The sequence below is a fragment of the Alcanivorax sp. MD8A genome, assembly GCF_002888555.1.
Taxonomy (GTDB): Bacteria; Pseudomonadota; Gammaproteobacteria; order Pseudomonadales; family Alcanivoracaceae; genus Alcanivorax.
In genome coordinates, this window is the sequence record NZ_AQOQ01000015.1 from 1 (window position 1) to 82843 (window position 82843).

Sequence of the window (82843 nt, forward strand, 5' to 3'; positions counted from 1 at the left end):
AGCCTGAAAGACTGAGCACGCAAGGAGTTGTTCAGAGGTGCCCCTGCGCTTCTTTGAGCACTTTTATGATCTGTCTGCAGTCTTCAGCGTGCCGCCAGTGTTGTGACCCACGGCGCCCTTATGGGCGCCTTTTCTCAGGCGCCGTTGTGAATAATGTCCACCGCCATTTCGGCCAGCGGTTTCACCAGCGCACCGACCTGTGACGCTTCCTTACTGGAAGCATTGCCATCCACCGCCCGCTTGGCGACACCCTGACAAATGGCCGCTAGGCGGAAGAAACTGAAGGCCAGATAGAATTCCCAATTGTCGATTTTGTCGATACCCCGACGCTGGCAGTACATGTCGACGTACTCCTGCTCGGTGGGAATACCCAGTGCCTTGCGGTCTACCCCCTGCATGCCGGCCATCTTGGCGCCACGCTGGGGCATACGCATCCCCATACACTGGTACGCCAGATCCGCCAGCGGGTGGCCCAGCGTCGACAGCTCCCAGTCCAGCACCGCAATCACTTTCGGCTCGGAGGGGTGCCACATCATGTTGTCGAGACGGAAGTCCCCGTGCACCAGCGCCACCTGCCCATCGTCTTCCGGCAGGTGTTTTTCCAGCCAGGCAATGAGCTCATCCATGGCTGGAATCTCTTCCAGCTTGGAGGCTTCATACTGCTTGCTCCAGCGACCCAGCTGACGCTCGAAATAGCTGCCAGGCTTGCCGTAATCGCTCAAGCCGACGGCCTCCAGATCCACACTGTGCATCGCAGCCAGGACACGGTTCATCTCGTCGTACATGGTCGCACGCATGGCATTACCGGCATCGCCGTCGCCCGCTTCCGGAAGCGCCGCGCCCCACAGGATGCGACCTTCACAAAACTCCATCACGTAGAACATGGAGCCGATGACGTCACGGTCTTCACACAAGTGGAGCACCGTAGGGACAGGCACATCGGTGTCTTTCAGCGCCGCCATGACACGGTACTCGCGATCGACAGCGTGGGCAGACTTGAGCAGCTTGCCCGGCGGCTGGCGACGCAGCACATAGGCACCGGAGGGGGAAGTAATCTTGAAGGTGGGGTTGGACTGCCCCCCCTCGAACTTGTCGGCCTGGATCGGGCCCTTGAAGCCGTCAATATGCTGTTCGAGGTAACGGGCCAGTTTTTCGGTATCCAGCGTATCCACCTGGGACATGGAGCTCTCCTGTTGTTCTGTCTGTGCTGCGCAAATGGCAAAGCCCGGTGTGACGGATCACACCGGACAAGCGCCCTCGTCTCAGGCGAAACGTTTGGCCAGATTGCGGCCCAGCTGCATCATGTGCACCTGATCCGGCCCATCGGCCAGACGCAGGGTACGTGCATAACTGAAGAAGTTGACCAGCGGGGTATCCTGGCTCAAGCCCACCGCACCGTGGACCTGGATCGCCCGATCGATGACATTTAACGCCATATTGGGCGCCACCACCTTGATCATAGCGATCAAATCCTTGGCGACTTTGTTACCTTCGTTGTCCATGGTGGCCGCTGCTTTCAGCGTCAGCAGGCGAGCCTGCTCGATTTCACACCAGGATTTGGCCAAATCTTCGCGTACAGAGCCCTGCTTGCTCATGGGCTGGCCGAAGACCACGCGCTGGTTCACGCGCTTGGCCATCAGCTCGAAGGCTTCCTGTGCGGCACCAATCAAACGCATGCAGTGGTGAATCCGGCCTGGCCCCAGGCGGCCCTGGGCGATCTCGAAGCCACGGCCCTCACCCAGGATCATGTTTTCCCTGGGTACGCGCACGTTGTCGAAAATCACTTCTGCGTGCCCTTCCGGCGCATCATCGTAACCAAACACCTTCATGGGACGCACGATCTTCACGCCCGGGGTGTTTGTGGGGACCAGAATCTGGGACTGCTGCTCATGACGGTTGGGGTTATCCGGGTCGGTCTTGCCCATCACGATCATGATCTCGCAGGTCTTGCGCATGGCCCCGCTGATGTAGAACTTGCGGCCATTGATAACGTAGTCGTCACCATCGCGCTCGATACGCGTCTCAATATTGGTAGCATCGGAAGACGCCACTTCCGGCTCGGTCATGGCAAAGGCACTGCGGATCTTGCCTTCCAGCAACGGCTCCAGCCATTGCTTTTTCTGGGCATCGTTACCGTACTTGGCCAGTACTTCCATATTGCCGGTATCAGGCGCCGCACAGTTAAACGCTTCCGAGGCAATACGGCTGCGGCCCATTTCTTCGGCCAGTGGTGCATATTCCAGATTGCTCAGCCCGGCGCTGTATTCACCGTACTCTTTCGGCAGGAACAGGTTCCACAACCCCTGCTCCCGGGCCTTGGCTTTCAGCTCTTCCATCACCGGCGGGGTTTCCCACGGGCTTTTGTCCAGTTGCTCGTGAAACAGCTCTTCCACCGGGCGGATTTCGGTGTCGATGAAATGACGGACACGGGTAATCAGATCCCGGGTTTTTTCACTGTACTGAAATTCCATGAAGCTCTCCCTTGGTTATATCGTGGCCGCCGGGTGCAGTCTTGTGCTGCTTCTGAGCGGCCCCTGCTGCGATCAAAAATAGGTAATGGCATCCAGACGGTCTGTGCGATCCAGATGCGGCACATTGTTGAAACCGGCCAGGCGAACCACCTTACGGTTGAAGAACCCGTGAGCCACGCTGGTATTGCGAATTTGCAGGTTCAGCTCCACCACTGTTTCGTCGGCGGCTTGCAGTACCTGTTTCATGAACATGGCCATGGCACCACCGGAACTGACAATCACGACCCTGTCCCGCTCACTGTAGTGCGACTGAATATGTGCCCGTGCGGCAGCGACCCGGTCGGCAAACATCTGCCAGGTTTCCGGCAGGTCACCGGTCAGTGAGTCATCGCGCCAGTGGGTCATGGCTGTTTTCAGCGCCTTGTAGAAGGCCGCCGCTGACGCCCCTTCCGGCGGCGCCTGATCGGGGTGCTGAGCCAGGTAGGCATCGACAATGGAGTGGAAATCGAATTCGTTCAGGCCCGGCTGAATATCCACGGGCAACTGCACGCCAAGCCCCTCGCAGATCCCGGCACCGGTTTCCTGATGCCGAACCAGATCGCCAGTAATCAGTGCATCAAAGCCCATATCACGCTCGGCAAAGTACTCCCCCAGCCAACGGGCCTGCTGGTGCCCCAGCGGGGAAAGCTGATCGTAGTTGTCGCTACCGAACGACGCTTGTCCGTGACGAACAAGGTAAAACTCGGCCATGCCGGCCTCCTTGGGCAAATTCAGAGGTTCCCCAGCGTAGAGCAGCCAGCATAGTTAGTGAAATTGATATTTTGAATCCTGACCAATAAGTCTCATGCATGAGAAATGGTGTTTTATTTGGAACAGTATTTCGTTATTTTGATTATCTCGAATGTTATGACCACGGATTAAACCGGAGACCCAATGGCAACCCCCCCACAGGATATGGAACAGCAGATCGGTCTGGAAAGCCGCCACGTCACCGCTCAGCTACAGGACGGGGTCTTGCACCTGACTCTGGACCGTGCCGACAAGCTCAATGCCCTGACCAAGGCCATGTATGAGGATCTGACCCGGGCGGTAGAGCATGCCGCCGGCAATGCGGCGGTGCGCGCCCTGCTGTTTAGCGGCAAGGGGCGAGCCTGGTGTGCGGGGAACGACATCGGTGATTTCCTCAATGCCGATCCCGCCAGCCGTGAGGGGGGCAAGCTCAGCCCGGCCATGATCCTTGTCCATGCCCTCATGGCCCTGGACAAACCCACTGTGGTGGCCGTACATGGCAATGCCACCGGTATTGGCACAACCCTGCTGATGCATTGTGATCTGGTCATCGCCGCCGATAACGCGCGCTTCAAAACCGCCTTTATCGACCTGGGCCTGGTACCTGAGGCCTCTTCAAGTCTGCTGCTCCCCATGCTGATCGGTCGCCAGAACGCGGCCCGCCTGCTAATGGCAGGCGATACCCTGAGCGCCGAAGACGCCGAACGCTGCGGACTGATTGCCTACCGCACCCAGCCCGATGCCCTGGAAGCCGACGCCATGGCACTGGCCCAAAAACTGGCCAGCAAATCTCCCACCGCCATGGCCATGACCAAACAACTCATGCGCCAAGGTCACGATGCCCTCAAGGCGCAGATCGAAAAAGAAAGCGTGATGTTTGCAGACAGAATGTTCAGCGAGGAAACGCGAGCGATTTTTGCGGGATTTTTGAAAGGCAGTGAACAGTGAACAGTGAACAGTGAACAGTGAACAGTGAACATTGAACAGTGAACAGTGAACAGTGAACAGTGAACATTGAACAGTGAACAGTGAACAGTGAACGGTGAACAAGGCTGCCCGACCGGCATACCCTGTCAAGCTTTATTAGGCTTTTTCTTTTTGTGTAACGGCATGAGGCCGCGTCCAAATTCTGGGCGCGGCCTCATGCCTTTCAGATCACATAACGCGCAATCGCGCCGCTGTTAACTGTTCACTATTCCCTGTTAACTGCCTTTAATGATTCCCCGCAGCGCCACGCCCACCACTTCGTCAACCAACGCCTGGATCTCTTCTTCGGTTTCGCCATCGCGATGGTGATACCAGTTAATCACCGAGTTCATGGCGCCAAACACTGGCTTGATGGACACCCGTGGGCGCAAGGCACACATGGTGCCTTCGGCCATACCTTCTTCAAGGACAGTCATGAACAGGGCTTCGCAGCGGTTGCGACGCTCCTGGAGCCTGGTGAGCTGGCTGCGCTGGTCTTCGGTAGTGCTGTTGCGCAGCACCATTTGCACCGCCTCGGACACCGCCCGCTGATAGGGCTGGGTCTCGATCAGGGTACGCACATAGCGACGCGCCATTTCCGTGAAACGTTGCGGTGCAGGCAAGGACTGCTCGGCCACCGGTTCCACCTCGGCGAACAGCGCGTCCATGGCGCGATGGTGAATCTCGAAAAACAGCTCTGCCTTGGAACCAAAGTAGTGATAGACCATGCCCTTGGTGGCCGATAGTCGGCGGGCAATATCATCAATACTGGTTGCGTTGAATCCTCGCTCCATAAAACACAAGGCCGCCGCGTCCAGAATGGCATTACGGGGTTCACAGGCCAGTGCTTCGCTTTGATCCGCCATGGGTCCTCGGTCCTCTGTATCCTCTAATGGGCCGCCAGCATCCCGGCCGGGCCCCGGTTGTTTTCTTGAAGTTTGGCACAGCCCCCACCCACCACCATTGACCTTGACGCGCCCGGTGTCGGAAATCTCGCCCTTCATGCCGCTTTTCACCCTTTACGGTCATTTACGCCGCCCTGCATACTGCTGTTTTCAAAATATAATTCTGAAATTATGCATTTGTGCCATGTCACAAGCGTAACCAGGGAGAGCACAATGAGCAGAGAGACAGTCCGGATCGAGGACCTGCAAACCCGAATCGGTGAAAGCCTGGGTCAATCCACCTGGCGCACCGTGGATCAGCAGCGCATCGATGGCTTTGCCGATCTGACGGAAGATCCGCAATGGATTCACACCGATCCCGCGCGCGCGGCAAAGGAAAGCCCCTTTGGCGCCACCATTGCCCACGGGTTTCTCTCCCTGTCACTGCTGTCGGCCATGGCCATGGATGTTCTCCCCGCCATTGAGGGCCAGGTGATGGGCATCAATTACGGGTTCGACAAAGTGCGTTTCATGAACCCGGTCCGCGAGGGCAGCAAGGTGCGTGGCCAGTTCACCCTGATGGAAGTGAAACGTCGCTCAGATAACGAGTGGCAACTGCGCCATGGTGTGCAGGTGGAAATTGAAGGCCAGGAAAAACCTGCCCTTATCGCCGAATGGTTGAGTCTGGTGATCGTACCGGCATAACCGCACACCTGTGTGAGGGCCTGTATCAGGCCACAGAATACGAAGCAGGTTTTTATCACAGAGATCACAGGGTGCATCGCGAAAAGCCTTTCTCAGCCTCTGTGACGAATTTGATCTGGCGCCCCATTCGCGTCTCACGTGTCGCGCCTGCCTTTAGTCACGGCCAGCGGCATAAACCCTTGGAGAAGCAAACATGACCATTCGATTTGATAACCAGGTGGCGATCGTCACCGGTGCCGGAAACGGCCTGGGGAAATCCCACGCACTGGAACTGGCCCGTCTGGGCGCGAAGGTGGTGGTCAACGATTTTGGTGGCGCCCGTGACGGCAGTGGCGGTTCCAGCGAAGCGGCGGAAAAAGTCGTGGCAGAGATTCAGGCGGCCGGCGGTGAAGCCATTGCCAACGGCGCCGACGTATCCAGCCCCGAGCAGGTGGAGGCCATGGTCAAGCAGGCCATGGACACCTGGGGACGGGTCGATGTGCTGATCAACAATGCCGGCATTCTGCGCGACAAGAGCTTTGCCAAAATGACCCAGGACGACTGGGACAAAGTAGTGGCCGTACATCTCACCGGCTCTGAAATTTGCTCCCGGGCGGTATGGCCGATCATGCGCGAACAAGGCTATGGTCGCATCGTCATGACCACCTCCACATCAGGGCTCTATGGCAACTTTGGCCAGGCCAACTACGGCGCCGCCAAAATGGCAGTGGCCGGACTGATGAATACGCTTTGCCTGGAAGGCGAGAAATACGACATCAAGATCAACTGCATTGCACCCACTGCCGCTACCCGCATGACCGAGGATCTGATGCCCCCGGAAGTGCTGGCCATGCTGGAACCCAAAGCAATCACTCCGGCCGTGTTGTTCCTGTGCAGCCAGCAGGCACCCACCCATCGCATCGTTCTGGCTGGGGCCGGTTGCTATGCCATGGTTCGCCTGATGGAAAGCGAAGGCGTCTACCTGGAAGAAAACGAACGCAACGTGGACGGCGTAGCCGCCCACTTCGAACGCATTGGCAACATGGACAACGCCCGGGAAATTCTCGCTGGCGGCGACCACGTGACCAAGATCCTGACCAAGGCCGCCCACGCCAAGGGCATCAAGCTTTAAACTGATTGGAGAGGCATCATGAGAGAAGCCGTTATCGTATCCACCGCTCGCACCCCCATTGGCAAGGCCTACCGGGGCGCGTTCAACGACACTCAAGCCCAGGCATTGGGTGGCCATGCCATCAAGCACGCTGTCGAGCGCGCCGGCATTGATCCGGAAACCATTCAGGACGTGATCATGGGTGCCGCCCTGCAACAAGGCAGCACCGGCGGCAACGTGGCTCGCCAATGCGCCCTGCGTGCGGGCCTGCCCACCAGTGTGTCCGGGATGAGCATGGACCGTCAGTGCGCCTCCGGTCTGATGGCCATCGCCACCGCCGCCAAGGAAATCATCGTCGACAACATGGACGTGGCCGTGGCCGGCGGCCTGGAATCCATTTCCCTGGTCCAGAACGACAAGATGAATACCTTCCGTGCCGGCGACCCCTGGCTCAAACAGCACCGTCCTGACATCTATATGTCCATGCTGGAAACCGCCGAGATCGTGGCTGACCGCTACAAGGTCTCCCGCGACGCACAGGATGAGTACGCCTACCAATCACAGATGCGCACCGCCGCGGCCCAGCAGGCCGGCAAGTTCGATGATGAAATCGTCCCCATGACCAGCATCATGAAAGTGATGAACAAGGAGACCAAGGAAATTTCCGATGTGGAAGTGACCCTGGATAAGGACGAAGGCAACCGCCCGCAGACCACTCTGGAAGGCCTGCAAAGCCTGCAGCCTGTGTTCAAGGGCGGCCAGCAGGTTCAGGAAGGCGGCTTTATCACTGCCGGTAACGCCTCCCAGCTGTCGGACGGTGCCAGTGCCTGTGTCCTGATGGAAGCGAGCGAAGCCGAGCGTCTCGGTCTACAACCCCTTGGCGCCTACCGCGGCATGGCGGTGGCCGGATGTGATCCCGATGAAATGGGCATCGGTCCTGTCTTCGCGGTGCCGAAACTGCTCAAACGGTTTGGTCTTACCGTGGACGATATCGGCCTGTGGGAGCTGAACGAAGCCTTTGCCAGCCAGTGCCTGTACAGCCGCGACCGTCTTGGTATCGACCCCGAAAAATACAACGTCAACGGCGGCGCCATTTCCATTGGTCACCCCTACGGCATGTCTGGGGCACGAATGACCGGCCACGCCCTGATCGAAGGCAAGCGTCGTGGCGTGAAGTACGTGGTCGTCACCATGTGTATCGGCGGTGGCATGGGCGCTGCTGGCCTGTTTGAAGTGTTCTAATTCATTCCTTTCCGCCTGATCCGGAAAGACTTCCCCTTCGGGGCGCCGCCTGGCGCCCCTTTTTTTTGGTTCTTCGCAGATTTGAGGAAAAACCCCGACTGACTCCTCCCAGCTTGCCGTAGGAGTGTCGCTGGCGGCGCGATCCCCAACGCCCTAAATCGCGCCGCCAGCGACGCTCCTACGGGATAGTCTTTGGTGTGAGCCATTCCCCGCTCTTACAAGGCATTTCGCGTGCAAGCCGCCCCCACAGGCACCCCATAAATGTTGCTTGCCAGAGAAACCGCACAGAAAGCGTTCAGGGCACGAGGAAAACACGGTGAGGCCAAAAATCACAAGCCCGTTTTTTTTAAAAAAAATCGGCTAAACCCCCAAAAATGTCACAAAAATGGAACTGCCTTTCACCTGTTACCCACAGTAACGAACGCGCCCTGAAAATATACATATATCGATAAATAGTATATTTCCCTGTCGCAATCGGATCGAAACCTGGTTCAAACGTCCTATTTTTTCTCCATAACAGGGTGACATGACCCCCTTCAAAGTCACCGTATTGGTCTCTCGTCGTATTGACCACATACCAGACAGTATGTATGAATTGACCTCGACAGATCATTTTTTCGGAATTGTGATCCATAAAAATGAAACTGCCAGTTTCATCACCCGCAGGGACCCTCCCGCAATGCCCAGGCATTACCGGGAGGTCGGGTGAAGCAAGACGTGCGCTACAACACTTTTAAAACAAAAACGGACAGTCTGCCCAGGATCATCACCGGGCAGTGGGAGAGCAAAATAATGCGAAGCAAAGCAATCGCTGTTGGCTACAGCAGTGCCCTTGCGCTGGGCCTGCTGACAGCCTCAGCGCCGGCCTTGGCCGGCGGTGAAATCAAATTCAGCGACGATTTCAGTGCCAAATGGAACCTCAAGGCTTCGGTCGGTGCCACCGCAAGAATGGAGTCTGCCAGCAAGGACAACCTGTTTGCCGGCGACACTCCTGGCGGCACCGCAGGATCCGCAGTGTCTGACGACGGCAATCTGAATTATCAGGCTGGAGACATCGTCTCCTCCGTAGCCAAGGCCGTGGGCGATGTGAATCTGCAATTCCGCAATTTCGGCCTGTTTGCCCGTGCCAAGACCTGGTACGACTACACCCAGAAGGAAAAAGACGTACCGCATGGTAACTATCCAAACGGCTTTATTCCTGACGAACCGCTGAGTGATGACGGTTTCCACCGTAACTCGCAATTCCAGGGTGCAACCTTCCAGGAAGTTTATGCCCACGGCAAATTCGAGCTGAATGGTCAGCCGCTGCGAATCGCCGCAGGGCGCCAACTGCTGCTGTGGGGCCGTAGCCTCTACTCCCGCGGCTCTCTGGGCTCACTTAACGCCATCGACCTGGCCGCGCTGCATCGCCCAGGCGCGGAATACACAGAGTTCCTGACCCCCTCTGGCATGCTGACCCTGGACTACAAGTTCACCGACAACCTGAGCATGAAGTCTTTCTACCAGTATGAATGGCGCCCGGCGAATCTGGATGGCTGTGGTACCTTCTTCTCGACGCTGGACAACACCGCTCTGGGTTGTGATGCCACCTTTTCCAGCTCGGTGATCCTGCCCAATCAGGACGCCTACAACGCCGGGGTGTATATCCCCCGTGTTGACGAGAACGAACCGGAAGACGGCGGCCAGTTCGGCTTCAAGTTTGACTATGCCTTCCCCGATGCCAAGGCCAAGGTGGGCACGTACTTCCTGAATTACCACAGCCGCTTGCCCTATTACTCTGTGACCAAGGAAACCAGCGCGTTACCGCAGGGCATCACCCCGGGTAACGACGTGGCCTACTTCTACGAGTATCCCGAAGACATCCAGGTGTTTGGCCTGACCGCCGACAAGACCTTCGAAGGCGTGGGCAACCTCGCATTGAACCTGAGCTACCTGCCGGACATGCCGATCCAGATCAACACACCGGATCTGACAACCTCCCGTGTACTGGAGGCCAATGGCCTGCCAGCGGCAGCCGTACAAGGGGCCGGCTACTCCATCCCGCAAGGCACCATTGATTATGTCTACGACTCCGGCAGCCAGGTCCATGGGTATCAGGAGTTCGACATTCAGCGTGCCGAGCTGGCCTTCACCACCGTGATCCCGCAAGTCCTGGGCGCGCAGAAGACCATCGTCTCCATGCAAGTCGGTTCCGAGTACATTCCGGACCTGCCGGACCAGGAAGAGATGCGCTTCCGTCGTCATACCAACTATGGTGTGGGTGATCTGGGCGAGGATGGCTATGTCACGGACTTCAGCTGGGGCTACCAGCTGACCCTCAAGTCCACCTACGCCAATGCCATTGGCGCCATGACCCTGACACCGGCCATCACCCTGCAACATGGCGTAGAAGGCTTTTCCAGCGACGATGCCATGCAGGAAGACTCACGCAGCGTCGGCATCAGCCTGGGCATGGCCTACAAGAAGCTGACGGCTGACCTGTCGTACACCACCTACAACGACGCCAGCTACAGTGTTGTTGAAGACCGTGACTACCTGTCCTTCAGCACTGCCTACAACTTCTGAAACGGATAGCGACCTGTCGGCAGGCGCCGGCAGGCCAACGAGGATGCGACTATGAAACAACTGAAAATTGCTCTTACTGCCCTGCTCGCTGTCGTACTGTCAGCCTGCGTCAGCGGCTACCACGACACCAAGGTAATCAATTCCGACACGGGCACCCAGGCCGCCCCGAAAGGGCCATACCAATCCCTTGTGGTGGGTGTGCTTGTGGATCATGAACTACGCGGTCACCTGGAAGATGCCATCGTTGCCCGCTTCGCCGAAATGGGTGTCAAAGCCACAGCGGCCTACACCGTCTTTGGGGACAAGGGCGTTGAAGGCAAAAGCCTGGATTACCTGGCAAAACGCATGAAGGAAAACGGCTTCGACAGTGCTCTGGCCATTCACCTTGAAGACCAGACCACCAAGACCACTGAAGTCAAAGGTGACCCTGGCGTCAGCGTACCGGCCAGTGCCGGCATGACCATGACCCCCCAGGTTTACAGCCCGGACTTCTTTGTAAACGAGGATATCTATACTGCCCGGCTCGAACTCTGGGACGTAGACCAGAAGGCCATTGTCTGGACCGGACGCACCGTGAGCTTCAACACCGGCGGTTTCAAAGGACTGGAGAAAGGTGCCTCACACTACGCCAAGACCATCACCGATGCCATTTCGGAGGCCGGCATTTACCAGTAAAACAGCAACTCCATTGTCTCCACCTTCCTGGCCCACCTCGGTGGGCTTTTTTTTGGTTCATCGCGAATTCCCGGGAAAACCCGAATTTAATCCCCTCCCTTTCCGTAGGAGCGTCGCTCGCGGCGCGATCCCAGACCAGGATCAAAAGCATTTTCACCACAGAGGACACAGGGTTCACTGAGGAAGACGGTTTTCCTCTGTGAACCCTGTGTCCTCTGTGGTGAAAATGCTTTTGATCCTGGTCTGGGATCGCGCCGCGAGCGACGCTCCTACGGAGGGAGACGATTCCCGGCAATCCGCGATGAACCTTTTTTATTCCCGCCAGTCGCCATCCCGCAATCGCTGTAGGAGCCATGATCGCATGGCGATCCGAGCCCCAGCGAGGCAAACCCGCCACAACAAATAAAAAGAAATAGAAGAGAGATAACACCGGGCACACAATCACTGCCGGACCACCCGAAACGTAACAACTAGCGACCGCAGCCCTTCATCTGCTGCTCATAACGGTTGGCCATCTGCGCGGTGCGCTGGGCGGCACCTTTCATCCATTTATTATTCTTCCAGGTACCACGGGCATAGCCTCCGTGGCCGGCATAATAATTGAGATACAGACTATAGGTGTCGTTGCGGGGCACGCCATTCTTCTTGTAGCTCTGGTAGTGATACCAGCCCACAAACTGGATAGCGTCCTTGAAATCATCGCGGTCGGCGCCACGACGCCCCGTTTCCTGTTTGTACCAGTCCCACGTGCTGTCCAGCGCCTGGGGATAGCCATAGGCCGTCGACGGACGTTTCCAGGGGATGAAACCCAGCAGCTTGGTTCGCGGCGGTTTGGCCTTGGCGTTGAAACCGGATTCCTTGTAGATGGTCGCCATCAGCACCGGCACCGGTACGCCGTACTCCTTCTCAGTGTTCTTTGCGTACTTGTACCAGTTGTTAAACCAGCCCCCCCGTTGATCGAACACCGCACACACATTGTCTGTGTTAGTGGGCGTGCCGGCACAGCCATTCAAGATCAATGCCATCAGCAACAGGGTCAGCCAGTGTTTCATAATGCTCCCGGGTCGATACCGTGCTCGTTGAACAAGGACAGTAGCGCGGCCTCGTCACACACCTCAACCCCCAGCGCCTCGGCCTTGGCCAGTTTGGAGCCCGCCGAGGCACCTGCGGCGACCATGGACGTGTTCTTCGACACCGAGCCGGCCACTTTTGCCCCCAGCTGCTGCAGCCCTTTCTTGGCCTGATCCCGGGTAAAGGCTTCCAGCGTGCCGGTCAACACCCAGGTCTGGCCATCCAGTGGGCGGCTCTCCGCCTGGGCCGGTGCCCGTGCCTGCAGTTCGCTGGCCATGGCTTCGGCATCTTCCAGCCGTGCCTGCCACTGGTTCTCCGCCAGCGCCTTGCGCAGTTGCAGCATGACACCAGAGCGCACGCCCTTGGGTTCTGCTCCCGCGCCTTCCGCCGCCCCTGCCACCAGCCCGGCCACGGTGGTGTAATGGCTGGCCAGGGTTTCCAGAGACTTGTCACCAATGCCTTCCAGATCCATGCCCAGGCGCTTGGCAGATTTCAGCAGGTGTGCCAGCGTCAGGGAGGCAGTAAAGGCTGCCGAGGGTTGGCCATCGGATTGGGGCGACACCCCTGCCGACAGCAGTCCATCGATCACCGCTTCGTTGTCAGCTTCGGCAAAGAAAGCGCCAATGGCCTTGGCCACTTCCATGCCCACATCGGGCACCGCCAGCAGCAACAACGGCGGCGCCCGGCGAATGGTTTGCAGATCACCGAAGCAATCGGCCAGGTTCTTGGCCGTTTCCTCACCAATCTGCAGGATGCCCAGGGAAAACAGAAAGCGCCCCAGACTCACTGTCTTCGAGACCTCGAGGGCAGCAATCAGGTTCTCGGCGGACTTGTCGCCCATCCTTTCCAGCCCGGCCACTTGCTCGGGCTTGAGACGGTACAGGTCGGCCACCGTGGCAATCAGTTCCTGATCCACCAGGGCGTCCACCAGCTTGTCGCCCAACCCATCAATATCCATGGCTCGCCGCGACGCGAAATGCTTGATCGCCTCGCGTTGCTGGGCACCACAGATCAGACCGCCGGTACAGCGAGCCACCACTTCGCCATCGCCGCGGAGAATATCGCTGCCACAAACCGGACAATGGCTGGGCAAGGTGATGATTTGAGCCTCCGCCGGGCGCCGCTCAGGGATCGGGCGAACCACTTTGGGAATCACATCTCCCGCCCGGTACACCACCACGGTATCGCCGATGCGAATATCCAACCGCTGGATCTCATCCATATTGTGCAGGGTGGCATTACTGACCGTGACGCCCCCCACCGACACCGGCTCCAACCGCGCCACCGGAGTCAACGCGCCGGTACGACCGACCTGCCAGTCGACGCCGTTGAGCGTGGTCAGCTCTTCCTGAGCCGGGAATTTGTGGGCGGTGGCCCAGCGCGGCGCGCGGCTGACAAAGCCCAGATCCCGCTGCCAATCAAAGCGGTCCACCTTGTACACCACACCATCGATGTCGTAATCGAGCCGATCACGCTTGTCGAGAATCCCATGATAGAAGGTCAGCAACTGGTCCACGCCCTGGCAGACCCGCACTTCCGGGTTCACCCGCAGGCCCCAGTCACGCAGCATGTCGAGCATGCCGGAGTGGGTGGCCGGCTCATCCACGCCTTCCAGCTGCGCCATGGAATAGGCATAGAATTCCAGCGGACGCTCGGCAGTGATGCGAGAATCCAGCTGACGCAGACTCCCTGCCGCCGCATTACGCGGGTTGGCGAAGACCTTCTGCCCGGCGGCTTCCTGGCGCTCATTTAATTTGGCAAAGCCGGCATGGGGCATCACCACCTCGCCGCGCACTTCCAGCCGCTCAGGCAGTTTCTCTCCACGCAACGTCAGTGGCACCGAACGAATAGTGCGCGCATTGGTAGTAATGTTCTCGCCGGTCTGACCGTCACCACGGGTGGCGGCTCGCACCAGCTCACCGTTTTCATAGAGCAGGGAAATGGCCAGACCATCCAGCTTGGGTTCGGCGACATAAGCCACCTCGCCATCAACATCCAGGCGCTCACGCACCCGCTGATCAAACGCCCGCAGCTCGTCGTCGTCAAACACATTGTCGAGGCTGAGCATGGGCACTTCATGCTGGACCTGATCAAAAGCATCCAGCGGCACATCACCCACCCGCTGGGTCGGCGAATCCACCGTTATCAGTTCCGGATGTGCGTCTTCCAACGCCTTCAGCTCCCGGTAAAGGCGGTCGTACTCCGCATCGGGCACCGCAGGATCATCCAGCACGTAATAGCGATACGACCAGTCGTTGAGCTGGTCGCGAAGGGATTGGGCTTGTTGGGAAAGGTCGTTGTTATTGGGCACGTTAAAGGCAGTGAACAGTTAATAGTGAATAGTTAACAGCGATTCGCCCGTAGGGCAGAAATCGGCGACGGCCGATCTTCGCCAAAAAAACGGCGGAGATTGCCTTCAGCAATTTCCGCCCTACGGTTTTGATTTTACTCATAGCTGACAGCTCGTAGCTCACAGCTGCTGTTACGCGCTCGGCACCCGCTGGCGACGCTCGAATTCCTGCACCTTCTGACGCAGGTGTTCCATCATCTGCGGGGTCAGCACGCTGTGTTGTTCGTCCTTCAGTTCGCCGTCCAGTTCCGTGGCCAGGCGTTGGCAGATGGACAACATGCGATCCAGCGAACCGATGGCATCGGTCGGGCCAGGCAGCTTCATGAAAAAGGTAACCCCGGCAAAGGTTTTTTCTTCCATGGTATCCAGGTCGAAGGTACCCGGCTCCACCGCATTGGCCATGGAGAACTGCAATTGATCACGGCCATCCACACTGACATGGCGATGGAAGATATTCATCTGGCCATAGCGCAGACCGGACTCCAGCAACATCCGCAGCAACTCTCCGCCATCAAAGGGCGCGCCACGACGGGCAATCAGGTGCACCACGATCACTTCCAGCACAGGTTGGGGTTCACGGGGGGCCTCGGACTTGCGTGCTGCCGGCTTCTGGGCCTTCGGTGCCGGAGCCGGTTCAGGCTCCGGGGTGGGCTCTGGCGCGGGCTCAGGTTCAGGGGCGGCCTCGTAGGCCGGCTCCTGCACAACCTCGGGCTCTGCCGGTTCATCGCCGGCGAACAGGCTTTGCTGCTCGGCGGCACGGGCCTCGCTAACCGCTTCATCCGGTTCCATGACCGTGGGCGGGGTTTCTTCCTGCTCGGCCGTGTCCTGCGGAAAAATACTGTCCTGCTTGATGGCCTCACGCACAACCCGGGCAGTACCTATCACCTCCGGGTTATAACCGTCCTGCTCTTCCTCCTGCGCATCCCGGTAACGGGGGTCGATACGCATGCGCAACCGGCCATGCCGCTCACGAATCATGCGCCGCACGCCGTCGGCGAGAATCAGCAGAATCAGAATTACCAGAATGCCAATCAGTGTTTCCAGGTTCAGGCCCATTGCCTCGTCTTCCTTGCTTACGCTGATTATGCCGCCCGAAGGCGACACGTATTCCTCACATGGCTGCCATTTCGGCAGCTTCTTCCACATCCACCGATACCAGACGGGAGACCCCAGGCTCGTGCATGGTCACCCCCATCAGGGTAGCAGCCATCTCCATCGCAATCTTGTTGTGTGTGATGTAGATGAATTGGACTTTTGCAGACATTTCCGACACCAGGTTACAGAAACGGCCCACGTTGGCGTCATCCAGCGGGGCGTCCACCTCATCCAGCAGACAGAACGGTGCCGGGTTGAGCTGGAAGATACTGAACACCAGTGACAATGCGGTCAGCGCCTTCTCACCACCGGACAACAGGTGAATCGTGCTGTTCCGCTTGCCGGGCGGCCGCGCCATGATCGCCACACCGGTATCCAGCAGGTCTTCGCCGGTCAGTTCCAGGTAGGCATGGCCACCGCCAAATACCTTCGGGAACAGCTCCTGCAAGCCGCGGTTGATCCGGTCGAAGTACTCCTTGAAGCGCGCCCGGGTTTCGCGGTCGATCTTGCGAATGGCGTTTTCCAGGGTCTTGAGGGCGTCTTCCAGATCGTCATTCTGGCTGTCCAGGTAGTTCTTGCGCTCAGACTGCTGCTGGTACTCATCAATGGCCGCCAGGTTGATCTGGCCCAAACGGGAGATGCGCTGCCCGATCAGGTCCATCTCCTGCGCCCACTCCTGTTCGTTGGCTTCCTCGGGCAGGTTGTCGAGAATCGTCTTCAGGTCGAAGTTCTGCTCGGACAGCTGCTCCGCCACCGTCTGGCGACGGGTGCTCAGGTCCTGCCACTGCATGCGCTTCTGGTCCATGGTGCTGCGGATTTCCTGGGCCTGGCGCTCGTACTGCCCACGCTGGCCTTCCAGATTGCGCATCTCGTGGTCCACGGTTTCCAGCTCACGGCGGGCTTCGGTGAGCTTGTGTTCTGCCTCCAGGCGCACTGCCAGCTTTTCTTCCAGCTGTTGCTGCAGCTCGGCGCCCGGGTCGTCGCCTTCCCGGGTCTGTTCTTCCAGCAGGGCCTTGCGCTCGGCCATGGCCTGCACCTGCGCTTCCAGGCGAGACAGGTTCTGGCGCAGGGAATCGGCCTGGGTCTTGGCCCCCTGCACTTCCATAGCGACCTGGTGGGATTGATCCCGGTCATGACGGGCTTTCTGGCGGGCCTCGTCGAGCTTCAGACGCAGCTCGTCACGGCGTGACAACAGCGCTTCGCGCTGGCCACTGTCCGCCTCCATGGCGTCCAGCGCTTCCGCCAGCACCGCCCGGCCCTCTTTCATCTGTTCCTGTTCCTGCTCGAGCTGCTCGTTGGCTTCGTCCATTTCCTTGCCAAGGCGCTCGCGGCGCATGGTGATCTGCTCCAAACGCACCTGACGGGCACTGACCTGGGCATTGATCTCGCCCAGATCGCGGTTCAGGCGCGCCGCCTGGCGCTGAACGTCCTCACGCTCTTCCTCCAGCTCACCGATTTGCTCACGAGTGCTTTCCAGCTGCTCCTTGAGCTCATCCACGGTGACCTGCAGGGTTTCAATCTCGTCTTCCAGGCTTTCCAGTTCGCGGCGCCGCTCCAGAATGCCTGCTTCCTGGTCTTCCTCTTTGGCCACTTTCAGCCAGTCCGGCCCGAGCCAGATACCGTCACGGGTCACCACCGACTCGTGCGCCGCCAGCTGCCCGCGCAGGGTCAGGGCTGCATCCAGGTTATCGGCCACATACACCCCGGCCAGCAGCCCTTCCGGGACCTGACCGTCAACCTTGTCACGGAGCAAGTCGCCCGCACTGCCCTCGCCTTTGACACCGGCTGGGCTCACCAACGCAAGACGACCATGATCCAGGTCGCCCAGCCAATCGCTGACCTGATCCAGCCCGCTGACCGCCACGGCCTGCAGGGCGTCGCCAAGCACCGCTTCGAGGGCCTTCTCCCAGCCTTCCGCCACCTGGACCTGATCTGCCAACCGCGGCTCGGCGTCGAGCTCGTGGCGATTGAGCCAGTCACTGACCGCTCCGTCATCGCCCATGGCCGCTTTCTGCAAGGCTTCCAGCGAGGTGCGACGGCCTTTCAGCGCCTGCAGCTTCTCGCGGGCCTCTTCCAGCTGGCGGCCCCGATCGCCGTTTTCGCGGCGCATCTGGTTAATCTCTTCCTGCAGGCTCTCACTGCGCAGCTCGCTTTCCTCGGTCTGGGCACGGAACTGCTCCACCTGCTCTTCCAGCTGACGCATTTCCTGCGCCAGCGGGCCGGCGTCCAGAGACTCCTGCTCTTTCTTGAGCCGCTCAATGCGGTCCTGCAGGCGCTCCTGGGATTTCTCCAGATGCTGGATGCGGGACTGTTCTACCTCGGCCTGCCGGCGCGATTCGCCAGATTTGCCGTTGAATTCTTCCCATGCCTGCTGCCAGTTCTGCATGGCCTCTTCGGCCAGCGCCAGCGCCTCACTGGAGACCTCCTGCTGCTCGCTGATCATTTCCAGCTCGGGCTCACGCTCGGCCAGAATGGCATCCAGCTCGGCCACTTTTTCCGTGTCCATCGTCAGGTGCTCGTCGGACTCCCGGAAGCTGGCATTGATCTGATCCAGCTCTTCATAGAGCTGCTGCTTGCGCTCGCGCTGGTTCTGGATGTTCTGCTCCAGCCGCGCCACCTCGGCACCCAGGGCGTAGAAGTGCTGCTGCACTTCGTTAAACCGCTCCTGCACCTCGTGGTGCTGCTCTCGGAGCCGCTCCACCTCGGCATCCACATGGCGCTGCTCCGCCACCTTGGCTTCGATGGAGACGTCCAGCTCGCCAATCACATGGTCGAGTTGCTGCACCTGGGTATCCAGGCCTTTCCAGCGCAATGCCTTGAGCTGAGCGCCCTTGAGACGCTCTTCTTCCTTGTATTGCTTGTACTTTTCCGCCGCACTGGCCTGACGGCTCAAGCGCTCCAGCTGGCGCTCCAGTTCTTCGCGGATGTCGGTCAGGCGCTCCAGGTTCTCGCGAGTACGGCGGATGCGGTTTTCCGTCTCACGACGACGCGCCTTGTACTTGGAGATCCCGGCGGCTTCTTCGATGTAAACCCGCAGCTCTTCCGGTTTCGCCTCGATCAGGCGGGAAATCATGCCCTGCTCGATAATCGCGTAACTGCGCGGCCCCAGGCCCGTACCCAAGAAGATATCGGCAATGTCCTTGCGACGGCATTTGGTGCCATTCAGGAAATAATTGGATTGGCCATCCCGGGTCACCTGGCGCTTGACGGAAATCTCGTTGAACTTGCCGTATTCACCGGTGACGGTGGCATCGGAGTTATCGAAGATCAGCTCGATAGAGGCCTGGGCCACCGGTTTGCGGGCGTTGGAGCCGTTGAAAATCACGTCGGCCATGGACTCGCCGCGCAAGTGCTTGGCGGAGGATTCCCCCATCACCCAGCGAACCGCATCAATGATATTGGACTTCCCACACCCGTTGGGCCCCACCACAGCGGTGAGATTTTCCGGGAAATTGGTGGTGGTAGGGTCCACAAAGGACTTGAACCCGGCCAGTTTTATGGATTTCAGTCGCATAGTGTCTGCTTAACTCGGGCCAGCAGGCCAAATAATGGGCGAAAATCTGTGTTTCGCCGCCCCCTTAAGCCGTAACGGCGCACCGTGGGCATTAAAAGGACTAAGTCTAGCGACAACCGGCAGTGAATTCATCAGGCGAGATACCGATAAAGGCCGCTACACGCCTTACTCAGCACACTGCATGCCCAAGGTGGGTCAGCTTTTACCGAATTTGATGATTGAGCAGCGGCAATTCCACCGAAAGCCTGCCCCCCCAATCGCGGTCGAACGACCGCTCCCACAGAAAAGGATGGAGCCTTTCCTTGTAGCTTGTAGCTTGAGGCTTGCAGCCGCTCTCCCCCACCCTGTGCAGCAGGGGGCGCGACAGGTACCATTTCCACAACCTGTCTTTTTCCTCGCAGCTGACAGCTCATCGCTCGCAGCTGCTCTTACCCAAGGATTGCCTGTGTCCCAGATTGCCGACGCTATCAGCTACCTCAAACGCAGCCTGCAGCTGGCCCGCACCCGGGAACTGCGGCCGTATGTCATTGTGCCGCTGATTTTCAACATCCTGGTGTTCGGTGGCCTGTATTGGGCCAGCGGCAGCTGGATTGCCGGCTGGATCACCGCCAGCACCGCCGACTGGGCCCTCACCGGCACCTGGAGCTTCCTGAACGGTGCCATCGACTTCATCCTCGATGCCGCCATCATCCTGGTGTGGATCCTGTTATTGGCGCTGTTCGCCAGCATCTTCTCTATCGGCGTGCAGCTGATCGCGGCACCGTTCATGGGGTTCCTGGCAGAAAAAGTGGATTTCCAGGTGACCGGGCACCCCATGCCGGAAGAATCCATCCCCGCCATGATCGTGCGGACCTTCAAGCGCGAACTGCGCAAAACCTGGTACTGGCTGTGGCGTGCCCTGCTGGTCCTGCTGGTGGTCGGGGTCATTTACTTCATCCCGGTCATCAATGTGTTCGCCTCCGCCATCTGGTTCCTGTGGTCCGGCTGGCTGCTGGGCATGCAGTACATCGATTTCGGCGCCGATAACCGCCAGGTCCCCTTCGAGGTAATGCTCGAGCGACTGAAAACCCGACGCTGGCTGGTACTCACCTTCGGCGCCGTGGTCATGGCGCTTACCATGATCCCGCTGGTTAACCTGTTCATCATGCCGGTGGCGGTAATTGCGGGGACGCTGATTTGGGTGGAGCAGCTGAGTGAACAAGGAACAGTTAACAGTTAACAGCGGCGCGAGCCGCGTTTGTTTTTGTCTTCAAGCAATGAGGCCGCACCCAACCCATGGGCGCGGCCTCATGGTTCCAGGAACCTAAAAGGCTTAACGCGCACTGTTCACTGTTAACTATTCACTGTTAACTGCTTTCTAGCGCATAAAACCCAACTCACGCAGCTGATGAATCTGATCCCTTGTCGCCGCCGCATCTTCGAATTCCAGGTTCTTGGCGTGCGCCATCATCTTCGCTTCCAGCTTTTCGATTTCCTTGGCCAGCTGAGCGGGTGACATGGACTCGTAGGGTGAGGTTGGCTCGGCCACTTTCTTCTGCGGGCCCTTGCCCGCCTTGCGGTCAAACTGGCTGCCGCCACTGTCGTCCATGATGTCACGGACTTTCTTGTTGAGCGCCTGCGGGGTGATGCCATGCGCCTTGTTGAAGGCTTCCTGCTTCTCCCGGCGACGGTTGGTTTCGTCGATGGCCCGCTCCATGGAGCCGGTCATCTTGTCGGCATAAAGAATGGCGCGACCCTTCACATTCCGCGCAGCACGGCCAATCGTCTGGATCAGCGAGCGTTCCGCCCGCAGGAAACCTTCCTTGTCGGCATCCAGAATCGCCACCAGCGCAACTTCCGGCATATCCAGACCTTCTCGCAACAGGTTGATCCCCACCAACACGTCGAACTTGCCCAGCCGCAGGTCACGGATGATTTCTACCCGCTCCACGGTATCAATGTCGGAGTGCAGATAACGCACACTGATCCCATGCTCGCCCAGATACTCGGTCAGGTCTTCTGCCATGCGCTTGGTGAGCGTGGTCACCAGCACCCGCTCGCCCTTCTCGATGGCCTCTTTGGCCTCCCCCAGCAAATCGTCCACCTGGGTGGTAGCCGGGCGAATCTCGATTTGTGGGTCCACCAGGCCGGTGGGGCGCACCACCTGTTCCACCACCTGGCCCGCGTACTTCTCCTCATAGGGGCCGGGGGTCGCCGACACAAACACCATCTGGGGTGCCAGCTGCTCCCACTCCTCGAATTTCAACGGACGGTTATCCATGGCGGAAGGCAGCCGGAAGCCGAAGTTGACCAGCGTTTCCTTTCGGGAGCGGTCACCTTTATACATGGCTCCCAACTGCGGGATGGTCACATGGGACTCGTCCGCAATCAGCAACGCATTCTCGGGCAGATAATCGAACAGGGTCGGCGGCGCTTCGCCAGGGGCGCGACCGGAAAACAAGCGGGAATAGTTTTCCACCCCGTTGCAGTAACCCAGCTCCTGCAGCATTTCGATATCGAACCGGGTGCGCTGCTCCAGTCGCTGGGCTTCCACCAGCTTGTTTTGCTCTTTCAATTCCTTGAGCCGCTCATCCAGCTCTTCCTTGATCATGTCCACCGCTTTCAACACCACCTCCCGTGGGGTGACGTAGTGGCTCTTGGGGTACACCGTGATGCGACTGACCCGCTTGATCACCTCGCCGGTGAGCGGATCGAAAATGCTGATGGACTCCACCTCATCGTCGAACAACTCAATGCGCACCGCTTCCTTTTCTTCTTCCGCCGGAAAGATATCGATCACATCGCCGCGCACTCGATACGTGGCCCGGCGAAAATCCATTTCGTTACGGGTGTACTGCAGCTCCGCCAGACGACGCAGCAGATCACGCTGATCGATGCTGTCGCCACGCACCAGGTGCAATACCATCGCGTGGTAACTGGCCGGATCACCCAGACCATAAATGGCCGATACGGTGGCCACGATGATAGTGTCCTGTCGCTCCAGAATCGCCTTGGTGGCCGACAGTCGCATTTGCTCAATCTGCTCGTTCACCGACGCATCTTTCTCGATAAAGGTATCGGAGCTCGGCACATAGGCTTCCGGCTGGTAGTAATCGTAGTACGAGACGAAATACTCCACTGCGTTTTCCGGGAAGAACTCCTTGAACTCCCCGTACAACTGCGCCGCCAGCGTCTTGTTGGGTGCCATGATGATCGTCGGACGCCCGGTCTGCTGGATCACATTGGCCATGGTGAACGTCTTGCCCGACCCGGTTACCCCCAGCAGGGTCTGATGCCCCAAACCATCGTTGATCCCCTCGATCAGCTGGGCAATCGCAGTGGGCTGATCGCCCGCAGGCTGGTAATCGGAATGGAGCTTGAACAGGCTTTCAGACATGAGGGCTTCCTGATGGCCGCCACCCAAAGGGCAGCAAAATCACAGTGGCAAAATCGGCACCTAGTGTAGCAGAGCTGGCATGGCAAAGGCGTGATGACAGCAACCCCTCTGTGGGGGCGGCGGCACCTCGATGATTCTGATGAGCCAGTCAATCACGCTCGAACGACCGCCCCCACAGAAAACACCTCCTGCCCGACGTGGGAGCGGTCGTTCGACCGCGAAGCCTCCCCGCCTCCACAGGAAATACGGGACATTAGCTACCAAGTCCGGTAAAATGCACGCCCCTTTCTACGTCCGACGCTGCGTCAAAAGCGCCGCCGAGCGACTACTCAGACGAACGAGGAGTGCATGTCCGATATCAGCCTTTCCGACCGCGTACAACGCATCAAGCCCTCTCCCACCCTGGCCATCACCGCAAAAGCCGGTGAGCTGCGCGCTCAGGGCAAAGACATTATTGGGCTGGGTGCCGGTGAGCCGGATTTCGATACCCCGGAACATATCAAGCAAGCCGCTATTGAAGCGATTAACGCCGGCAAGACCAAATACACCCCGGTCGACGGCACTCCCGGTCTGAAAAAAGCCATTATCGACAAGTACAAGCGCGATAACGGCCTGGACTATGAAGCCAACCAGATTCTGGTCTCCAGCGGTGGCAAGCAGTCCTTCTTCAACATGGCTCTGGCCCTGCTGAACGACGGCGACGAAGCCATCATCCCCGCCCCTTACTGGGTCAGCTACCCGGACATGGTGCTGGTCGCTGGCGGCGTACCGAAGATCATCGAAACCGACGTAAACAGTCGCTTCAAGATCACCCCGGAGCAACTGGAAGCTGCGATCACCCCGAAAACCCGCCTGTTCGTGATCAACAGCCCGTCCAACCCCTCCGGCATGGCCTATTCCATCGAAGAGCTGGCCGCCCTGGGTGAAGTGCTGAAGAAACACCCGGACATCATCGTCGCCACCGACGACATGTACGAGCACATCCTGTGGACCGGCAAGCCGTTCGTGAACATCGTCAATGCCACCCCGGAGCTGTACGACCGCACCGTAGTCATGAATGGGGTCTCCAAGGCCTACTCCATGACCGGCTGGCGCATCGGCTATGCCGCTGGCCCGCAGAAACTGATCGCGGCCATGAAGAAAGTGCAGTCCCAGTCCACCTCCAACCCGGCCTCCATCAGCCAGGCCGCCGCAGAAACCGCGCTGGCTGGCGACCAAGGCTGTGTCGACGAGATGGTCAAGGCATTCAAGGAGCGCCATGACTACCTGACCGCAGCGCTGGATGCCCTGCCCGGCGTGAAATGCGCCCAGGGCGACGGCACCTTCTATGCGTTCCCGGACTTCTCTGAGGCAATCGCCAACATGGACGGCATCGAAACCGATACCGATCTGGCCGCCCTGCTGCTGGAGACCGCAGAAGTGGCACTGGTACCCGGTTCCGCCTTCGGCGCCCCCGGCTGCATGCGCCTGTCTTTTGCCGTGGGCATGGACACCCTGAAGGAAGCCATCAGCCGAATTGAGAAGGCACTGGCTAAATAAGCAACAAACGCACCCCCGGGGTGTTGACGACCCCGGGGCGCGTCACTAATATACGCGCCTCAAGACATTCCGCCTTAGCTCAGTTGGTAGAGCAAATGACTGTTAATCATTGGGTCGCTGGTTCGAGCCCAGCAGGCGGAGCCAAACAAAAAGGGCCTACCCATCGGGTAGGCCCTTTTTCTTTGCCCAATGATTGGTTGCCCTTCGGGCAACGGTTAATCATTGGCAAACCCTTCGGCTTTGCCTAGTTCGAGCCCAGCAGGCGGAGCCAAACAGAAAGGGCCTACCCATCGGGTAGGCCCTTTTTCTTTGCCCAATGATTGGTTGCCCTTCGGGCAACGGTTAATCATTGGCAACCCCTTCGGCTTTGCCTGGTTCGCGCTCAGCAGGCGGAGCCAAATAGAAACGGATATCCCCCTTCCATTAACCCAAAGCACCAAAACCGCTGTAGGAGCCATGCTTGCATGGCGATCCCGAGCCCAAGCGAGGGGAGAAATCCCCCTCTATTTCCTCACCACACCAACCTACACGTGCCAAGGAAGGACAGTTATTCAATGCTATCTTTGTTGACCACCAAGCGCGGCAACTCACGGGTACCCAACCCTTCAGGCTTCTCAACACCGGCACCACCGGGCTCATACCCCTTCACATACTGCCGTAGCAACCCTTTCAGACGCGCCCCGTCCGCCACATCCAGGCACTCACGGAACGACTCGATGGCACGTAGCACCTCGGCCCAGGAAAGCTTTTCTTCGAATGCCTGCAAGATCATTTCATGCTCAGTGCCGACACTGGACTCACCAATGAGCAACTCTTCGTAGAGCTTTTCGCCCGGACGCAACCCCGTAAAACGTATCTCAATCTCTCCTGATGGATTATCCACATCGCGAACCGAATACCCCATCAGATGCACCATAGTAGTGGCGAGATCAACAATTTTCACCGGATCGCCCATATCCAGCACAAACACCTCGCCGCCTTTCGCCATGGCTCCCGCCTGAATCACCAACTGAGACGCCTCCGGAATCGTCATAAAATAACGAATCACATCAGGGTGCGTGACTGTCACGGGACCACCGTCACGAATCTGCTCACGAAACAACGGCACAACCGACCCGGAAGAACCGAGCACATTGCCGAAACGCACCATGGTGAAAATGGTGTCGGAACCCCGCTCGGCCATGGCCTGCAACACTTGCTCGGCGAAGCGCTTGGTGGCCCCCATAACATTTGTCGGGCGAACGGCTTTATCGGTTGAGACCAGAATGAAATGACGCACACCTGCAGCCTCTGCGCCGAGGGCGGCTTCAAGGGTACCGATAATGTTGTTTCTCACCCCAGCGGCAGGATTCGCCTCAACGATCGGCACATGCTTGTAGGCTGCAGCATGATAAACGGTCTGAACCGCATAGCGCCGGCAGACTCGCTCGACGTGCCCCTTGTTCACGACAGAGCCCAGCATGGCCTCGATCTCGACGGAAATCCCGGCGCCCTCAAGGTAATCCCTGAGTTCACGCTCTACCGCGTAGAGGCTGAATTCACTTTGCTCAAAAAGAATCAGGCGAGAAGGTTCCAACCTGAGGATCTGGCGACACAGTTCAGAGCCAATAGAGCCCCCCGCGCCGGTGACCAGAACCGCCTTACCGGTAATACAGCCATGCAGCAAATCCTGACGAGGAGGAACTGCATCACGCCCCAACAGATCCTCGATCGCCACATCCCGAACCTCTTCGATTCGGGCCTTACCACTGGCAATGTCAGTAAAGGCCGGGACAGTCTGCACCCGTAAATTAAGGGTTTCCAGCCAACGAACGATTGCCATTCGACTGGTTCGAGTCAATGACGGCACCGCCAGAAGAACGGCACTCACATTGCCTCGGCGCGCCATTTTCTCAAGCTTCTCACGCCCAACAACCGGCACCCCAGCCATCAGTGTGCCGTGCTTGCCAGCCGCATCATCAACGATCAGAGAAGGGAAGAATTCAGCACTTGACTGTAGTGCTGCCACCAACTGCGCGCCAGCCGAACCTGCACCAAAAACAGCAACCGGCTGACGATCGAAAACACCACCGAGCACGTGTACAAGAAAGCGGCGCAAGACAAAACGACAGCCGCCAAGGTACAGCAAGGACAGCGCTCCCCAGATCAGGAACACCGACCGCGGCACCCAGGTCGCAGGCACCATGTAAGAGGCCGCAGCCAGCAATACCACCGCCGCACTGACCCCGGCAAACATACTCCAGGCGACCTCCGCCCCTACATACCGGATCATCGAACGATAAAACCCGGCAATGTAGAGCGCAGGGACAAGAATGGCAGGAGCGGCCAGAAACAGCCACGGATCCTGAATATTGGGTTGCAACTCACTCAAGCGCAGGGCAAACGCCACCCATATCAACAACGGCGCCACAAGCGCATCTGCGATCATCATGACCAAACGCTTGAGGGTGCGAGGCAACAGCGTTAAACGGTAGACAGAAAAATAAAGCACTTTACTGGTCATAGGATTCCTTCCCCTGCCAGAACAGACCACTCACACACGACGGACAGCAACATCAAGGTGGCTACTTCCCTTCTTCTTTGACTCGATCACCGGCACCTTTGCCCGTGACCGTCATGACAATCAATTTGAAATACAGTCCCAGTGTAAGCTGGTCCAGCATGACCCTATCCGTTTTCGCCAACAATTCCGGGGTGGACATATCGATTTCATTCACCTGGGCAAGCCCCGTAATACCAGGCCGCCAGGCAAAAACATCACGGCGCTCCCGCTCATCGATCAAAACCGTCTGGTTGAACAGGCAAGGTCGAGGCCCCACCAGGCTCATCTCTCCCTTGAGAACATTCCACAGCTGGGGCAACTCGTCCAGCTTTGAACGACGGAGAAAACGACCAAAGGGCGTGATGTCATCAGCACTGGCCAGGTGGGTAGCAACAGAGCGGGTGCTCACCTTCATTGTGCGAAATTTCACCAACCTGAAAGGACGCTGATGACGACCAACCCGCTCCTGCACAAACAAGGGGGACCCGGTATCAAATAGCCCGACCAGAAACAAAATCAGCATAACCGGGAAGCCCGCAAGCAACCCAAACAAGGCAAGCACGAAATCAATGGAGCGCATCAGCATACTGCTTTCCTGCCTGTTCGAGCTGTTGACGTGTATCAGAGACCGGGGCCCAGTGCAGCAGCTCAGCAGCCCTGCGTAACTCAACGCTGCAATCCCCGTATAGCTGGGTAAACATCCCTCGTTTACCTACCATCGTTAGCGCTAGCTTCATCAACACCGGGGGCACAGGCAAGAGACCTGGCGACCGGCCCATTCCTCGCCGCAAGGATGAGATGACCTCCGCTGTCGAGAGTGCAGGCTCATCCGCAATCAAAAAGGTCTGCCCAGCAGCTGCAGGTGTAGAGCAACAGGTAGCGAGAAAGCACACCAGGGTATCGACTGACACCATGGAACGCTGATTGCGACAGCAGCCAAAAGGCAAAGGCAGTCGGGAATTCGCCAAGGCCAGAAGCTTGCGAAAGTTGCCGCGAGCAGCAGCGCCATACACCAGGGGCGGTCGAACAATCACCAGATCGGCCCCCTCTACATCGGCGAAAAGTGCCATAAGCTGCTGTTCCGCCTCCAGCTTTGAAGCAGCATAGGCCGTAGCCGGATCAAGAGGTGAAGATTCAGTAATCGCGGCCTGTGGGGACGCCCCATGAACAGCCATGGAGCTGACAAATACAAACCGGGAAACCCCAGCCTTAATCGCCTGCCTGGCCAAGGCAACCGCAGGCGTCACATTGACCTGCCGATAAGCCTCCAGAGACTCACTTGCACCCTGATCTGCCATCCCGGCCAAATGAACAACACAGTCAACCGCCTGAAGGGCCCCATCTGACAGCGAAGTGCTCACGAGATCTAGCGGATAAAAGGCAATATCCTCGGGAAAATCGGGAGGCACTGTTCTGGCCGTCGCCGAAACCTGCCAACCGAGGTCATGAAAATGCAGGGAAAGAGCATGACCGACAAAGCCGGATGCCCCCGTCACAAACACCTTCATCACACTGCTCCAGCAGTGGATTTACCTGACAACAGCCCATCGAAATAGGTGATGGTCTTGCGTAACCCATCATCAAGCTCAATCAGGGGCTCCCAGCCAAGCAGCTCCTCTGCAAGCCGGATATCAGGCTGGCGCTGACGCGGGTCATCCTGCGGGAGAGGCTTGAACACCAAACGGGAAGAGGACCCCGTGAGCGCTATCACACGCTCGGCGAGTTGTCTGACGGTAAATTCCCCGGGATTCCCCAGATTGACAGGACCCGTAACGCTAACATCGCTGTTCATCAAACGGACAAACCCATCGACAAGGTCATCGACATAGCAAAAACTGCGTGTCTGTAGGCCTTCGCCGTAAATGGTAATATCGTCCCCTCTCAGCGCCTGGACAATGAAGTTACTGACCACCCGGCCATCTTCCGGGTTCATCCTCGGCCCATAGGTATTGAAAATTCTTGCCACCTTGATGGAAACATCGTGACGACGGTGATAGTCAAAGAACAGCGTTTCAGCGCAGCGCTTGCCTTCATCATAACAAGAGCGAATACCGATCGGATTCACCTTACCCCAATAGCTTTCTGGCTGGGGATGGACCTCAGGGTCACCGTAGACTTCACTGGTTGAAGCCTGAAACACCCTTGCACCCAAACGCTTTGCCAAACCCAACATATTCATGGCGCCAAGCACGCTCGTCTTCATGGTATGAACAGGGTCATGCTGATAGTGAACCGGTGAGGCAGGGCAGGCCAGGTTATAAATCTGATCAACCTCAACAATCAGCGGCAGTGTCACATCATGACGTAGCAGCTCGAAAGCGGGAGCCCCGACAAGATGCTGAACATTACTTTTGGAACCGGTAAAGAAGTTGTCGACACAAAGGACCTCATGACCATCCTGGAGCAGGCGGTCACACAAATGTGACCCCAGAAAGCCGGCCCCTCCAGTTACCAAAACACGCATATAATAAATCCCTTGTAAAACATAGCACCGCCAGGCATTACCTGATCAGCAGTGGCAGAAGCACTCATTGTACCGGCCATGCCATGAATGCAGCTAGAGGCTGTTCACAACACAGGGGGAACAGAACAACCACTCAAAACACTGAATTCGGGCCAGCAAAGATCATCAAAACCGACCTGACCATACACAAAAGGAAATGGTTATCATTACAAAAATGGCCGCATTTCCAGCGACCATTTCTCTCAACGAATCGAGAATGCAAATCAGAGCTCTTTCTTGATCAGTCTGACATACAAAGCACCAACCACATGTCCCACCGTCATGATTAACGCCGAAAAGATACTTCGGCCGGGGTATTCCCTGTGCACCATAAATACCTTTTTGGCCATTTCAACTTTGGAGCCAGATATCTGCCCTTCCACTTTCCTGTAGTGCAGCAAAGGAATGTTCAGCTTAATCGCGACATGACCTGCCTGCAGAATTCTTAGCCAGCAGTGGTAGTCTTCGACCGCGCGATATTCACGTTGCTCATTGAATGGAAACTGAAGCAATACGGCTCGAGACACTATCACGCTCGATGTCGGTATCCGTGTACGAATAGACTGCTGGAAGAACTTTACCGACTGCAAACGCAAATCGCTGACAGCACAGAACTCGATTTCACTCTCTTTTACAAAGTCTCGCATTCTGGAGCAGGCAAAGTCTCCGCCCTGCTCCTGAAGTACCTGAACCTGAAGACGCAATTTCTCCGGGTGCCAGATATCATCCGAATCCAGAAACGCTACATACTGACCGCGAGCAAGTCGAACCCCTTCATTTCTTGGCCCTGCCGGGCCACCGAAGTTACTGGGCAATGTGATCAACTTGATTCGACTATCCTTATCAGCCCACGCCTGGACAACCTCTCGGGTACTGTCTTTGGAGCAATCGTCAACGACCAATAATTCCCAATCCCCAAAGCTCTGCGAAATCACAGATTCAAGGGTCGGCCCGATCAGCTCAGCGGCATTAAACGCTGGCATCACCACGCTTACCAAGGGTGTCTTTTCACTCATGGCTATCTGTCACCTCGTGAGAAAAGTGAACGCACACCATCAACCCATCCAAAGCCGGTACGACGACCAATTTCCATTGGCTCAAGAGAACGAACGGAAGGCACATAATCCGCAAGTTCTGACCATTGCTTATTAACAAGCAGATCAAGGGTTTCATCTTCACCATCAGGGTTTGTGGCACAACTGGAATCATCCGCCGGGATTTTTCCAGTTTTCAGCATTGAAATGGCTTGCTCTACATCCGCACCCTGAAAATAGCGGTAACGTGTGGTTTCAATGGCTTTTACATAATCGACAAACTGGGGAAAACGATGGGAGCGCACATAAAGGAAGCGAAGCGTTTTTCGGCGCACCTCATTCGGGTCCAGATCAACCAAGCCGTGAGCTTCCATGTCAGCACGGGAGTTAAAGACCTGAACAAAACCCGCGCTGTCGTACGTTGAGGGCCCAAGGCAGACCACCTGCTTGCCGCAGGCCCCTGCCTCAACAGAAGAACTACCGCCATTCATGATCACAGTATCTGCTTGCTGGATAAGATCATATGTACTGGCTTTTTCTTCACTACTGATGAGGTGGATCCCTCTTTCCTTAGCCCATCGCCGATACAGTGACAACGAACGATTGCCCTGAGCCTGGCCAATATTTTCAGCCCAGTTAGGGTGACAGCGCAATACGACTTGCTCAGGGCGAACATTGAATACATCAAAAAAATCATCCAATGCTTTAGTGTTATCTTCCCACCCGGTCATCCACTCATCATGCCCTGCAAATTCATTTTTACTGCTTGGCACGATGAGAAAACGCTTACCGCCACCTGTTACTGGCCAAGGCGCGGGTTCAGGGTTTTTGTTATATAGCCGCCATTCAAGGGAATTTCTTTGTAAAAATCGCTCACCAATAAGCTTTCCAGCGCTACGCGCCTGCTGAGGCAGCAATGGCTGATTATCATACTCCTTGACAAGCTCACGAAGACTCAAAAGAGAAAGACAATTCGCATTGGGAACAAGCTGAATCCCGTCCCCAAACCAGGTTCTCTCATGCGTTAGATAAGGAATCCCGACATTCTCACAAGCGGAAGTAACAGCACGGGTAAGATCCATTCTTCCATTAAAGCAAATCACAGCTTCTAATTGATTATGATCAATCCACTGCCGCGTACTTTCATAGACAGAAGCGGCAGGGCCCTTCAAGGATTCACGAATTGAAACAAGCTCGGGGTCACCCCATTCAGCTTCAGACTCTGTACGAGTTGCCGTGCAAGAGCTGGAAAGCACTATTTTTTCAAGCACCTCATCCGGAAGATCGCTCGCCTGACGCTTAATGGAAGAAACATTATGTCCAGTAAAAGAGCGAACACCGCCAATCATGCATTTACTGCATTCCGTAATTCTTCCTGTTCCCTTGATCTGCCTCGCATAGCAGTTTGATACTGAGGAGTCGCAGGTAAGAAAAAAAACATCATGGCCAGCATTTTCGAAAAGCTTTGACAAATAATAGAGATGCTCTACATGCGGCCGGAATGAGAAAATATTAACGAAACCAACTTTCATGGGTGTCTACTTAACAAGATGAAAAAGAGAATTTAGCTATTAGTTTTACGGTTTCCGACAACCCTAGCCGGCGACCCTACAGCAATAGAGAAATCGGGCAAATCATGAGTCACAACCGCGTTAGCGCCGATAACACATCCGTTGCCTATATGCACCCCAGGGCAAACAACAGCATTAACGCCCAACCAGCAATCATTACCGATCTTTACCTGTCGATGCAATGAAGCAAGACTTCCTCTTTCCTCAACTATCAACCTTTCTTGCTCCCTTATTGGAAGGTCTTTATATTCTCTGAAAGGGTGCGTTCCAGATGATATGAACACGTTCGGAGCTATGATACAGCCAGCGCCCAGGGTCACATCCCCATTAATTGTTGCCCGTCTCTGTACAGAGGTCCCCTCCCCGAGAACAATCATACCTGATGTCTCCATTTCGACATCAGACGAAATCCATACATCAGCATTCAATTTAATCTGCCCCGCCCCAGACAAAATAAACCGGGTCCTAGGGCCAGCTTTAACCCCAGGCATAAACAGGAAGGATGAAATTTTTCCACTTAAAACTGTAGTCGGATGCAAGCGAACTTTTTTCAAAATGAAAACAAAAAAAGCAAGCCACCTCCACAGAAAAAAAGATCTAATGTGATGGGCTTTAATCATCATCCCCTCCTACATCTGATCGACCAGATGAAAACAAACATATATTTAACCAAAGAAAGAATAAGCGCCAAGTACGCGACAGCAACGATAGTATCTCTGCTGGGGAGAAGCCACTGAACCAGAACCCACCATGCCACCACCCCTGCTACAGCGGCGAGGATATTCACCTTTAAAAGCAAACTTTCTTTCCCGACGATCATTAGATAACTAGACCAAAAATCCCCAACACGTAAAATCCCTGCAAGAATAAAATATGGCATCAGGAGAGCAATCTCTTCGTATTCCGGAAACCATTTGGAGACAAGAGCTCCTATCAAATAATGAGCAGGCCATGCAGCCATTATCCCAGCGAGCAGACCACCACCCGCCAAAACGCAAATAAAGCGAAAGGTGACGCTCTCCCCCTTACCGGAATATAACCTCGCAGCATGAGGGTAAACTGATGAATTAATTATCACTTGAACTGATTGCGCTGCCGCCAGTAACACCCAACCAAAGGCGTAAACCGCAAAACTCTCACTCGACAGGACAGAAGCAGCTAACCACCTATCCGCATTGAAAAGAAAAAAACCGACAAACATGACCCCAAGAAATGCCATTGCACTTCGCCAAGGCAGCGCAGCAAGATTGAAAACTGCACTTTTAAACAGCTCCATCCACGGAAAGTTCGCCCTGGCCAGTGAATGGCCAAGGATGTAAAACGAAATCAAAAAGGAAATCACAGCCTCTATAAGCAGCACTGCGACTGCGGATTGGCTGTAAAATGCCACAACACCTGCAGCGGTAAAAACCATTACCGCCCTCGCAAGATTCTGTTTGCTGAACCTGAGCGATTCCACCCTACTTCGGCTTTCTGTAGCCACCAGTAAAAATATTTGTTGTGAAAGGCCGTGAATTAGCGCCAGCAATATCCCGGTAGCTGACAACCCCACTGCGCTGTACCCGATCACAGGAACAATAAAAGTTACCAACAAGCAAATAAACGCAATGACAATGCACTGAAAAAGCAAAACAAAAGCAGATTTTTCATCCCCAGAAAGAAAATCCATAGGCATCTTGCGTTGCAATATGGATTGAAGCCCCATGCAGCCCAACATACAAAATGTGCTGGATATCAACAATCCCAAGCTGTAGGCAGCAAACTCCTCTGCCGCAAACACCCTTGCAACCAGAAGAGGTCTTGCCATCATCAAGAGCATGGCGCCAGCAAGAACAGGGACATACCAGATCTGCGACCGAGCCAGAGAAGCAATTGATAGCTTGAGCGTCTGCATCAAATCAACGTTTTGAGGGTTGCATTTTCTCTATGGTCGTTCATAACGCCATAATCAAACAATGCAAACTGTAACTGCAGAAGCAACCTCGCTTTCTTCACCGGCGTTTGCCCCTTATGAAGACACCAAGTATCTTCCGCAAATCCATCACCAGCCCTACCGGAAATTTCTACGATTCTCTTCTCAGGAAATACCTTACTCACCTCATCATCAGTATAACGACGAAGATTCCAGCGATCGGCAAAATGCCGTACCGGTGGCTTTCCTTGCGAACCAAGCACACAAACATGGGCTCCATCACCTGGTTGCACATCAGTCAAATAAAAGAAAAATTTAAAAAACCGGAAATCATCCACATCCCGATGAAAATAATGAGCATGACGGTTCCTGTCTTCTTCTGAGGCATTGACAGGAAAAGTCCACCAAAGGTTAGCCCCAACAAAGGTCGGCCTTGAACCAAGATAATCGGCAGCGATACTTCTTAATATAGGATCCTGAGAGAGCCGGGCAATTTCAGGACATTCATCAAGAGTATTAAAGTATTGGGCCACAAGGATTTTTTTATTGATTCTCTCTTCTGCGGCCGCTTTTTCAGAAAGGCGAAACCCACAATCCGAACGCCGGTCTGCATAGCAAAGGGCGTGTTCACCATAACTCCGTATGGCATCCACGATGGTGGGCGGCAACCGAAGTCCGAAAGCCACACCATCACTTTTAATGTCAGAAACGACCCGACCCACATCCAAGCCATTGAAAACCGAGGTTTCCTGCTCCGGTTTATCAGCCTTGCCGGGCGAGCTCACCAATAGACTTCTCGCCTTGGCAACCATTAACCGGATTATTGAGAAGCGAGCCAAAACTCGCATCAATGTGTACCGGGGTTTGCTCCCAAGGCTATTCCAAAGATGCCTCATACGGTTTGAACTAATAACACTCATTCTATCCCCGCGATACTTAATCTAGTCCAAATCATCCCACGAGACAGGCACACCATATTCGACATCACGTTTAACTTTGCGGCCCAGCACTTCATTATAAAACTTTGGTGCAATACCGTACCCTGGCCGAACACTACGCACTGAATCCGGAGAAACCGTATCACCTTTCGATAGCGACTCTACAAAATAAAGAGAACGCCTAAACTGAATATTCCCCTTCTCGCTTGACTTGCGCCCATAATCCACTTTGCCCAATGCCGATTTTGCCGTCTTGCTATCACGACATAGCGCTTCAAGGTCAGCAGGCTCAAGAGAGAAACTATCATCAGGTCCGCCCCCGCTACGATCAAGCGTAAAGTGCTTTTCGACAATACTGGCGCCCAAAACAATACTCGCGATAGCTGTGGTGTTATCAAGAGTATGGTCCGATAAACCCGTCACGAGTCCGTACCTATCAATCATGTCCGGGATAGTTCGCAAGTTGTAGTCTTCTGCAGGCGCAGGGTAACCACTTACACAGTGAAGAATCGCGAGCTGTGTGCAGCCGGCCTCTTTTGCTGCATCAATCGCCTCAGCAATCTCGACAGCATCCGCCATACCAGTCGATATGATCATGGGCTTTCCCGTAGCTGCAACGTAACGAATAAGAGGTATGTCAATAGCTTCAAATGAAGCGATCTTATATGCTGGCGCGTTTAAATCCTCCAGCAGGTCCACTGCCGTTGCGTCGAAAGGCGAGCTAAAAATGGTTATCCCCAGTTTTCTCGCATAATCAAACAAGGGTCGGTGCCAATCCCAGGGCGTATGAGCCCATTCGTACAGTTCATACAGAGACTTGCCTCCCCACAAACCGCCCTGGATCTGAAAATCAGGCAGATCTGACTTCAACGTAATAGTGTCCGGCGTATAGGTCTGTATCTTTACCGCATCTGCACCGGACTTAACTGCTTCTTCAATAATTCTGAAAGCCGCATTAATGTCTCCGTTATGGTTAGCCGACATCTCTGCAATGATATACGGATCGCAATCTGGACCAATTTCACGGCCATTAATGACTATCGTCTTCATCATCTGCTTTCTCCAACTTGAGCCTGTATTTTTTTCCCCGAAGCCTAAACGTCGCCGGGTATCTATCAGGATCACACATTCGAATCAAATCAAACTGTTCAGACAGTGATAAAGACGCATCAATCTCACTGTCTTCAGGTGTTCTTCGCCTGTAGTACGAGCCACCCTCAGAGCTTGGCTGCACTGTCGGCTCAATATCTTTATAGTTCTCTACTGCTTCTTCTATCAATTGAATTTCGGCTTTGAAGAGCAGCTCATTGACTTCATACCACAGCGCGTCCGGGCTGACTTGAATACGCTTTTTTAACCAAATTCTCCCGGAATCCACCTTGTCCTCAGCCTCAAGCAAAGACAAAGTCAAATGATTAGCACCTCCGACTAACTCCCATACGTGCGGGCTCCAGCCTCTTCCATGGGGTAGATCACTTGCATGCAAGACCAGAGTATGTCGGTATAAGGAACGGTACTCAGAAGAAATCATTTCCGAACAGGAAACCAGGAAAAGAAAATCCCCTCCGGCTAGCTGATTGCGCGAGTTCAATATCGAAACTGTATGTTTTTTCTCCATTTTCTTGGCCCAGCGCTGCAACCAGGGCATAACGGGGTGAGCTACGTCACTGCAGAGCAAGGTGATATTCATAAGCCCTGTATCTCCAGCATCTTCCTAACAACTCTCTCGCCTCCCCTGCCATCACAGATTCCGGCTGCCCGTCGCCCCATTTCCTCCAGCGATTTCGGGTTCGCGAATAGAGCATTCAGTGATTCTGAGGCTTCTTTAATAGGCTGCTTTATGTCCAGCAACACACCCGCACCAAAGGCCTGTAGCTGTTCGGCAATCTTTCGCTGATTCTCTGCCAGCACGAGAATCGCTGAAGGCAAACCAAGGCAGCACCGCTCCCAGGCAGTACTTCCTGCAGCACCGATAGAAAAATTGGCCAGAGCCATCCTTTCCGCCATGTTTGTGACATTAACGGATACTCTCGCATCAAACCGAAAACTCTTAACAATCTCTTGAATCCTCGCGAGATGCGGCGCGGACGCCCCCATCACAATGTCTAGATAGGTATGATCCTCAAGTGCCGACTTCGAAAGCAGATCCAGCACCCACTCCGTAGCGTTGTCCTGATCCGCCCCTCCCAATGAAACCAGCACGCGCTGTATGCCCATATCCTGATTCTTGTTCGCAAGGCTTTGCGGGCGACGCACCATAAACTCATTTCGTAGCAGCGCATATTCCGGCCCCATTAGGCATACGCAGCCTTCAGGAACAAAGGCTTCATAATTGGCCTTAATTTTTCCCAGATTCTGGTCCAGCAATACATCACAGAAGTATTCCCGATTCGCCAAATCATCAATCACCATTACGTGTCCTACGACGGGGGCCAATCGCTTATGCCAACGATGGTCCAGCGCGTAATGATCGACCACCAGCCAGTCTGCACCATCACAAATCGACAAGGATTGCGATGCATCATGCTCCCAGCTGTCGCCAAGCCAGTCTGCATACTCTCCTTCAGCCTCCCCCCTGTCCACGACGACAGGAAGCACGCAAACATCAAATCCTTTCTCTCGGATCAGGTCTGCCAGGTGGCCCGGGTGCTCTCTACAAATAAAGGTACAATCTGCGCCCTTGCTGCGGAGTATTTCTGCCAATGTCAGACAGCGCATGACATGCCCGCTACCAGCTCTCGTTGATGCATCAGCCCTGAAAAAAACGTTCACCGACCTTTATCCTCTTCCCGGGACAAACGGAAAAGAAGCTCAGCCCGCTCCCAGTCTTCTGGAGTATCAATGTCCTGAACACGATATCGAGGAAGAAGTACCGGTGCAGTTTCTTCTGTAAAAAAAGGAACCTGACCAAGCCAGGCAGCGGCTTTACCCCAGTAAAACTGGCCCGCATCATGATAAGCTTCTTCAAGATCCTGAGAACGGGTTTGAAAATGTTCCGGATTGAACATCGACAGGCGCCCCTGCTCATTCAATCGAAATGCTCGCTGTATCGGAAACCCGTAACTAGTCGACGAAACCGAGTAACTGCACCTTTTCTCTCGAATAATGTTCAGGCCTTTGCGTAGATCTTCGGGCTGAAGAAAAGGCGCCGTTGCATAAATGCAGCAGGCATAGTCGACACAATCGCCCTGCCCCTGTTGCCACTCAACTGCATGCCTGATCACGGGTATTGTTCCGGTGAAATCATCCGCCAGCGTTGATGGCCGCATAAACGGGACCGAAGCGCCATACTCGCGTGCTACGTCGGCAATTTCTGGATCATCTGTAGACACCACAACATCATCGAAACAACCGCTTTCCAGCGCCGCCTCAATCGACCAGGCGATCATCGGTTTACCAAAGAATGGCTTGATATTCTTTCTGGGGATTCGCTTGCTGCCTCCCCGCGCCGGAATAACCGCCAGTTTCATGTTTTCTCCAGCGCTTCGCTTAATGACGAAACGACGAAATCCTGATCCTGCTCGGTGAGCCCGGGATACATAGGCAGACTAATCGCCTCTGCGTAATAGGCCATCGCTTCAGGAAAATCTGCAGCGTCAAAGCCCATGCTTTGGTAATACGGCTGAGTATGAACCGGGATATAGTGCAGGTTGACGCCAACCCCTTTCTCCCGGAGCGAATCGAACACCTGTTGATGTGACGTCCCGGCCACACGAATGACATAGAGATGCAGCCCGGAATAGCTGTCCGGGTGCTGCCACGGTGCTGTCACAGGCAGGCTTTCCAATAACAAATCATACCGTGAGGCCAGGCCATGACGGCGTGACACAAAGTCGTCCAGGCGCGACATCTGGCTAATTCCCAACGCCGCCTGTAATTCGGTCATACGATAATTGAAACCCAAGGCAACCTGCTGGTAATACCATGGCCCATCAGGTTCCCGAGTCATCAGGGCGGGATCACGTGTAATGCCATGGCTACGTAACAATGCCATCTGGTCAGCAAGGGCATTATCATTCGTTAATGCCATCCCGCCTTCGGCAGACGTGACGATTTTCACCGGATGGAAGCTGAAGACAGTGATGTCGCTATAGCGGCCATTGCCAATCGGTTCATCGGCATACTTGCCACCAATGGCATGGGACGCGTCTTCAATCACCCGAAAACCATATTGCTTTGCCAAGCGATCAATCGCTTTCATATCGCAGGGCTGGCCACACAGGTGCACAGCCACAACCACTTTCGGCAACGCCCCTTGCGCCTCAGCCACACGCAGTTTCTCCGCAAGGGCAACAGGGCACAGGTTGTAGGTACGTGGATCGATATCGACAAAGTCCACGCTGGCTCCACAGTAAAGTGCGCAATTGGCAGAGGCCACAAACGTGACAGGAGAAGTCCACAGACGATCTCCCGGGCCCAACTCCAACGCCAGGCAGGCAAGGTGTAATGCGGACGTCGCACTATTGACAGCCACAGCTCTTGCCGCCCCACAATAGTCGGCCACTATGCGTTCGAATTCCGGGACTTTCGGGCCCTGAGTCAGAAAATCGGATTGCAGAACCTCAACCACCGCATCAATGTCGGCCTGGCTGATATCCTGGCGACCATAAGGAATCATCAGATTTTTCCGATTTCACCGAAGTTGGCATCGATCCAGGCCTGTAGCTCAGCATCCGACATCCATTCAGTATTGTTATCACTGGCGTAAACAAAGCCCTCGGGGACCTTTTTGCCATCCTTGATACGCTCAGGACTCGTCGCCCACTCGTTAATGGTCGGCAAAATCTTGAAATGCTCCGGGTACTCATAGGTGTAGTAAGCGTCTTCCTCACTGATCATCTGCTCATGCAGTTTTTCACCAGGGCGGATACCAATCACTTCCTGATCCGCCTCTGGCGCGACAACCCGGGCGAGATCTGTCACTTTCATGGACGGGATCTTCTTCACGTAGATTTCCCCGCCGACCATATCCTCAAACGCATGCCACACCAGCTCCACGCCCTGCTCCAGCGAAATCATGAAGCGGGTCATACGGGGGTCGGTAATAGGCAACACCCCCTTGTCCTTGATAGACATAAAAAACGGGATGACAGAACCCCGAGAGCCCATCACATTTCCGTATCGCACCACAGAGAACTTGGTGTCGTGCCCCCCGGCATACGAGTTTCCAGCGACAAACAACTTGTCAGAGGCCAGTTTGGTCGCCCCATACAGATTGATAGGGCTGCTAGCCTTGTCGGTAGACAGCGCCACCACGCCTTTTACCCCCTTGTCGATACAGGCATCAATCAGGTTCATTGCCCCATTGATATTGGTTTTTACACACTCAAAGGGGTTGTACTCAGCGGTAGGGACAATCTTGGTTGCAGCAGCATGAACCACATAGTCGACCCCATCCAGGGCACGGTAGAGACGCTCTCGATCACGAACATCTCCTATAAAGAAACGCAGCCGGTCATCGCCGCTATACAGCTTGGCCATTTCCCACTGCTTCATCTCATCACGGGAAAAGACAATAATCTTCTTCGGGTTGTATTTTTCCAGCGTCATGGGGATGAACTTATGCCCGAATGAGCCCGTACCGCCCGTCACAAGGATTGTCTTGTCTTGGAACATTCAAATGACCTTTCAACGTTTCAGAATTCTCGACACCAGGAGACTGTCCATCCCGGAAAGCCCCTAAGTACACCAGCCGCAAAACCTAAATGAATCTCATTTATTATTCTGGGCAGACAAACCAACATCATACCTATCCCTGACCTCAGCCTCTATCTACCGTAGGCACTTAGCCCTGCTTCACATCCGGGACTGGCGCCCGTTCAAGGATTGGTGACTTCACGGTTTACCTCCCGATCCCTGCGCATCATAAGCAGCAGCACAATGATACAGATCCAGAAAGAGTGGAATATATGGATTCTTATAACAGAGAGGAATAGAAAAATCGGCAGCAAGCCCACCAGATAATAGGGCCTGACGGCCAGAGAGCGTAGCCAGTCTGCGCCTCCCCGGATCACAGGAACCAGCATAGGGAGAAACACCAAAAGCCCGAAGTTCCAAAGAAAGGAGACCAGCGCGCTATCAAAGGGTTTGAATGCTGGCGCCCCCCACAGAACAAAACCTGGCTGAAAAGAAGAGTAGAGCGCTTCCGCCTGCTCCGCCCTCACCGATATCGACAATGTGTCAAGCCGGTTGCTGCCTGCCTCCGCTCCCGTAAAAGGCAAGGCCGAATACAGGTTCATCACCATGTCCACACAGAAGATATACAGGCGCTCAAACCGCAGCGGCATGAACAAGGATGCGATAACAAACCCCAGAATCAGCAAGAGCGCATTCCCTCTCTGCTTTCCCGAAAGCAAGGATAGCGCAAGGGCGACCCCCATTTGCGCCACCAGCACAATCAACCCAGCGAAGGAGTCAGTCAGGTAAATCATCCAGGGGCAAAATAGAACCAGGCAGCGATAAACCGATTTTTCTTGAAAGAGAAGAAAGGAGCAAAAGCAAATAAAGAAAGCCAGAGCGGTCGGGTTAGCCAGAGTGCCAAATGCCTGCTCTCCCCATTGATCGCTTTGCGCATTTATCGAGACAATGGGTATCTGAACGAGCAGCACGACATAAAAAGCCTTGCTCAAAGAGGAAAGAGAAATCTTCGTATCATAAAAAAGGATAAAGAACCCAGCCATCAGCAAGAGCGTCTTGATTGACAGCAAAAAGCTGAGATCCGTCGCCAGCAGGGATTTGACCACCGCAACGCCGACCAGCAAGCACAGAGAGATCAACAAACAGCGGTGACGAACAAACAGGCGTCGCTTATCTTCCGTCTGAACATACGCCACCGCCAACAGCAGCCAAAGAAACGCCTCTTTGATATAACTGAACAGGTGAGAGCCCTGCAGCTCTCCATTCTCTATGCCTACCAGGTAGAAATAACCCGCATAAAAGAGACAAAGGAACACAAAGGCATAAAAAAGAGTGCCTTCGCTAATTTTGCCCATACGGTGGGTTGCTGGCATGGTGCAACTGTCTTCCATTTTCATATTTACCAAGCTTTGCACTAGCGTCCGTATACGTTATTAACCCTCAGGCATACGAGACACCTGATCGTAATAAAACTCACCCAGGCAATACGTAAAAGCTTGATAATTGTCAGTCCATGACAAGCCCGCCAGCCACTCAAGTCAGCCAGCGGGGTATCCCGGTGAAACATATTTAGCCGCGGAACCCGTTAGGATTGGCCTCCTGCCAACGCCAGTGGTCACGGCACATATCCACAATGCCCCGCTCCGCCTTCCAGCCAAGTACCTGCTCCGCATGGGCGGGATCTGCGTAGCACTGGGCAACATCACCGGGACGACGCGCTACAATCTCATACGGCACCTCTCGCCCGGACGCCTTAGCAAAAGATTGCACCATTTCCAGCACGCTATACCCTCGACCGGTCCCCAGATTTACCGTCAGAAGCCCGCCCTTATCCTTCAGCGCCCGCAAGGCTGCCAGGTGGCCTTGGGCCAGATCCATGACATGGATGTAATCCCTCACCCCGGTTCCATCGGGGGTGGAATAATCACCGCCAAACACACTCAACTTTTCACGCTTTCCGACAGCCACCTGGGCAATGTAAGGCATCAGGTTATTGGGGATCCCAGACGGATCTTCCCCAATTTGGCCGCTTTCATGGGCGCCCACCGGGTTGAAATAACGCAACAACGCGATATCCCAGCTGTCATCAGACACGTAGAGGTCCCGCAGCATATCTTCAATGTGCAGCTTGGACGCCCCATAGGGGTTGGTCGTGCTCAAGGGAAAGTCTTCATTAATCGGAACACTGGCCGGGTCGCCATACACCGTGGCCGACGAGCTGAACACCAGCCGCTTTACCCCTGCTCGGGCCATCGCCTCCAGCAACCGGATCGTGCCCACTACATTACAATCGTAATATCGCAGCGGCTCAGCCACAGACTCGCCGACGGCCTTCAGCCCGGCAAAATGCACCACCCCGGAAACCGAAAACTCGGCAAATAGTGCATCCAGACAGGCAGCATCACGGATATCCCCTTCACGAAAGGTCACTGCCTTGCCTGTCAACTGCTCCACCCGGCGCAAACTCTCCGGGCTGCTGTTGGACAGGTTATCCAGCACCACCACTTTATGGCCGGCCTCCAGCAACAACAACACGGTGTGGGAACCGATATAGCCAGCCCCTCCAGTCACCAGAATGGTTTCCATGCTTACTCTCCTTGTTTACAGTCCATCATCCAGACTCAGCTTTCAGGCCTGTACCGATTCAATGGCCTTCTGAACATTAGCCTCGAACAAAGACCGGATGCGGCTCAACGCCTCTTCGTTTTGTGCTTCGTACCGTAGCACCAGTTTTGGCGAGGTGTTTGATGCGCGGCACAGCCCCCAGCCATCGGCATAATCCATACGAATGCCATCGATAGCGCAGCGGGTCCCCTCACCGAAATCCGATTGGGTTTGCAGGAACTCGACAATACTGAACTTGTTATCGTCAGTAACCTCAATGTTGATTTCCGGGGTCGTGCACAGCGCCGGGTAACGCCCAAACAACACATCCGCATCCGTTTCGGCACGGCTGATAATGCCCAGAATCCGGGCCGCCGCCACCAGCGCATCATCGAAGCCGTACCAATCTTCCGCGAAGAAGATATGGCCGCTCATTTCCCCCGCCAGTAACGCACCCGTCTCTTTCATCCGCGCCTTGATCAGTGAGTGCCCGGTCTGCCACATCTCGGGCTCCCCGCCAGCCTCACGAATCACATCGAACAAGGCACCGGTGCACTTCACATCAAAGATGACTTTCGCCCCAGGCTGTCGTTTCACCATGTCTTCCGCCAGGGCCATCAGCAGAATATCCGGGAAGATCACCGCGCCAGACGGCGTCACCACGCCAACCCGGTCACCATCGCCATCGAAAGCCAGCCCCAGGTCCGCCTTCTCCTGCTTCACACAGGCAATCAGGTCTTGGAGGTTTTTCAGGTCACCGGGATCCGGGTGGTGATTCGGGAAGGTACCATCGACATCGGCAAACAGTGGCACCACCTCGCAACCCAGCGCGGCCAGCACCTGCGGGGCCTGAACAGCGGCAATGCCATTACCGCAATCCACCACCACTTTTAGAGGGCGCGATAGGGTATGCGTCCCCAGGAAAGCGTCCTGATACGCCGCCAGCACCTCTCGCTCTTCATAGTCGCCAGCACCCTCTGCCAGATCCCCTTCCACAATTCGCTGGTAGAGAGCCTGAATACGCTCCCCGGACAAAGTGACGCCGTTGATGACAATCTTGAACCCATTGTAATTCCCCGGGTTATGGCTACCGGTCAGCATCACACCGGAATTCAGGTCATCAAAATGGTAAGTGGCAAAATACAGCGCAGGGGTCGGCACCATGCCCACATAAACCACATCACAACCTGCCGCTCGAATACCATCCCCCAGAGACTGGGTAAGGGCCGGGCCAGACAGTCGACCGTCGCGGGCAATGGCGATGCGTCGCTGGCCGCTGGCCAGCACCTCAGAACCAATACTACGCCCAATCAGATAGGCCCATTCATCAGTCAGGGTTTCCTGGTAAATACCGCGGATATCATAGGCTCGGAAAATTGAAGCAGGAATCGGGTGACTCATAACAAATCCATTTCAGACAGGTCACAGAAGGAAGATCATCGCGGGCGCCATGATACGCGAAAAGCACGCGCGCCTCTTCCCCCCAGCGGCAGGAATACTCTCTTTAACACACCAGCGACCCTGTTGGACATTCGCACCACGAACAGATCGCCTCGCAAGCAAAGCTCCTACAAAAACCCCCTCACAACCACTGCCCCGCTGTAGGAGCTATGCTCGCATAGCGATAACGAGCCTTGGCGAGGCCAGCCAGACATATTTGCTGTAATGGGGAAATGGATAGGCGGGCAGAAGGGGCACCCGCCACGAACCCGGCAGGCGATTAATCGCTGCCAAAAAGATCGCGGGTGTATACCTTATCAGCGCAGGGCGCCAACGCTTCCGACAGTCGGTTGGAAATGATCACATCGCAATCCTGCGTAAAGGCACCAAAATCACGGATCACCTGACAACCACGGAACTCCCCCTCCTGCAGCTCAGGCTCATAGACGACCATTTCCACCCCTGCGGCCTGAAGGCGTTCCATCACCCCTTGAATGGCCGACGCCCGAAAATTATCCGACCCGGTCTTCATGATCAACCGGTAAACCCCAACCCGACGTGGCGAGCGACGCAGGATATCCTCCGCAATGAAATCCTTACGGGTATCGTTGGCATCCACGATCGCACCGATGAGACTATTGGGAATATCAGCAAAATTCGCCAGCAATTGCTTGGTGTCCTTTGGCAAACAGTAACCGCCATAGCCAAACGACGGGTTGTTGTAATGCCTGCCAATGCGAGGATCGAGGCCAACCCCCTCGATAATCTGCCGTGCATCCAGGCCATTTACTGCCGCGTAGGTATCCAACTCATTGAAATAAGCCACTCGCATGGCCAGATAAGAATTGGCAAACAATTTGATCGCTTCAGCCTCGGTTGGATGCGTAAACAGTACCGGGACATCCTCCTGCTCAGCCGCCTCAACCAACAAGGAGGCAAACACCTTGGCGGCATCGCTGTGATCACCCACAATCACCCGTGAAGGATGCAGATTATCGTAAAGCGCCTTGCCCTCACGCAAAAATTCGGGGGAAAACACGATATTGGCTGCGCCTAATCTCTCACGGATCGATGCAGTGAAACCCACAGGAACCGTCGACTTGATCACAATGGTGCTATCAGGATTTACCGCCAGCACCTCGGCAATAACAGACTCCACCGAGGCGGTATTGAAATAGTGTGTTTCCGGGTCGTAATCCGTCGGGGTCGCCACCACGACGAAATCTGCCCCAGCGTAGGCAGCATGGGCATCTGTCGTTGCAACGAGATCCAGCTCTCCCTGTGCCAGAAAGGCCTCTATAAGCTCATCATGAATCGGAGATTCACCCCGACCCAGCATTGCCACCTTGTTCGCATCAATGTCCACCGCCACCACGGAATGATGCCGGGCAAGCAAGACCGCGTTGGACAAACCCACATACCCGGTTCCGGCGACCGCAATTTTCATTCAATTCCTCGATACAGCAAACGAGCAGGCAACCATACCTGGCCCAAAACCGGCTAGTATACCGACCAAACCCGCTTACAGACACCAACCAGAGCACAGCACAAAGCCCACCCGCATCCGCATCACGACGGGATCGCCTTGCAAGCAAAGCGCCTACAAAAGCCCTCTACCCACCACTGCCCCGCTGCAGGAGCTATGCTCGCATAGCGATAACGAGCCTCAGCGAGGCAACCATAACCCCAAGCCAATCACTTCACGAAGGGTGCGCCGCCCCTACAGAAAGGTGAGCGCGGGACAGAACGATACGGCTAACCCTCCGGACAGATCACCCGGCCACGATGCCCGCGCTCCGCACAGGCGGTTTCCAGGCGGGCCTTAAACGCCCGTTTGGCGCGATCATCACCATGCACCACCCGAATCTCCGCCGGGAGCCGCTGCATGCCCATGACGAATCGCAACAAATCCTGCTGGTCCGCATGGGCAGAGTACCCAGAAATACTGTCGATTCCCGCTGCAATCGGGTAGGTCTGACCGTCCAGCACCACCTCTCCGCCCTGCCCCCGGGACTGTATCACCCGGCCGGGGGTACCGCGGGCCTGATACCCCACAAACAGCACATTATGTCTGGCATCCCCCAGCATGGCCTTCAGGTAGCGGGTGATCCGCCCTCCCGCACACATCCCGCTGGCAGCAATGACCACTGCCGGCCGATAACTGCTCGCCAGGTGGTGCACCATGCGGCAATGGGCGTCGTGATCATCCACCGTCAACAGCTGCTCAAAGCCCAGAGGCTGACGACCGACCGCCAGGCGCTCCCTCGCCTCCTGCTCCCAAAACGGCGTGAGCGTTCGATACACCTGGGTAAATCGGCTCGCCAACGGCGAATCCAGAATCACCGGCAACGCATCCCACGCCAGCGTGTCATTCACCGGATCGCTGCGGCGGGTGTGAATAATCTCCTCCAGCTCGTAGAGCAGCTCCTGGGTGCGACCAATACTGAACGCCGGAATCAACACCGTACCCTGGTCCGACAGAGCCTTCTCGAGCACCGCTTCCAATCGACGGGTGCGGCTTTCACGCCCCTGATGCTGGCGATCCCCATAGGTGCTCTCGATCACCAGCACATCAGCGCTCTCGGGAGAAACCGGGGCCGGTAAAATCGGCGCGTCCCTGGCCCCCAGATCACCCGAAAACACCGTATCGTGCGGGGCTCCTTCGCGCCCATCAGGCCAACAGCGGCACGTCACATATGCCGAGCCCAGAATATGGCCCGCCCGTCGCAGGCTCAGCTCAACAGGTAACGCCCCTAACGCTATCCGGTGCCATGTGTCATACGTCAGCGGCACCAACCGGCGACGCACCGTCTCCAAAAAGGCCTCCACCCTGTCGGGCTGCCGGCTGATCCCCAGACGAAACGCATCCTCCAGCACAATCGGCAGCAACCTGGCAGACGGCTCGCTGCAATAGATCGGCCCGCTGAACCCCGCCGCCAGCAGCCAGGGCAGCCGACCGATGTGATCAATATGAACATGCGTGACCACCAGCGCCCGCACGCAGGAAATATCAAAATCCATGCGCAAATCGTCCGCACTGGCACCCCCGGGCCCAGCATCACGCCCCTGAAAGAGCCCACAGTCGATCAGCACACTCACCCCGGGCCCCGGCTGCCATTCGTGTGCCGACCCGGTCACCCCCTTCACCGCGCCATGGTGTCGTATCGCCGGGAAGACGACACCCCCTTCCCGCTGGTCATCCCTGTCCATACCTGCTCCACTGGCAAACCCGGCATGTTATCCTCCGCACCAAAGCGAAACTGTCAGCAAAACACCACAATCCCTGTCGGATAACAAAGACAACCCACAACAAGCCTTCGCCAAGGCTCGGATCGCCTTGCAAGCAAAGCTCCTACAAAAGCTACCCTCTCCCCACTGTCCCACCCCACTGTAGGAGCTATGCTCGCATAGCGATAACGAGCCTCAACGAGACAACCACAACCCCAGGCCATCCCCATCACAAATGGATCACCACGTGAGCAAGAATCCCAAAGGGAATAGTGAAGGCATCTCTCAAGGGGCAGGTTCCCCCACCCCGTAATCGAACCCCTGCAGGAGTGGAGGTTCCGCCGCAAAACCCCACCCAGGACAAACCCACCGCCACCGCAATACATGCCGCGGCACAGAGACATCCCCCCGGTTTTACCCCGGTGATCTTGGTGCTCCCTGTGGAGAGAAGACTTTGCCCTCGCCAAGGCTCGGATCGCCTTGCAAGCAAAGCTCCTACAAAGCCCCCCCTCCCTCACTGTAGGAGCTATGCTCGCATAGCGATCCGAGCCTTAGCGAGGCAGCCACACCTAGGCCCATTCGCCTCAGAAATGGATCGCCACGCGCGCAAGAATCCTACAAAAAAAAGGGAGAAAGAGAGAGAGGAAGGGAGGGAGGGAGGGAGAAGGAGGCCCCGAAGGGCCCCATTCTATAGAGAAGAACCTGCGATATGACGGGCAAGGGCCATGGACGAGGCATCCAGGCCAGATGCAGAATCCGGGTCGGCCAACACATCAAGCATGTCGGTGGCAATCAGCTTGCCCATCTCCACGCCCCACTGGTCGAACGGATTAATACCCCAGATCACGGCCTGCACGAAAACCTTGTGCTCATACATGGCCAGCAATGCCCCCAGGGTACGCGGAGACAGCTCGTCCAGCACCAGAGTCGTGCTGGGCTGATTCCCGCGATAACGCTTGTACGGAGGCAATGCCACCTTCGGATCCAGTGCCCGCTCCCCCAGCGCCAGCAAACGAGACTGCGCAAGGCAGTTGGCATTGGACAACCGGTGCTGGCCTTCCAGCTCCTTCGCCGACGCAGAGTGCATCTGTTCGGTATAACGGCGTGCGGTCATCAGGAACTCACACGCCACCGGCAATGTGCCCTGGTGCAACAGCTGGAAGAAAGCATGCTGCGCATTGGGGCCGACCTCACCCCAGATCACCGGGCAAGTATTGTATTCCAGCGGCTTGCCCGCACGGCTCACCGACTTGCCGTTGGATTCCATCTCCAACTGCTCAAGATACGCTGGCAAATGCTTAAGGCGGCCATCGTAAGGCAACACCGCACGGGCCGTAATATTAAGGAAATTGATATTCCAGACATCCACCAGGCCCAGCAGCACAGGGATATTTTCCGCCCAGCGACGGGTACGGAAATGCTCATCCATGGCATGCGCACCCGCCAGCATGTCGCGGAAGCCATCCATACCCACCGTCAACGCAATGGGCATCCCAATGGCAGACCACAGCGAATACCGGCCACCAGTCCATTCCCAGAACATCAGCTGGTTCTGCGGCTGTATGCCCCAGTCAGTCATCCGTGCCGCATTAGACGAAATACCAATAAAGTGACAGCGCATCATCGCTTCACTTTCACCGCCAAACGCCCGCGCCAACCAGGCCCGGGCCGTATTGGCATTGTGCAACGTATCAATGGTGGTAAACGACTTGGAAGACACCAGAACCAGAGTCGTTCTGGGGTCGAGATCATGCAGAATCTGGGAAATCTGGCTACCGTCCATTGACGAAGCGAAATGCAAACGCGGGCGCTTACCGGTAGCCGGCATACTGGAATGCAGCGCGGCAGCGGCCATCAACGGGCCCAACTCAGAGCCCCCCACACCCACATTCACCACATCGGTGATCACATCACCCTGGCTACCACGCCACTGGCCAGTGAGAATGCGGTCGACCATGGCACCCATGGCATCCAATTGATCATGCACTTCCGGGCTGGCCCCCGTCGTCGACGGCTCACGTAGCCGCCAATGCATCGCAGATCGCTGCTCAGTGCAATTCACACGCTGGCCACTGAACAGGCACTCAATCCAGTGCCCCAAGTGGCGCTCATCAGCCAGCTGCACCAACAAAGAAAGAATATCCGTATTCAGCCGCTGCTTGCTGTAATCCACCAGCAAACCACAATCACTTTGGCTGAAATGCTGAAAGCGCTCCTTGTCCGCCTCGAACATGTCAGCCAGGTGCTCATGCCTGTGCTGCTGCGCATATTGCTCTAGTCGGGCCCATATGGAACTCACCGTTAACACATCCTGTTCCGGCACCATAATCAGATCCTTCCTACCCCTTTGTACTGGAAGCCCTGAGAACGCACGAAAACGGGGTCATAAATATTACGACCATCCAGAATCAAGGGTTCTCTCAGCTCCCCACGCAGCCTGGCCCACTCCGGGCTCCAGTACTGCTTCCATTCTGTGAACAACATCAAGGCATCAGCATCGGCAGCTGCCATATACTGATCCTTATATAGTTCCAGATCCCCTCTACCGTCTGCCCAACGAGACAGCTCCGGCAACGCCAAGGGATCGTGAACCGCCACCTGCACACCCTGTGCCCACAGTGCTTCGATCACCTTCAGCGCCGGGCTATTCTCCACACGGTGCGTGCCGGGCTTGAACGACGCCCCCCAAATTACGACACGCTTGCCGACGACATTACCCCCATAGTACTGCCAAAACTTGCGGAACAGTACCTCCTTTTGTCGCTCATTAATCGCCAGCACCTGCTCCAAAAGGCCAGCATGAGCGTCATATCCCTGCAAAGTGTCTACCAGGCTCATCACATCACCCGACAAACCAGGGCCGCCAAAGCCGCAACCGGGGTACAGATAGGCACTACCTATTCGTGAGTCCGCAGCCAAAGCTTCTCTAATTACACTGATATCCACATCCACCCGCTCAGCCAACTGCGCCATCTCATTCATAAAGCTGATTCGGGTAGCCAAAATCCCGCTGCTTGCCAGGCGCGCAAACTCGGCCTCACGCAACGACATGTGACGGAAAGTATCGCGAGTCCGCACATAGGGGCGCATAATCTCGCACAGCAGCACTCTGGCCTCTTCATTCTCATGGCCAATCAGAATGCAATCCGGGCGGGTAAACGTATCGTAAGCCCTGCCAGCCTGGGTCATATCCGGCATCACCGCCAGCTCTGCCCTGCTGCCACTATCCACCAGCTCATCACGCAGGCGCTCAGAGGTGCCCACCGCGCAAACCGTTTGGATCACGGCAAGCTCAAACGCAGGCATGGCGGCATGGTGAGCAACAATCGACTCCAGCAGCGACACCTTGCCAGGCTGCACCGCCAGAAAAACAACACGGCTGTCGTTCAGGCGCTTGCTCTCTTCATACAGCCGGTAGCGCAAGCGCCCCGAACGACGCTGCTCTTCCAGCAAAAAACGCAGCCCTGGCTCCTTGTAAATGGCTGCCCCCTGCTCAAGGGCATTCCAGGCCCCCATGTCAGTGACATACCAATACACATCGTGGCCGGTCTGGGCCAGCGCAGTTGCTGTCACCTGTGCACACAGGGTGTCGCCGTAGACTGATATCTGCATAAAACCTCAGCTTCGAGCTATGAGCTATGAGCTGTCAGAAAACATCCAGGCTTTAGGCCTGGGGCAATAAAGTCACTTGAGCTTACGCATGATGGCGAAGAGCATTCTTGAAAGCTGATCAACTTCCTCGCCCCACCTGCTGCTCATATCCTCGGGGATATACCCAATTCTGTGGCCAATGATCAGCTGGGTCTTGAGCTCACCTGCTGATCCCTTCGCATAGTTCAGAAAAAGGACTTTCTCCTTCTCTGAAGCCCGGCCAAAACCTTCTGCGATATTGGAAGGCAAGGACAGCGATGATCGGGTTATCTGATCCCTGAATCCAAAATCATGATGCCCCGAAAAGTGTCGATAAATCTCGACACTCAAATCAACGGACCGCCTCCAAATATCCAAATTCTCCAACCGCATCCCTGCTCCTGCATTAAAAGTCACCATCCATGGGAACTATTTCGAATCTTCCTATCCAATCGCTCACAGCTCACAGCTCACAGCTCACAGCTCACAGCTCACAGCGGTCAGCTCACAGCTCACAGCGGTCAGCCGACAGTTTCTGCCATCATCGACCGCGCAACCTCACCGAGCTCTGGGTGCTTGGCGGCATAATGAAAAATCGCCTGCAGGTACCCGGCCTTGTTGCCGCAATCAAAGGTCTGGCCTCGCATGGTATAAGCCTCTACCACCTGATTTTCCATCAGTGTAGCAATGGCATCTGTCAGCTGAATCTCATTCCCTGCACCCGGCGGCGTATTTTGCAAAATTTTCATGATTTCGCCGGGCAGCACATAACGGCCCACCACCGACAAACACGACGGCGCCTCGCCGATAGCCGGCTTTTCAACCACACCACGCATCACCGCAGACTCGCCACGCGCCGGCGCCGCGCCTTCCAGGGCCACAATGCCGTACTGATCCACGCGGTTTTCCGGCACTTCTTCCACCATAATCTGCGGGAAACCAGACGCATCGAAGCGATCCACCATGCTCTTCAAGTCTTCATTCTGGCCATCACAGTCCACCAGCACATCCGGCAGCAACACGGCAAAGGGTGAATCGCCCACCACTGGTGCAGCACAGGCCACCGCATGCCCCAAGCCCAGCGCGCGGTGCTGACGCACCGAAATGACACTCACATCATCCGGCAGGATATCGCGCACCTCAGCAAGCAACTTGTCCTTACCTTTGGTTTCCAGCTGGTGTTGCAACTCGAACTGGGTATCAAAGTAATCTTCGATGGCCGTCTTGGCAGAATGCGACACCAGAATAATCTCCTTGATGCCCGCCCGGACCGCTTCCTGGACCACATATTCAATCGCAGGCCGGTCTACCACCGGGAGCATTTCCTTAGGGATCGCCTTCGAGGCCGGCAGCATACGGGAGCCGAAGCCGGCAACAGGGAGAACAGCTTTGGTAACCATCACAAACCTTTTTCCATCATTGAATTAGCGAATCACAGATTGATCTGTTCGCAAGAACCGCCGGAGCAATACATACAAAATGCAGCCCAGGGCAACACCCGCCACATCAATCAGAAAATCAGAAAGAGACGCTGAGCGACCCGGGATCCACACCTGAATCATCTCAATCAGCGCCCCCAGAATAATCACCGCACCGGGTACAACCCAGTGGCGCCCAACAAGAAGGCATCCCAGCAAAACAAGCCACGCCGAGAATAAAAAGTGGGCAATGCTTTCAATATCACCAAGCGAAAACCACGCCTTCACCGCATCACGACCATCACCGGGCAGCATTCCTCCCAGCATAAACGCCGCCAGAGAAAACACCGCAACCCCGGTGATCCAGCTCCTTGAAGCTCTACTTGGCACAACACGTCTCCGCACTTAGCGATAGGGACAACCAAGACTGACAGCAAGCTATGACAAAGGTGCCGGACGGATTCCAAGAAGCGCAAACACATTAGGCCCCGGTAAAGTCCAAATCCCAAGCCTGCGCCACACGAAAAACAACGCCACCAGATTCTGGCAAACCAGCACAAAAGCCAGTGCCATTGCCGCCCCAACAGCACCCAGCATAGAAATAAGCACAAAAAACGCCCCCAGGCCCAGCGCGTTACACGTGAGTGCGATATTACGCATCAAGCGTTCGTGGCCTGTCATATTTAGCAGAAAGCCCACAGAACCTGTGGATACATTCACCAACTGCGCCACAGCAATGATACGAAGCAATGGTGCTGCGCCCTCAAAACCGGAACCAAACCAGCCAAGCACCCAAACCGGGAAAAACAGGCATACCAGAACAAGCGGCATCGCCACTACTGCCCCAAGCGCCGCGCCGAGACGGGCAAGCCTGGAGAGCCCTTTCATGTTCCCGTTGTGGTACAAACTGGCGAACCGGGGAGGGAAAATAGCGTTAATCACCAATAGGATAAACGCGATAAGCATGCCTATCTGCTGAGACGTTTTAAATAACCCCAGATCCGCACTGATTAACAGCCAACCGGCCAACATGACAGCCAGGACGTTCTGCATGAATCCTGCAAAGGTTGCTGCAAAAAATGCACGCGAGGTCACAAAGAACTGTTTTTTTTCTACTGCTTGAGACCGAGAAACCACGTCACCTTCAGCGTTGTGCAAATACCAGGTCTGCTTGCGGCACCATAACCACAGCTGGAGCCCCCCCTGAAACGCAACCAATATTGCAGCAGTGAGATAGGCATAACCCACCATTAGCAGGCTCTCGCTGATTTCAGGTGCAAATTGCATCCCGACCCAGAGAATGCCACCGGCATACAAGGCGATAGCCCCATTTTCCATCAGACAGGCCGTCGCGGACTTACGGACCCCTTTGAAAAAACCGGACAGAAGATAACCGAAGACATAGAAAGGAACCGCCAAGGAAACCCCAATCAGCATCTCTGCCAAGCCAGCTGAAGAAAACAACGACTCAAAATAGCCACGCAACAGCAGCAGCAGAAACGCCACCGGAAACGCCGATAGCATGGCGCGCTTCACCGCCCAAGCGAAGTAACGCATCACCTCATGAGAATCAGGATCCTGGCCCACATAGCGCATCAGAGCATTGTCCATCCCGCTTTTGGACAAGAGGCCGGCGCCCAAAAGAAAGCTCTGCGCAAGGGCCAGCACCCCGACACCCGCAGGCCCATGAAGTCGGCCCACCACGACCATCAACCCCAATGCACCAAGCGCAGCGATCGCTCTGGCCGTAAAAGTGCGGGCCAGCGTCAGCGCCAGGTCACCTCGGAGACGTTGTTTCAAAGAAACGGACAACGCATTTACCTCAGAAAATGAAGATGCCTCACACTTTATTTCTTGAAAACACCAATCACCTGACCCTTGTCGGTTACAAGCAAAGAAGTAATTCTCTGCTTGTCCATCAGATAGAGGGCGTCCTCTATGCGTGCCCCCGAGGCAATACAGGCGGGATCAGGTGTCATGACGTCATTCGCAGTGACCTGAAACAGGTTGTCTCCGTATTTCTGTACTGCACGTCGAATGTCCCCATCCGTGACAATACCCAAGCCTGCAGAAGACTGCACAATGGCGATACCCAACCCTCCAACGCCAATGGACTCAATCAAATCAAGCACAGACGCCTCAGGGGCTACCAACGGCAACCTCTCTGCTACCATTTCATCATTCACCGTAGAGAGCAGACGCCGCCCGAGGGAACCACCAGGATGGAAACGGGCAAAATTTTCAGGTTTGAAATCCCGAGCCTTCATCAACGTCACCGCAAGGGCATCCCCCATTGCCAAGGTCGCCGTCGTGGAAGCGGTAGGGGCCAACTGCAATGGGCACGCCTCCTCCTCTACCGAGATGTCCAAGTGGCTATTTGACGCCTTTGCAAGGGTCGATTCAGGGTTGCCCGTCAAAGAGACGAGATAATTACCGTTGTCTTTCAGGAAAGGAATCAACTTCACAACTTCACTGGTTTCACCGGAATTGGAGATCGCAACAAAGACGTCATCCGGGGTCACCATACCCAGATCACCGTGATAGGCCTCCCCAGGGTGCATAAAGAAACTCGGCGTGCCGGTGCTGGCAAGTGTCGCTGCCATTTTTTTTCCAATGATGCCAGATTTTCCCATGCCGCAAATAATGCAACGACCTGACGACTCCAGAATTGCAGAAACACTATCCACAAAATTCTGGTCAATACGTGAAGCAAGGTTGGCAACCGCATCAGATTCAACGCGAAAGACGTCTTTGGCGGTTTCTAAAAAAGCATGTGTAGTCATGGGCATATTCAGCAGGGTTGATTTTCAGAGGGTAGACGGTTGCATAATATCTGACATCGTCTGAAAGTAGCGCTCGGGCGTAAACCGAGTGCAGGCATCGGCATAGGCCCTTTTCGCGGTCTGTTCCGCAAGGCCAGGATCACGGAAAAGATTCTCAATGCGTTCACAGGCTTCAGCAGGAAGATCAAAAAGCCAACCATTGTCTTCGTGCTTAACAACATCAACATTGCCCGCGCAACGGGAAGCAACGACAGGGAGCTGAGAATACATAGCCTCGATGACAGAAACGGGCATCCCTTCCCAATGAGCGGTAGACACATAGACACCGGCAAGACGCAATTGCTCGCAAACCTCACTACGCTCCAGCCACCCCGTCACCCTAACGCCGGCATCAACCAGAACCTTCTTGAGTTCAGGATCGCCATCACCAATCCAGACAAATTCCACATCCGGCATTATCGTTGAAAAAGCACGAGCTATTTCTGCATACTCCCTGGGCCCTTTCTGAGGTCGTATTCCACCAACGGTCATCACGGTTTTGGCCCGTTTCGAAGTTTCAACCGAGACGACAGGCGGCATTTCAACTGCATTTTCAACCAGTCTACATTCGCGGAAGGGGATATAAGCTTGAATGATTTTTCTCTCGCTTTCTGAGCAAGCCAAATAGGTGCAGCGCTTTAGCGCAGCGACCCATTCGAGAAAGAGAAAAATCGTTTTTTTAAATTGACCGGCATCCTTTCTCATGAAAGAAATACAATGAGGAATATAAAATAAACGAAACTCCGACCCGATAAGAAGAGATGAAATACGACCTATAAAACCAGCAAAAGAAGAATGAAGTATCACCACAGACACCCCAAAACTTTTAAGCAACTTCCTAACTATAAAAAAGCTTATTAATTTACCCTTAAGAGAAGACATATCAACTTTTATTAACTGAACGCTTTCGCCAAACATTTCAGAAATGTTTTTGGGCGTCTCTTCTCTTTCCGAATAGATAACTAGCACTCTTGCGCCGCCACTGGCCTGTTTTCCAGCAAGCATAGCAGCCATTGACAACGTCCCAGTTGCCGAAGCTTCAATAATATGAACGAACCTATCTGGCATGATTAATACTCAATATCCGATGCCTCTCTCCCTCTCTTCTCATCACTGAAGATGTACCCAGAAAGGCTCCAACAATAAATGCAAACATGGGATCTAAAGGGCGAGGGGTAAACAAACCATTAAAAAGAACCAACAAGACCACCACACCTAAAGATCGATTCAGTGTGTTGCCAGCAGTCGGTCTCTGTAGAGACACTTTAAGTGCAGGAACCAGAATACATAAAACGTAAATCAGAAGCCCCACCGCACCCATTTCGTAAAAAATATCTATAAAAATATTATGAAAATCCAAGAGAGAAAGGTCTTCAAAATAGCCAAAAGAAGCGAGAGAGCCTATTCCTCTCCCCAAAAAAACCTCCAGAAAGCTAAACTTCTTAATTTCCTCAGCAGCAACAAACCACAATTCTAATCGACCGGATCCCAACTCTTCGTAAAACTCATATGAAAGCCCTAAGAGAATCACTGCGATCCCAATCGCTCCCACAACAAATCCGACAATTTTCACCTCAGACCTAAACCTGACGAATGTAGCGATAACAAAATATAATAAGACGAGAAGGATGGCACCGTTCACCTTGGACACCAGCGCATTCATGAGAGCAAACACCAAAATCAAAAGAACATATTTCTTATTCTCTGAAAGCCCCCATCCCAACAAAGAAAAAATAGCCACCCATGTGACTTCACTATTAACGTTATACCCTGGATTAAAAAAGTTCCACGGACTCCTAGGGTGAGCGCCGCCAGAAAAGAACATTGAGACGATCACATCCAGATATAAAAGGTTTTTCAGAAAAACCAGAAAAACCACCAAGTAAACACTGACAGTAAAGGCGGATATCAAGTCTTTTTCGGGAAACCTTTTAGCTATTGAAAACCCGATCAAGAAACAATAGAGCCAAAAAATATGTCTAGCAAGATAGTAGCCAGAAAATTGACCACTATAAAGGAACTGAATAAAGACAGTCGCAACTGTAGATGCAAAAAAAAGCAAAAAGAATTTGTTTAAAAAGGCTGCTCGGCGTATCGAGGGCGCAAACAAAAGGGATGTCAAATGAAAAACTTTCGCACCCGCCAAACCAAGCGGAATAACCTTAAAAGAAAGAGGAACAAACAAAAGGGAAAATATTAAATCACTTTTCCTAACTCGCATTAAGCTGCTCGACTCAGAACATTTTCTGCATCCAACCGGGAAATCTTGGACTCAGAAAAAAAATCAATATTAATTAAAAAAGAAAAGATGTAGCGCTTAAGCCTATCGTTATTGAAATGAGAGAAATACGACCGCCCCAAGAATTCAACATTTTTACCAAGAATCAGCGCTTCAAGCCCTACAGTAGAATTGATTGTATATACCTTAGACGACGCCCTTATTAAGTCAAAAGTATTTTCATCTGTTACAGAAACATTACTCATACCAAGAACAGCTTGGGCTAAATACGAAGTATCTCTTTCAGCGGGATGAGGCTTTACCAAAAGACAGCTCTCTCGGCTTGATATTAATCGAATAGCATCAACATTATCGACATCACTATTGATAAGAATCTGAGAGTCATTACTCACTTGCAAAGGAAGAAATGCAAAAAGACCAACTTCGGAGTGCTTAACATAGTCCACCTTGACTTTATTCTCATTCTTATAGCCAAGATAATTCTTTATTTTTAAAACCGGACTTCCAAAGTAATTATTCCCAAAAACTGCCGAATAAAAAAAGTCAATTAAGGCAAAAGCACCCAAGGCTTGCTTCTTCGCCTGGGGGGCAACATAGCTTGGTTTTGACTTCTCAGCAACGTAGTTTTCCGTCCATTCAGAAAACTCTTTATCAGAAGGCAAATCATATAAATCAAGCAATAATGGGTCCCTGTATAAAGACGATTGGGCATTTACGCCTTTAGGATCCACAAAAATCTTTCCTGGCAAGTTAGCTATTTCGAGAAACAAAAGTTTAGTTTCCGGATAATGTTGTTTTATTGCTCTCGCAGCCACACCTGATACACTTGCGCCATTCCAAGTCAAAACATAGACATCTTTATTTTCTTCATCGGTGAACACTGCCGATTTCACAGCATTAAAAACTTCACAGGCCCTATCCCTAGCTTTTCTTATGGGCATGGCCCCCAAAGCTACAGCTTTAGTTGCCTCAAGCTCAGCATCAGAAACAGACAATTTCTCACCATGCTTTCGCCAGCCAGTTAAAAACGCCTGATATCCTAACAGCTTGGCTTTGAAATAGACTGACGGCAGTGCTGTCACAAATACACAATGGCCACCAATCGCGGCAGCGAATCTAAAAAAAAATTCGCCAGCCTTGTCGTACTCTACCAAAAAAACTATTTTCCTATCTTTCATAACCCAACAGCTCAAAGTCTTTTCTGTAAATACGGTATAGCTTATCCATAGCCACCCTATTTAAGCGGCTACTAGAGCCCCGCTTACCCCTATTCACATACTCCAAATTACGCCCAGCAGCAAAACGAATAGAGACCTCTTTAAAGTCAGCATCAAGACTCTCAAGACGACACAACTTATCAACCACCAACTTATCCTCCTTATCAAATACAAAATTATGCTGAGGATAGAAATGGGCATTTCGGAGAGCAAATCCCTCATCAAATGCAGCTATAACAAACTCGTTAACCCCTCCCTCAAATTCAGAGAGGTAGGCCCCAACAGTAGCATCCGCACGCCCTTTTCCACCTGTAACCAGATAATCAAATGCGGAAACAAACCTATCGAATGGATGCCTACAAACAGAGATTTTGTAAAATTCTGAGAACCAACGCGGATTGTATTTTTGATAAATTTCATAAGGGTAATGCCCGACCCTATCTGTACCAAGCAACAGCTCTCCTACACTAGAACCAGCCGCTTTTGGTATATGTATGAAAATTAACTTCTTATCACGGCTCTGCTGACTGTAAACCGGAGGGATACCTGTTGCCTCCCTTAACCTCAGCCCCCACTTCAGCGGCATAAACCTGGGAATGTGATATCTGGAATAATAAAAACTCAATTTAATTCTCCCAAAACGCCAGATCCCGTGACAAAAGCTGTTCCAACTCCATATTCTTTTCTCTGTAATGGCTCACCAGCTTGGCGTTGGGAGATTCCTCGTTACTGCGCTTTCCATTAATTGATATATAAAAATTCTTAATCTTGTTTCTTAACTTTCCATCTGGAAGCAATCCAGACAAGAACCGTGCGACGACATGAAACACTTTAGACTTTGCTGCATAAGAGGCATTATCGACATTAAAAACCAAAGAATCGACAAAGTCGGTGCTAATCCCCGTCCACTCACAGATATCTTTAACTACAGAGTCAGGATTCGCCTTCAAATCATCAAGCAAAACCACTTTCACCCTGTCTTTGCCTAAATCCTCGTACCACCTCTGCAAATATAAGGCATAATTGCCATGCTCTAGAGCCTGTGAAACTTGCTCATTTTCGCTAATTAATTCGCCATTCAGAAGCGCATCAATATATTCTTCATACGTTATATCTTTATCACTCTGATTAACCTTGAAGAAATAGTTGTAATTAGACTTTACTCTTTCAACAGGATTTCTCAGAACAAAAACCACTTTCGTATTTTTATTCGAAAAAAACTTTCTGGCGGTTTCAGAGTATAAATAAACAGCACAGCCTTCCATTAATAGCTGCCCACTCTTTCGCTCACCAAAAAATCGCGTGTAGCCATCAACCCCTTTATTAAGGTAAGAGTCAGAATTAAAAAGCCAGCTTTCCTTATCAAGAAGAAAATTGGTTTCTTTCTTGCTTGAAGGAATAACTTCAGGAGACTCAGACATCCACATGAACAAACTAGTGGTTCCACTTTTGGGGGCTCCGCCCACCACCAAGTCTGGTATTATCACATCCGACATTTCTTCAAACCGCCAACAAGTTTAGTAAGCCCCACTCTTGCCGAAAACCACACCGACAGTCTTAAAAAGAATTTCAATATCCGATCTAAAACTCCAATTTCTTACATATTCCACATCCATGCTGATACGCTCATCGTAACCAACATCATTGCGCCCACTCACCTGCCAAAGGCCTGTCATACCTGGGCGCACGGCAAAATAGTAGTCCGCACCCGCACCATATCGCTTGATTTCTTCATCGATAACCGGTCGAGGTCCAACCAGACTCATCTCGCCTTTAAGCACATTAAATAGCTGTGGCAGTTCATCCAGCGACGTCTTACGCAGAAAAGCGCCAATAGTCGTTATGCGCGGATCATTCTTGAGTTTAAAATCTTTTTCCCATTCGGCACGTGCGATGGGGTCATTCTCCAAAAGCTCATGAAGTACTTCCTGAGCATTCACTACCATGGTTCTAAACTTCAAGCATTTGAAGGGCTTCCCCTCCACGCCGATACGCTCATGGCCAAAAATAATCTGCTTGCCCGAAGCGCGAACCAGGCACGCGACGACGATCAGAAACGGCATTAACATTGTCAGCAATACCAACGCGCCAAAAAAATCGAATAATCGTTTCATGCTGCGTTTTAGGGGACTATCGAGAGGCAGTAGAGGCATCGTCGCGTTATTTGTTTCCATGACCTTTCGCTCCTGAGTGCCTGTGGCACATCCCTAGAGTCGAGAATACTGAATTCCGGCATTACCCAGCCTGCCGTATTCATTGAATACAGCCCTACCGAAATATTGAGGAAGAAACAGGGCCCTAAAGGGCCCTGTGATACAGAAAGAATAACCGACTTGCCTTGGGGGCAAGTCGGCCCCTTGAACTCGAAAGTTCAAGGATTCAGGGCATGGGATTAGATCACACCACCAGAGCCACCGGTTGCACCAGTACCGCCGGTAGAGCCACCGTCGCCAGCATCGCCCAACTCGTCTTCGATAGCTTCGTTGGCTGCATCTTCATCCGTCTGCTGTGCTTGTAGCTCAGCATTGGTTACGGAGATTGGCAGCACAGAGATCGTGACATTGCTCTCATCCAAAGCGGAGATAGCCGCTGCATCAGCCAGCCCCGAGGTGGCGGTATCCACCTCAGACTTGATGGTTGCGATAACGCTTTCCAGCTTTTCAGCCAGCAAGGACGCCGCCGCACCCGGGGTTACACCGGCACCTTGCGCCTGAGTGATAATGTTCGGCAGGTTGGTGAGTAGCTCGTTAGAGAGAATCTGATTCATCAGGTGAATCTTGGCCGCAGTGATCTTGTCGGCTTCTGCCCCGCTGCCCGTTTTGGTCGCAATCGGGTCGTAGTCAGTCAGATCCACACCACCCAGACCCAGGGTCGTCGACAGCTCGGTGGCAGCTTCAGCTTTCAGCTGCGCCAGAGTACGGGTATCGCCCCCAGCCAATTTCGCCTGGATTTTGGCCTGAATAATGGTGGAGTACGCGCTGACGGTTTTGCTGCCTGCCGGAGCCAGGAATTTCAGGCCCGTCCCAACTTTGACACCTGGGTTATCGCTATCCTCGGTATCGGCAGTAGACTCCAACACCAGCGGGTACTTGGCCTGGGTAGCCGTCAGGCCAGTGATGTTGAAGTTACCGTTTGCATCGGTTGTGCTGCTGGGATCGCTGGCGTCGCAGGTCTTGTTCAAGTTCAGGTCGATACAGACGGTGGCGCCGATCAGGTAACCGTCATAGGCCAAACCTGCGGATGAAGAAGTCGAACCGCCAGACCCCGGCTTGTCGTCATCATCATCATCGAAGAAGCAACCTGTCAGCACCAGGGTGGGAGTGAGAATCGCTGCAGCAAGCAGGTTACGGCTGAAACGCCCTTTTGATTGAGAAAAACGCATAGATAAACTCCTGTTTTCCGTTAACTTTTGGGCTTTCACCCAATCCTTGATTACCCCTGTACGCTTTAACTAGCTCTGTAGTACTACAGAACTATCTACACAACAGGTTAATTAAGCAACATTTACGCCAATTTAAGCCAATACTGTGTCGTAACGATTAAAAACTAGCGATTCGGCAACCTCCCCCTGTTCATGTACAGGTTCTGCAGAGGATTTGCAGAGCGCAAAATTGCAGCCCCACCGAAAGATATGAAATTACGCTCACTAATGCGTGTCTGAACCCCGTAGTTCCAGTCCGGGTTACCCTTAATCTGCAGGTAACGCCACTGCTTGTCTTTAACAGGAGTAAGGGGAATAACCCAGCCAAGACCGACAAACTCAGCATCGGTGTTTTTGTAGGTAAGCGTGAACGCATAGTCACCGAACCAGAAGCGAGTATCCACCCGCACACCTGTATCTTCGGCAAAGAATTGTCCGCCATATATGTCGAACTGCACGTCCATGTCTGGGTTGTAATAGCTATAACGAGCCAGTCCTTGCTCTGTCACATTTTCTGTTTCTGTATGCTTGAATTGCCCGCCAAGGAACCCAAGACTATGGCGGCCATTGGGGGCAAACAATACCGTTTCATTCAGGACGCCATCATAATCGAAGGCATAACGGCCTGCATGAAAACTTGTGTAAAGAAGGGAATGCAGCTTGAAGGTTTGCTGAGCCTCTGCTTCTACCAGATCCGTCCGCTGGCGGTTGTTGTAGTAGGCCCCGCCTTCCTCAAAATCATCGGATTGATCAATTTCGACATTGTAGGTGGCAGAGACAAGTGCGCCTTTCCACAGCGACAGGGACAACTCTGAGGCTACGCCCAACGAATAATCCCAGACGCCGTAATCGGTAGCAACACCGGTCGTAATCGTTGGGGCGATTTCCAGTCGCGGTTTCCAGGCTGGTCCGAAGGACCCGGAATAGGACCACTCAGGCAGTTCTTCCGATTGCCAGAAATCCGCTTGGGGAAAACGACTGCCGGCCAAATCCTGCCCTGGATCGGCATCGAGGTTAAGCGTTCTCTCGACGACGGGAATCCCCTGATTCAACAGCTGAAGCCTTGCCATTCGGTGAACCTCAGCATAACGACGAACTGTCTGGGCAACGTCGTGAATAGAGTCTCGCTCATCCCTGTTATAGAGATTATTTTCCCAGCGCACCCATAACGTATCGCCCTTGCTTCCGACTTTCACTCTCTCGTACCCAGCCTGAACCAAACGTTTGCCGACCAGTGCTGCCTCTTGTTCCACTGATAGCTCGCGCTCTTCAACGCCCTTGACTTCGAGCTCCACCGACTGCCGCGCCAACTCATTAGCGGGTTGTGTTATCGCCACCTTCGCTGACTCGACAGCGCCGGAATCTGAAACCGGCATCGTTTCGTCAAGTAAACGACGCTTTCTTGCTGCATTGCCATAAGGAATCGAAAGCCCAACCGAAACGAAATGGCGATCGTTGTCGTCATCACCTTGATCACTGAGCAGCACTTTCCCTTTTAGTTGTACCCCACCAGGCAACCATTTAGCAGGCGTAGTGACACCAAGTCCAAAGCGTACATTTCGGCTATCGTATTCAGCAATCACACTACCCCAGTCAAAGGGTCGGTACTCCACTGCACCAAAAGCCCCGCTCAGGTAACGCTCTTCAATATCGGTTTCACCGTAACCCGCCGTTATCTCAAATGGCCCGAATTCGCGCCCAACTGCAGCATAAGTTGAATCAAAGAAATTCACTTCACCGCCAATGTCCTGAATGCCGACCGACGCGGTAAACCAATCCTCAGGAATGAACGGAATTTGCAGTTTGGCGTTGGCGGATAAATCCCGAACTTCTTTCCCGTCAACAAACAAATTGGTATGGGTGTTCTCCCAGATTACCCGACCGCTGATTTCCACATTGGGAAATATCCCCATGACACCAGAGACGTTATCGTAGTACTCGTAATTGCCGCGGATGAACCCCTGATTGGAATATTGCACATCCATGGTGCCATGTTCCAACACCCTGGAAGATGGCACATTCAGAAAACCACTGTAGCCCGGAAAGGCAACATCCGGTCCGGCAGCATTAGCGCTGCTACCCGCCACCAGACAGGCCATGTAAACCGTGCCCGGCAGATGCCGGATCAATCTGGGCTTGGTCATTTTTCGGTTCGCGGGTTGCGGCAAAACGTGACTCCCTTTTCAGTGTCTGCGTGGGGATTCAGGGTTTAAAGGCATCGCCATGCGAGCATGGCTCCTACAGTCGCATTAACATAGGTTAGCTGTTGGTGTGGTCTGGGCCATAGCCGTAGGCGTAGTAGCCGTACTCATTACTGGCCAGGCTTTCCATGCAATTGAGGATGACCCCTTTGATGGCGATGCCATGCTGCTCGAAACGCCCTACGGCTACATCTACCTCTTTGGCAGAGTTACGCCCAAAGCGGGCGACTACCAAAGAGGTGCCTACGCTTTGTCCGACAATCGCGGCATCGGTAACTGCAAGAATCGGCGGTGTATCTACCAAAACCAGATCGTACTCACCAGAGAGTTTCTCAATCAGTTGCCCAAAACGTTCGTGCATCAGCAGTTCTGAAGGGTTAGGCGGAATCTGACCACGGGGAATAAAATCCAGCTTCTCCTGCCCACCATTATGAATCACGGCATCCATCTCTACCTGGCCTGACAACCAATCGGACAGACCGGGGGTCTGCCCATTTTCGAAGTAACGATGCAGGTGGCCTTTACGCATATCCGCATCGATCACAATCACACGTTGACCAATGGAGGCGAGCACTTCGCCCATATTGGCGCTGATAAAGGACTTGCCGACTTCCGGGCTGGGGCCAGAGATCATCAGCACATTGTTACCCGCTTCCATCATGGCAAAGTGCAATCGGGTCCGCAGGCTGCGCAAGGCCTCCACAGCCAAGTCCGCCGGATTGGTACGGGCCAGCAATGGGATATATTTATTTTCTGATTTTCGCTTTCGAGCTTTAAAAATTTTCTGGTCCTGTTTTTGCTGTTCTTCAGACAAAGGAACACTGCCGTAAACAGCAATCCCTAGTTCCTCCAGCTGCTCAGGACTTTGAATACCCCGATGAAGCATCGCACGAACGAGCACATAGCCAACAGCAAGCATTGCGCCAACAAGAATCGAAACAATCACTACTACAGCCTTTTTCGGCTTTACCGGATTTGCCGGCACCATTGCATCATCAATGATTCGTACATTACCCACTGTACTGGCTTTCATGATGCGCAATTCTTGCACCTTGTTGAGCAGCCCAACATAAATCTGCTGGTTAACCTCTACATCACGCATCATACGCAATACTTCCTGCTGGGTTTCCGGCAGGCGTTTGATGTCTGCTTCAATCTGGGCTTTTTCCTGTTGCAGGGACTGACGCTGGCGAATCAGAGTGCGGTAGGCAGGGTGAGACTGCGTAAAACGTGAGGAGATTTCACTTTCCTTGATTTTCAGCTCGTTGAGTTGAGCGTCCACAGTGACAAGGCGCTCTAAAGTCGACTGTGTTTCGAGAGTCAGGTCGACGGACTCGTTTTTAAGCCGATACTGATTGAGCGCTTCCTCTGAGCTCATCAGTTTATCCTTTAGCTCTGGCAGCTGCTCGTTCAGGAATTCCAGGCTATTTTCAGCTTCTGCAGCGTTACGCTGAATATTTTGAGTAAGGTAAACCTCGTTGATCGCGTCAAGCACCTTACGGTTTTTTTCCCGAACCGGACCTTCATAGCTTATAGCTAAAATCCCAGTATCTTTGCCACGCTCAGCAATGGCGAGATTCTGTCGAATACCCTCAATAACAGCCAGGCGCTCTTTCTGTACTAATAGCAAGTCTTCACTACCCGGCTGCCACTGGCCGATTACCAACCGCAGTCGCCCTTGCATACCACTAATAGGCTGCCCCACAGGTCCTTCTGCTACCAATTCATCCTCGTAATACAGTTGCGCATTGCCATTTTCTGATGCGCGCAACGTGAAAACTTCATCCTGCCACTCTTCCGGCACAGAGAAGTGTTCAATGGTGACGAAGGTTTCCGAATCCCGGAAGCCTGCAAACAAGGGGCGAGCACGGCTATCTTCCAGCGGTGCAGGGGCGCCAAATTTACCCAGTATGGGAAGACGGTCCGGTTCCAGCATCACCTGCATATTGAAGCGGTCGATAACTTGCCCCAGCACCATACGAGAGCGAATCAATTCGATTTCTGCAGAGGCTGACGACTCTTCTGCGAACATTTCACTGATTTCTTCAAAGCCGGGTACGCCACTTTGCTTTTCTTCCACTTGCAGCAGCGCATCGGCCTTGTAGATCGGCGTGGCCAGCAAGGCATAAGCGACACCAAGGCCCCCTGCCAGTACGGTGATCGCAATGATCAGGCCCAGGTGATCTTTCAATACCGCAATCAGCTTGAGCAGGTCGATTTCATCATCGCTAGTGCCGTGATGCGGTTGCTGGGCTTGGCGTGTTTCTGTCATTCCCTGTTATTCCTTGCTGGTCTGTTACAGGTCTTGTCTGTTTGGCGGATCGCTGGCGTGATGCCTTGGCGTTTCCGGCTTTTCAAATTGCCATGCGAGCATGGCTCCTACAGGGGTAGGGGGTTAGTGGAGCTTGCTGGCCCAGGCGGTGGTTGCCTCGGCGATGCGTTGGTAGACCTGCTCGAAGACTTCCCTGCTCCGTTTGTACGGATCCGGGATGTCTTGCTGCCCATTCCATTGGGTCAGCAGGAATACCTTGCCACTACTTTCAGGATAACGTTGTGTCAATTTGTCACGCTGGCGCTTTTCCATTACCAGAATCAGATCGGCCTCTGCGCACATTTCCCGGCTGAGCTTGCGGGCCACATGGCAGGGGGCAGGCTGACCGTCGGCTTCCAGCATGGCCTGTGCGGTAGGCTCCATGCCCTGCCCCTCAAGCCCCACCAGCCCTGCAGAGCTGATCTGCTTATCGGGGCACTGGGCTTTCAACAATGCCTCGGCGGTCGGGCTACGGCAGATATTGCCATCGCACAGCACCAAAATCCGGTTAAACATTATTCGTCCAGATCCCGAATGCGGTCTGCGCCAAGGGCGCCATAGTAGATAGTCTGGAAGGTCGGCATGATGTTCTTGATCAGGCGGTTCCAGCGGGCAATCGGTGCTACGGTCACATACACGATGTCACGGCTTTGCAGCGGGAAGCTGTCGGCCAGAATCAGGGCGGTAGCGTCTTTGGCATTGAGCTGGTAGACATCGACCAGGTGTTCGCTGCCTTGTGGTGCACGGCGAATCACGAAGATCCCGGAGGCATCGGCGGTGTTTTGATCATAACCGCCTGAGGCGGACAACGCTTCGGCAAGGGTGAGACCATTACGGGTCATGGGCACTGGCATGGCTTCATTCACTTCGCCCATGACAAACACCTTGTTGTCATCGTTACGGGCCACGTTCAATACATCACCGGCCTGCAGCAGAACGTTCTGGCTGGCGTTACCCCGCTGGTAAATCTCACGCAGGCTCAGGGAGTAGTCCTTGCCCGCACGGGTCAGGGTGACATCGCTCCAGTCGGCCACTTCGGTCAGACCGCCGGCGGCATTCACCGCGTCCAGTAAACGCATGGGCACGTTGGTCACGGGGTAGGCGCCCGGTTTCATGACCGACCCGGTGACGTAGACTCGCTGGCTGCGGAAGCCCGCTACCATCACGTCTACCTGGGGGTTTTCAATATATTCGGCCAGCCGGTCTGCAATGAGATCACGAATTTCAGTGACCTTCAGGCCTTCGACCTGGATCTTGCCAACGTAGGGATAAAAGATGCTTCCGTCGTTATGAACCCAGTTGCCGGATTCTTCTGCGCTACGCATGGAGCCCGCGGGAATGGTCAACTCGGGATGATCCCAGACGGTAATTTGCAACACATCACCGATGCCGACGATGTAGTCGTAACTGCCGGTATCGATGTTGAGGTCAGCGGAGGGAGAGGCCAGCGCGGCCTGCTGCTGAGCCTGTGAAAGGACCGCCGTATTGATGGGGTAGATTTCAACGGTGTCTTCCAGCTCTGGGATGTCATCGTTGTCATCGTTTTCGTTGAACCAGCCCGGGGAAGACATGTGGGAGCCCGGGGCAAACGCACAGCCGCCAAGCATGGCCAGGACGATGCCAAGCACGGCAATTCTGGAAAGAGGGCTAACGTTGTTGGTCATATTCATCCTGATAGTTAATTGCCAGTCGCCACATCACACGGAATGCTTGCCCTGGTCGGTGTCCTTTTTACCGCTCGCCCGGTTGTCTGGCCACATGCACTCGAAGGCACGCTACCGCCACACTGACCATTATCCAGCGTATTCTGGGCTCCCGACAGGCCTGGCGACTCAGCATCGCTGGCGCTGGGGTTAATCGCTTAATCGCCGCGGGAAATATCCCCGACGGCAAGGGCCAATTTGTGCTGTTTCTCCAGCATTGAGATCAGCACGATAGCCCGCTCTTCCCCGTTGAACCGATCGAATACGGCGTCGAGATCGGCAAACGGTCCTCGGGTGATGCGCACCGCATCGCCCGTCTTGAATATCTGTTCTGCCCCTTCGGCAGCCCCTGTACGGGCCATGATGGCCCCCATGGCTGCACGGGGAATGGGTGTCGGCTGGCTACCGAAGCGAACCAGCCTTAACACCCCCCTGGTGGAACGGATCACGCTCCAGTCTTCACCGCCTACCTTCAGTTCAATAAACAGGTAACCGGGAAACAGGGATTCAAGCTTCTGCTTTCTGGCACCAGAGCGTATGCGCTCGACCTGGACCTGCGGGAAAAAACATGTAAAACCTTGATTGATCAGGTTTTCATGCGCCCGCTGCTCCTGGCCGGGTTTGCACTGCACGGCGTACCAGTTGGCTTCACCCTGAGCACAGGGCCCGGGCGGTTCGTCGTTCATGGTCATGCCTTCCCTGGCAAGTTGCATGGTTAAACCCCGGCCATTAAATGCCCAGTTCGGCCATGATCTGTTTTACACAAGCTTCGATATCGTTTTCAGCGGTGTTGATGGTGATTTCCGCTTTTTCCGGCGCCTCGTAGGGGCTGTCGATACCGGTGAATTCCTTGATTTCGCCCGCACGGGCTTTTTTGTACAGACCTTTCGGGTCACGCTTCTCGCACTCTTCCAGCGGTGCGTGGACAAATACTTCCACGAATTCACCGTCATCAAACAGTTCGCGGGCAGCGTCACGGTCGGCACGGAACGGGCTGATAAATGCCGTCACCACGATCAACCCCGCATCGACCATCAGTTTGGCCACTTCCGATACGCGACGAATGTTTTCGGCACGGTCTTCATCGCTCATGCCCAGGTTTTTGTTCAGACCGTGGCGAACATTGTCACCGTCCAGCAGGTAGGTGTGCTTGCCCTTCTCGGTCAACGCCACTTCCAGGGCGTTGGCAATGGTGGACTTACCCGCACCGGACAGGCCTGTCAGCCAGATGCACACCGGCTTCTGGTCTTTCTGGCTGGCACGGTCGCCCTTGCTGATATTGGTCTCGTGCCATACCACGTGGGCCTTGGAGTCGTGCTTTTTCTGCTGGTAGGGGGTGCTCATGAAACAATGTCCTCACATATACACAGGGCTAGGGAAAGAAAGGCCAGACCACCGGGACCAACGTCACAGTGACCAACGCAACCAGTACGCTCATGGGTAGCCCGACCTTCAGGTAATCCACGTACCGGTATCCGCCCGGCCCCATGACCATCAGATTGGTCTGGTAACCCAGCGGTGTCATAAAACTGGCCGAGGCGGCAAACATGACCGCGACAACAAACGGCAACGGGCTGGCTTCCAGCCAGCGTGCCACTTCCAGCGCGACCGGGAACACCAACACTGCCGCGGCATTATTGGTGATCATTTCGGTGAACAGCGCGGTGACCAAGTAGACCATAAGCAGGGCAACCCAGGGGCCCACATTGCCCGACAAGAGCACAGATTCGACAATCCAGTTAGCCGTGCCGCTCTTCTCTACGGCTTCGCCCACTGCAAAAGATGCGCCAATGACCACCAGAACCGACAGGTTGACGCTGACGGTAACCCGGGCGCGATTGGCGGTAACACAGCGGCTGACCAGCAGGATGCCTGCAGCCACCATGGAGGCTTCAAGGGTAGATACCCAGCTAAAGGCCGCTGCGACCAACATGCCCACCAGCACCATGACCGCCAGCGGCGCCTTGCGGAAGTCTGGCGGAGAGGAGTCCTGAAGCGGGCTCACCAGCATGAAGTCTCGACGATACTGATACTGGGAAACAAACGACTTGGCGGTTTCCAGCAACAGGGTGTCGCCCACCCGCAGCTCGATGTCCCCTACTTTGCCCGACAGACGCTTACCGTTACGGCTGATGCTCAGAATGGCAGCCTGGTACTGAGTGCGAAAAGCGGATTCTTTGACGGTTTTGCCAATGGCGGGAAATTCCTGGCTGAGGATCACCTCGACCAGGCAGCGTTGGTGGTTATGCAATTCCAGTTTGTGGGAACCCGCATGGGCAGGCACCAGACCATTAAAGCGCTGCAGTTCCCGGGCGCATTCCGGGGCGCCGATGAACACGAGCACATCTTCGACTTCCAGCGGGGTATCAGCCCCTACGGCAGTCAGCAGGCGATCACCGCGCTGAATTTCAGTGAGGTAGCCATGCGCCAGGTTACGCAGACCTGCCTCACGGATGGTTTTACCGGCCAGCGGGCTGGGGTTGGAAATACGCATTTCCACGTTGTATTCGCGGGCATTTTCCAGCTGCTCCATCAGACCTTTGCGTTCCGGCAACAGGTGGCGACCGATAAACAGCAGGTATAAAGAGCCGATGATCAGCAGCGGAATGCCCACCCAGGCCAGGTCAAAAATCCCGAATCCCGGCAGGCCATGGGCTTGCACCATGCCATCGACTACCAGGTTGGTGCTGGTGCCGATCAGGGTACAGGTACCGCCCAGAATCGCCGCGTAGCTGAGCGGCAGCAGGAATTTGGAGGGTGACATTTTCAGCCGCTGCGCCCAATCCTGCACGGCCGGGATCATCATGGCGACCACGGTGGTGTTATTCAGGAACGCACTGAGCAATGAGGTAGGCACGATCATGCGGGTCTGGCTGGCCAGCACGGTTTTCGGACTGCCAAGCAGACGGTGCGCGACCCAGTAAATCGCGCCAGTGTCCCGCAAGGCGGCGGAAACCACATAGAGCGCACCAATGGTCATCAAACCGGGGTTGGCAAAGCCTTTCAGGGCTTCCGATGGGGTAATGATGCCGTAGAGCAACAACAGGGTCAGGGCCGCCATCATGGTCACGTCGGCAGGCACCTTGTTGGTGGCCAACGCCGCGAGCACCATGATCAACACGGCTATGGTGAACACCATATCTGGTGTCATAGGTTCCCTCACCCTTAAAAGAGAAATGAATCACATTTCTAAAGCCGGCCAATTCTACGGCTTGCGCATATGCTGTGCAAAGAGCATCTGTCACCAGAGTGTCTCATTGCGTGCATGTCGCACTGACGGCGTGCAGCTTCCTTGCCATTTCGTACAGCAACCCCTTTGGCACGCAAAATCTTGATGATCCGGCCTGGAGGGGGCCCATAATCTAGCAAATTTATGACAGTTTTGTGCGATTAGATGGGTATGTTACTCAAGTCTTACAATTGGGCAGCACTATTTCTGTGCATTAAATGGTCGTGCGCTCAAATATGCACCAGCTTTGGGCGCCGCCCAGCAACGAAGGCCATATGCGCTCTCACCCACCCTCACCCGCTCGATGCAATTGAGCATTCGCGTTACGAATGGATCGCCATGCAAGCATTGCTCCTACAGATCGTCAGCACCCAGTGGTCTGGCTAGGGGGCCAGGTCGGTCAGGGCCTGGATGATGGGGGTATCCCCTTCAATCACATCGAATTCGGTATGGTCGAGGGGCGCTCTGGCAGTCTCCGCCAGCACCTTGGCCACGTCTTCACGGGTGATATCACCAAATTCGGTCAACCTTGGCGCCAACGTCACCTTGCCGGTGGGAGGGGTTTCGGTAAGGCGGCCGGGACGGACAATGGCGTACGCCAGTCCGCTCTGGCGAAGGTGGTCGTCTGCTTTGCCTTTCGCCTCAAAATAATGCCGTAGTGCATCCGGACCTGAGCCCGGTTCGTCAGCGCGCATGGAGCTGACAATAATAAAACGCCCTACCCCGACCTCTTTGGCTTGATCGATCAGACTGATGGCCCCGTTCTGGTCTACATCAATGGTTTTTTCCGGCCCCGTGTGAGGCCCAGAACCTGCTGTAAAGATCACCAGGTCCTGACCAGAAAGCGCCTCGCGACAATCGCCTTCCAGGTCTGCTACCACGGTTTCATGGGCACCAAGCTGACGCAGGTCGGCCTGCTGGGCAGGGTCACGCACCATGGCGCGCACTCGCTGGTTGTCAGCGACTAGATGAGGAATCAGACGGCGGCCAATTTTACCGTTGGCTCCGGCGATCAAAATATTCATGGTTACCTCCTTGCTGTTGAGGTAACCATGGTTGTGGTCGACAGGATTTCAAGGGGGCCGCCGCTCAGACCGCCGCTTGCCTGGGGACCGCGGCGCTGGCAGCCTCGACTTTTACCGGGATGCCGTTCAACTGTGCCATGGCGGTGACCGCTTCGACACGGGTGGTACCGACCACATCGTTGACGCTGGCGCCTCCGGCGCGGCGTGCCACATCCATTTGCACCCCTTTGCGATCATGCCCCCAGCCATGCGGAACACTGATCACGCCAGGCATGATGTCGTCGCTCACCCAGGCAGGCAGGGTAATGCTGCCGACCTCGCTGCGCAGGGTCAGGTCGTCGCCGTCTGTCACCCCCAGCCGTTCGGCATCCTGCGGGTGAATCAGGATATTGCAGCGGCTTTTGCCTTTCACCAGACGCTGGCTGTTGTGCAGCCAGGAGTTGTTGCTGCGGACATGGCGGCGGCCGATCATCAGCATCTCGTCCGCTTTCGGGGGTTTGGGTACCGGCAGCCCCTGCAGGGCACGGAAATACAACGGCGGTACCAGGTTAATACGCTGGCTGCGGGTGTAGAGTCGCTTGGGCAGAGCACGCTGAAGCGGCCCCAGATCAATGCCGTGGGGCTGGGCGAGCACCTTTTTCAGCGTCAGCCCCTTGTGCTTGCCACGCAGGACCTTCCAGGCCAACTTCGGCAGGCTACGCAGCCCTGCCCGCTTCAGAATGGCCATGCTGCGCCCGCCAGTGCCATAAGGCCCCAAACGCAGGCCCAGGTCGACAATGCCCCTGTCGGTGAGCTTGCGCATGAAGCGATCGGTGGCTTCCACCTGGAAGCGTTCCCGGCGACTTTCTGCCTTGAGACGCCCAAGCCGGGTAGCCAAGCCCAGCAGGATTTCCCAGTCGTGCAGGCTGCCTTCCGGTTTTTCCACCAGCGGCTCGCTGAATTTGACCACATTGCGGACCGCCACAGCCTGGAAAATCGGGTCGAACTGGGCATGCTCCAGCTGCCCCGTGGGCGGCAGGATGATGTCCGCATGGCGGGTGGTTTCGTTGATGTACAGATCGATGCTGACCATGAACTCGAGCCCGGACAGGGCCTTGTCCATCTTGTTGCCGTCCGGGCAGGACAGCACCGGGTTGCCGGCATGGCTGATGAACGCCTTGATCTGCCCGGTACCCGGGCTGAGCATTTCATCGGCCAGGGTGGTCACGGGAAACTCGCCGCCAAATTCCGGGTAGCCGTGTACCCGGCTGCGGTAACGGTCAAAGCTCCCGGTTTCACCGCCAAGGGCACCGAAGGCCACAATATCGAAAGCGGGTTTGGTGAACATCACCCCACCCTCACGATCCAGATTGCCGGTCACAATATTGATGACATACACCAGCCAGGCACTGAGCGTGCTGTGGGCACTGGTAGTCAGCCCGACACGGGAGTAGATCGCAGCCCGGGGGGCCGTGGCGATATCCCGGGCCAGTTTGCGAATCCGGTCGGCCGTCATGCCGGTGGCCTCTGCCACTTTTTCGGGGGTCCAGTTCTCTACCAGCCGCGCCAGCGTCCCCTGCCCGTCGAGAAAATCGGTGAGCCGCCCCGGCGCGACCAGCAGCTCTTCAAACATGACCTGCAACAGCGCCAGCAACAGATAGACATCCGAGCCCGGTCGAATGAAGTCATGCTCATCGGCAAGACGCGCGGTCTCGGTACGGCGGGGGTCCACCACCACCAGCTTACCGCCACGCTCCTGCAGGGACTTCAAGCGCCCGCGAATGTCCGGCACGGTCATAATGGAGCCATTGGAGGCCATGGGATTGCCGCCAATCACCATGAAATAGTCGGTACGGTCGATATCCGGAATGGGGAACAGGGCCTGGTGCCCGAATAGCTGCCAGGTCGCAAGCTGATGGGGCAGCTGGTCGGCAGAGGTGGCGCTGTAACGCTGGCGGGTGCCGAGGGCGTTAATCAGCGGCAGCAGGGTAAATAAGGCACCGTGATTGTGGGCGGTGGGGTTCCCCAGGTACATGCCCACACTGTTCTTGCCATGGCGTGCCTGAATGTCGTGCAGCCGACGGGCGGTTTCGTCCAGCGCTTCATCCCAGCTGATCGGCACCCATCCGTCCTTGGTGCGTTTGACCGGGTGACGCAGGCGGTCCGGGTCGTTGTGCAGGTCCTGCAGGGCCACCCCTTTGGGGCAGATATGGCCACGACTCAGGGGGTCGGCGCTGTCACCGCGAATCGCCAGAATTTCATCGCCCATGTGATCGATTTCGATACCGCACATGGCTTCGCAAAGGTTGCAGGTATGGTAGTGCGTCTGTTTCATCCGTGACCTCGTTCCTGGCGATAGCTGGGAAAACCGTGCCCCTTTTGATAACAGAGTTGCAAGGGGGATGCCATGACGGCGTTCCGCTCATGCAGCGGGCATAGCGCTTCCCCCACCTCTGCCAGAGGGCGGACTACCGTTCCGGGACTAGCAGCGCCTGCAAAGGCTGGCGCTGGGGTTTGAAACGGTTGATGGTCTCATCCGCTTCGTAGCCCAGCGATAAGCCGCACAGCAGCTTGTAGTTTTCCGGGATGCTGAAATGCCTTTCCAGTGGTGACCGCCAGATCGCCAGCGCGCCCTGGGCACAGGTGCCCAGGCCTGCATCGGTAGCCGCCAGCATCAAGCTTTGCAGGAAGATCCCTGCGTCCAGCGGGCTGTAAACGTTCAGCCCCTCGTGAACAAAGATGAACAGCGCGACTGGCGCATTGAAGAAGCGAAAGTTTTCCCGCATCTGCAAGTGACGGCCCATTTTGTCACCGCGCTCAATGCCGAGCAGTTCATACAGCTGCTGCCCGGTGGCGTTGCGGCGTGGCTGCAGATCCTTGGGGTAATCGGTGATCGGGCGGAAATCCCCGTCTGGCACGCCATCTTTGGTCACCATGGCTTTGAGCTGCTTGAACTTTGAGCCCCGCGCCAGACTCACCAGGTCATCGAACATGGGCGGCAACCGTTCACGCAAGTCTTCCAGCACCGCGCCTTTGGCAACCGCAATCTGATACGGCTGGGTGTTGGACCAGCTGGGAGCAGACGTGGCCATGGCCAGCAGTTCATTCAGCAATTCGTCACTGACCGGTTGATCGGTAAAGGCTCGCACGCTGTGACGCTGGGCCATGACGTCCTTGAATTCCATGGGGTACTCCTCGGGAGACAGTGGCACGACTATGCCAAATCCCTACAATACCCGGCCATGACCCATCACGACGCCAACCTGCAACGCCGAGCCAATTTTTCCCGGTGCCGCCAATACCGTTATGCCTTGTGGCGTCAGTGGGGCGAAGGCGATGATTTCATGCTGCTGATCGGTCTCAACCCTTCGACAGCCGACCACCGCCAGGATGACCCTACGATCCGCCGCTGCATGGGCTTTGCACGCGATTGGGGCTATGCCGGCCTGTGCGTGGCCAACCTGTTTGCCTACCGCGCCACCTACCCCAACGACCTCTTTGCCGCCCCGGAGCCAGTGGGACCGCAAAATGACCGATGGCTGCGAAAACTGGCTCGGGACGCTGATCTCGTCGTTGCCGCGTGGGGCAACCTGGGCCACCACATGGACAGAGCGCACACCGTGGCGCGGCAGCTGGATAACCTGCACGCCATCCGCATCAATCGTTCCGGCGATCCGGCCCACCCCCTTTACCTCCCCAAACACCTGACCGCCTCCCCCTGGGACGGTTATCGCCGCTAACCACGCTCTCCTCCCCCAGGAGCCATGCTCGCATGGCGATCTTTCTCCAGCGCCTTATCGCCATGCAAGCATGGCTCCTACAGGTTGTGTGTGGGGGGGGGGCGAGGCGGGCACTGCGCGCCTTGCCCCAACCTTCACCTGGGACGCGGATAATGGAAACAGGCTAATTTTAAAGGATCGACCGTGGCCGACCCCCGCGCCGACAATATCCGCCGTACCCGTGCCCTCACACTGGTGAGCCTGGCGCCCATGTACCTGCTTGCCATGTTGGCCTGGGCGGATCCGTGGCGAGAGATGGCACTCATGGCGCTGGTGGCCTATGCCGCCATTTCCCTGACGTTTGCCGGAGCCATCCACTGGGGCCGTGTGCTCGGGCAATTCAATAACAGCAACCAATTCCCCACCCAGCTTTTCGGTGTGCTGGCCGCGTTTATCGGTTGGGCAGGATTACTGCTGCCCCGGGAAATGGGGATCCCCATGCTTTGTGCCGGCCTCACCTTTGTCTGGGGCACGGAACAGATGCTGTTCAGTGATGATTTACCCAGCTGGTATCGAAAACTGCGCAACCAGCTGACGGGGGGCGCCGTGCTGGCCATGCTGATTGGCTGGGCGGCAGTGATGATGCCTATGTTCTAGCCCCCTACAGCGGATTCTCCCCCCCTGCAGCTTTTACCCTGTTTAGCATCCACGGATGGCAACGCCATAATTGCCCGGCTAGACTGTTGCAAACTCAAAGGGAGACACACTCCGATGCGTTCGACCCGCCACTTTTTTGCTTTCGTTACCGGCTTGCTCATCACCCCGGCCCTGTCCTTCGCTGCCAATGGCAACGTCAGTTATCAGCAGGACATCAAGCCGATTTTTGACAGCAAGTGCCTGGCCTGCCATGGCTGCTACGATGCGCCCTGTCAGCTCAAGCTGGAGACCATGGAAGGCCTGGATCGAGGCGCCAGCAAGCAACCTGTCTATAACGGTGGCCGCACCGAAAACGCCGATCCGACCCGGCTTTTTATCGATGCCCAAAGCACCGCCGAATGGCGTGACAAGGGGTTTTATTCGGTGGTGGATAGCGCCTGGGGCATGAAAGGATCGTTGCTGTACAAGATGCTGGAACTCGGCAAGCAGCACGAATTTTCCGCCAATCATAAACTCCCTGATGATATCCAGCTCGGCCTTGCCCGTGAAAACACCTGCCCGAACCCGGACGAGTTTGACGACTACGCAGACGACCGCCCGATGGAAGGCATGCCACTGGCCGTCACGGGCCTCACCGATGACGAATTCAGCACCCTGAAAGAGTGGATGCACCAGGGGGCGCCCATGGAGCCTCAAACCCTGACCCTGAGTGCCGATGAACAACAGCAGATTCAGGCCTGGGAAACCCTGCTCAACCAGAAAGACAAACGTCACCAGCTGGTGGCCCGCTGGCTTTACGAGCACCTGTATCTCGCTCACCTGTATTTTGGTGAAGAGGACAGCGAAACCCGGCCAGAGCACTTCTTCCAGGTTTACCGCTCCAGCACCCCTCCCGGTGAACCCATCCAACCCATCGGCACCGTGCGCCCCAATGACATGCCTCCGGAAAATTTCTGGTACCGCCTGGCACCGGTGAAGGGCACCCTGGTACACAAGACCCATATCACCTTTTCCCTGAACCCGGAAAAACTGGCACGGACCCAAAAGCTGTTCTTTGGCAGCGATTGGAACGTGGACACGCTACCCGGTTACAGCTATGACGATCGCGCCAATCCGTTTGTCACCTTTGATGCAGTGCCCGCCCGCGCCCGCTATCAATTCATGCTGGATAATGCGGAATACTTTGTGCGTACCTTTATTCGTGGCCCCGTGTGTCGCGGCCAGGTCGCAACAGATGTGATTCGCGACCAGTTCTGGGCGGTGTTCCAGGATCCGGATCACGATCTGTACATTAACGATGCGGAATACCGCGCCAAAGTCAGCGGCCTGCTGGGCCTGCCCGGTCAGGACGATGACCTGCTGGCGCTGGGCCCGGAATGGTACAAGTACCGCGGCAAACGTAACGACTACCTGAACCTGCGCAAGGAAGGCTACGGCCAATACGAGCCCGCAGGGCCCACCTGGGACAGCATTTGGGATGGCGATGGCCATAACCCCAATGCCTTGCTCACCATTCTGCGTAACCACGACAACGCCTCTGTGCGCAAAGGGTTGCTGGGCGATTACCCGCTGACTACCTGGGTCATGGACTACCCGTTATTCGAGCGGACTTATTATCAGCTTGTGGTGAACTTCAATGTCTTTGGCTCGGTGTCGCATCAGGCCCAGACCCGCTTGTACTTCGACCTGATTCGCAACGGCGCCGAACAGAACATACTGCGCTATTTCCCGAAAGACATGCGCCAGCCGGTGGTTAACAACTGGTATCAGGATGGTGGCAAGCTGCGGATGGAAATCAGCTATGCGTCCATCGATACCCAGAACCCGACAGGCATTGAGTTCAAGACCAGCACCCCGGTCAACGAATTCAACGATGAGCTGGTAAAACGCTTCAAGCACATCAATGCCCGCCCGGACCCGATCAACCGCTGCGACAGCGAACGCTGCCAGCGCCAGGATGTGGCCGCCTGGAAGCAGGAAGCCGATTCGAGCCTCAGCCAGTTGGCCTCACGCCGGGCCGCCAACCTGAAAGCCATCCACTACCTGCCCGAAGTCGCCATGATCCGCGTGGAAAACCGAGACGGAGAGCAGGAGGTGTATACGATGTTCCGCAATCGCGCCCACAGCAATGTGGCTTTCATGATGAATGAGGACATGCGCTACCAACCGGAACTGGACACCATCACGCTCTACCCGGGTGTGCTGACCAGCTACCCCAATTTCATGTTCAATCTGCGCACTGAAGACGTCGACGATTTCGTCAAACAGATGAATGCCGTGGAAGACGGAGATGACTTCACCAATCTGGTCACCCGTTTCGGCGTGCGCCGCACCCATCCCAGGTTCTGGGACTATTTCCACGCCCTCACCCGCTATATGGAAGCCAATGAACCCACCCAGGCGGCCGTGCTGGACATGAACCGCTACAAGAACCTGTAACCGCAGTAAGCACCACCCTCCCCTCCTTGTGGGAGCGGTGGTTCTGTGGAAACGGTGGTTCCACAAAGGACTGGGGTATCACTCCCGCCCGGGCGGATGGCGTCCGGGTGTCGTCCACACCCACCCCATCTCCTGACAAAACGCACCGCCATACCCTTTCCCCTTGCCCATGGCTAGGCCCACAGCGCCACCCCGGTTGCCTACTGGCCAGACTGGTTGGTCACATTGGTCAATGAGACTAAGCCGCCCCGCTTCATAATCGACTGCAATCGACAAAAACAACGAGGCTACTTCTCATGGCAAAAGATGCAGTAGGTTACGCGCTCACCGCGCTTAACCGTCTGGCCAGTTCCGACGTGCTGGACAAGCTGGGCATGCGCAAGAGCGTTGAGCGCCTGGCATACACGCTCACCAAAGGCGGCTTTCAGGTGATTACCACCACCGCCCGCACCTTCAAATCCAGCAAGCCCGGCAGCAAACCGGAGCGCCTGAACGCCCCCGGCCACACCAAAGACCTGTTTGATCTTGGTGTCACCGAAGAGCAACAGATGATCCGCGACAGCGTTCAGGCCTTTGCCACCGAGGTGCTGCGCGAGCAAGCAGAACACGCCGATGCCGCTCAGAAGACCAGTGACGAAGTGCTGGCTCAGGCCCAGGAACTGGGGCTGAATTTCTTCGCCGTGCCGGAATCCCTTGGTGGTGCCGCCACCGAACGCTCCACCGTCACCAGCATGCTGGTGGCCGAAGACCTGGCCCGTGGCGACATGGGGCAGGCCGTCGCGATTCTCGCCCCCATGGGTGTGGCCAATGCCCTGACCCAATGGGGTACCGCCCTGCAGCAAGACAAGTACCTGAGCACCTTCGCGGAAGAGAATCCGCCCAAGGCCACCATCGCCGTGTGCGAACCCCGCCCGCTGTTCGACCCCATGGCACTGCAAACCACCGCCCGCAAGGACGGCGACAGCTATGTGATCAACGGTGAAAAATCGCTGGTTCCGCTGGCCGGCGACGCCGAGCTGTTTCTGGTCGCCGCCCAGGCCGAAGACGGCCCCGCCGTATTTATTATCGAAGGCGGCAGTGAGGGTTTCACTGTCGGCGAAGATCCCTCCATGGGCATTCGCGCCAGTGCCCAGCGCCCGCTGACCCTGGACAACGTTCGGGTTCCGGCAGAAAACCGCCTGGGGAACGGCGACTTCGATTACCGCGCCTTTGTCGATCTCGGCACTCTCGGCTGGTGTGCACTGGCCATCGGTGCGTGCCAGTCCGTACTGGACTACGTGGGTCCGTACTGCAACGAGCGTATCGCCTTCGGCGAACCGATCAGCCATCGCCAGTCCGTGGCCTTCATGATCGCCGACATTGCCATTGAGCTGGATGCCATGCGCATGCTCACCTACCGCGCCGTGTGTCGCGCCGAGCAGGGCAAATCGTTCCAGCGCGAAGCCCACCTGGCCCGCACCCTGGTGAAAGACAAAGCCATGAAAATTGGTACCGACGGCGTCCAGCTGCTCGGCGGTCATGGCTTTACCAAAGAGTACCCGGTGGAACGCTGGTATCGGGATCTGCGTGCCGTCGGTGTCGCCTTCGGCGGCCTGCACCTGTAAGGAGGGAGCACATCATGAATATCGAAATTCCCAAGAAGTTCAAACCCCTGATCAACAACGCTTATCAGGTGGCACAAAGCACCCTCCGCCCCCTGTCACGCAAGTATGACCGTGGCGAGCACGACTACCCCAAAGAGCTGGATATGCTGGCAGCAGTGCTGGATGGCTTCAACGAAGGCGACCCGGCCAACTCTGCGGGCGCCGCAACCACCGGCAAGGGCACCCGTGAAGATGAAGGCGGTGTCAAAAATGGCTCCAACATGGGCGTATGCCTGGGAGCCATGGAAATGTGCTACGGCGACACCGGCTTCCTGCTGGCCATGCCCCGCCAGGGCCTGGGCAATGCCGCTATTGCCGCCGTCGCCAACGAAGAACAACTGGAACGGTTCAAGGGCAAGTGGGCCGCCATGGCCATCACCGAGCCCGGTTGCGGTTCTGACTCCGCCGCCATTCGCGCCACCGCCAAGAAAGATGGTGATCACTACATCCTGAACGGTGAGAAGATCTTCGTGACGTCCGGCCAGCGCGCCGACTGCGTGGTGGTATGGGCCAGTCTGGACCCGAAGCTGGGCCGTGCGGCCATCAAGTCTTTCGTGGTGGACTGGGGCACACCGGGCATGGAACTCGCACGCCTGGAGAAGAAACTGGGCATTCGCGCGTCCGACACTGCCGCCATCAACTTCGTGGATTGCCGCGTTCCTGCGGAGAACCTTTTGGGCTCCCCGGAAATCGACACCAAGAAAGGGTTTGCCGGGGTCATGGAGACCTTCGACAACACACGCCCGCTGGTGGCGGCCATGGCAATCGGTTGTGCCAAAGCCTCACTGGAGCGCATCAAGGAACTGCTGAAGGAGCACATGCAATACGACTTCAGCAAACCGGTAGACAACTGCTCAGCCATCGAAGCGGAAATCTACAAGATGGAAGCAGACTGGGAAGCAGCCTACTGGCTGGCCGTGAAAGCCGCCTGGATGGCAGACAACAAGAAAGCCAACACCCTGGAAGCGTCCATTTCCAAGGCCAAGGCCGGACGTGTCGGCAATTACATCACCTTGCGCTGTGTGGAACTGGCAGGCAGCCTGGGCTATACCGAAGATGAATTGCTGGAGAAATGGGCCCGCGATTCGAAGATTCTGGACATCTTTGAAGGCACCCAGCAAATCCAGCAACTGGTCATCGCCCGTCGGGTGCTGGGGCTGAGTTCGAAAGAACTGAAGTAACCCTGCCCGGGACTAAAAAACGCCGCCTTGTGCGGCGTTTTTTTATAGCTAACCGCACGGGGCTCGCAGCAACCCCTCGTACAGATTCTGGAGGGGTCCGAGGCCCGGCGTGGCGATGACATCACCCCCGTCCCGTGTAGGGGCTATGCTTGCATGGCGATCTTATCCCGCGCTTTATCGCCATGCGAGCATGGCTCCTACAGATTGTGTGGGGCGCCGCCGAAGGCGGGTGCGGCGACGACATCACCCCCGCCCCGTGTAGGAGCTA

The 82843-nt window shown here is 55.2% G+C and carries 66 protein-coding genes and 1 tRNA gene; 14 read left to right on the forward strand and 53 right to left on the reverse strand.

Translation table 11 applies throughout. The features are described from left to right. Positions 1-134 precede the first annotated feature (134 nt). The 3 genes from A15D_RS09570 to A15D_RS09580 all read right to left on the reverse strand — a co-directional run bounded on the left by A15D_RS09570 (position 135) and on the right by A15D_RS09580 (position 3221). Entirely contained in the window at positions 135-1181 is a 1047-nt protein-coding gene (locus A15D_RS09570) for a phosphotransferase family protein (RefSeq protein WP_102791749.1), read from the reverse strand. Positions 1182-1262: 81 nt separating this feature from the next. Beyond that, a complete protein-coding gene (locus A15D_RS09575) occupies positions 1263-2471 on the reverse strand; it encodes an acyl-CoA dehydrogenase family protein (protein WP_022986118.1) in 1209 nt (402 codons plus the stop codon). A gap of 72 nt (positions 2472-2543) precedes the next feature. Then, positions 2544-3221 (reverse strand): histidine phosphatase family protein, encoded by a 678-nt coding sequence (locus tag A15D_RS09580; protein WP_102791750.1) that lies wholly within the window; start codon positions 3219-3221, stop codon positions 2544-2546. 183 nt (positions 3222-3404) lie between these two features. Here A15D_RS09580 and A15D_RS09585 point away from each other — a divergent pair, with 183 nt between their 5' ends. Next, positions 3405-4208 (forward strand): enoyl-CoA hydratase/isomerase family protein, encoded by an 804-nt coding sequence (locus A15D_RS09585; protein WP_233192193.1) that lies wholly within the window; start codon positions 3405-3407, stop codon positions 4206-4208. Positions 4209-4462: 254 nt separating this feature from the next. Here the strand turns inward: A15D_RS09585 and A15D_RS09590 are convergent, their stop codons facing one another. Beyond that, positions 4463-5092, reverse strand: a complete 630-nt coding sequence (locus A15D_RS09590) for a TetR/AcrR family transcriptional regulator (protein WP_102791751.1) — start codon at positions 5090-5092, stop codon at positions 4463-4465. Positions 5093-5344: 252 nt separating this feature from the next. Here A15D_RS09590 and A15D_RS09595 point away from each other — a divergent pair, with 252 nt between their 5' ends. The 5 genes from A15D_RS09595 to A15D_RS09620 all read left to right on the forward strand — a co-directional run bounded on the left by A15D_RS09595 (position 5345) and on the right by A15D_RS09620 (position 11387). After that, complete coding sequence (locus A15D_RS09595; protein ID WP_102791752.1) at positions 5345-5815, forward strand: MaoC family dehydratase; 471 nt, start codon at positions 5345-5347, stop codon at positions 5813-5815. 193 nt (positions 5816-6008) lie between these two features. Beyond that, positions 6009-6926, forward strand: a complete 918-nt coding sequence (locus tag A15D_RS09600) for an SDR family oxidoreductase (protein ID WP_102791753.1) — start codon at positions 6009-6011, stop codon at positions 6924-6926. Positions 6927-6944: 18 nt separating this feature from the next. Beyond that, the gene (locus tag A15D_RS09605; protein ID WP_022985021.1) at positions 6945-8147 is read left to right on the forward strand and encodes an acetyl-CoA C-acyltransferase; all 1203 of its coding nucleotides are present in this window, start codon (positions 6945-6947) and stop codon (positions 8145-8147) included. Positions 8148-8939: 792 nt separating this feature from the next. Beyond that, positions 8940-10712, forward strand: a complete 1773-nt coding sequence (locus tag A15D_RS09615) for a DUF1302 domain-containing protein (protein WP_199175844.1) — start codon at positions 8940-8942, stop codon at positions 10710-10712. A gap of 51 nt (positions 10713-10763) precedes the next feature. Continuing rightward, positions 10764-11387 (forward strand): hypothetical protein, encoded by a 624-nt coding sequence (locus A15D_RS09620; RefSeq protein ID WP_102791755.1) that lies wholly within the window; start codon positions 10764-10766, stop codon positions 11385-11387. A 470-nt stretch (positions 11388-11857) separates the two neighbouring features. Here the strand turns inward: A15D_RS09620 and A15D_RS09625 are convergent, their stop codons facing one another. The 4 genes from A15D_RS09625 to smc form a co-directional block, all read right to left on the reverse strand. Further along, the gene (locus A15D_RS09625) at positions 11858-12439 is read right to left on the reverse strand and encodes a transglycosylase SLT domain-containing protein (protein ID WP_102791756.1); all 582 of its coding nucleotides are present in this window, start codon (positions 12437-12439) and stop codon (positions 11858-11860) included. After that, positions 12436-14769 (reverse strand): NAD-dependent DNA ligase LigA, encoded by a 2334-nt coding sequence (gene ligA, locus A15D_RS09630; protein ID WP_102791757.1) that lies wholly within the window; start codon positions 14767-14769, stop codon positions 12436-12438. Before ligA ends, A15D_RS09625 begins: the two co-directional genes overlap by 4 nt. Positions 14770-14940: 171 nt before the next feature. Further along, positions 14941-15864 (reverse strand): cell division protein ZipA, encoded by a 924-nt coding sequence (zipA, locus tag A15D_RS09635; RefSeq protein ID WP_102791758.1) that lies wholly within the window; start codon positions 15862-15864, stop codon positions 14941-14943. Positions 15865-15919: 55 nt separating this feature from the next. Further along, the gene (gene smc, locus A15D_RS09640) at positions 15920-19417 is read right to left on the reverse strand and encodes a chromosome segregation protein SMC (RefSeq protein WP_102791759.1); all 3498 of its coding nucleotides are present in this window, start codon (positions 19415-19417) and stop codon (positions 15920-15922) included. A 445-nt stretch (positions 19418-19862) separates the two neighbouring features. Between smc and cysZ the strand changes: the two genes are divergently transcribed. Then, positions 19863-20636, forward strand: coding sequence for a sulfate transporter CysZ (cysZ, locus tag A15D_RS09645; RefSeq protein WP_022985029.1), 774 nt, complete (start codon positions 19863-19865; stop codon positions 20634-20636). Between the two features lie 138 nt (positions 20637-20774). On the opposite strand, the gene uvrB is transcribed toward cysZ, so the two are convergent. Continuing rightward, positions 20775-22793 (reverse strand): excinuclease ABC subunit UvrB, encoded by a 2019-nt coding sequence (gene uvrB, locus A15D_RS09650; RefSeq protein WP_102791760.1) that lies wholly within the window; start codon positions 22791-22793, stop codon positions 20775-20777. Between the two features lie 348 nt (positions 22794-23141). Between uvrB and A15D_RS09655 the strand changes: the two genes are divergently transcribed. Further along, positions 23142-24332: a pyridoxal phosphate-dependent aminotransferase gene (locus A15D_RS09655; RefSeq protein ID WP_102791761.1), complete on the forward strand. Its 1191-nt coding sequence runs from the start codon at positions 23142-23144 to the stop codon at positions 24330-24332. A 68-nt stretch (positions 24333-24400) separates the two neighbouring features. Beyond that, positions 24401-24476: transfer RNA gene (locus A15D_RS09660), tRNA-Asn, on the forward strand. Positions 24477-24879: 403 nt separating this feature from the next. Here the strand turns inward: A15D_RS09660 and A15D_RS09665 are convergent. The 44 genes from A15D_RS09665 to A15D_RS09880 all read right to left on the reverse strand — a co-directional run bounded on the left by A15D_RS09665 (position 24880) and on the right by A15D_RS09880 (position 76121). Further along, the gene (locus tag A15D_RS09665) at positions 24880-26835 is read right to left on the reverse strand and encodes a nucleoside-diphosphate sugar epimerase/dehydratase (RefSeq protein ID WP_233192194.1); all 1956 of its coding nucleotides are present in this window, start codon (positions 26833-26835) and stop codon (positions 24880-24882) included. A gap of 61 nt (positions 26836-26896) precedes the next feature. Next, the gene (locus A15D_RS09670; RefSeq protein ID WP_369825831.1) at positions 26897-27460 is read right to left on the reverse strand and encodes a sugar transferase; all 564 of its coding nucleotides are present in this window, start codon (positions 27458-27460) and stop codon (positions 26897-26899) included. Further along, positions 27441-28382 (reverse strand): NAD-dependent epimerase/dehydratase family protein, encoded by a 942-nt coding sequence (locus tag A15D_RS09675; RefSeq protein WP_102791762.1) that lies wholly within the window; start codon positions 28380-28382, stop codon positions 27441-27443. Before A15D_RS09675 ends, A15D_RS09670 begins: the two co-directional genes overlap by 20 nt. Then, positions 28382-29338 (reverse strand): UDP-glucuronic acid decarboxylase family protein, encoded by a 957-nt coding sequence (locus A15D_RS09680; protein WP_102791763.1) that lies wholly within the window; start codon positions 29336-29338, stop codon positions 28382-28384. The genes A15D_RS09675 and A15D_RS09680 overlap by 1 nt, the downstream gene beginning before the upstream one ends. A gap of 263 nt (positions 29339-29601) precedes the next feature. Beyond that, a complete protein-coding gene (locus A15D_RS09685; RefSeq protein ID WP_102791764.1) occupies positions 29602-30393 on the reverse strand; it encodes a glycosyltransferase family 2 protein in 792 nt (263 codons plus the stop codon). 2 nt (positions 30394-30395) lie between these two features. After that, positions 30396-31943: a capsule biosynthesis protein gene (locus A15D_RS09690; protein WP_102791765.1), complete on the reverse strand. Its 1548-nt coding sequence runs from the start codon at positions 31941-31943 to the stop codon at positions 30396-30398. Between the two features lie 32 nt (positions 31944-31975). Beyond that, the gene (locus A15D_RS17295; protein ID WP_199175846.1) at positions 31976-32602 is read right to left on the reverse strand and encodes a DapH/DapD/GlmU-related protein; all 627 of its coding nucleotides are present in this window, start codon (positions 32600-32602) and stop codon (positions 31976-31978) included. Beyond that, on the reverse strand, positions 32602-33876 hold the full coding sequence (locus tag A15D_RS09700; protein ID WP_102791766.1) for a lipopolysaccharide biosynthesis protein: 1275 nt from the start codon (positions 33874-33876) through the stop codon (positions 32602-32604). The genes A15D_RS17295 and A15D_RS09700 overlap by 1 nt, the downstream gene beginning before the upstream one ends. Next, on the reverse strand, positions 33876-34679 hold the full coding sequence (locus A15D_RS09705) for a hypothetical protein (RefSeq protein WP_199175848.1): 804 nt from the start codon (positions 34677-34679) through the stop codon (positions 33876-33878). The genes A15D_RS09700 and A15D_RS09705 overlap by 1 nt, the downstream gene beginning before the upstream one ends. A gap of 156 nt (positions 34680-34835) precedes the next feature. After that, complete coding sequence (gene pseI, locus A15D_RS09710; protein ID WP_102791768.1) at positions 34836-35885, reverse strand: pseudaminic acid synthase; 1050 nt, start codon at positions 35883-35885, stop codon at positions 34836-34838. Beyond that, a complete protein-coding gene (locus A15D_RS09715; protein ID WP_102791769.1) occupies positions 35863-36522 on the reverse strand; it encodes a formyltransferase family protein in 660 nt (219 codons plus the stop codon). Before A15D_RS09715 ends, pseI begins: the two co-directional genes overlap by 23 nt. Continuing rightward, positions 36519-37604, reverse strand: coding sequence for a UDP-2,4-diacetamido-2,4,6-trideoxy-beta-L-altropyranose hydrolase (pseG, locus tag A15D_RS09720; RefSeq protein ID WP_102791770.1), 1086 nt, complete (start codon positions 37602-37604; stop codon positions 36519-36521). The genes A15D_RS09715 and pseG overlap by 4 nt, the downstream gene beginning before the upstream one ends. Then, positions 37601-38302: a pseudaminic acid cytidylyltransferase gene (gene pseF, locus A15D_RS09725; RefSeq protein WP_102791771.1), complete on the reverse strand. Its 702-nt coding sequence runs from the start codon at positions 38300-38302 to the stop codon at positions 37601-37603. The genes pseG and pseF overlap by 4 nt, the downstream gene beginning before the upstream one ends. Continuing rightward, positions 38299-39450 carry a UDP-4-amino-4,6-dideoxy-N-acetyl-beta-L-altrosamine transaminase gene (gene pseC, locus A15D_RS09730; RefSeq protein WP_102791772.1) on the reverse strand — a complete coding sequence of 384 codons (1152 nt, stop codon included), beginning with the start codon at positions 39448-39450 and terminating at the stop codon, positions 38299-38301. The genes pseF and pseC overlap by 4 nt, the downstream gene beginning before the upstream one ends. Continuing rightward, positions 39450-40448 carry a UDP-N-acetylglucosamine 4,6-dehydratase (inverting) gene (gene pseB, locus A15D_RS09735; protein ID WP_102791773.1) on the reverse strand — a complete coding sequence of 333 codons (999 nt, stop codon included), beginning with the start codon at positions 40446-40448 and terminating at the stop codon, positions 39450-39452. The genes pseC and pseB overlap by 1 nt, the downstream gene beginning before the upstream one ends. Before the next feature lie 203 nt (positions 40449-40651). Next, complete coding sequence (locus A15D_RS09740) at positions 40652-41866, reverse strand: hypothetical protein (RefSeq protein ID WP_146026865.1); 1215 nt, start codon at positions 41864-41866, stop codon at positions 40652-40654. 172 nt (positions 41867-42038) lie between these two features. Next, positions 42039-43055 (reverse strand): UDP-glucose 4-epimerase GalE, encoded by a 1017-nt coding sequence (galE, locus tag A15D_RS09745; RefSeq protein WP_102791775.1) that lies wholly within the window; start codon positions 43053-43055, stop codon positions 42039-42041. A gap of 42 nt (positions 43056-43097) precedes the next feature. Then, positions 43098-44474: a phosphomannomutase/phosphoglucomutase gene (locus A15D_RS09750; RefSeq protein ID WP_102791776.1), complete on the reverse strand. Its 1377-nt coding sequence runs from the start codon at positions 44472-44474 to the stop codon at positions 43098-43100. A 319-nt stretch (positions 44475-44793) separates the two neighbouring features. Beyond that, positions 44794-45960, reverse strand: coding sequence for a nucleotide sugar dehydrogenase (locus A15D_RS09755; RefSeq protein ID WP_102791777.1), 1167 nt, complete (start codon positions 45958-45960; stop codon positions 44794-44796). 308 nt (positions 45961-46268) lie between these two features. Further along, positions 46269-47723: an MBL fold metallo-hydrolase RNA specificity domain-containing protein gene (locus tag A15D_RS09760; RefSeq protein ID WP_102791778.1), complete on the reverse strand. Its 1455-nt coding sequence runs from the start codon at positions 47721-47723 to the stop codon at positions 46269-46271. A 706-nt stretch (positions 47724-48429) separates the two neighbouring features. After that, entirely contained in the window at positions 48430-50067 is a 1638-nt protein-coding gene (pgi, locus tag A15D_RS09765) for a glucose-6-phosphate isomerase (RefSeq protein ID WP_102791779.1), read from the reverse strand. 2 nt (positions 50068-50069) lie between these two features. Beyond that, positions 50070-51353: a nucleotide sugar dehydrogenase gene (locus A15D_RS09770; RefSeq protein ID WP_102791780.1), complete on the reverse strand. Its 1284-nt coding sequence runs from the start codon at positions 51351-51353 to the stop codon at positions 50070-50072. Positions 51354-51425: 72 nt separating this feature from the next. Next, positions 51426-51764: a four helix bundle protein gene (locus A15D_RS09775; protein ID WP_102791781.1), complete on the reverse strand. Its 339-nt coding sequence runs from the start codon at positions 51762-51764 to the stop codon at positions 51426-51428. A gap of 128 nt (positions 51765-51892) precedes the next feature. Continuing rightward, positions 51893-52771, reverse strand: a complete 879-nt coding sequence (galU, locus tag A15D_RS09780; protein WP_102791782.1) for a UTP--glucose-1-phosphate uridylyltransferase GalU — start codon at positions 52769-52771, stop codon at positions 51893-51895. Positions 52772-52795: 24 nt separating this feature from the next. Continuing rightward, entirely contained in the window at positions 52796-53137 is a 342-nt protein-coding gene (locus A15D_RS09785; RefSeq protein ID WP_102791783.1) for a VanZ family protein, read from the reverse strand. Between the two features lie 90 nt (positions 53138-53227). Then, positions 53228-54601, reverse strand: coding sequence for an oligosaccharide flippase family protein (locus A15D_RS09790; protein WP_146026866.1), 1374 nt, complete (start codon positions 54599-54601; stop codon positions 53228-53230). A 35-nt stretch (positions 54602-54636) separates the two neighbouring features. Further along, positions 54637-55572: an SIS domain-containing protein gene (locus A15D_RS09795; protein WP_102791785.1), complete on the reverse strand. Its 936-nt coding sequence runs from the start codon at positions 55570-55572 to the stop codon at positions 54637-54639. A gap of 24 nt (positions 55573-55596) precedes the next feature. Next, entirely contained in the window at positions 55597-56679 is a 1083-nt protein-coding gene (locus A15D_RS09800) for a glycosyltransferase (RefSeq protein ID WP_102791786.1), read from the reverse strand. Then, positions 56669-57832, reverse strand: coding sequence for a hypothetical protein (locus A15D_RS09805; protein WP_102791787.1), 1164 nt, complete (start codon positions 57830-57832; stop codon positions 56669-56671). The genes A15D_RS09800 and A15D_RS09805 overlap by 11 nt, the downstream gene beginning before the upstream one ends. Continuing rightward, a complete protein-coding gene (locus A15D_RS09810; RefSeq protein WP_102791788.1) occupies positions 57832-59028 on the reverse strand; it encodes a hypothetical protein in 1197 nt (398 codons plus the stop codon). The genes A15D_RS09805 and A15D_RS09810 overlap by 1 nt, the downstream gene beginning before the upstream one ends. After that, a complete protein-coding gene (locus tag A15D_RS09815) occupies positions 59018-59692 on the reverse strand; it encodes a sulfotransferase family 2 domain-containing protein (protein ID WP_146026867.1) in 675 nt (224 codons plus the stop codon). The genes A15D_RS09810 and A15D_RS09815 overlap by 11 nt, the downstream gene beginning before the upstream one ends. A 1-nt stretch (position 59693) precedes the next feature. Continuing rightward, complete coding sequence (locus tag A15D_RS09820; RefSeq protein WP_102791790.1) at positions 59694-60563, reverse strand: sulfotransferase domain-containing protein; 870 nt, start codon at positions 60561-60563, stop codon at positions 59694-59696. 21 nt (positions 60564-60584) lie between these two features. Beyond that, positions 60585-61241 carry a sugar transferase gene (locus tag A15D_RS09825; RefSeq protein ID WP_102791791.1) on the reverse strand — a complete coding sequence of 219 codons (657 nt, stop codon included), beginning with the start codon at positions 61239-61241 and terminating at the stop codon, positions 60585-60587. 218 nt (positions 61242-61459) lie between these two features. After that, positions 61460-62449, reverse strand: coding sequence for a hypothetical protein (locus A15D_RS09830; RefSeq protein ID WP_102791792.1), 990 nt, complete (start codon positions 62447-62449; stop codon positions 61460-61462). Positions 62450-62613: 164 nt separating this feature from the next. Beyond that, a complete protein-coding gene (locus tag A15D_RS09835) occupies positions 62614-64632 on the reverse strand; it encodes a YjbH domain-containing protein (protein WP_102791793.1) in 2019 nt (672 codons plus the stop codon). A gap of 115 nt (positions 64633-64747) precedes the next feature. Further along, positions 64748-66961 carry a polysaccharide biosynthesis tyrosine autokinase gene (locus A15D_RS09840; protein ID WP_102791794.1) on the reverse strand — a complete coding sequence of 738 codons (2214 nt, stop codon included), beginning with the start codon at positions 66959-66961 and terminating at the stop codon, positions 64748-64750. A 123-nt stretch (positions 66962-67084) separates the two neighbouring features. Next, positions 67085-67516 (reverse strand): low molecular weight protein-tyrosine-phosphatase, encoded by a 432-nt coding sequence (locus A15D_RS09845; RefSeq protein ID WP_102791795.1) that lies wholly within the window; start codon positions 67514-67516, stop codon positions 67085-67087. Continuing rightward, complete coding sequence (locus tag A15D_RS09850) at positions 67516-68664, reverse strand: polysaccharide export protein (RefSeq protein WP_102791796.1); 1149 nt, start codon at positions 68662-68664, stop codon at positions 67516-67518. Before A15D_RS09850 ends, A15D_RS09845 begins: the two co-directional genes overlap by 1 nt. A gap of 197 nt (positions 68665-68861) precedes the next feature. After that, on the reverse strand, positions 68862-69416 hold the full coding sequence (gene rfaH, locus A15D_RS09855) for a transcription/translation regulatory transformer protein RfaH (protein ID WP_102791797.1): 555 nt from the start codon (positions 69414-69416) through the stop codon (positions 68862-68864). A 16-nt stretch (positions 69417-69432) separates the two neighbouring features. After that, on the reverse strand, positions 69433-70047 hold the full coding sequence (gene cysC / locus A15D_RS09860) for an adenylyl-sulfate kinase (RefSeq protein ID WP_102791798.1): 615 nt from the start codon (positions 70045-70047) through the stop codon (positions 69433-69435). Between the two features lie 28 nt (positions 70048-70075). After that, complete coding sequence (locus tag A15D_RS09865) at positions 70076-71854, reverse strand: SLC13 family permease (RefSeq protein ID WP_102791799.1); 1779 nt, start codon at positions 71852-71854, stop codon at positions 70076-70078. 461 nt (positions 71855-72315) lie between these two features. After that, entirely contained in the window at positions 72316-72957 is a 642-nt protein-coding gene (locus tag A15D_RS09870) for an SDR family oxidoreductase (protein ID WP_102791800.1), read from the reverse strand. 64 nt (positions 72958-73021) lie between these two features. Continuing rightward, on the reverse strand, positions 73022-75271 hold the full coding sequence (locus A15D_RS09875; RefSeq protein ID WP_102791801.1) for a molybdopterin-dependent oxidoreductase: 2250 nt from the start codon (positions 75269-75271) through the stop codon (positions 73022-73024). 133 nt (positions 75272-75404) lie between these two features. Further along, the gene (locus A15D_RS09880; RefSeq protein ID WP_102791802.1) at positions 75405-76121 is read right to left on the reverse strand and encodes a nitroreductase; all 717 of its coding nucleotides are present in this window, start codon (positions 76119-76121) and stop codon (positions 75405-75407) included. Between the two features lie 57 nt (positions 76122-76178). Between A15D_RS09880 and A15D_RS09885 the strand changes: the two genes are divergently transcribed. From A15D_RS09885 to A15D_RS09905, 5 genes are all read left to right on the forward strand, one after another. Further along, a complete protein-coding gene (locus A15D_RS09885) occupies positions 76179-76676 on the forward strand; it encodes a DUF1643 domain-containing protein (protein WP_102791803.1) in 498 nt (165 codons plus the stop codon). A gap of 183 nt (positions 76677-76859) precedes the next feature. Further along, a complete protein-coding gene (locus tag A15D_RS09890; protein ID WP_233192196.1) occupies positions 76860-77312 on the forward strand; it encodes a DUF3429 domain-containing protein in 453 nt (150 codons plus the stop codon). A 114-nt stretch (positions 77313-77426) separates the two neighbouring features. After that, entirely contained in the window at positions 77427-79751 is a 2325-nt protein-coding gene (locus A15D_RS09895) for a fatty acid cis/trans isomerase (RefSeq protein WP_102791804.1), read from the forward strand. 296 nt (positions 79752-80047) lie between these two features. Next, entirely contained in the window at positions 80048-81355 is a 1308-nt protein-coding gene (locus A15D_RS09900) for an acyl-CoA dehydrogenase family protein (protein ID WP_102791805.1), read from the forward strand. 14 nt (positions 81356-81369) lie between these two features. Beyond that, positions 81370-82575: an acyl-CoA dehydrogenase family protein gene (locus A15D_RS09905; protein WP_102791806.1), complete on the forward strand. Its 1206-nt coding sequence runs from the start codon at positions 81370-81372 to the stop codon at positions 82573-82575. Positions 82576-82843: the final 268 nt, after the last annotated feature.

Excerpts from the sequence above, each read along its gene's own strand:
- A15D_RS09625 (WP_102791756.1), bottom strand. The coding sequence starts at position 12,439 with ATGAAACACTGGCTGACCCTGTTGCTGATGGCATTGATCTTGAATGGC.
- A15D_RS09775 (WP_102791781.1), bottom strand. The coding sequence starts at position 51,764 with ATGCGGTTGGAGAATTTGGATATTTGGAGGCGGTCCGTTGATTTGAGT.
- uvrB (WP_102791760.1), bottom strand. The coding sequence starts at position 22,793 with ATGTCTGAAAGCCTGTTCAAGCTCCATTCCGATTACCAGCCTGCGGGC.
- A15D_RS09830 (WP_102791792.1), bottom strand. The coding sequence starts at position 62,449 with ATGCGTTTTTCTCAATCAAAAGGGCGTTTCAGCCGTAACCTGCTTGCT.
- A15D_RS09905 (WP_102791806.1), top strand. The coding sequence starts at position 81,370 with ATGAATATCGAAATTCCCAAGAAGTTCAAACCCCTGATCAACAACGCT.
- A15D_RS09685 (WP_102791764.1), bottom strand. The coding sequence starts at position 30,393 with ATGAGTGAAAAGACACCCTTGGTAAGCGTGGTGATGCCAGCGTTTAAT.
- A15D_RS09740 (WP_146026865.1), bottom strand. The coding sequence starts at position 41,866 with ATGAAAATGGAAGACAGTTGCACCATGCCAGCAACCCACCGTATGGGC.
- A15D_RS09865 (WP_102791799.1), bottom strand. The coding sequence starts at position 71,854 with ATGACACCAGATATGGTGTTCACCATAGCCGTGTTGATCATGGTGCTC.
- A15D_RS09875 (WP_102791801.1), bottom strand. The coding sequence starts at position 75,271 with ATGAAACAGACGCACTACCATACCTGCAACCTTTGCGAAGCCATGTGC.
- A15D_RS09575 (WP_022986118.1), bottom strand. The coding sequence starts at position 2,471 with ATGGAATTTCAGTACAGTGAAAAAACCCGGGATCTGATTACCCGTGTC.
- A15D_RS09665 (WP_233192194.1), bottom strand. The coding sequence starts at position 26,835 with ATGACCAGTAAAGTGCTTTATTTTTCTGTCTACCGTTTAACGCTGTTG.
- A15D_RS09605 (WP_022985021.1), top strand. The coding sequence starts at position 6,945 with ATGAGAGAAGCCGTTATCGTATCCACCGCTCGCACCCCCATTGGCAAG.
- A15D_RS09700 (WP_102791766.1), bottom strand. The coding sequence starts at position 33,876 with ATGCAGACGCTCAAGCTATCAATTGCTTCTCTGGCTCGGTCGCAGATC.
- A15D_RS09675 (WP_102791762.1), bottom strand. The coding sequence starts at position 28,382 with ATGAAGGTGTTTGTGACGGGGGCATCCGGCTTTGTCGGTCATGCTCTT.
- A15D_RS09880 (WP_102791802.1), bottom strand. The coding sequence starts at position 76,121 with ATGGAATTCAAGGACGTCATGGCCCAGCGTCACAGCGTGCGAGCCTTT.
- A15D_RS09845 (WP_102791795.1), bottom strand. The coding sequence starts at position 67,516 with ATGTTTAACCGGATTTTGGTGCTGTGCGATGGCAATATCTGCCGTAGC.
- A15D_RS09715 (WP_102791769.1), bottom strand. The coding sequence starts at position 36,522 with ATGAATATCACCTTGCTCTGCAGTGACGTAGCTCACCCCGTTATGCCC.
- A15D_RS09655 (WP_102791761.1), top strand. The coding sequence starts at position 23,142 with ATGTCCGATATCAGCCTTTCCGACCGCGTACAACGCATCAAGCCCTCT.
- A15D_RS09900 (WP_102791805.1), top strand. The coding sequence starts at position 80,048 with ATGGCAAAAGATGCAGTAGGTTACGCGCTCACCGCGCTTAACCGTCTG.
- A15D_RS09755 (WP_102791777.1), bottom strand. The coding sequence starts at position 45,960 with ATGAAAATTGCGGTCGCCGGAACCGGGTATGTGGGTTTGTCCAACGCG.
- A15D_RS09795 (WP_102791785.1), bottom strand. The coding sequence starts at position 55,572 with ATGACTACACATGCTTTTTTAGAAACCGCCAAAGACGTCTTTCGCGTT.
- A15D_RS09750 (WP_102791776.1), bottom strand. The coding sequence starts at position 44,474 with ATGAGTCACCCGATTCCTGCTTCAATTTTCCGAGCCTATGATATCCGC.
- A15D_RS09850 (WP_102791796.1), bottom strand. The coding sequence starts at position 68,664 with ATGACCAACAACGTTAGCCCTCTTTCCAGAATTGCCGTGCTTGGCATC.
- zipA (WP_102791758.1), bottom strand. The coding sequence starts at position 15,864 with ATGGGCCTGAACCTGGAAACACTGATTGGCATTCTGGTAATTCTGATT.
- A15D_RS09870 (WP_102791800.1), bottom strand. The coding sequence starts at position 72,957 with ATGAATATTTTGATCGCCGGAGCCAACGGTAAAATTGGCCGCCGTCTG.
- smc (WP_102791759.1), bottom strand. The coding sequence starts at position 19,417 with ATGCGACTGAAATCCATAAAACTGGCCGGGTTCAAGTCCTTTGTGGAC.
- pseC (WP_102791772.1), bottom strand. The coding sequence starts at position 39,450 with ATGATTCCTTATGGTCGCCAGGATATCAGCCAGGCCGACATTGATGCG.
- A15D_RS09820 (WP_102791790.1), bottom strand. The coding sequence starts at position 60,563 with ATGTCGGATGTGATAATACCAGACTTGGTGGTGGGCGGAGCCCCCAAA.
- A15D_RS09590 (WP_102791751.1), bottom strand. The coding sequence starts at position 5,092 with ATGGCGGATCAAAGCGAAGCACTGGCCTGTGAACCCCGTAATGCCATT.
- A15D_RS09810 (WP_102791788.1), bottom strand. The coding sequence starts at position 59,028 with ATGAAAGATAGGAAAATAGTTTTTTTGGTAGAGTACGACAAGGCTGGC.
- A15D_RS09595 (WP_102791752.1), top strand. The coding sequence starts at position 5,345 with ATGAGCAGAGAGACAGTCCGGATCGAGGACCTGCAAACCCGAATCGGT.
- A15D_RS09885 (WP_102791803.1), top strand. The coding sequence starts at position 76,179 with ATGACCCATCACGACGCCAACCTGCAACGCCGAGCCAATTTTTCCCGG.
- A15D_RS09835 (WP_102791793.1), bottom strand. The coding sequence starts at position 64,632 with ATGACCAAGCCCAGATTGATCCGGCATCTGCCGGGCACGGTTTACATG.
- cysC (WP_102791798.1), bottom strand. The coding sequence starts at position 70,047 with ATGAGCACCCCCTACCAGCAGAAAAAGCACGACTCCAAGGCCCACGTG.
- A15D_RS09600 (WP_102791753.1), top strand. The coding sequence starts at position 6,009 with ATGACCATTCGATTTGATAACCAGGTGGCGATCGTCACCGGTGCCGGA.
- A15D_RS09760 (WP_102791778.1), bottom strand. The coding sequence starts at position 47,723 with ATGGACAGGGATGACCAGCGGGAAGGGGGTGTCGTCTTCCCGGCGATA.
- A15D_RS17295 (WP_199175846.1), bottom strand. The coding sequence starts at position 32,602 with ATGATTAAAGCCCATCACATTAGATCTTTTTTTCTGTGGAGGTGGCTT.
- A15D_RS09840 (WP_102791794.1), bottom strand. The coding sequence starts at position 66,961 with ATGACAGAAACACGCCAAGCCCAGCAACCGCATCACGGCACTAGCGAT.
- A15D_RS09585 (WP_233192193.1), top strand. The coding sequence starts at position 3,405 with ATGGCAACCCCCCCACAGGATATGGAACAGCAGATCGGTCTGGAAAGC.
- pseF (WP_102791771.1), bottom strand. The coding sequence starts at position 38,302 with ATGAAACTGGCGGTTATTCCGGCGCGGGGAGGCAGCAAGCGAATCCCC.
- rfaH (WP_102791797.1), bottom strand. The coding sequence starts at position 69,416 with ATGCAACTTGCCAGGGAAGGCATGACCATGAACGACGAACCGCCCGGG.
- galE (WP_102791775.1), bottom strand. The coding sequence starts at position 43,055 with ATGGAAACCATTCTGGTGACTGGAGGGGCTGGCTATATCGGTTCCCAC.
- A15D_RS09680 (WP_102791763.1), bottom strand. The coding sequence starts at position 29,338 with ATGCGTGTTTTGGTAACTGGAGGGGCCGGCTTTCTGGGGTCACATTTG.
- A15D_RS09770 (WP_102791780.1), bottom strand. The coding sequence starts at position 51,353 with ATGCAGATATCAGTCTACGGCGACACCCTGTGTGCACAGGTGACAGCA.
- A15D_RS09620 (WP_102791755.1), top strand. The coding sequence starts at position 10,764 with ATGAAACAACTGAAAATTGCTCTTACTGCCCTGCTCGCTGTCGTACTG.
- A15D_RS09690 (WP_102791765.1), bottom strand. The coding sequence starts at position 31,943 with ATGAAAGTTGGTTTCGTTAATATTTTCTCATTCCGGCCGCATGTAGAG.
- pseB (WP_102791773.1), bottom strand. The coding sequence starts at position 40,448 with ATGTTCCAAGACAAGACAATCCTTGTGACGGGCGGTACGGGCTCATTC.
- A15D_RS09670 (WP_369825831.1), bottom strand. The coding sequence starts at position 27,460 with ATGCTGATGCGCTCCATTGATTTCGTGCTTGCCTTGTTTGGGTTGCTT.
- A15D_RS09615 (WP_199175844.1), top strand. The coding sequence starts at position 8,940 with ATGCGAAGCAAAGCAATCGCTGTTGGCTACAGCAGTGCCCTTGCGCTG.
- pseI (WP_102791768.1), bottom strand. The coding sequence starts at position 35,885 with ATGATGAAGACGATAGTCATTAATGGCCGTGAAATTGGTCCAGATTGC.
- A15D_RS09570 (WP_102791749.1), bottom strand. The coding sequence starts at position 1,181 with ATGTCCCAGGTGGATACGCTGGATACCGAAAAACTGGCCCGTTACCTC.
- A15D_RS09825 (WP_102791791.1), bottom strand. The coding sequence starts at position 61,241 with ATGGAAACAAATAACGCGACGATGCCTCTACTGCCTCTCGATAGTCCC.
- A15D_RS09800 (WP_102791786.1), bottom strand. The coding sequence starts at position 56,679 with ATGCCAGATAGGTTCGTTCATATTATTGAAGCTTCGGCAACTGGGACG.
- galU (WP_102791782.1), bottom strand. The coding sequence starts at position 52,771 with ATGGTTACCAAAGCTGTTCTCCCTGTTGCCGGCTTCGGCTCCCGTATG.
- A15D_RS09580 (WP_102791750.1), bottom strand. The coding sequence starts at position 3,221 with ATGGCCGAGTTTTACCTTGTTCGTCACGGACAAGCGTCGTTCGGTAGC.
- A15D_RS09895 (WP_102791804.1), top strand. The coding sequence starts at position 77,427 with ATGCGTTCGACCCGCCACTTTTTTGCTTTCGTTACCGGCTTGCTCATC.
- pgi (WP_102791779.1), bottom strand. The coding sequence starts at position 50,067 with ATGGTGCCGGAACAGGATGTGTTAACGGTGAGTTCCATATGGGCCCGA.
- A15D_RS09805 (WP_102791787.1), bottom strand. The coding sequence starts at position 57,832 with ATGCGAGTTAGGAAAAGTGATTTAATATTTTCCCTTTTGTTTGTTCCT.